Origin of the sequence: Exiguobacterium acetylicum, assembly GCF_019890935.1 — a bacterium.
Lineage (GTDB): Bacteria > Bacillota > Bacilli > Exiguobacteriales > Exiguobacteriaceae > Exiguobacterium_A > Exiguobacterium_A abrahamii.
On record NZ_CP082333.1, the window covers coordinates 265,343 to 380,685 of the forward strand.

General features: G+C 46.3%; 117 protein-coding genes (1 of these 117 cut by a window edge). 71 read left to right on the top strand and 46 right to left on the bottom strand.

Features of this window, described 5'->3' with window-relative positions:
* Positions 1-849: a DegV family protein gene (locus K7G97_RS01485; RefSeq protein WP_223041175.1), complete on the bottom strand. Its 849-nt coding sequence runs from the start codon at positions 847-849 to the stop codon at positions 1-3.
* Between the two features lie 16 nt (positions 850-865).
* Positions 866-1,687 carry an octanoyl-[GcvH]:protein N-octanoyltransferase gene (locus K7G97_RS01490; RefSeq protein ID WP_223041176.1) on the bottom strand — a complete coding sequence of 274 codons (822 nt, stop codon included), beginning with the start codon at positions 1,685-1,687 and terminating at the stop codon, positions 866-868.
* A gap of 145 nt (positions 1,688-1,832) precedes the next feature.
* Between K7G97_RS01490 and K7G97_RS01495 the strand changes: the two genes are divergently transcribed.
* The 3 genes from K7G97_RS01495 to K7G97_RS01505 all read left to right on the top strand — a co-directional run bounded on the left by K7G97_RS01495 (position 1,833) and on the right by K7G97_RS01505 (position 5,295).
* A complete protein-coding gene (locus tag K7G97_RS01495) occupies positions 1,833-3,140 on the top strand; it encodes an HD domain-containing protein (RefSeq protein WP_223041177.1) in 1,308 nt (435 codons plus the stop codon).
* Complete coding sequence (locus K7G97_RS01500; protein ID WP_223041178.1) at positions 3,137-3,994, top strand: phosphotransferase family protein; 858 nt, start codon at positions 3,137-3,139, stop codon at positions 3,992-3,994. Before K7G97_RS01495 ends, K7G97_RS01500 begins: the two co-directional genes overlap by 4 nt.
* Before the next feature lie 122 nt (positions 3,995-4,116).
* Positions 4,117-5,295: a NupC/NupG family nucleoside CNT transporter gene (locus tag K7G97_RS01505; protein ID WP_023466789.1), complete on the top strand. Its 1,179-nt coding sequence runs from the start codon at positions 4,117-4,119 to the stop codon at positions 5,293-5,295.
* A gap of 55 nt (positions 5,296-5,350) precedes the next feature.
* On the opposite strand, the gene K7G97_RS01510 is transcribed toward K7G97_RS01505, so the two are convergent.
* Positions 5,351-5,995 (bottom strand): NAD(P)-dependent oxidoreductase, encoded by a 645-nt coding sequence (locus K7G97_RS01510; RefSeq protein WP_223041179.1) that lies wholly within the window; start codon positions 5,993-5,995, stop codon positions 5,351-5,353.
* A gap of 72 nt (positions 5,996-6,067) precedes the next feature.
* Entirely contained in the window at positions 6,068-6,253 is a 186-nt protein-coding gene (locus K7G97_RS01515; protein WP_023466792.1) for a 2-hydroxymuconate tautomerase, read from the bottom strand.
* Between the two features lie 168 nt (positions 6,254-6,421).
* On the opposite strand from K7G97_RS01515, the gene K7G97_RS01520 reads away from it, so the two are divergent.
* Together K7G97_RS01520 and K7G97_RS01525 are read left to right on the top strand one after the other, a co-directional pair.
* On the top strand, positions 6,422-6,946 hold the full coding sequence (locus K7G97_RS01520) for a hypothetical protein (RefSeq protein WP_223041180.1): 525 nt from the start codon (positions 6,422-6,424) through the stop codon (positions 6,944-6,946).
* Between the two features lie 65 nt (positions 6,947-7,011).
* A complete protein-coding gene (locus K7G97_RS01525) occupies positions 7,012-7,506 on the top strand; it encodes a YwhD family protein (RefSeq protein WP_023466794.1) in 495 nt (164 codons plus the stop codon).
* Positions 7,507-7,540: 34 nt separating this feature from the next.
* On the opposite strand, the gene K7G97_RS01530 is transcribed toward K7G97_RS01525, so the two are convergent.
* A complete protein-coding gene (locus tag K7G97_RS01530; RefSeq protein WP_223041181.1) occupies positions 7,541-8,386 on the bottom strand; it encodes a metallophosphoesterase in 846 nt (281 codons plus the stop codon).
* Between the two features lie 90 nt (positions 8,387-8,476).
* Positions 8,477-10,033: a BCCT family transporter gene (locus K7G97_RS01535; protein ID WP_035399263.1), complete on the bottom strand. Its 1,557-nt coding sequence runs from the start codon at positions 10,031-10,033 to the stop codon at positions 8,477-8,479.
* Positions 10,034-10,411: 378 nt separating this feature from the next.
* On the opposite strand from K7G97_RS01535, the gene K7G97_RS01540 reads away from it, so the two are divergent.
* From K7G97_RS01540 to speB, 3 genes are all read left to right on the top strand, one after another.
* The gene (locus K7G97_RS01540) at positions 10,412-11,083 is read left to right on the top strand and encodes an NAD(P)H-dependent oxidoreductase (RefSeq protein WP_223041182.1); all 672 of its coding nucleotides are present in this window, start codon (positions 10,412-10,414) and stop codon (positions 11,081-11,083) included.
* Positions 11,084-11,227: 144 nt separating this feature from the next.
* Positions 11,228-12,070 (top strand): polyamine aminopropyltransferase, encoded by an 843-nt coding sequence (gene speE / locus K7G97_RS01545; RefSeq protein WP_023466799.1) that lies wholly within the window; start codon positions 11,228-11,230, stop codon positions 12,068-12,070.
* Positions 12,071-12,186: 116 nt separating this feature from the next.
* Positions 12,187-13,059, top strand: a complete 873-nt coding sequence (speB, locus tag K7G97_RS01550) for an agmatinase (protein ID WP_023466800.1) — start codon at positions 12,187-12,189, stop codon at positions 13,057-13,059.
* A 45-nt stretch (positions 13,060-13,104) separates the two neighbouring features.
* Here speB and K7G97_RS01555 read toward each other — a convergent pair whose 3' ends face one another.
* Together K7G97_RS01555 and K7G97_RS01560 are read right to left on the bottom strand one after the other, a co-directional pair.
* Entirely contained in the window at positions 13,105-13,698 is a 594-nt protein-coding gene (locus K7G97_RS01555) for a LysE family translocator (protein WP_223041183.1), read from the bottom strand.
* Complete coding sequence (locus K7G97_RS01560) at positions 13,698-14,156, bottom strand: Lrp/AsnC family transcriptional regulator (RefSeq protein ID WP_195866170.1); 459 nt, start codon at positions 14,154-14,156, stop codon at positions 13,698-13,700. The genes K7G97_RS01555 and K7G97_RS01560 overlap by 1 nt, the downstream gene beginning before the upstream one ends.
* Before the next feature lie 220 nt (positions 14,157-14,376).
* Between K7G97_RS01560 and K7G97_RS01565 the strand changes: the two genes are divergently transcribed.
* Positions 14,377-15,168, top strand: coding sequence for a DUF4397 domain-containing protein (locus K7G97_RS01565; protein ID WP_223041184.1), 792 nt, complete (start codon positions 14,377-14,379; stop codon positions 15,166-15,168).
* Complete coding sequence (locus K7G97_RS01570) at positions 15,140-15,748, top strand: class F sortase (RefSeq protein WP_029343216.1); 609 nt, start codon at positions 15,140-15,142, stop codon at positions 15,746-15,748. Before K7G97_RS01565 ends, K7G97_RS01570 begins: the two co-directional genes overlap by 29 nt.
* 56 nt (positions 15,749-15,804) lie before the next feature.
* Here K7G97_RS01570 and K7G97_RS01575 read toward each other — a convergent pair whose 3' ends face one another.
* From K7G97_RS01575 to K7G97_RS01615, 9 genes are all read right to left on the bottom strand, one after another.
* On the bottom strand, positions 15,805-17,106 hold the full coding sequence (locus tag K7G97_RS01575; RefSeq protein ID WP_029343217.1) for a globin-coupled sensor protein: 1,302 nt from the start codon (positions 17,104-17,106) through the stop codon (positions 15,805-15,807).
* 171 nt (positions 17,107-17,277) lie between these two features.
* Positions 17,278-17,502, bottom strand: a complete 225-nt coding sequence (locus K7G97_RS01580) for a hypothetical protein (protein ID WP_023466807.1) — start codon at positions 17,500-17,502, stop codon at positions 17,278-17,280.
* 87 nt (positions 17,503-17,589) lie between these two features.
* On the bottom strand, positions 17,590-17,796 hold the full coding sequence (locus K7G97_RS01585) for a cation transporter (RefSeq protein WP_035399161.1): 207 nt from the start codon (positions 17,794-17,796) through the stop codon (positions 17,590-17,592).
* On the bottom strand, positions 17,793-19,922 hold the full coding sequence (locus tag K7G97_RS01590; protein WP_223041185.1) for a heavy metal translocating P-type ATPase: 2,130 nt from the start codon (positions 19,920-19,922) through the stop codon (positions 17,793-17,795). Before K7G97_RS01590 ends, K7G97_RS01585 begins: the two co-directional genes overlap by 4 nt.
* Positions 19,923-19,935: 13 nt before the next feature.
* A complete protein-coding gene (locus K7G97_RS01595) occupies positions 19,936-20,232 on the bottom strand; it encodes a metal-sensitive transcriptional regulator (protein WP_195866168.1) in 297 nt (98 codons plus the stop codon).
* Positions 20,233-20,351: 119 nt separating this feature from the next.
* Positions 20,352-21,887 (bottom strand): DHA2 family efflux MFS transporter permease subunit, encoded by a 1,536-nt coding sequence (locus K7G97_RS01600; protein WP_223041186.1) that lies wholly within the window; start codon positions 21,885-21,887, stop codon positions 20,352-20,354.
* Positions 21,888-22,120: 233 nt separating this feature from the next.
* On the bottom strand, positions 22,121-22,447 hold the full coding sequence (gene ytxJ, locus K7G97_RS01605) for a bacillithiol system redox-active protein YtxJ (RefSeq protein WP_223041187.1): 327 nt from the start codon (positions 22,445-22,447) through the stop codon (positions 22,121-22,123).
* Positions 22,448-22,452: 5 nt separating this feature from the next.
* On the bottom strand, positions 22,453-24,081 hold the full coding sequence (locus K7G97_RS01610) for an acetolactate synthase large subunit (RefSeq protein WP_214861529.1): 1,629 nt from the start codon (positions 24,079-24,081) through the stop codon (positions 22,453-22,455).
* A complete protein-coding gene (locus tag K7G97_RS01615) occupies positions 24,078-25,514 on the bottom strand; it encodes an NAD-dependent succinate-semialdehyde dehydrogenase (RefSeq protein WP_223041188.1) in 1,437 nt (478 codons plus the stop codon). The genes K7G97_RS01610 and K7G97_RS01615 overlap by 4 nt, the downstream gene beginning before the upstream one ends.
* A 347-nt stretch (positions 25,515-25,861) precedes the next feature.
* Here K7G97_RS01615 and K7G97_RS01620 point away from each other — a divergent pair, with 347 nt between their 5' ends.
* The 11 genes from K7G97_RS01620 (at position 25,862) to K7G97_RS01670 (ending at position 38,924) form a co-directional block, all read left to right on the top strand.
* Entirely contained in the window at positions 25,862-27,562 is a 1,701-nt protein-coding gene (locus K7G97_RS01620) for a glycoside hydrolase family 13 protein (RefSeq protein WP_316499654.1), read from the top strand.
* Between the two features lie 504 nt (positions 27,563-28,066).
* Positions 28,067-28,489, top strand: a complete 423-nt coding sequence (locus K7G97_RS01625; protein WP_231681721.1) for a YwiB family protein — start codon at positions 28,067-28,069, stop codon at positions 28,487-28,489.
* Complete coding sequence (locus tag K7G97_RS01630; protein WP_050677289.1) at positions 28,479-28,898, top strand: hypothetical protein; 420 nt, start codon at positions 28,479-28,481, stop codon at positions 28,896-28,898. The genes K7G97_RS01625 and K7G97_RS01630 overlap by 11 nt, the downstream gene beginning before the upstream one ends.
* Positions 28,899-28,953: 55 nt before the next feature.
* Positions 28,954-29,391: an NUDIX domain-containing protein gene (locus tag K7G97_RS01635; RefSeq protein ID WP_223041189.1), complete on the top strand. Its 438-nt coding sequence runs from the start codon at positions 28,954-28,956 to the stop codon at positions 29,389-29,391.
* A 104-nt stretch (positions 29,392-29,495) separates the two neighbouring features.
* Positions 29,496-30,830: an alkaline phosphatase gene (locus K7G97_RS01640; RefSeq protein ID WP_223041190.1), complete on the top strand. Its 1,335-nt coding sequence runs from the start codon at positions 29,496-29,498 to the stop codon at positions 30,828-30,830.
* A gap of 178 nt (positions 30,831-31,008) precedes the next feature.
* Complete coding sequence (locus K7G97_RS01645) at positions 31,009-33,144, top strand: (Fe-S)-binding protein (protein WP_075642755.1); 2,136 nt, start codon at positions 31,009-31,011, stop codon at positions 33,142-33,144.
* A 156-nt stretch (positions 33,145-33,300) separates the two neighbouring features.
* Entirely contained in the window at positions 33,301-33,669 is a 369-nt protein-coding gene (locus K7G97_RS01650; RefSeq protein WP_029343230.1) for a MerR family transcriptional regulator, read from the top strand.
* 36 nt (positions 33,670-33,705) lie between these two features.
* Positions 33,706-35,022 carry a hemolysin family protein gene (locus tag K7G97_RS01655; protein ID WP_223041191.1) on the top strand — a complete coding sequence of 439 codons (1,317 nt, stop codon included), beginning with the start codon at positions 33,706-33,708 and terminating at the stop codon, positions 35,020-35,022.
* Between the two features lie 179 nt (positions 35,023-35,201).
* Positions 35,202-36,878 (top strand): LytS/YhcK type 5TM receptor domain-containing protein, encoded by a 1,677-nt coding sequence (locus K7G97_RS01660; protein WP_223041192.1) that lies wholly within the window; start codon positions 35,202-35,204, stop codon positions 36,876-36,878.
* A gap of 89 nt (positions 36,879-36,967) precedes the next feature.
* Positions 36,968-37,999: an aldose epimerase family protein gene (locus K7G97_RS01665; RefSeq protein ID WP_262415781.1), complete on the top strand. Its 1,032-nt coding sequence runs from the start codon at positions 36,968-36,970 to the stop codon at positions 37,997-37,999.
* Between the two features lie 70 nt (positions 38,000-38,069).
* Positions 38,070-38,924, top strand: a complete 855-nt coding sequence (locus K7G97_RS01670; RefSeq protein WP_223041193.1) for a DegV family protein — start codon at positions 38,070-38,072, stop codon at positions 38,922-38,924.
* Positions 38,925-38,978: 54 nt separating this feature from the next.
* Here K7G97_RS01670 and crcB (K7G97_RS01675) read toward each other — a convergent pair whose 3' ends face one another.
* Together crcB (K7G97_RS01675) and crcB (K7G97_RS01680) are read right to left on the bottom strand one after the other, a co-directional pair.
* Positions 38,979-39,329, bottom strand: a complete 351-nt coding sequence (crcB, locus tag K7G97_RS01675) for a fluoride efflux transporter CrcB (RefSeq protein WP_149426687.1) — start codon at positions 39,327-39,329, stop codon at positions 38,979-38,981.
* Complete coding sequence (gene crcB, locus K7G97_RS01680) at positions 39,330-39,728, bottom strand: fluoride efflux transporter CrcB (RefSeq protein ID WP_223041194.1); 399 nt, start codon at positions 39,726-39,728, stop codon at positions 39,330-39,332.
* A 153-nt stretch (positions 39,729-39,881) separates the two neighbouring features.
* Between crcB (K7G97_RS01680) and K7G97_RS01685 the strand changes: the two genes are divergently transcribed.
* The 3 genes from K7G97_RS01685 (at position 39,882) to K7G97_RS01695 (ending at position 43,152) form a co-directional block, all read left to right on the top strand.
* Positions 39,882-41,351, top strand: coding sequence for a methyl-accepting chemotaxis protein (locus tag K7G97_RS01685; RefSeq protein WP_223041195.1), 1,470 nt, complete (start codon positions 39,882-39,884; stop codon positions 41,349-41,351).
* A 112-nt stretch (positions 41,352-41,463) separates the two neighbouring features.
* Positions 41,464-42,399 (top strand): NADP-dependent oxidoreductase, encoded by a 936-nt coding sequence (locus K7G97_RS01690; protein ID WP_223041196.1) that lies wholly within the window; start codon positions 41,464-41,466, stop codon positions 42,397-42,399.
* A gap of 168 nt (positions 42,400-42,567) precedes the next feature.
* Positions 42,568-43,152, top strand: a complete 585-nt coding sequence (locus tag K7G97_RS01695) for a DUF4352 domain-containing protein (protein WP_223041197.1) — start codon at positions 42,568-42,570, stop codon at positions 43,150-43,152.
* 259 nt (positions 43,153-43,411) lie between these two features.
* On the opposite strand, the gene K7G97_RS01700 is transcribed toward K7G97_RS01695, so the two are convergent.
* Both K7G97_RS01700 and K7G97_RS01705 read right to left on the bottom strand, forming a co-directional pair.
* Positions 43,412-44,194 carry a nucleotidyltransferase domain-containing protein gene (locus K7G97_RS01700; protein ID WP_223041198.1) on the bottom strand — a complete coding sequence of 261 codons (783 nt, stop codon included), beginning with the start codon at positions 44,192-44,194 and terminating at the stop codon, positions 43,412-43,414.
* Positions 44,195-44,297: 103 nt separating this feature from the next.
* On the bottom strand, positions 44,298-44,648 hold the full coding sequence (locus K7G97_RS01705) for a winged helix-turn-helix transcriptional regulator (RefSeq protein ID WP_058265500.1): 351 nt from the start codon (positions 44,646-44,648) through the stop codon (positions 44,298-44,300).
* Between the two features lie 121 nt (positions 44,649-44,769).
* Between K7G97_RS01705 and K7G97_RS01710 the strand changes: the two genes are divergently transcribed.
* Positions 44,770-45,618: a VOC family protein gene (locus tag K7G97_RS01710; protein WP_223041199.1), complete on the top strand. Its 849-nt coding sequence runs from the start codon at positions 44,770-44,772 to the stop codon at positions 45,616-45,618.
* 47 nt (positions 45,619-45,665) lie between these two features.
* Here K7G97_RS01710 and K7G97_RS01715 read toward each other — a convergent pair whose 3' ends face one another.
* Positions 45,666-46,451 carry an NUDIX domain-containing protein gene (locus tag K7G97_RS01715; protein ID WP_223041200.1) on the bottom strand — a complete coding sequence of 262 codons (786 nt, stop codon included), beginning with the start codon at positions 46,449-46,451 and terminating at the stop codon, positions 45,666-45,668.
* A gap of 272 nt (positions 46,452-46,723) precedes the next feature.
* Here K7G97_RS01715 and K7G97_RS01720 point away from each other — a divergent pair, with 272 nt between their 5' ends.
* The 3 genes from K7G97_RS01720 (at position 46,724) to K7G97_RS01730 (ending at position 49,427) form a co-directional block, all read left to right on the top strand.
* The gene (locus tag K7G97_RS01720) at positions 46,724-47,305 is read left to right on the top strand and encodes a DedA family protein (RefSeq protein ID WP_223041967.1); all 582 of its coding nucleotides are present in this window, start codon (positions 46,724-46,726) and stop codon (positions 47,303-47,305) included.
* A gap of 276 nt (positions 47,306-47,581) precedes the next feature.
* Positions 47,582-48,949 (top strand): PepSY-associated TM helix domain-containing protein, encoded by a 1,368-nt coding sequence (locus K7G97_RS01725; protein WP_223041201.1) that lies wholly within the window; start codon positions 47,582-47,584, stop codon positions 48,947-48,949.
* Positions 48,942-49,427 carry a FixH family protein gene (locus tag K7G97_RS01730; protein ID WP_214861503.1) on the top strand — a complete coding sequence of 162 codons (486 nt, stop codon included), beginning with the start codon at positions 48,942-48,944 and terminating at the stop codon, positions 49,425-49,427. Before K7G97_RS01725 ends, K7G97_RS01730 begins: the two co-directional genes overlap by 8 nt.
* A 66-nt stretch (positions 49,428-49,493) precedes the next feature.
* Here the strand turns inward: K7G97_RS01730 and K7G97_RS01735 are convergent, their stop codons facing one another.
* On the bottom strand, positions 49,494-50,513 hold the full coding sequence (locus K7G97_RS01735) for an MSCRAMM family adhesin SdrC (protein WP_223041202.1): 1,020 nt from the start codon (positions 50,511-50,513) through the stop codon (positions 49,494-49,496).
* 245 nt (positions 50,514-50,758) lie between these two features.
* Here K7G97_RS01735 and K7G97_RS01740 point away from each other — a divergent pair, with 245 nt between their 5' ends.
* The 3 genes from K7G97_RS01740 (at position 50,759) to K7G97_RS01750 (ending at position 53,703) form a co-directional block, all read left to right on the top strand.
* Complete coding sequence (locus K7G97_RS01740; RefSeq protein WP_058704647.1) at positions 50,759-52,126, top strand: hypothetical protein; 1,368 nt, start codon at positions 50,759-50,761, stop codon at positions 52,124-52,126.
* Between the two features lie 63 nt (positions 52,127-52,189).
* A complete protein-coding gene (locus K7G97_RS01745) occupies positions 52,190-52,717 on the top strand; it encodes a copper resistance CopC family protein (RefSeq protein WP_050676875.1) in 528 nt (175 codons plus the stop codon).
* Positions 52,651-53,703, top strand: coding sequence for a copper resistance D family protein (locus tag K7G97_RS01750; protein WP_223041203.1), 1,053 nt, complete (start codon positions 52,651-52,653; stop codon positions 53,701-53,703). Before K7G97_RS01745 ends, K7G97_RS01750 begins: the two co-directional genes overlap by 67 nt.
* Positions 53,704-53,752: 49 nt before the next feature.
* Here the strand turns inward: K7G97_RS01750 and K7G97_RS01755 are convergent, their stop codons facing one another.
* The 4 genes from K7G97_RS01755 to K7G97_RS01770 all read right to left on the bottom strand — a co-directional run bounded on the left by K7G97_RS01755 (position 53,753) and on the right by K7G97_RS01770 (position 58,270).
* Entirely contained in the window at positions 53,753-55,546 is a 1,794-nt protein-coding gene (locus K7G97_RS01755) for an acyltransferase family protein (RefSeq protein WP_223041204.1), read from the bottom strand.
* Positions 55,547-55,681: 135 nt separating this feature from the next.
* Entirely contained in the window at positions 55,682-57,031 is a 1,350-nt protein-coding gene (locus tag K7G97_RS01760; protein ID WP_223041205.1) for a sensor histidine kinase, read from the bottom strand.
* On the bottom strand, positions 57,028-57,717 hold the full coding sequence (locus tag K7G97_RS01765) for a response regulator transcription factor (RefSeq protein ID WP_214724919.1): 690 nt from the start codon (positions 57,715-57,717) through the stop codon (positions 57,028-57,030). Before K7G97_RS01765 ends, K7G97_RS01760 begins: the two co-directional genes overlap by 4 nt.
* Entirely contained in the window at positions 57,695-58,270 is a 576-nt protein-coding gene (locus K7G97_RS01770; RefSeq protein ID WP_223041206.1) for a class I SAM-dependent methyltransferase, read from the bottom strand. The genes K7G97_RS01765 and K7G97_RS01770 overlap by 23 nt, the downstream gene beginning before the upstream one ends.
* Positions 58,271-58,432: 162 nt before the next feature.
* On the opposite strand from K7G97_RS01770, the gene K7G97_RS01775 reads away from it, so the two are divergent.
* The 3 genes from K7G97_RS01775 to K7G97_RS01785 are packed head-to-tail and all read left to right on the top strand — an operon-like array spanning position 58,433 to position 60,861.
* Positions 58,433-59,476 carry a bifunctional transcriptional activator/DNA repair enzyme AdaA gene (locus K7G97_RS01775; protein ID WP_133208276.1) on the top strand — a complete coding sequence of 348 codons (1,044 nt, stop codon included), beginning with the start codon at positions 58,433-58,435 and terminating at the stop codon, positions 59,474-59,476.
* Positions 59,473-60,519: a DNA alkylation repair protein gene (locus tag K7G97_RS01780; RefSeq protein ID WP_223041207.1), complete on the top strand. Its 1,047-nt coding sequence runs from the start codon at positions 59,473-59,475 to the stop codon at positions 60,517-60,519. Before K7G97_RS01775 ends, K7G97_RS01780 begins: the two co-directional genes overlap by 4 nt.
* Positions 60,520-60,861 carry a GNAT family N-acetyltransferase gene (locus K7G97_RS01785; RefSeq protein ID WP_223041208.1) on the top strand — a complete coding sequence of 114 codons (342 nt, stop codon included), beginning with the start codon at positions 60,520-60,522 and terminating at the stop codon, positions 60,859-60,861.
* A 36-nt stretch (positions 60,862-60,897) separates the two neighbouring features.
* On the opposite strand, the gene K7G97_RS01790 is transcribed toward K7G97_RS01785, so the two are convergent.
* Positions 60,898-61,476, bottom strand: a complete 579-nt coding sequence (locus K7G97_RS01790) for an AAA family ATPase (protein WP_087681845.1) — start codon at positions 61,474-61,476, stop codon at positions 60,898-60,900.
* A gap of 132 nt (positions 61,477-61,608) precedes the next feature.
* On the opposite strand from K7G97_RS01790, the gene K7G97_RS01795 reads away from it, so the two are divergent.
* Complete coding sequence (locus K7G97_RS01795; RefSeq protein WP_223041209.1) at positions 61,609-62,136, top strand: NUMOD4 domain-containing protein; 528 nt, start codon at positions 61,609-61,611, stop codon at positions 62,134-62,136.
* Positions 62,137-62,178: 42 nt separating this feature from the next.
* Here K7G97_RS01795 and K7G97_RS01800 read toward each other — a convergent pair whose 3' ends face one another.
* From K7G97_RS01800 to K7G97_RS01810, 3 genes are all read right to left on the bottom strand, one after another.
* Positions 62,179-62,784: a sunset domain-containing protein gene (locus K7G97_RS01800; protein ID WP_223041210.1), complete on the bottom strand. Its 606-nt coding sequence runs from the start codon at positions 62,782-62,784 to the stop codon at positions 62,179-62,181.
* 113 nt (positions 62,785-62,897) lie between these two features.
* Positions 62,898-64,532, bottom strand: coding sequence for a methyl-accepting chemotaxis protein (locus tag K7G97_RS01805; protein ID WP_223041211.1), 1,635 nt, complete (start codon positions 64,530-64,532; stop codon positions 62,898-62,900).
* 90 nt (positions 64,533-64,622) lie between these two features.
* Positions 64,623-64,799, bottom strand: a complete 177-nt coding sequence (locus tag K7G97_RS01810; protein ID WP_023466867.1) for a hypothetical protein — start codon at positions 64,797-64,799, stop codon at positions 64,623-64,625.
* A gap of 145 nt (positions 64,800-64,944) precedes the next feature.
* Here K7G97_RS01810 and K7G97_RS01815 point away from each other — a divergent pair, with 145 nt between their 5' ends.
* A complete protein-coding gene (locus K7G97_RS01815) occupies positions 64,945-66,036 on the top strand; it encodes a GGDEF domain-containing protein (protein ID WP_223041212.1) in 1,092 nt (363 codons plus the stop codon).
* A gap of 47 nt (positions 66,037-66,083) precedes the next feature.
* Here the strand turns inward: K7G97_RS01815 and K7G97_RS01820 are convergent, their stop codons facing one another.
* From K7G97_RS01820 to K7G97_RS01840, 5 genes are all read right to left on the bottom strand, one after another.
* Complete coding sequence (locus K7G97_RS01820; RefSeq protein ID WP_223041213.1) at positions 66,084-66,491, bottom strand: NUDIX hydrolase; 408 nt, start codon at positions 66,489-66,491, stop codon at positions 66,084-66,086.
* Positions 66,488-67,138, bottom strand: a complete 651-nt coding sequence (locus tag K7G97_RS01825; protein ID WP_223041214.1) for a Type 1 glutamine amidotransferase-like domain-containing protein — start codon at positions 67,136-67,138, stop codon at positions 66,488-66,490. The genes K7G97_RS01820 and K7G97_RS01825 overlap by 4 nt, the downstream gene beginning before the upstream one ends.
* A 21-nt stretch (positions 67,139-67,159) precedes the next feature.
* Positions 67,160-69,232 carry a methyl-accepting chemotaxis protein gene (locus tag K7G97_RS01830; RefSeq protein ID WP_262415824.1) on the bottom strand — a complete coding sequence of 691 codons (2,073 nt, stop codon included), beginning with the start codon at positions 69,230-69,232 and terminating at the stop codon, positions 67,160-67,162.
* A 79-nt stretch (positions 69,233-69,311) separates the two neighbouring features.
* Positions 69,312-70,343, bottom strand: coding sequence for an ABC transporter permease (locus K7G97_RS01835; protein ID WP_223041216.1), 1,032 nt, complete (start codon positions 70,341-70,343; stop codon positions 69,312-69,314).
* Positions 70,336-71,016, bottom strand: coding sequence for an ABC transporter ATP-binding protein (locus K7G97_RS01840; protein ID WP_223041217.1), 681 nt, complete (start codon positions 71,014-71,016; stop codon positions 70,336-70,338). Before K7G97_RS01840 ends, K7G97_RS01835 begins: the two co-directional genes overlap by 8 nt.
* Positions 71,017-71,156: 140 nt before the next feature.
* Between K7G97_RS01840 and K7G97_RS01845 the strand changes: the two genes are divergently transcribed.
* The 6 genes from K7G97_RS01845 (at position 71,157) to K7G97_RS01870 (ending at position 76,901) form a co-directional block, all read left to right on the top strand.
* Positions 71,157-71,603, top strand: coding sequence for a hypothetical protein (locus tag K7G97_RS01845; RefSeq protein ID WP_223041218.1), 447 nt, complete (start codon positions 71,157-71,159; stop codon positions 71,601-71,603).
* The gene (locus K7G97_RS01850) at positions 71,600-71,944 is read left to right on the top strand and encodes a hypothetical protein (protein ID WP_223041219.1); all 345 of its coding nucleotides are present in this window, start codon (positions 71,600-71,602) and stop codon (positions 71,942-71,944) included. Before K7G97_RS01845 ends, K7G97_RS01850 begins: the two co-directional genes overlap by 4 nt.
* Positions 71,945-72,190: 246 nt before the next feature.
* Positions 72,191-72,586: a hypothetical protein gene (locus tag K7G97_RS01855; protein WP_223041220.1), complete on the top strand. Its 396-nt coding sequence runs from the start codon at positions 72,191-72,193 to the stop codon at positions 72,584-72,586.
* Positions 72,567-72,941, top strand: coding sequence for a hypothetical protein (locus K7G97_RS01860; RefSeq protein WP_223041221.1), 375 nt, complete (start codon positions 72,567-72,569; stop codon positions 72,939-72,941). The genes K7G97_RS01855 and K7G97_RS01860 overlap by 20 nt, the downstream gene beginning before the upstream one ends.
* A 242-nt stretch (positions 72,942-73,183) precedes the next feature.
* Positions 73,184-75,151 carry an McrB family protein gene (locus K7G97_RS01865; protein ID WP_223041222.1) on the top strand — a complete coding sequence of 656 codons (1,968 nt, stop codon included), beginning with the start codon at positions 73,184-73,186 and terminating at the stop codon, positions 75,149-75,151.
* Positions 75,135-76,901: a nuclease domain-containing protein gene (locus tag K7G97_RS01870; RefSeq protein ID WP_223041223.1), complete on the top strand. Its 1,767-nt coding sequence runs from the start codon at positions 75,135-75,137 to the stop codon at positions 76,899-76,901. The genes K7G97_RS01865 and K7G97_RS01870 overlap by 17 nt, the downstream gene beginning before the upstream one ends.
* A gap of 65 nt (positions 76,902-76,966) precedes the next feature.
* On the opposite strand, the gene K7G97_RS01875 is transcribed toward K7G97_RS01870, so the two are convergent.
* Entirely contained in the window at positions 76,967-77,356 is a 390-nt protein-coding gene (locus K7G97_RS01875; protein ID WP_223041224.1) for a RidA family protein, read from the bottom strand.
* A 90-nt stretch (positions 77,357-77,446) separates the two neighbouring features.
* Here K7G97_RS01875 and K7G97_RS01880 point away from each other — a divergent pair, with 90 nt between their 5' ends.
* The 3 genes from K7G97_RS01880 (at position 77,447) to K7G97_RS01890 (ending at position 81,970) form a co-directional block, all read left to right on the top strand.
* Positions 77,447-77,770 carry a nucleoside triphosphate pyrophosphohydrolase gene (locus K7G97_RS01880; protein WP_223041225.1) on the top strand — a complete coding sequence of 108 codons (324 nt, stop codon included), beginning with the start codon at positions 77,447-77,449 and terminating at the stop codon, positions 77,768-77,770.
* Positions 77,767-80,082, top strand: coding sequence for a DEAD/DEAH box helicase family protein (locus K7G97_RS01885; protein WP_223041226.1), 2,316 nt, complete (start codon positions 77,767-77,769; stop codon positions 80,080-80,082). Before K7G97_RS01880 ends, K7G97_RS01885 begins: the two co-directional genes overlap by 4 nt.
* A gap of 85 nt (positions 80,083-80,167) precedes the next feature.
* A complete protein-coding gene (locus tag K7G97_RS01890) occupies positions 80,168-81,970 on the top strand; it encodes a DUF262 domain-containing protein (protein ID WP_223041227.1) in 1,803 nt (600 codons plus the stop codon).
* Between the two features lie 134 nt (positions 81,971-82,104).
* Here K7G97_RS01890 and K7G97_RS01895 read toward each other — a convergent pair whose 3' ends face one another.
* Entirely contained in the window at positions 82,105-82,416 is a 312-nt protein-coding gene (locus tag K7G97_RS01895; RefSeq protein ID WP_223041228.1) for a MazG-like family protein, read from the bottom strand.
* Positions 82,413-84,047 (bottom strand): DUF2075 domain-containing protein, encoded by a 1,635-nt coding sequence (locus K7G97_RS01900; protein ID WP_223041229.1) that lies wholly within the window; start codon positions 84,045-84,047, stop codon positions 82,413-82,415. Before K7G97_RS01900 ends, K7G97_RS01895 begins: the two co-directional genes overlap by 4 nt.
* 145 nt (positions 84,048-84,192) lie before the next feature.
* Between K7G97_RS01900 and K7G97_RS01905 the strand changes: the two genes are divergently transcribed.
* On the top strand, positions 84,193-85,044 hold the full coding sequence (locus tag K7G97_RS01905) for a P-loop NTPase family protein (protein ID WP_223041230.1): 852 nt from the start codon (positions 84,193-84,195) through the stop codon (positions 85,042-85,044).
* A 39-nt stretch (positions 85,045-85,083) separates the two neighbouring features.
* On the opposite strand, the gene K7G97_RS01910 is transcribed toward K7G97_RS01905, so the two are convergent.
* Together K7G97_RS01910 and K7G97_RS01915 are read right to left on the bottom strand one after the other, a co-directional pair.
* Entirely contained in the window at positions 85,084-85,551 is a 468-nt protein-coding gene (locus K7G97_RS01910) for a hypothetical protein (RefSeq protein ID WP_223041231.1), read from the bottom strand.
* Positions 85,552-85,697: 146 nt separating this feature from the next.
* Positions 85,698-86,129 (bottom strand): VOC family protein, encoded by a 432-nt coding sequence (locus K7G97_RS01915; RefSeq protein ID WP_223041232.1) that lies wholly within the window; start codon positions 86,127-86,129, stop codon positions 85,698-85,700.
* A 221-nt stretch (positions 86,130-86,350) separates the two neighbouring features.
* Between K7G97_RS01915 and K7G97_RS01920 the strand changes: the two genes are divergently transcribed.
* The 12 genes from K7G97_RS01920 to K7G97_RS01975 all read left to right on the top strand — a co-directional run bounded on the left by K7G97_RS01920 (position 86,351) and on the right by K7G97_RS01975 (position 97,790).
* The gene (locus K7G97_RS01920) at positions 86,351-87,364 is read left to right on the top strand and encodes a LacI family DNA-binding transcriptional regulator (RefSeq protein ID WP_223041233.1); all 1,014 of its coding nucleotides are present in this window, start codon (positions 86,351-86,353) and stop codon (positions 87,362-87,364) included.
* A 204-nt stretch (positions 87,365-87,568) separates the two neighbouring features.
* Entirely contained in the window at positions 87,569-88,876 is a 1,308-nt protein-coding gene (locus tag K7G97_RS01925; protein ID WP_058703541.1) for an ABC transporter substrate-binding protein, read from the top strand.
* Between the two features lie 60 nt (positions 88,877-88,936).
* Positions 88,937-89,833: a carbohydrate ABC transporter permease gene (locus K7G97_RS01930; protein WP_023466912.1), complete on the top strand. Its 897-nt coding sequence runs from the start codon at positions 88,937-88,939 to the stop codon at positions 89,831-89,833.
* Positions 89,834-89,836: 3 nt separating this feature from the next.
* Positions 89,837-90,760 (top strand): carbohydrate ABC transporter permease, encoded by a 924-nt coding sequence (locus tag K7G97_RS01935; RefSeq protein WP_223041234.1) that lies wholly within the window; start codon positions 89,837-89,839, stop codon positions 90,758-90,760.
* 23 nt (positions 90,761-90,783) lie between these two features.
* The gene (locus K7G97_RS01940; protein WP_223041235.1) at positions 90,784-92,130 is read left to right on the top strand and encodes a GH1 family beta-glucosidase; all 1,347 of its coding nucleotides are present in this window, start codon (positions 90,784-90,786) and stop codon (positions 92,128-92,130) included.
* Positions 92,131-92,191: 61 nt separating this feature from the next.
* Positions 92,192-94,549, top strand: a complete 2,358-nt coding sequence (locus K7G97_RS01945; protein ID WP_223041236.1) for a carbohydrate binding domain-containing protein — start codon at positions 92,192-92,194, stop codon at positions 94,547-94,549.
* A 377-nt stretch (positions 94,550-94,926) separates the two neighbouring features.
* Complete coding sequence (locus K7G97_RS01950; RefSeq protein ID WP_223041237.1) at positions 94,927-95,400, top strand: hypothetical protein; 474 nt, start codon at positions 94,927-94,929, stop codon at positions 95,398-95,400.
* A gap of 18 nt (positions 95,401-95,418) precedes the next feature.
* Positions 95,419-95,580, top strand: coding sequence for a hypothetical protein (locus tag K7G97_RS01955; RefSeq protein ID WP_223041238.1), 162 nt, complete (start codon positions 95,419-95,421; stop codon positions 95,578-95,580).
* 124 nt (positions 95,581-95,704) lie between these two features.
* The gene (locus K7G97_RS01960; protein WP_047392144.1) at positions 95,705-96,208 is read left to right on the top strand and encodes an RNA polymerase sigma factor SigV; all 504 of its coding nucleotides are present in this window, start codon (positions 95,705-95,707) and stop codon (positions 96,206-96,208) included.
* Entirely contained in the window at positions 96,192-97,046 is an 855-nt protein-coding gene (locus K7G97_RS01965) for an anti-sigma-V factor RsiV (protein ID WP_223041239.1), read from the top strand. Before K7G97_RS01960 ends, K7G97_RS01965 begins: the two co-directional genes overlap by 17 nt.
* Positions 97,047-97,160: 114 nt before the next feature.
* Positions 97,161-97,457 (top strand): excalibur calcium-binding domain-containing protein, encoded by a 297-nt coding sequence (locus K7G97_RS01970; protein ID WP_029343294.1) that lies wholly within the window; start codon positions 97,161-97,163, stop codon positions 97,455-97,457.
* A gap of 153 nt (positions 97,458-97,610) precedes the next feature.
* Positions 97,611-97,790 carry a hypothetical protein gene (locus tag K7G97_RS01975; RefSeq protein WP_223041240.1) on the top strand — a complete coding sequence of 60 codons (180 nt, stop codon included), beginning with the start codon at positions 97,611-97,613 and terminating at the stop codon, positions 97,788-97,790.
* Positions 97,791-97,868: 78 nt separating this feature from the next.
* On the opposite strand, the gene K7G97_RS01980 is transcribed toward K7G97_RS01975, so the two are convergent.
* Positions 97,869-98,192, bottom strand: a complete 324-nt coding sequence (locus K7G97_RS01980; protein WP_223041241.1) for a thioredoxin family protein — start codon at positions 98,190-98,192, stop codon at positions 97,869-97,871.
* Positions 98,193-98,491: 299 nt separating this feature from the next.
* Here K7G97_RS01980 and K7G97_RS01985 point away from each other — a divergent pair, with 299 nt between their 5' ends.
* Positions 98,492-99,361: a cation diffusion facilitator family transporter gene (locus tag K7G97_RS01985; RefSeq protein ID WP_023466924.1), complete on the top strand. Its 870-nt coding sequence runs from the start codon at positions 98,492-98,494 to the stop codon at positions 99,359-99,361.
* Positions 99,362-99,407: 46 nt separating this feature from the next.
* Here K7G97_RS01985 and K7G97_RS01990 read toward each other — a convergent pair whose 3' ends face one another.
* Positions 99,408-99,749 carry an ASCH domain-containing protein gene (locus tag K7G97_RS01990; protein ID WP_223041242.1) on the bottom strand — a complete coding sequence of 114 codons (342 nt, stop codon included), beginning with the start codon at positions 99,747-99,749 and terminating at the stop codon, positions 99,408-99,410.
* A gap of 156 nt (positions 99,750-99,905) precedes the next feature.
* On the opposite strand from K7G97_RS01990, the gene K7G97_RS01995 reads away from it, so the two are divergent.
* The 8 genes from K7G97_RS01995 (at position 99,906) to K7G97_RS02030 (ending at position 110,235) form a co-directional block, all read left to right on the top strand.
* The gene (locus K7G97_RS01995; RefSeq protein WP_223041243.1) at positions 99,906-100,391 is read left to right on the top strand and encodes a MarR family winged helix-turn-helix transcriptional regulator; all 486 of its coding nucleotides are present in this window, start codon (positions 99,906-99,908) and stop codon (positions 100,389-100,391) included.
* Positions 100,384-102,108: an ABC transporter ATP-binding protein gene (locus K7G97_RS02000; RefSeq protein WP_223041244.1), complete on the top strand. Its 1,725-nt coding sequence runs from the start codon at positions 100,384-100,386 to the stop codon at positions 102,106-102,108. Before K7G97_RS01995 ends, K7G97_RS02000 begins: the two co-directional genes overlap by 8 nt.
* Positions 102,105-103,961: an ABC transporter ATP-binding protein gene (locus tag K7G97_RS02005; RefSeq protein ID WP_316499659.1), complete on the top strand. Its 1,857-nt coding sequence runs from the start codon at positions 102,105-102,107 to the stop codon at positions 103,959-103,961. Before K7G97_RS02000 ends, K7G97_RS02005 begins: the two co-directional genes overlap by 4 nt.
* A gap of 129 nt (positions 103,962-104,090) precedes the next feature.
* Positions 104,091-104,384: a rhodanese-like domain-containing protein gene (locus K7G97_RS02010; RefSeq protein WP_223041245.1), complete on the top strand. Its 294-nt coding sequence runs from the start codon at positions 104,091-104,093 to the stop codon at positions 104,382-104,384.
* A 22-nt stretch (positions 104,385-104,406) separates the two neighbouring features.
* Positions 104,407-105,798: an MBL fold metallo-hydrolase gene (locus tag K7G97_RS02015; protein ID WP_223041246.1), complete on the top strand. Its 1,392-nt coding sequence runs from the start codon at positions 104,407-104,409 to the stop codon at positions 105,796-105,798.
* A gap of 161 nt (positions 105,799-105,959) precedes the next feature.
* Positions 105,960-107,756 carry a mechanosensitive ion channel gene (locus K7G97_RS02020; RefSeq protein WP_223041247.1) on the top strand — a complete coding sequence of 599 codons (1,797 nt, stop codon included), beginning with the start codon at positions 105,960-105,962 and terminating at the stop codon, positions 107,754-107,756.
* 217 nt (positions 107,757-107,973) lie between these two features.
* Positions 107,974-109,362 carry a branched-chain amino acid transporter BcaP gene (locus K7G97_RS02025; protein WP_223041248.1) on the top strand — a complete coding sequence of 463 codons (1,389 nt, stop codon included), beginning with the start codon at positions 107,974-107,976 and terminating at the stop codon, positions 109,360-109,362.
* A gap of 93 nt (positions 109,363-109,455) precedes the next feature.
* The gene (locus tag K7G97_RS02030) at positions 109,456-110,235 is read left to right on the top strand and encodes a GNAT family N-acetyltransferase (RefSeq protein ID WP_223041249.1); all 780 of its coding nucleotides are present in this window, start codon (positions 109,456-109,458) and stop codon (positions 110,233-110,235) included.
* A gap of 21 nt (positions 110,236-110,256) precedes the next feature.
* On the opposite strand, the gene K7G97_RS02035 is transcribed toward K7G97_RS02030, so the two are convergent.
* Together K7G97_RS02035 and K7G97_RS02040 are read right to left on the bottom strand one after the other, a co-directional pair.
* Positions 110,257-110,703: an NUDIX hydrolase gene (locus K7G97_RS02035; protein WP_223041250.1), complete on the bottom strand. Its 447-nt coding sequence runs from the start codon at positions 110,701-110,703 to the stop codon at positions 110,257-110,259.
* Positions 110,700-111,794, bottom strand: a complete 1,095-nt coding sequence (locus tag K7G97_RS02040; RefSeq protein ID WP_223041251.1) for a nitric oxide synthase oxygenase — start codon at positions 111,792-111,794, stop codon at positions 110,700-110,702. Before K7G97_RS02040 ends, K7G97_RS02035 begins: the two co-directional genes overlap by 4 nt.
* 187 nt (positions 111,795-111,981) lie before the next feature.
* Here K7G97_RS02040 and K7G97_RS02045 point away from each other — a divergent pair, with 187 nt between their 5' ends.
* Entirely contained in the window at positions 111,982-112,839 is an 858-nt protein-coding gene (locus K7G97_RS02045; protein WP_023466934.1) for a YihY/virulence factor BrkB family protein, read from the top strand.
* Between the two features lie 50 nt (positions 112,840-112,889).
* On the opposite strand, the gene K7G97_RS02050 is transcribed toward K7G97_RS02045, so the two are convergent.
* Positions 112,890-113,738 (bottom strand): sulfite exporter TauE/SafE family protein, encoded by an 849-nt coding sequence (locus K7G97_RS02050; protein WP_223041252.1) that lies wholly within the window; start codon positions 113,736-113,738, stop codon positions 112,890-112,892.
* Positions 113,739-113,853: 115 nt separating this feature from the next.
* Between K7G97_RS02050 and K7G97_RS02055 the strand changes: the two genes are divergently transcribed.
* The 3 genes from K7G97_RS02055 to K7G97_RS02065 all read left to right on the top strand — a co-directional run.
* A complete protein-coding gene (locus tag K7G97_RS02055; protein ID WP_223041253.1) occupies positions 113,854-114,702 on the top strand; it encodes a LysR family transcriptional regulator in 849 nt (282 codons plus the stop codon).
* 144 nt (positions 114,703-114,846) lie between these two features.
* Positions 114,847-115,110 (top strand): metal-sensitive transcriptional regulator, encoded by a 264-nt coding sequence (locus tag K7G97_RS02060; protein ID WP_023466936.1) that lies wholly within the window; start codon positions 114,847-114,849, stop codon positions 115,108-115,110.
* Between the two features lie 55 nt (positions 115,111-115,165).
* Positions 115,166-115,343: the 5' end (the start) of a DsrE/DsrF/DrsH-like family protein gene (locus K7G97_RS02065; protein ID WP_023466937.1), read on the top strand. Its footprint extends 302 nt past the window's final position; only the first 178 of its 480 coding nucleotides appear in the window; its start codon is at positions 115,166-115,168; its stop codon lies beyond the right edge, outside the window.

Sequence of the window (115,343 nt, forward strand, 5' to 3'; positions counted from 1 at the left end):
TTAACGTGGAAGGTCATACCCAATGACGACGAGTCCCGGTCCGGTATGTGAACCGATCGCTGCGCCGGCGATCGTCAAGATGACTTCGCTTGGTGAAAACTGTGCTTCAATCAATTGTTTTAACTGTTCTGCCCGTTCGATTGAATCCCCGTGACCAATCATGATCCGGTGTCCGTCAATCGCAGGACGTGCTTCTTCCATCCACTCGACGATTCGGTTCATGACTTTTTTCTGACCACGGATCTTCTCTTTTGGGATCAACTTCCCGTCTTCGACTGTCAATAGTGGCAAGATCGATAAGAGACCACCAATGAAGGCGCTAGCTCGCGAAACACGTCCACCGCGCATCAAATATTCAAGTGATTCGACTGTAAACAGATGACGAATCGTATTTACCTTGGCTTCAGCATAAGCCACTGTTTCTTCGAACGAATGTGTCTTCGCATATTCAGCGACATCGAGAACGAATAGTCCTTGTCCTGTCGAAGCGGTTTTCGTATCGAGTACTAGGTAAGGAACGTTCGGATATTTTTCGGCGAGTTCCTCCGTAAGCATCTTCGCTGTTTGATATGTTCCCGATAATTCGCTTGAGAAGGCGAGATAGAGGAAGGGATCTCCTTGTTCGAAGTGACGCGTGAACACCTCGACCATCCGGCTGACTTCGACCTGGAATGTCTTCGGTGCTGCACCGTCACGCATCTTATCATACAGTTGTTTCGGAGATATCGATTCTCCGTCGAAGAACGTGTCTTCGTCGATCAATACGCCAAATGGCATGACCGTAAAATCATAAGCATCTAACATGTCTTTTGGTGCATCAGCACCACTATCTGTGATCAATCGGATCATCACGTTCTCTCCTTTCTTAACCTAGGGCTTTTTCGTTTCGATCAAGCATCCGACTCAGGTTGACGCCGAAACGCTCATTCTCGAGCTCCGTCAACGTTGCGGGCGTCAAATCAGCGCCGAGCGCAAGTAACGCTTCATATGCACGACGTAAGCACTCCTCGACTGTCAAGGAAGTACCAAGCAGTTCCTCGAGTGACGCCATCGTTTCCGGCACGACGGTCGGGTAGACGAATTTCGTCGTCTCACCTTGAAGCGCTGCTGCGTAAAAGTCACGGACTAAAGCGGCGCGTTGACTTCCACTTCCGTTGACACAAAGATAGATTTGAACGGCAACTCCGCCACGAACACGACGCTGGGAGATACCAGCGAATTTTTTACCGGCAATCGATAAGTCATAAGAACCGGGACAATACGATCCGACGACTTCACCAGCGACGATTGCGTCCGTTTCTTGTGCGAACATACGACGGACAAGCGCCAGCATCGCTTCGTAACCACTGTCGATATCGATGCCGCCGCGTTCCGGTAGGACGAGTGAAATATTTAAAACACCGGCGTCGAGGACGACGGCAAGACCACCTGAATTACGGACGACCGGTGAGAAACCATGTTCCTGCAGGACAGCTACACCGTCAGCAAGATGAGGAAGACGGGCATCCTGGATGCCGAGGACGACGGTTTCGTGGTGAATCCAAGAGCGGAGTGCGGCTCCTTCTGTTGCAACGGAAGCACATAATGTGTCGTCCATCGCAAACGATTGTGTCGCATGGAAAGCAGTTCCGAGTGACGTTTGATCAAAAATACGATAATGTTCTTGTTTTAAGAGTTCGATTCCCATAGGCTCGTTCCTTTATTGTAGATTTGCGACATCATTATAGCACAGGGTGTGTAAAGTTTCTGTGCGAAGCGCCGCGGGAGACAGGAATCCTTGGAAACAAAACCGAACAACAACGACATAGACACGATTTAAAGGAGAGAAACATATGTATCAATCATTAGGACAATTAAAGGAAACGAAGGTCTTCAAAGATCCGGTTCATCGCTATATCTATGTCAGTGATCAGTTGATTTGGCAACTGATTGGTACACGTGAATTTCAGCGACTACGCCGGATCAAGCAACTGGGAACATCCTTTTTGACGTTTCATGGAGCAGAACACACACGGTTCCATCATTCGCTCGGTGTCTATGAAATCACGCGTCAACTGATCGATGTCTTCAACGGTCGCGCCGATTGGGATGATCAGTACCGGGAATTGACGCTGGCTGCGGCACTTTTACACGATGTCGGACACGGTCCGTTTTCGCACGCATTCGAGAACGTCTTCGGTGTTAACCACGAGACGTGGACAGAGCGGATCATTCTCGGGGATACGGAAATCAAGAAAGTCCTCGACCAAGTCGGAGACGGATTTGCGGAAGAAGTAGCGTCGATCATCAACAAGACGCATCCGAATCAACTGCTCGTCACGATGATCAGCTCACAACTCGACGTCGATCGGATGGATTACTTATTACGCGATGCGCACTTTGCCGGTGTCAGCTACGGAAAATTCGATCTCGAGCGGATGCTTCGGGTATTGCGTCCTGCCCATAATCAGATGGTCGTCAAACAATCCGGAATGCATTCGATCGAAGACTACATCATGCGAAGATATCAGATGTATTGGCAAGTCTATCTGCATCCGGTAACACGGTCGAGTGATTACCTATTAAAGGCTATTCTTGAGCGGGCGCAGGAATTGTATCTGTCAGGTTATCCATTTACCATCGCACCGATCCATTTGATGCCGCTATTTGATCAGAAGATGGAGTTGCGTGATTTCCTTGGGCTCGATGAGACGATCGTCTACTTCTATTTTCAGCAGTGGGCGAACGAGCAGGATCCAATCCTTGCTGATCTCTCGAGGCGATTCGTTGACCGAAAGTTGTTCAAGTATGTCGATTATCCGGCTGAAAAACGTGAACTCGTCCACGATAAGTTGTGTGAGTTGTTCGAAGCAATCGGCTTGAATCCGACGTACTATCTGCTTGAAGATAAACTCAGTCGTCTTCCTTATGATTTATATGGAGATAACGGTGAAATCAGTAAGCAACCGATCATGTTGCAGATGAAGGATGGGCAAATGAAAGAGATTTCGCAAGTTTCACCACTCGTTCAAGCCATCGCGACGTCACGCCAGACGGATGAAAAGCTGTTCTTCCCGCAAGAAATTTTGCACGACTTGCGCGAACATGCGAATGAGAAGATGCAGATCGACCAGTTATTGATTGGTAGCGTGACATCATGATATCGTCCGCTGTCCTTACGAAAATCTTGCAACAGCTTGGACAGGAGGGAGGAGAGGTCGAAGTCCTAAAAGGCGCGACATCCTCCCTTGTTTTTCGGGTCGGTGAGGGAATTCTTCGCGTCCATACGAATCAAGACTGGCTACAGGAGGAGCCGGATCTTGTCTTGCACGAGGTGTTTGCGTTACAAGTAGCAGGTGACTTAGCACCAGATGTACTGGACTATCAAACAGGTGTTAAGGACGAAGTACCACCATGGTTATATATGACCCGCTCACCAGGAGAGATCTGGCTTGATCAGGTAGACGAGCAGTATGTCGAACGACTGGCGCAGATGCTTGCGGCGATCCATGCGCTACCGGTACCAGAATCTCGGTATGTCTATCAGCCGTATGCGACGGAGCGTCACGTTCCGACGTGGACGCAGCATCCGGAGAGATGGCGTCAGCTACTGGCGGTCGAACCGGACGAAAGTCAAACGATTCGATTCATTCATCGGGATTTTCATCCGGTCAATGTGTTATACGAAATGAACGGAACGTGTCATACGATTGATTGGGTGAATGCGTGTGTAGGACCCATTGAAGTCGACCTTGCGCATTGTCGTTTGAATCTTGCCTTGCTCGAATCCGTTGAGATAGCGGATCATTTTTTAAAAAGTTACCTTAAACAGACGAAACGTTCCTACGATCACGCATGGGATATCCGGGCTGTTTTTGATTTTGGACCTGAAACGATTGACGTCTATCCGGGGTGGAAAGCATATGGAAGGCAAAACCTTAGTCAGGACAATGTTCGGGAACGCTTGGAAAAGTTTGTCTTGAAAGTCTATGAAAATAACGAAAGCGGTTACTAAATGAACTTTTCCTCTTGTAGTTCTTCGAAATATTGATTATTCTATTACTTGGAAAGAGATTAAACGTCAGACATCGTACGAATGTACAACTGATAAACAACTAATAGATAGAGGGGTACTTCATGAAATATCTTATCGCACTACTCGGACTGGCTATCGTTTTCGGCTTGGCACTCCTTGTCAGCAGTAACCGTAAAGGCATCAAATTGAAACCGCTTGCGGTCATGCTAGTTCTTCAGCTCGTACTTGGGTTTATTTTACTCAATACATCGTTCGGATATATCGTCATTCGTGGCGTCGCGAAAGTCTTTGAAAAACTGCTTAGTTATGCGGCAATCGGAATTGATTTCGTCTTCGGTGGTTTAGCGAACGAAGGCGCACAACCATTCTTCATCAATGTCTTGTTACCGATCGTCTTCATCTCTGCTTTGATCGGGATTCTACAATTCACGAAGATTTTACCACTCTTAATGCGCGGTATCGGTTTCGTCCTATCAAAAGTCAACGGTATGGGACGTCTTGAGTCTTACAACGCGGTTGCTTCAGCTGCGATAGGACAATCAGAAGTATTCATCACAGTTAAAAAACAAATCGGTCAATTACCAGCAAACCGCCTCTACACATTGTGTGCGTCAGCGATGTCGACGGTTTCGATGTCAATCGTCGGTGCATACATGACGATGGTCGAACCGAAATATGTCGTTACAGCAATCGTCTTGAACTTGTTCGGTGGTTTCATGATCGTCTCGATCATCAACCCGTACACGGTTGACCCGGAAGAAGATATTCTTGAAATCGTCGAAGAAAAACAAACGTTCTTCGAAATGCTCGGCGAGTACATCATGGATGGATTCAAAGTCGCAATCATCGTTGGTGCGATGTTGATTGGTTACAATGCCTTGATCGGAATGGTCAACGATATCTTCTTGATGGTTCTAAACATCTCGTTCCAAGAAATCCTCGGATACATCTTTGCACCGTTCGCTTTCATCATGGGTATTCCATGGGCAGAAGCTGTCAGTGCCGGTAGTGTCATGGCAACGAAATTGATCACGAACGAATTCGTTGCGATGTTGAGCCTTCCTGAGTACTCAAAAGAATTCTCGGAACGCACACTCGGAATCGTGTCTGTCTTCTTGATCTCGTTTGCGAACTTCTCGTCGATCGGAATCATCGCTGGTGCGGTTAAAGGATTGAACGACCGTCAAGGAAGCGTTGCGGCTAGTTTTGGTCTGAAGTTACTCTACGGCGCAACACTCGTCAGTGTCTTGACGGCAATCGTCGTCAGCGTCTTACTGTAATCGTTACACATATGAAAGAGCAATGGATCAGCAGATCCATTGCTCTTTTTGTTTTTCATTCAGTTGATCCATGCGAAGCAATCCCGACACGGACGCGATGATGGGTTCCGTCACGATAAACTTCAAAGGCGAACTGGGCGACGTTTTCCCGGGGAATCGGGCCTGTCGGTGCAGTGAAACGTGTCGTCTCGATTAACAGGTCATCAGCAGCAAGTGCGTTGTCTTCCGTCAGTTGTGTTGGACAGATGACGGTGAAGTCGACGTCTGCATCCTTTAGGGTCAGATAAGCTTTCAAGTGATCCTCGGCTGCAATCGTCGAGCGTCGACGGGACTCACTCGATTGGAAACGATACTTCCCTGGTTCTTCTGATGCATCGAGAATGCCTGCTGTACCAATGAAGACGATCCGTTCGATGCCTACTTCCTTCATCTTCGTGACGAGATGTGGAATCGCTGTCGAGAGGACCTGCTGTTGATCGGTACCGAGACAACTGAAGACAGCGGTGCTTCCTGCAAGTGCTTGTTCGAGATCCTCTGGATTTGTCGCATCTCCTGTCAGGACGTGAAGTCGGTCATGGACGGGTAAGTCCGGTGACATGGAACGTACGAGTGCACGAACGTCGTAGCCGTCTTCTAATAACCGATCAATCAAAGGTCGACCCGTTCGACCGGTCGCACCAAGTACAGTAACAGTAGTCATAAGTTTTCCTCCTTAGAGATCAAGTAGATGGGAAAAAGAGACGTGCGGTAACGACCGGACGTCTCTTGTTGTTTATTTATCCGCGAACATGACGCCAGCTTGACCGTAATCTGTTTTTTCCATCTCTTCGATGAAGACCGTGATGTTTTCTTTAGGAGCATTCGTCGTTTCCGACACTGCTTCCGTGACTTTTTCAATCAAGGCACGTTTTTGTTCGACTGTACGACCCGATAACATTTTAACCGTAACATATGGCATGACTTCATTTCCCCCTCTAACATGATGACGATACGCCATCAGTATAGCGCATTCGATAGGGGATTCGTCAATTCGAACATCGTTTTCGAAAAAGAAGGGTATAAGGTAGGAGCTATTCTTGTCGGAAGCGAAGGTAGTCATACACATACGGCAGAAAAGGAGAGACATATGGACGCAATCATACGGAAGAAGATTCATACGTTACTGATTTTTGATCGGGCGTTACCGGAAGATACGAATTATCCGTTGGCTGGTGCAAAAGGACTCGAAGTCGCAGATATCGTCTTTGAACAGAACATTCCATTCGGTCGACTCGTTACGGATAAAGAACTCGCTCAACTGCTGAACCAAAAAGAAGCAAAGCGATACGGGATGTTGACGTTGCTTGAAGACGATGTACGTTTCAAACCGTTGTTTCAAAATCGAAAACCGACGGCTGACATGGAAGAAGAGGTCGAGGCGAAGGTACGAGAACTCGCGCATCAGTTACGTGCGATTCGGTCGCGGTGTTCTTCACTGGAACGTCTCTTTTTGTTCGGTCGTGCGGCGCAAACTCTGTTTGACCGCGCTTTGGTTCATCTTGAAGAGGTCAATCCCCCGGCACATGAGGAAATTGCGTCCATGACGTGTTATCGTCTCCCAACGATTCGCCGAGCGACAGAGGAACAATTACAGCTTCTCCGTTACGAGTGACGGGTTGCAGACACCTCGGAATACGGTATGATAGAAGCAACAGGATTAAAAGGGGACAAAACACGATGGAAAAAAAGATTAACTTCAATATCATTTCAGATAACTCTACAGATGGTCACGGAGGATTTGGTGTCGGAACACTCAGTTTAAATAGTATGTCACCCGTCATCATTTCTCCGGAAGACGGTGAAGCTTACATCGATATGGGCGCGATGCACGCGAAAGCAGCCATCGAGAAACGCGTCAAGTTCACGACGGACAAAGCAGATACGCCAAACGGTAAACTGTACTGGATCGTCTGGGTGACGGTCGGTCGTAAGCCGGAAGGATTCTATTACGGTGGTGTGGCTGCGTGCGATTTGCTAGTCGATGCGGAAGCGCGTCGCGGATTCAAGATTCTTGCTGATCACGTCAATAAGATGGATAAATCCCTTAAAGGACGGATCGTCGTTGATCATATGGATGAGCGTTCAAAGGAATTGTTGCGTGATTTCTTACAGACACATAAACCGGAGATGTGGGAAAACGCTGACGCTGCTTTACATGAAGCGTTGGTCTAAACAAAGAACGTGTGCCGTGGCACACGTTCTTTTTTCATGGTCGTTTTAGCGTCAGGACGACGAGCTCTGGATGGTTGAACAGACGAAACGGAAACAGACTGTTCCCGAGACCACGACTGACGATCAGTTCGGTCCGCTGTTCCTGATAGCGACCTGCCGTTACATTCGGAAAGAATCCTTGACCGGGCGCATACAGACCTTCCGTAAACGGCAGGCGAATCTGCCCACCGTGCGCATGACCGGACAAGACGAGATCAATGGAACGCTCCGCATACAAGGATTTATATTCCGGACGATGGGCAAGCAAAAGTTGAAATGCATCAGGTGACACGTCTTGCAGTGCTTGATCGAGACTTTGACGAATCCCATCCGGTTCCGATAGCCCTTCGCGCCATCGTGTCGTCGTCGGGTCATCGATACCGAGTAACGAAATCGATTGACCTTGGTATTCGATGACGCGCGATTCATTCCGGAGAACGGTGACACCTAGTTGTTCAAGCTTTGGCAAAATCGTTAGATTGCGTCGAACCTCATGATTCCCAGTGACGAAGTAGACCGGGTATCGATCAACGAGCGCTTTCATGAGTATAAGAGCAGTTTCTTCACCGTTTCGTCTTGAGTCAATCAAATCGCCAGTCATCACAACGAGATCCGGCTTTTCGCGATCAATCTTTTTCAGTAGTCGTTTTTGTTCATTCCCGAACGCCTTGCCATGTAAATCTGCGATCTGAACGACACGATAACCATCAAATGCTTCCGGTAAGCGACTTGACGTCATCGTCATCTGTGAGACATCTATGACGTTATTTTCACGATATAAAAACCAGCTTCCTAAGGCGAGGACGCTGAGGGATACTAACCAGCGTGTAAGTTTTCGCATGAGCCACCTCACTTCTTTCTACTTCGTATAATTCAGGATAACAAAAAAGACCTCCTTCCGTATGCGACGGAAGGAGGAATTCAAAACGATTTAGGCATCTTGTTTTAAGTCTGTGACTTCTTTTTGCGCATCGGGTTCTTCCGATAAATCTTTGAATAGGGCGATGACCATCATGCCGACGACGAAGATGAACGGGAAGGCAGCTAGAACAGCTGCTGCCTGTAGGGCACTCAATCCTCCGGCATACAGTAAGACGGCGGCGATTGAAGACTGGATGATACCCCAAGCAAGCTTGATGCGTAAGCTTGGCATCAGACTACCACCAGACGATAGCATACCGAGAACATATGTCGCGGAGTCAGCCGACGTAATGAAGAACGTCGTAATCAAGAAGACAGCGACGATGCTAAGGAATGTGCCTAGGCCACCGAATGTCTCAAACAGAGCGAACATACCGGTTTCGACTCCTTTATCGTTAACCGTCGAGATCAAATCAACGTTTTGGAACAGTTCGTTCCAGATCGCTGAGCCACCGAAGACAGAGAACCAAAGGAGACCAAAGATCGTTGGGACGAGCATAATCCCGATGACGAACTCACGAATCGTCCGTCCTTTCGAGACACGGGCGATGAACGTTCCGACGAATGGTGACCAGGAAATCCACCATGCCCAGTAGAAGATCGTCCAATCGTTGATCCAGCCGCGTTCGTCTGGATTAAAGGCAGATGCCCGGAAACTCATGACCGGTAAGTTTTGCAAATAAGCACCTGTTGTTTGCACGAAGAGGTCCATGATGAAACTGAACGGTCCGAGGAACAGGACACCGATCATCAACAGAACGGCAAGGACGATATTGGCGTTACTGAGACGAACGATTCCTTTATCGAGTCCGGATGCCGCACTCATCATGTAAAGGACAGACACAACGACAATGATAATCATTTGTGTCAGGAAGGAGTTGGGAATACTACTCGTTAGGAAGTTCAGTCCACCTGAGATTTGTTGTGCACCAAGACCGAGTGACGTCGCGACACCGAATGCCGTTGCGACGATGGCGAGTACTTCGACGGTACCTTTACCGGCAGAAGCATACCGAGGCTTCATCAATGAAGCGACCGTGTCACCAATCGTAGCTGGACGTCCTTTTCGGAATGTAGAGTAAGCGATCGCAAGCGCGACGATCGCGTATAATGCCCAAGGATGTAATCCCCAGTGGAAGAATGAATAGCGCATCGCGAGGCGTGCTGCTTCCGTTGGATCATCTGTTGCGACTGGCGGTGTATGGAAGTGCGTCAATGGCTCTGAGACACCCCAGAAGACAAGACCGATTCCCATACCAGCACTGAAGAGCATCGCAAACCAAGAAATGAGACCATATTCAGGACGGTCCGAATCCTTACCAAGTCGGATGGAACCGAAGCGGGAAAAGATTAAAAAGATAGCAATGATTAAAAAAGCACTCATGCCGAGAAGATAAAGCCAGCCAAATCCGTTAGAGACAAAGGATTGTGCTTTAGCTGTGACATTTCCGAGACTAGCTGCACCGATTAGGGATTCCGGTAAGATTCCCCATATGGTAAAGAGCACACAGAAAATGACGGATACCATAAAGACTTTTGTGATCTTACTTTTTCGATTATTTTCCATCGTGTTCAACACCTTCTTTCGAATTTTACATAGTTGTTCTGTATCAAATGATGGCAACGACATTATCATTACCCCGTCGATCCGATAACAAAACCTAATCACGCAGGGTATTACCGTAACAAACATTTGTGCGGAAAAGCAAATCGATCGGGAAATGAGAACAAAAAGATCAATGTTTTTCATGGAAAGGTAAGCAAAAAAGATTGCAATCAAGCGTTTTTAAAATAATGTGGAAATAAAGAAAAAGAAAACGTTAATACTATTATTTCCCGTTTCGTCTTAAAACTAACGTAAAGCTTGATGTGAGCAAATCAGAGGCGGTCGGAAATCAGATTTGATATAACAAAAGCAGTCATCATTTTGAAGGAGGAATTTCCCATGGAAAAACAACAACAAAAACAAGCGATTCTTGAAGCGTTTCAATTCCGTCACGCCACAAAGGCATTTAATGGTCAAATGATCCCAGAAGACGATTTTCGGTTCATTTTAGAAACGGCGCGTCTGTCACCGAGCTCGTTCGGATATGAGCCATGGAATATGCTCGTCATTCAAAATCCAGAAATCCGAGACGCATTAAAACAAATCTCTTGGGGCGCACAAGGACAATTGCCGACAGCGAGTCACTTCGTCTTATTCCTCGCCCGGACAGGACAGCAAATGCAGGCAGATGGTCCACATGTCACGCAGATGATGGATTTCCTTGGTCTATCTGAAGAAGCAAAAGCCGGACGGACGAAGCGTTACGGTCTGTTTTTAGAGGAGGACTTTGCGATTGGTGATAACCCGAAAGCGATGGAAGACTGGGCAGCAAAACAAGCCTATATTGCACTTGGAAACATGATGTCGACGGCAGCACAAATCGGAATCGATTCATGCCCAATCGAAGGATTCGACCAGCAAGCCGTCGAGCAATTACTCGTTGATCGTGGACTGCTCGATCGTTCTGTTTTCACGGTGCCGGTCATGGTCGCATTCGGTTACCGGGCAGACGAACCAAAACGTGAGAAGCAGCGCCGTCCGCTTGATGAAATCGTGACGTTCGTCGAGTAAAGACGGAAGACAAAAATTTTCGAATTATATAGAAGTTTCTTTCGAAATTCGGTATACTCGCATTTGTATGATTAAGAAGCGCCGTAAACGCCACTCGCATACGAACAACTTTTGTCTTGATGAAAGAAAGGGGTTCTATCGCAAATGGAACAAAAATTAAAGTTATGGTTCACGGAACACCAAACGGAAGATTACGGTATCACATTCCGTGTCAACCACGTTTATGAGAGCGAACAAACGGAGTTTCAACGCCTAGAGATGGTTGAAACGGACGAGTTCGGTACGATGTTGTTACTTGACGGAATGGTCATGACGACAGATAAGGACGAGTTCGTTTACCACGAGATGGTCGCGCACGTCCCATTGTTCACACACCCGAATCCTAAATCGGTTCTGGTCGTTGGTGGAGGAGATGGCGGAGTCATCCGTGAAGTCTTGAAACACCCGTCCGTCGAAAAAGCTGTTTTGGTTGAAATCGACGGAAAAGTCATCGAGTATTCGAAAAAATACCTCCCGAACATTGCAGGTGGATTGGACGATGCACGCGTCGAAGTCATCGTTGGGGATGGATTCATGCATATCGCAGAAGCAGAAAACGAGTATGATGTCATCATGGTCGACTCGACAGAACCAGTTGGTCCAGCGGTCAACTTGTTCACGAAAGGCTTCTACTCTGGTATTTCAAAAGCATTAAAAGAAGACGGCATTTTCGTCGCACAATCGGATAATCCATGGTTCACACCAGACTTGATCCGTGATGTTCAACGCGACGTCAAAGAAATCTTCCCGATCACGAAGCTCTACATCGCAAACGTTCCGACATACCCAAGTGGTCTTTGGACGTTCACGATCGGATCAAAGAAACACGATCCGCTTGCGGTCGCACCAGAGCGTTTCCACGAGATCGACACGAAGTATTACACGCCTGAGCTTCACACGGCAGCCTTCGCGCTTCCGAAGTTCGTTAAAGATTTGACGAACGGCTGAGTTCAGTCACTATAGACACACATGAACAGAGCGGTTTCGATCTTCGAAATCGCTCTGTTGTCAGGTAAAGAGGCGTTTGCATCAGCAAACGGCAAATGAACAGGGGGAAATGGATCATGCGTTTTGATGAAGCATATTCAGGAAAAGTCTTTATCGCGAGTCAACCGACTCACGAAGATGCAAAAGGAATTTTATACGGCATGCCGATGGACTGGACGGTTAGTTTTCGTCCGGGTTCGCGATTCGGTCCGGCACGTATCCGTGAAGTCTCACTTGGTCTAGAAGAATATAGCCCATACTTAGATGGTGACATCGCCGACGCGAAGTTGTTTGACGCGGGAGATATCCCGTTACCATTCGGGAATGCACAAAAATCACTTGATATGATTGAAGAATACGTCGATTCGTTACTGACAGCAGGCAAGTTCCCGCTCGGTATGGGTGGCGAACATTTAGTCACATGGCCCGTCGTCAAAGCGTTCGATAAACACTATGATGATTTCGTCGTGCTTCACTTTGATGCACATACGGACTTACGTGACGAGTATGAAGGAGAGCCATTGTCGCACTCGACACCACTTAAGAAAATCGCAAACTTGATCGGACCAGAGAATTGCTATTCATTCGGAATTCGTTCAGGGATGAAAGAAGAGTTCGAATGGGCGAAGACGTCAGGCTACAACCTCTTCAAATACGAGATCGTCGAGCCGCTTCGTCAAGTTCTTCCGACACTTGCCGGTAAAAAGGTCTATGTCACGATCGACATCGATGTGCTAGATCCATCAGCAGCACCAGGAACAGGAACACAAGAAATCGGTGGAGTGACGACGAAGGAACTGCTCGAAGTCGTTCACATGATCGCACGAGCAGACGTCGACGTCATCGGCGCGGATTTGGTAGAAGTATGCCCAGCGTATGATCAATCCGACATGACAGCGATCGCGGCAGCAAAAGTATTACGCGAAATGATGATTGGGTTCATTAAATAAATAGACAAAAGAGACCAGACGTGATGTCGGTCTCTTTTATTTTGCTCAGAGGAAGAACTGAATGACCCCGAACGCACCGAATCCGCTGATCAGAATAGCGGATGTCCATTGGATGATGCGTAGAACGGGTGTCGCAAGCTGATGCTTGAGCAGGTGTGTGATGTTCGCTAAGATGATCCACCAAGCGGCAGAACCAAGAAAAATACCGATCAGAAATAAAAACGCATCCTGTCCGTTCGTCATCGTCAACTCAAAGCGTGCAAACAACGCCAGGAATAGCGTGATTGTCATCGGGTTCAAGAACGTCAGGAGTAAGACGGACAGATAGGCACTTAACCGTGATGAGGCTGTATCGGAAATCGAGGCGTTCGAAGAAGCTTTAAACATCGACCAGCCGATGTAACACAAAAACAGACTGCCGATCAGTTGCATCCAGGATGCTTGGGTGAGTAAAGATTGGACAAGTGAAAAACCAGATAATGCAAGCAATCCATAAGTGAAGTCTGCCGTTGCGGCTCCGAGTCCGGAAACGATGCCGGAAATTCGTCCATGTCGAAGAGTCCGTTGCATGCATAAAAGGCCGATTGGACCGACGGGGGCCGCTAACGCAAATCCGATTCCAAAACCAGTCGTAAACATCAGTCGACCTCGGGTAACGGAAAATGAAGCGATTCCTTTTCCGTGCGCATGATGATCGTCGTTTTTGTCCGCAGGATACCTGGTAGCCCTTTAATCTGGTAGGTGATGATTTCATCAAGCTGTTCCGTGTCCCGACAGCGTATTTTGAGTAAATAGTCATCGTCCCCAGCGACGTGATGGCATTCCAGTACATGTTCAAGTTCTTGAACTCGTTTTAGAAATGGTGCTCGATGTTCTGGTCGCTCGAGTGAAACAGCGACGAATGCAGCAAGGCGATAGTCAAAGGAGGAAGGGTCTAGCACCGTCGTCAACTGACGGATGATACCTTGCTCTTGTAAGCGAGCGACGCGCTCTGCAACAGCCGGTGCCGATAAGCCGATGTGTTGTGCAAGTGTTGACCATTTCATCCGGGCATCCTTTTTCAAAAAATTAATAATTTTTAAATCATAGGAATCCATAGGTTATAACCTTCTTTTCTAATGTTATTTAAATTATTTTATTTCGAAAAGAAAGAAAAAGTCAATGTGTTTGTAAAACAAGTTCATAGCACACTGAAATCTTTACACATTTACGGCAGTGTCTTAAGTTTAAGATGTCACCACGAAGGAAATGTTCTGAAATGTAAGAACATTGGTTTGAGAGCGATGTACATTTGACAATCAGAAAGGTGGAAAAAAGATGAAGAAACTCTTATCGTTTGTGACCGCTACGTTACTGTTTGCACTATTCGTGCTACCAGTAGGCGCAGCAGATGACGCAATGGTTCGTGTCATTCATGCTTCACCAGATGCTCCGGCAGTCGATATCGCGGTCGATGGCAAAAAAGCGGTATCAGGAGCAAAATTCAAAGATGTCACAGATTATCTCACACTACCAGCTGGCGAACATAAAGTAGAAGTATTCGCTGCAGGAACTACGAAAGATCCTGTGCTCTCTCAAACACTCAACGTAGAAGCTGGTAAATTCTATTCGGTCGCAGCAATCGGCAAACTAGCTGATATCAAACTCGCGGTCATGGAAGACAACGGTAAAGGCGAAGATGGAAAATCAATGGTTCGTGTCGCACACTTTGCACCAGATGCACCAGCTGTTGATGTCGCACCAAAAGGTGGAGATCCACTCTTCAGTAACCTTGAATTCTCGAAAGTCTCTGACTACGGTACACTCGATGCAGGTACGTATGACCTCGAAGTCCGTCCTGCAGGCGCAACGGATGTCGTCAAAGCACTGGATGGCGTCAAACTCGACAGTGGCAAAAACTATACAGCACTCGCAATCGGCTTACTTGAAGGCGAACCAGCATTTGAAGTCCTCTTGATCCCAGACGGTGGTGAAATGGCATCAATGCCAGAAACAGGACTTGGTGGTTCATCTGATACGGCTTCTGCTACACCATGGGCAGTCGCAGCAGCAGCAGCTGCCTTGTTAGTAGGAACAGCGTATGTCGTCCGTCGTAAACAAAACGCTTAAGAGTAGTCTTCTTCTCCTACTCGTATTAGCCGGATGTCAATCGGGATCACCTCCAGATGCTACAAAGCCGGAAAAACCAAAACAAACCGAAACAACGACGTCTTCTTCGTCCACTCCATCTGAAAAGGTGGATGAAGAGGCGTTCATACCAACGCGTATTACAATTCCGACGCTCGATGTGAAAGCGAACATCGAAGTCGTCGGGAAAGATAAACAAGGCCGGATGGATGTTCCGAAACAGACCGATCAGGTTGCTTGGTATAAGTACGGAGCAAAAGCCGGACAAACCGGAAATGTCGTACTAGCCGGACACTTGGATGATCAAGAAGGTCCCGCTGTGTTTTATGATTTAGCCAAGATGAAAAAAGGGCAACGAATTGAAGTGACGGGAAAAGCAGGACAACAGGTATCGTACGTGGTGACGAACGTCATGTCCTATCCTGTCGATGAAGCACCTGTCGGATCAATCTTCGGTGCGACCGTCATGAATAAACTGACGCTCATTTCATGTATAGGTACGTTTTCAGAATCAAAAGGATACGATCAGCGTCTTGTCGTCACAGCAGAACAAGACGAGTAAAGTAAAATAGGCAATTCTTATTTCGGTTAAAACCGAGAATAAGAATTGCCTATTTTTTAATGTGTTTCGGAAGCAGCGACAAGATCCGTCGTCAATGTCGTCAACCCTTGTGTCGTCTTACTGAGTCCTTGGATCGTCTCGACGATTTGCCCGAGGTTTTCCTTGTTACGTCCAAATAAGGTGAGGGAGTTCTCCATCTCACTCTTAACGGTTTGAATTCCTTGTTTAACTTGTTGCAATTCTTGCTGAGATGCGGTGTTGGCGCGTGTGATGTCTTCCATCTGCGAAACGAGTTGTGTGATATTACCATTGTTCTTTTGAATCAGACCGTTGATGCTACTACTCAACGATTTTGCGTTTTCAGCGAGGTTCCGGACTTCAGTCGCGACGACAGCAAAACCTTTACCGTGTTCACCGGCACGTGCTGCTTCAATCGAAGCATTCAACGCGAGTAAGTTCGTCTGATTGGCGATCGCTTCGATGCTTTGCGTCATCTGGACGATGTCATCCGATGTCGTCTTCAATTCATGGATGCTTTCAAGCGAAGTACCGACTTGTTGTGTTGATTGAGCGAATTGTTGCTCCATCTGTTGCATCTGTCGTTCGTTGGCAATTGTCATTTGGACGAGTTGCTGACTCGTCTGCTCTGTCTGAGCTGTTTCTGCTAATACTTGTGAGGCGCGACGACTCGTCTCAATGATGGCATGATCCGTGTGCTCAACCGAGCTTGCGACTTCTTGACTGACACGGACGACGTCTGTCAAAAGTTGACGACGCGACTCGTTCGCTGCTGTCACTTCATGAAGACGAGAATCGACGTACTGGCTCGTCACGATTTGAGCATCTAAGTTCATCGCATGTGTCAAGGCGAGTACGGCTGTCGTCAGTTGCGCTGGGTCATGCTGATAATGTTCAACGATTTTTGGAATCAACAACGTCTGAAACGCAGCATACGAAGCGATGAACCAAGTGACGGGAACAAAGTTATGTTTATGCGTCTGTCCCATTCGCGTCCGCATCGCGAGGAATGACTCATCCATATTTCCTGTCAGTAGACTCGTGAAGTAGTCGGCGAAGACTTTCTTCAGTCGTTCGCGTGTCGATGATTGTTTCGCAATCGTTGCCATCTCTGGATTTAATAGAAGGTGATCGAGAACTTGCTCAAGGACTTCATCTAAAATCCCTTGAACGACAGGTGCCATCGATTTAAGTGTCTGTAGCTGTTCTTCTGTATATCCCATGTATACGAGACGGGATGTGAGATCAGGATCTGCCGTCTTTGTGATGAGACGGGAATCAGGAAAGCCGATGGTAGCTTGATAAGCCGAAGTAGTCTTACTTTTAAAAGGGTTACGCACGTAGTTGCCTCCAGTACTCAAGATGTGAATAAAATGATGTCTGTCTTTTATCGGTTCATCTTGACGAAGTGATACTGATTTTTGAAAAAAAGACGAGAATATTGAAAAACATTGACCGGAAACAAAAAAACTCATGGCAAGTGCCATGAGGAGAATGGAAAAAGAACAGGATTAGACTGGTTGGTCTTCCTGAAATGCTTTTTTGGCGTCCACGATCGAGCGCATTCGTTGAACGCAAGCTTGAACGAATTGAATGTCAATGGAGGTGAAACGGGTGACAGGTCCACGAGCTGACTCGGCACTGAATGTGAAGGTTCCGAGATTCCAAAGTTCGATTTTAAATCGTTTTCCTTTGTTGTCGTCGAAGTGTTCTACGAATTCGATTTTCGGTACCATACGAACCCCTCCTTATTCCGTACATTCCCGCTTTTCAAAAAATAAAAAAGCCAAACTGCGTGTTAGAAGCAGTTTGGCTTAAAAAAATTATGCAGTCGGCACATCATAGCCGATCTCTTCAATCGCATCGACGAGACGTTCACGAGGAACATCCTCGTGCTGGACTGTAACCTGGTTTTGTTCAAGTGAGACAGTTGCCTGTTGTACACCTTCGACTTCAGATAGAGCGGATTCGACACTCGCTTTACAGTGATTGCATGTCATACCGATAACAGATAATGTTGTTTCTTTCATGATGATGTTCCTCCTTTAGATAGTGGGGTACGTTTTAATCGTAACGCATTCGTCACGACAGAGACAGAGCTGAATGCCATGGCGGCACCCGCAAGCCATGGGGCAAGCAGTCCGAAAAAAGCAACCGGGATACCGATCGTATTGTAGCCAAGTGCGAAGACAAGATTTTGACGAATGTTTTTCATCGTCTGCTCACTCAGCTCGATTGCAAGTAAGACTTGTTTCAAGTCGTGTCCAAGTAACGTCACGTCTGCTGCTTCAAGGGCAACGTCCGTTCCGCTACCGAGCGCGATGCCGACATCGGCCGTTACAAGAGCAGGGGCATCATTGATACCGTCTCCGACCATCGCGACACGTTTCGTTTGTTGAAGTGACTGAATGACATCTGCCTTTTCAATCGGCAAAACGTCAGCAAAGACGAAAGCTGGATCCAGTCCCAGTTCTGTTGCTAAATGATCGGCGACTTCACGACGATCACCGGTCAAGAGATACACTTCCTTAGTCTCTCGCAACTGCTGGATCGTTTCTTTCGCTGAATCTTTTAGCGCGTCACGGATGGCGTATCCGGCCGCAACTTCTCCATCGACAGCGACGTATACGAGTGTCGCTCCAGGTGATGTCCAATCAGGAAGAATGATGTTTCGTTCCTGTATCATTCGCGCCGATCCGACGATGAGATCATGTCCCATGATTTGTCCTGTGATCCCACGTCCTGATTCGACGTGGAACCGTTCGATATCAAAGACGACATCCCGTTCTGCTGTGATGGCGCGAGCAAGAGGGTGTTCCGATTGCCGTTCAAGCGCAGCAGCGAAATCGAGCGCTGTCTCCGTACCGAACGTTTCGACGACGACGGGGCGACCGACTGTCAGTGTTCCAGTCTTATCAAAGACGACAGCATCGACATGTTGAAGATTCTCGAGTTGAGCGCCCCCTTTAAAGAGAATCCCTCGTTCAGCCCCTTTTCCGGTTCCGACCATGATCGAAGTCGGTGTCGCAAGTCCGAGTGCACATGGACAAGCGATGACGAGCACCGCGATGGCAGGACGAATCGCTTCCGCAAAGGATCCGCTGATCATCCACCAAGCGGCTAACGTCAGAAGCGCAATGGCAACGACGATCGGCACGAACACACCAGAAATTCGATCGGCTTGTCGTTGAATCGGTGCCTTTTCAGTCTGTGCTTGTTCGACGACGCGAATGATTTGTGCGAGAACCGTCGATTGTCCGATTTTTGTCGCTTCGACTTGTAAAGATCCGTTCGTATTCAGCGTACCGCCAATGACGGATGCCCCAACCGTTTTATGAACAGGCGCAGATTCACCGGTCAACATCGATTCATCGAGATACGCGTCGCCTGCACGAATGATACCATCTGTCGGAATTTTGTTTCCAGGTTTTACGAGTAAGATCATCCCGGTTTGAATTGCCTCAATCGAAACGACTCGTTCCTTCCCGTCCTCTAAGACGACGGCTTCTTTTGCTTGTAGGGAGAGCAGGCTTTTAATCGCTCCCGTCGTCTGTTGTTTCGCACGGTCTTCGAGGACTTTCCCGAGCAAGACGAGTGTAATCAAAATCGCGCTCGTCTCAAAGTAGAGATGCGGCATATCAGAGACGAGCAACATTTCAGCAACGGAATAAAAGTAAGCTGCCGATGTTCCGAGTGCAACGAGGACATCCATGTTGGCACTCCCGCTCCGTAAACTTTTATAAGCCCCACTATAGAAGGGCGCTCCGATGATGAATTGCACCGGTGTCGCTAAAGCAAACTGTAGCCACGGATTCATCAAGAATGGAAGGTGGAACGGACTGTTCGGAATATGCGTCAGCATGCTCGCGAGCAACGGTAACGATAGAAGGGCCGCGATCATAAAGCGATACAGCATCCGGCGATTCGATTTTGTTGCGTGTGGTGCTTGTTTGACCGTTGCCCCGTAGCCGATTTTTCGGATTTTTTCGATGATTGCTTGATCGTCATAGGCATCGGAAATCGAGACACGAGCGGTTTCAAGCGGCAAGTTGACCGTTGCTTCGACTCCGTCCATCCGGTTGAGGACTTTTTCAATCCGGGCGGAGCAGGCGGCACACGTCATGCCTTCAATATCGAACTCAATCGTTTTTGACATCAGAAAACCCTCCTTACTTTTTCAATCGAGCGATGACCGCCATCAACTCATCGACGTAAGCGTCCGTGCTGTCTTGACGGGTGGCGACTTCATGCATGCACATCTTGACGTGGCGCTCGATGATTTGTAGTTCGACTTGTCGTAATGCTGCTTGAATCGATGCCGTTTGCGTTAAGATGTCGATACAATACCGATCTTCAGATACCATATTGGCAATGCCACGGACTTGCCCTTCGATGCGCTTTAGCCGTTTCATCAACGCATCTTGTTCTTCGTTCGTTCGTGGAACGACGGGGTGATCGTGTGTCATAGTCGTACCTCCTTTAGTGATCTTGTTGTTATATTTACTGTAACATATAGGTATGGGGGGTACCAGTATATAGCTTGAGCGATAAAAAAAGCAGTCGCGAGAGACGACTGCTTTTGTACTTATTGATTGGAAACTTGCGGTTTGACGATCGTTTCGTTCAATGAGCGTTGATCGCTGATGATGTCTTCAGCTTGTGTCGCCCGTTTAATGAAGAAGGCAAGAACGAATGCTAGACCAGCAATGAACGTCGAGATGAAGAACGCATAGTTGATTCCGTCAAGCGTCGCTTGCATCGTAATCTGCTGTTTTAAAGCAGCAGCTGCTTCAGCTGTCGGTTGACTTGTCATGTTCTTCGCTGCTTCAGCCGCGAGTTCTGTTCCACGTGTCTTCGCATGCGTCGACATGATCGTTACGAGCAACGCTGTTCCGATCGCACCGGATACTTGTTGCAACGTATTGTTCATCGCTGTGCCATGTGGATAGTAGCGTGTTGGTAACTGGTTCAAACCGTTCGTCGAGACCGGCATCATGACCATCGACATCCCGAACATCCGCAATGAATACAGAACGATTAGATGCGTATACGTCGTATCCATCTCGAGCTGACTGAAGTAGTAACTGGTAACGACTGTGATGAACAAACCAGTCAACGCAAGAGGACGTCCACCGATTTTATCAAACAGTTTCCCGTTGATTGGTGACATGACGGCCATCAAGATCGCCCCTGGTAATAGCATGAGACCCGCATCAAGTGGTGAGATCCCGCGAATCGTCTGGACATAAATCGGAAGCAATAACATCCCAGAGAACATCGCCATCGTGACGACCATCGAGATGGCAGAAGACAAGGCGAACATCGGGTAACGATAAATCTTGAAGTTGAGCATCGGACGTTCCATATGGAGCTGACGGTAAATGAATGTCACGAGTGCGATGACTCCGACGATCAACGCGCCGTAGACGTGGAAGCTGCCCCAACCTTTAGAGCCAGCTGAGCTGAATCCATACAGTAAGCCACCGAAACCAAGTGACGAAAGTGCCACGGAAGCGAGATCAATCCGAGTGGCAGACCGTTCCTTGACGTCACGAAGTAAGAAGAAACCAGCAACGAGAACAATCAAGGCGATTGGTGTGATGAAGTGGAACAACATCCGCCAATCATAGTGCTCGATGATCCAACCAGACAACGTCGGTCCGATCGCTGGAGCCCCCATCATGATTAATCCGAAGAAGCCCATCGCAGTCCCACGTTTTTCAATCGGGAAACTGACGAGCATGACGTTCATCAGTAACGGCATCATGATTGCAGAACCAGATGCTTGAATCATTCGTCCTGCGAGTAGCACAGGGAAGACTTCTGCGAAGCCGGCAAGAATCGTTCCGGCCGAGAAGAGCGTCATCGCGAGTAAGAAGAGGCGGCGAACCGAATATTTTTGAATCAAGAACGCAGATGTCGGAATCAAGACACCGTTGACGAGCATGAAACCAGTCGACAGCCATTGAGCAGTTGATGGTTCGATCGCTAGGTCCTTCATGATCGAAGGAAGGGCGATGTTGAGCAATGTATTATTTAAGAAAGCAATGAACGCCCCGATCATCAAAACGGCGAGAATGCCGTAAGGAGCTCGAGCTGTATGAGTTGCACTTTGTTGCATGAATATCCTCCTAACTAAACTAACGGTACATATTTCTATACGGTCGTTCTATCTGTAGTTTATCTTAATCTGATTTAGTTCGAATTACAAATAATAATAGCTAAGAAAGATAATTTTATTTTTTATGTAAGATTGAAAGCGTTTTTCTAGTGAAGTAAATAAAAAAGCGCAATCCTTCTCGTTAAAGAAAAATTGCGCTTTGTCTTCAGTTTGAAACAGCCGGAGGTCTAGCATTATTGGATGTTTGTTTCGAGTGCGTCTTTCGTGATGTCGTAATGAGAGGCTGTCCAGACCGATTTACCGTCTTGAATGAATAAGACTTGTGGTGACTCGTGTCGAACGCTGTAATGTTCGGCGATGTGATTCGATAACGTCCGGGCTTCTTGGACGAAAAGATACGCCGTTGGAATAGACGTTTCATCCGCGAACTTCGTATACTCCGAGAAGCCTGCGGCACTGATCGGGCATGTCGTGCTGTGTTTGCAAATCACGAACGCGGTGTGTTCGGACGCAAATTGATCAAAATCAGAAATAGATTGCAGCTTACGTGGTTGTGTCATGTATATCACCCTCCATACGTCCGGAGACGTTCACTTAACTTTAGATTTTCCCGGTAATCGACCGGACAGTCAATCAAAACGGGTCCATCACTTGCAAATGCTTGGTCAAGACAATGTGCGAGGGAGCCGTGTTCACCGACACGGAGACCGAGTGCGCCGAAGGCATGAGCCAGTTGAACGAGGTCTGGATTGTCAAACGTGATGTAGGACGACCGCCCATACGCTTGTTGCTGTTTCCATTCAATCAGTCCATAGGTTCCGTCACGCCAAATCAATACGACGAGCGGAAGCTTCAGACGAACAGCGGTCTCGAGATCTTGACCATTCATCAAAAAGGCACCATCTCCAGCGGCACAGACGATTCGCCGGTCCGGATATAACAGCTTGGCTGCAAGTGCACTCGATAAACCGTAGCCCATCGAAGCAAATCCGTTGGAAATGAATAACTGATCCGGACGTGTCGTTTGATAATGGCGTGCGAGCCAGACTTTGTGTGCGCCGACGTCCGAGAAGACCATGCCATCCTCGCCGACGGTTCGTTCGAGTTCACGGACGATACTTTGAGGATGTAAAGGCAAGGCAAGCGAGTACGTTTCTTGAATCTCGTCGCGTAATTTATCGCGATCTTGTTGCCAGTCGTTCCACGCACGCTCGGGCAGTAAAGGAGTCAATACAGTCAGCATATCGACGAGTGGTCCGACTAGATTCGCGACGACCGGATAATAGGCATCGATTTCGTGAGGATTCGTATCCAAATGGACGATTGGTGTCTTTTTCGGATTCCATTTTTGCGGAGGTAACTCCGTAATATCGTAGCCGACCGTGATGATGAGGTCACTCGCATCGAGAATCCGCTGGTTGTAATCGACGTCTGGTAAACCGATCGTGTGTGCAGCAAGCGGATGGTGCGAAGAAATCGCTCCTTTTCCCATCATCGTCTCGACGACGGGAGCTTGGAGCTTTTCGACGAATGCTCGAAACGCATCGAGTGCTTGTTGCCGATGAATGCCAAATCCAGCAATGATGACTGGACGTTTTGCGCGCTCAATCAGACGTAAGGCATCGGGATCATCAATCGTCAAGGAATGGAGATGCGTTGGTGTACTGTCTTGCTGTAAGGGTGTCGCTGCTTGATCACGTTCTTGTTTTGCAATGTCTTCTGGAAAAGAAATATGGGTCGCCCCTGGTTTTTCGCTTTGTGCCGTCGCGAAGGCACGTCGAACGATTTCCGGAATGACCTCCGCCGACAGAACGGACGTACTAGACTTCGTGACCGGACGATAGAGGTCTACGAGATTAAACATTTGATGCGATGCTTTATGTTGCCGTGCTGTCGCGCCTTGACCTGTGATCGCAACGACAGGGGAGTGATCCATCGTTGCACTTGCAATACCGGTCATCATGTTGGTCGCACCAGGACCAAGCGTCGATAGGCAGACACCCGGTCGCCCACTCAGGCGACCGAACATCGCTGCCATGAACGCAGCGTTCGTTTCGTGACGCGTTGTGATGAACGTGATCGACGAACGACTGAGTGATTCGAGCAATGTGATATTTTCCTCACCGGGAACACCGAAGATATGCGTGACGCCCTCTGCCTCTAAACATTGGACGAACCAATCCGCGGCGTTCACGCTAGTCCACCGATGGAAATGTACTTTGTCTCGAGATACGCTTCGAGTCCTTCACTGCCACCTTCGCGCCCAAGACCGGATTGTTTCATTCCACCAAATGGTGCTTGCGCAGCGGAAGGCACACCATCATTCCAGCCGACGATTCCGTAATCAAGCCCTTCGATTGCACGAATCGCACGCGCGTAATCCTTCGTAAAGACGTACGAAGCGAGACCGAACGGTGTCTGGTTGGCGTAACGAATCGCTTCCTCATCAGAACTGACACGCTGGACGGGAGCAACAGGTCCGAACGTCTCCTCGTTCATGATCAACATGCCAGGTTTTACGTCCGCGAGAACGGTTGCTTCATAGTAATAGACATCATTGTCTTCATCCGTCGTTCCTGTTCCGCCCGTGACGACTCGCGCACCAGCGGATGTCGCATCATCAACATGTTTTTTGACTTTATCGTAACCTGCTTTATTGATCATCGGTCCAATCTTCGTCTCAGCATCCAAACCATTTCCGGTCTTCAGCTTCGCTGTCTCTTGCCCGAGTTTTTCAACGAACGCGTCATAGATCGAGTCGGATACGTAAATCCGGTTTCCGCAGACACACGTTTGTCCGCCATTACGGAATTTCGATTTAATCGTCTCAGCGACGGCTAAATCAAGGTCACAGTCATCAAAAACGAGAATTGGGGCATGTCCTCCGAGTTCGAGCGACATCGCCTTGATCGTCTCTGCTCCTTGCGCCATCAGCGTCCGTCCGACTTCGGTTGAACCAGTGAAGGTGATCTTATCGACATGTGGATGTGTTGCGAGTGATTCACCGAGTGCTTTCCCGCTCCCTGTAACGGCATTGACGACGCCTTCCGGAATCCCGACCTCCTGACAGAGTTCAAGAAGACGAAGCGCGGTAAGCGGAGTCGCTGTTGGCGGTTTGATGACGAACGTACATCCGGCGACGAGTGCCGGAGCAAGCTTTCGGGTAATCATGGCTGCCGGGAAATTCCACGGTGTGATCGCAGCAACGACACCAACCGGCTGTTTGATGACTTGAAGTCGTTTAGAAGCATCATGCGTTGGAATGACACGTCCATAAGCGCGTTTTCCTTCCTCTGCAAACCATTTGACGAAGTTTGCGGCATACTGCACTTCACCTTCTGATTCAGCGAGCGGTTTCCCCATTTCAAGCGTCATCAGGCGAGCCAGTTCATCTTTTTTCTCAATCATCTTCGCATATAACTTCTCGAGAAGTTCGGCACGTTCGTAGACTGTCCGTTTCGACCAATCGGGAAATGCCTTCCGTGCTGCTTCTACTGCGTCGTTGACGTCTGATTTTGTTCCGTTTGGTACACTACCGACGACTTCCCCAGTTGCTGGATTCGTAACATCCGTCCGTTCTCGTCCGTGATCTAGCCATTGTCCACCAATAAAGAATTGTCCCTTCATCCTGAAAATCCCCCTTTTTTACATGCATTGGTAAGGGTATACCCGAACGAAGAAAAAAAGATTCACTTTCGGAAGGAAAGGTTATGCAAAAGGGTAGAAATCGACCGATAAACAGTGTAGGATAATTCAGTAAATGTAATGTAAAACGACCTGAAATATTCAGTGTGAACGAAGAGTGACAACCGTTGATGTGAAATGGTGGAATCACCCCCGAAACATTGACTTTAAAAGTGGATTTGATAAGATGAAGGTAGAGGAGTTGCGCAATCGGTTGCGCTGTGTATAGAAGTTCAATAACTAATGAAAATAACACCCCAAAGACTGACCTACGAGAGGATTCACGACACATGACACAAATGATACCGCGCCCTGAAACGGCCCAACAAACAATTACACGAGCTTGGTGGAAAGAAGCAGTTGCTTACCAAATCTATCCACGCAGCTTTTACGATGCAAACAACGATGGAATCGGCGATATTCCGGGTATCATCGCAAAACTGGATTATTTGAAGGATCTTGGCGTCGACGTTCTTTGGATTTGCCCGATGTTCAAGTCACCGAACGACGATAACGGATATGACATCAGTGATTATGAAGACATCATGGATGAGTTCGGTACGATGGCGGACTTCGATCTCTTAATGGAAGAAGCGCATAAGCGTGACATCAAGGTCTTGCTTGATCTCGTCGTCAACCACACATCGGATGAACACCCGTGGTTCCTTGAATCACGTTCATCAAAAGACAATGAGAAACGCGATTGGTACATCTGGAAAGATGCCGTCAATGGTGGAGAACCAAACAACTGGGAAAGTATTTTCGGTGGATCAGCATGGGAATATGATGAAAAGACAGAGCAGTACTTCCTGCACGTCTTCTCTCGTCGTCAACCAGACTTGAACTGGCAAAACCGTGACATGCGTCAAGCGGTCTATACGATGATCAACTGGTGGCTCGATAAAGGCATCGATGGTTTCCGAATCGATGCAATTAGTCATATCAACAAGGATCAATCATTCGCCGATCTCCCGAACCCGCTCGGTATGCCGTATGTTCCTTCATTCGACATGCATATGAACGTCGAAGGTATCCATGCGTATCTCGAAGAGTTGAAGGATGAGACGTTCTCGAAATACGACATCATGACAGTCGGAGAAGCAAACGGCGTCACACCGGAAGAAGCAGATTTATGGGTCGGAGAAGAGAATGGCAAGATGAACATGGTCTTCCAGTTCGAGCACATGGATCTTTGGCGTGCCGACGCGGAAAAAGGCGTCGACGTCGTCAAACTGAAGCAAGTGCTGACGAAATGGCAAAAAGGACTTGAAGCAACAGGTTGGAATGCCTTGTACCTCGAAAACCACGATAAGGTTCGTTCGGTCTCTCTTTGGGGCGACGAGGAACAGTACTGGAAAGAGAGCGCGAAGTCGCTTGCGATGATGTATTTCTTCATGCAAGGCACACCGTTCATCTATCAAGGACAAGAGATTGGGATGACGAACGTTCAATTCCCGGACATCTCGGATTATGATGATGTCGCGACAAAAAATATGTATGAGATGCAACTTGCTTCCGGAAAAACACATGAGGAAATCATGGAAGTCATCTGGAACTCGTCCCGTGATAACTCACGTACACCAATGCAGTGGACGAACGAGCAAAACGGTGGCTTCTCGAATCAATCTCCATGGTTTGGTGTCAACCCAAACTACGCGGATATCAACGTCGCGTCGCAAGAACAAGATGAAGATTCGATCTTAAACTTTTACAAACGAATGATCCAAATCCGTAAGATGGAAGAGACGTTGATTTACGGTGCGTACGATCTCATCTTACCGGAAGATACGAAAGTCTACGCGTATACACGGACGCTTGGGGACGAACAGTTCTTGATCGTTACGAACTTAAAAGGTGAAACCGCAGAAATTGATACGGACATCATCTTGCACTCGGATAATATGTTGCTCGGCAACTATCCGACGATGCACCATGAAGGAACAGAACTGGAACTTCGTCCATTCGAAGCTCGTCTGTACCGTGTGCGCTAATAGGTTTTGAACGGATTCGATGTACATCGAATCCGTTTGAGACTGAAGATAAGTGCAATTGTTCTCTAACGAGAAGGATTGCGCTTTTTTTGTTCGTCTCGCATCGTTTTCCTGGGACAAGCATCGCGCCGCTTCGCTTCGCTGCAGGGTCGCTCTTGCTTGTTTTTCCCTAGGAAGCGATGTCGAGTGAACAAAACGCTTTTCTGATTCTCCTTCCGGGTACAAAGAAGAATGACACGTTACACGCCACTCCTACAGGAAAAAGCGCAATTTTGCGCTGTCAGAGACAAACAAGACCCGTTTTCCTGCTCGAATGGAGCGGGAAAACTGGCTTGTGTCTCGCCTGAGGAAAGGGCGTGAAAAGGTGCGTCATTTTTTGAGTCAGTCCATTTGTCTACAATCTGGAACGGATTCGATGTACATCGGATCCGTTTTTTTGTTGCATGTAAGCAGAAGGTGCATCAGACGAAAAAATCGTGTACGCTAAACGATGAGGTGATAGAAGTGAAACCAGTAAAGTACCCGGTGTCATTACGACAGGTGACGACGATCGAAGATGGTCCGATGCGTGAATCGGTCGAACTTGAGGCGGACGGCACGTTGTTCGAAACAAAAGACGGTTTTGCCGTGAAGTTCGTTCAGCCGGATGAACAACCGATCGATACGACGATCAAATGGTCAAAAGATCAGATTGCTTTGAATCGCAAAGGTCCTGTTGCGATGCATCATGTCTTCATTTTAGGAGAGACGACTAAAAGCCAGTATGGCAGTCAATTCGGTCAGATGTTGATGGAAACGGACACGGAGACGATTGAGATGAAACGGCAGCAGATGCAGTTTCGCTATACATTAAAGATGAATGGACAAGCAGTCGGTACGTATACGATTGATTTAACTTGGGAACGGAGTGAGACGAATGGCATTTGAACAAACAGTACGTCAAATGGAGCAGATGTTGGAAGAGGAATGGTTTGAATGGCTTGAGAACGATGAGCCGCGCTATAACGAATGGCGCGATCAACTCGAAGGACTCGCAGAACAGGTCATCACGGAATACAATCCGAAGGTCGACCCGGAGTCGATCGATACGTTACTTTTAATCAATGAAGAATTACCGGTCTTATACGGCGAAGATACCGTCATGCTGTATACAGCACTCTTGAAAGCACGTCAGGAAGACGATCAAGTATACGAGCGTTACTTGACGATTCTTGGTGCGTTCGCGGACGAACAGCATCCAGCAATCCGTGAAGTCGAAAAATTAGTCGCGAAAAAGGACTATAAAAATGCCTTCGCACGTGCAGTTCGTCTGCCACAGTCGCTCGGTTTAGAATAAACAATCAGTGGACCATCTTGTTTTAGGCAAGGTGGTCTTTTTAGGAGGAAGCGTCATGTATCCACTCTATCGAATCATCGTCGCGATCATCCGCAAGGGCGATCAACTGCTCATCGTCAATAATCAATCGGGTCAGGAGAAACGCTGGAGCTTACCCGGTGGACAGATTGAATCTGGAGAGACACTCGAGCAAGCATTGCGTCGCGAGGTGGAAGAAGAAACCGGCTTGACGGTCACATCGTCGTCGTTTGCTTTCTTAACGGAGAACTTCATGCCGGCTTATCAAGCGCACAGCCTCGTGACGTATTTTGACTGCGAAGTGAGTGGTGTACTTGATCCAAATGATCCCGATGAAGAAATCATTGAGACGAAGTGGATCGATCAAACGGAGTTAGCGGAGTACATCACAAGTGAAGACGTCCGTCTTCCATTATCGGCATATTTAGAAGAACAGCACAAAGGTTATTACATGTTTGAAGAGATGAAGTGGTAACTCGGCTGTCATCGTTTCTTTACATTCCTTAAAGCCGTCTCCATCGTTCATTTACATTCGCTCGGTATGATGAAACCATCATCGTGAACAGGGAGGAAACACAAATGAACAAGAAATGGATGGCGACAAGTATTCTCGGTACAGTTCTTATGACGGGAGTTGCAGGTTATACATATGAATCGGCTCAGCCGGTCGAGGCAAAACAAAACACGAAACAAGCAAAGGTTAAAAATGTCATCTTCATGATTCCGGACGGTTATTCAGCTGCCTATGCAACGAACTATCGCTGGTATCAAGGAGGCGAGGAGACTGAACTCGACGGTCACTTAAAAGGAATGATGCGGACGTATTCGGCAAACACGAAAGTGACCGATTCAGCAGCTGCCGGAACGGCGATGGCAACAGGAACAAAAACGAACAACGGAACAATCGGTATGGATCCAAGTGGAAAAGAAGTAGCGTCTATTCTTGATCGGGCGGATCAAGCAGGCAAAGCAACAGGACTTGTCTCGACATCAGCCATCACCCATGCGACACCAGCTGTTTTTGCATCGCATGTTGCAACGCGCGCGAACGAAGCGGATATCGCGAAGCAATACATGGATGAAATGAAAGTCGACGTCTTACTTGGTGGCGGTCAGAAGTTCTTTTTTGATCAAAAGAATGGTGGCGTTCAAGAAGCTGGTAATCTAGTGAAGAAAGCAGAACGAGCAGGATACCAGTACGCGGATTCACTTGAAAGTCTGAATGAGACGGACGGTCGTAAAGTTCTTGGATTGTTCGCAGAAGAAGGAATGGCACCAGAACTGGACCGGGAAAACACGAATCAACCGAGTCTTGCGACGATGACATCGAAAGCTCTGCAAACATTGAAGAAAGATCGCGATGGCTTCTTCTTGATGGTAGAAGGAAGTCAGATCGACTGGGCGGGTCACGCGCATGATGCTGCTTGGGCGATGAAGGATGCAGAAGCGTTCCACCAGGCAGTCGAAAAAGTGCTTCGTTTTGCAGCAAAAGATAAACACACATTAGTCGTCGTCGCCGGTGACCATGATACAGGTGGTATGTCCGTCGGTGGATACGATGAGTACGTAGCGAAACCGGAGGTCTTGAAAAACGTCAAGGCGACAGGGGATGAGATGGTTCGTCAGTTCAACGACGACTTATCGAACATCGCATCTGTCGTTAAACGAGAAACGACGTTTGATTTGACGGCTGAAGAAATTCAGACGTTGCAAAAAGTGGATGCGAAGAAACGCGTCATGACATTGAATGAGATGATCAGTAAACGAGCGTATGTCGGCTGGACGACTGCCGTGCATACTGGTGTTGACGTTCCGCTCTACGCGTACGGTCCACAAAGCGAACAGTTCAGTGGATTGCATGAAAATACGGACATCCCTGGTCTGATGGCCAATGCAATGAAATTAAAAAAATGACGTATTGGACGTGATTAAATCAAGCGGTGGATCATCCATCGCTTGATTTTTTTTTGAGTACGTATCTACTTGTGTGACGCAGTAAAAACTAAATGAAAAAAATGAATGAATAGCCATTCATTATATGCTATACTCATTTCAACACAACTGCTTTAGGGGGAAAGGGGTTTGTTCGAACATGAATACGTTTTTACTCATTAACTGGATTGCCTTCCTACTCGTCATCGGTTATGCGGGCTATCTGTTCACGTCACTCGTCAAAAGTCGTTATGCCGCCATTAAACGGGGGAAAAAGGCGGAATGGACACTGACGAACAAAGAACGAATAGACGCAGTTTTAGTCAACGTCTTCGGTCAAAAGAAATTACTAAAGGATAAGAAAAGTGGCGCCATCCACGTCATGATGTTCTATGGCTTCTTACTCGTTCAATTCGGAGCGATTGATTTTATCTGGAAAGGACTCGCCGTCGGTCAGCGTTTCCCGCACGTCCCACTCGGTCCGCTCTATCCGATTTTTACATTCTTCCAAGAAATCGTCATGCTCGTCATCTTGATTGCCGTCGTTTGGGGATTTTATCGCCGGTACGTCGAGAAACTCGTTCGTTTGAAACGAAACTTCATGGCAGGTCTTGCGTTGATCTTCATTGGTGGTTTGATGGTCGCCGTCCTGTTCGGGAACGGATTCTTCCTTGTTTATGAGAATCATTCGACGCTTGGTGAACCGGTGGCTTCAAGCATCGCGTTCTTATTCAGTTGGGTGCCGGAGTCAATTGCGTTTGGATTATTCGTTTTCTTCTGGTGGGCACACTTACTGTTCTTACTTAGCTTCATGGTTTACATCCCGCAAGGTAAACATGCGCACTTGATTGCCGGTACAGCAAACGTCTGGCTCGGTCGAACGTCGAAAGTCGGGCGTTTGGCACCAATCGATCTATCGGTCATGGAAGAGGCAGAAGACGACGAAGCGGAATTCAGCTTCGGGGTCAACCGAATCGAAGATTTCAACCAGAAACAGCTCGTTGATCTATATGCCTGCGTCGAGTGTGGACGCTGTACGAACATGTGCCCGGCGAGCGGAACGGGGAAGATGCTGTCGCCGATGGATTTGATCGTTAAATTACGGGACCATCTCAACATGAAAACGGCAGCAATCACTCAACGTTCGCCATGGGCACCTGCCTTTGCGTTCGAAGGGTCGCAAGGTAATCAAATCGCTTCACTGGCTGCAGCCGGACAGATGGATATCGTTCCGGATTCATTGATTGGGAACGTCATTACGGAAGAAGAAATCTGGGCGTGTACGACTTGTCGGAACTGTGAAGATCAGTGTCCGGTCATGAACGAACATGTCGATAAGATCATCGACCTCCGTCGTCATCTCGTCATGATGGAAGGCAAGATGGATCCGGAGATGCAACGGACGATGGCAAACATCGAACGTCAAGGTAATCCGTGGGGAATGAACCGGAAAGAACGCGAAAACTGGCGGAAAAACCGGGATGAACTCGTCGTTCCGACAGCTAAGGAGAAGAAAAAAGCGGGCGAAGACTTCGAGTACCTGTTCTGGGTTGGTGCGATGGGATCGTACGATAACCGAAGTCAAAAAATCGCGATGGCGTTTGCACGGATTCTAAATGAGGCAGACATCTCGTTTGCGATTCTCGGAAACGATGAGAAGAACTCAGGCGATACACCGCGCCGGATCGGGAACGAAGTCTTGTTCCAGGAACTCGCGGAAGCAAACATTAAATCGTTTGAGAAATATGGCGTCAAAAAGATCGTCACGATTGATCCGCATGCCTACAATACATTTAAAAACGAGTATCCCGACTTCGGACTGAGTCCGGACGTTGAAGTCTACCACCATACGGAATTGCTCGCTCGTCTGATTGACGAGAAACGGATCACACCGCTCCATGAAGTCAAGGAGCGTGTCGTCTATCACGATTCGTGTTACCTTGGTCGTTACAATGATATTTACGACGCACCACGTTATATTCTCGAGAAGATTCCAGGAATCACGCTCGTCGAGACGGAACGCAACCGGGAAAAAGGGATGTGTTGCGGTGCTGGCGGCGGGATGATGTGGCAAGAAGAAAAAGTCGGTGCACGGGTCAACGTCGCACGGACGGAACAATTGTTGACGGTCCAACCGTCTGTCATTGGATCAGCATGTCCGTACTGTCTGACGATGCTCAGTGACGGTACGAAAGCGAAGGAAGTCGACGAGGCGGTTGCTACGTACGATGTGGTTGAATTACTGGAACGGTCGATTGTCGGTGTACCCGTCGAAGAACCTGTCGTAACCGTATAAAAAAGTAGGATGGAACGATTATTCTCGTGCGAACGGGAGTAGTCGTTTTTTTTCTCTAAAAAAGCGCGACGTTTTACTGTATGGTTTTGACATGATAAGATAAAAGAACTAGCTAAAGAAAGGAGGTGAGAATCTTTTGGGAAGGCGTTACTTCGAATCGGTCAGGTCGCGGAGACCACCGGCTTATCAAAACGAACGATCGATTACTACACATCACTCGGTCTATTAACACCAGAGCGCACCGCGTCTGGCTACCGTCTGTATGACGAATCGGTCATTCATCAAATCGAAAAGATTGAATATTTGAAGTCTCAACGGCTTTCCCTGCAAGAGATTCTTGCTTCTTTTACGGAACGGGAACAAAAAACAGGGGAGACGATTTATCAGGAAGTGAAACAACTTCAAGCGACGGTTGAAGGACTCGAGCAGCGTTTGTTAGATTCGACGGACGTCGAAAAACAAGCGATTCGCTTAGAACTGTCCCGGCGTCTGACATTGATTGCTTCCTTGATTGCACAGCTTTAATACAAAACAATGGAGGTGACCCCTGTTTAGGGGATTTTGGATACTATATTATTCATCAATTTATTTTTAGTGGTCTTGTTGATTGCGTTGACGGCGTTTTTCGTCGGATCGGAATTTGCTGTCGTTAAAGTTCGGATGTCGCGTTTGGATCAAATGATTCAAGAAGGGAACAAAAGTGCCGTCCTTGCGAAAAAAATCGCGGGCGATCTCGACTACTACTTGTCTGCCTGTCAGCTTGGTATCACGGTCACGGCACTTGGTCTTGGGGCACTTGGTGAACCAACCGTTGAAAAGATCTTACATCCTGTCTTCGACGACTTCGGGATCTCTGCTGCTGTTTCGACACTCTTGTCGTTTGGTATCGCATTCGTATCCGTCACGTTCTTACACGTCGTCATCGGTGAACTCGCTCCGAAGACGCTTGCGATTCAGTATGCAGAACGCATGACATTGTTGTTTGCCCGTCCACTTTATGTGTTCGGTAAAATCATGTACCCATTCATTTGGTTACTCAACGGTTCAGCGCGCTTATTCCTCGGTCTGTTCGGTGTCAAACCAGCAGGGCACGAACAAGCCCACTCGGAAGATGAATTGAAAATCATCATGGCGCAAAGTTTCCAAAGTGGTGAAATCAACCAAACGGAACTTGCCCTCATGCAAAACGTCTTTGCGTTTGATGAGCACATCGTCAAAGACTTGATGGTGCCGCGGATGCGGATGGAGACGATCTCGGAACGTTTGACGAAGGATGAACTGATGGAAATCTTCATGGATAATCCGTACACGCGTTATCCGGTCACAGAAGAAAATGATAAGGACCGAATTCTCGGATACGTCAACGTCAAGGAAGTCTTGACGGATTATGCGAACGGCAATGAGCATCCGGTGACACACTATATCAAGGATTTACCGGTTGTTTCGGAAGTGACGTCGCTTCAAGAGACACTTCGCAAGATGAAACGGACCCGCACTCATCTCGTTCTCGTCGTCGATGAATACGGCGGAACAGCAGGTCTCGTCTCGATGGAAGACTTACTCGAAGAAATCGTTGGTGAAATCCGTGATGAATTCGATGCAGATGAAGTCGAAGAAATCGAACAGGTCAAATCGGACGAGTTCCTACTCGACGGTACAGTCTTGCTCTCTGACTTGGAAGAGCGTTTCAATATTCGTTTTACGAATGTCGAAGATGTCGATACGATCGGTGGCTGGATTCAGATGCACAACATCGATCTTCAGCCAGGTGAACATATCGACACACCGGACTTCTCCGTCGAAGTGATGGAGATGGAAAACTATCAAATCAACCGCGTCAAGATTTGGTTGCATCCAGCTGAACAAGCAGAAGCATAAGATGGTCGGTTCCTCATGGAGGAACCGGCTTTTTTTTCATCGCATCAGTCAAAAAATCAAGAATGGACGGATTGTGCGAACTTTCAGCCGTCATGATAGGAGAATGCAGAGAGGAGCGGGAATGTAATCTAATACGACTTTATTGTTGATTCGCGTCCTATGAAACGAGGAGGTATTCCGTGCTCGAGCAGATTCCATTCTTACTGAGTCGTTTAGGTATGTTAGCACTGTTAGCCTTTTTATTGTCCCAGTGGCGCATTTCCCGATACATATTCAAGATGGACCGCGGAATGAATCTTCCACTGCTCTTTGCATTCGTGTCATCCGGTATTTTGATGAACTACGCAGGAATTGAACTTTCGCAAGATACGACGATTGATCCGTTACTCGGATTAGCTGTCGAGAAGGATGCCCTGTTGCTCGATACCCGACTCGCTGTCATCGTGACGAGCGGATTGATTGGGGGACCAGTGATCGGCGGCATCACGGGATGTTTGGTTGGTCTACACCGCTACGTACTCGGCTCGTTAGGAGCAGAAGCCGGTTGGATCATCGCCATGCTCGCTGGACTTGCGAGCGGCTGGTATCGAAAACGCTGGCGTTTGCATGATGGTTATGCGCTCGTTCCACCAATCGGTATCGTATTGACGGCATTATTGTTCGAAAGTGGGATTACATTATTACTTGCACCTGATACAGCAGAAGCACTTGATTTGATGAGTCGTGCTGCTTTTCCGTTACTATTTGCAAACATGTGTGGGGTCGTGCTGTTCATCATGATCTTACGAACACAACTTCGACTCGAAGGCGATCTTTTCGTCCGCCAGACCGAGCGTTCCGATCGTCTACTGCAAGCGTTACAACCCTTACGAAAGCAGGGATTGACTTCGGAAGTCGCGCGGCAGATCGGAGCGACATTATTGAAGGAAACGAAGATGCAACGGATCGTCGTGCTCGGGGCGACAGAGGTCGTCATCGATATGACGGACCAGCAACCAGCAGTCTGCGGCGAGCAACCAAGACGTGAGGAACAACGATGGATCGAAGCAGAAGAACCCGTCCGACAGGAAGACGAGCAGACGGGACAAATTCTCAGTTTTCATCCGATGCGCATTAACGGTCAAAAGGCAGGTGTCATCTGTTACTTTTCGAAAGACTTATTTGACGACACCGTCGAGCGGATGACGGAACAACTCGTCCGTTTATTAGCACGAGAGCTGCATATGCATCGAGAAGATCAGTTGCTCCGGTTAAGCGTAAGAAAGATGAAACCGATGTTACATGTCAGCTATCTGAAAGGCATCATCGAAGAAATCCAGCGGACAGCTGATCCAGGAACTCCTGTGAAACATCAACTGAATGCGCTACTTCAACTGTTGACGGCAGCGACGCGGCATGATGAACATCCACTCCGCGAGGAACTGGCGACCCTGAAGGCCTATTTATCACTAGAAGGAACACGACGTCGCCCGAATCAACTGACCTCCGCTGATATCACGGTCGATCTTGATATCGAGACCGCTGTTGAAGAATACTTCGTCTTTCCATTCCTTGTGACGCAGCTCGTCGATAATGCACTGCGTCATGGGTTCGTAAAGGCAGGACGACATCACCGGATTGATGTCCGTGCTTTCAAGGCGACGACAGACTGGGTCATTGAAGTCACAGATAACGGACAGGGGATGCCGCTTGCTGTGATGCAACAACTGGATCAACAGGAAGCGGGGGATTCGAACCTGTTCCTGATTCGACGCGCATTAGACGTGACATACGGTCCGACTGCAACATTACACGTCCACTCGATCATCCATCAAGGGACTCGGATCGAAGTGCGATTACCACTTCCGTCTCTGTAACAACAATGGTCTTTTGCCATTGTTGTTTTTTTGTCTCGTTCCGAGGGTAAATACGAAAACAGGAAAATGTATCGTACAGGAGGAAGCAGATGATGATTACGACAACAGAAGTGGGACAACTAGGTGATCAGTCCTTGTTACGATTCACGTTACAGAATGTGCATGGGCATAGTATCGATATCTTGAACCGAGGCGCAAAAATTCTTGCCATCCGGGTTCCGGATCAACATGGAATGATCGAAAATGTCGTACTCGCGTTTGACGACCTATCAGAATACCAAGATGATCCGCATCACTTAGGCGCCACGATTGGACGCGTCGGAGGACGAATCGCGAATGGCGCGTTCGCACTCGAAGGGATGACGTACGTCCTTGAGCAAAATGAGGGCGAGCATCATCTTCATGGAGGAAGCGAAAATTGGGCGAACCGAATGTTCACGCACGAAATCAACGACGACAAACTTGTTCTACGTTTAGATAGTCCGAGTGGGGAGAACGGCTATCCGGGGCACTTGTCGTTCACGCTGACCTTCGAATGGACGGACGAGAACGTCCTGCATATTCATTATGAAGCGGAGACGACAGCTTCGACACCATTCAGTCCGACGAATCATACGTACTTTAATTTGACGGGTGAGGCGAAGACGACGATTGAACAGCATCTGTTACGAATGGATGCACCTTTTTATGTTCCGTTGACGAAAGATGCGGTACCGACCGGTGACATTCTCCCGGTGACAGACACCGTCTTTGATTTTCTCGATGCCCGTCCCCTACATGAAGTGACACATGCATCAGATGAACAACTCCGCCAAGCGGGTAGTGGGGTCGATCATCCTTTCCTGCTTAGAGAGAATGGAGAAATCGTTCTCGACGAACCAATCAGCGGGCGACGATTGCGCGTCGTGACGGATCAACCGGGAGTCGTCGTCTATACCGCTAATCATTTGTCGGGCGAGTTTACGATTTGCGGAAGACGAGCAACCCCATACCTCGGAATCTGTTTTGAGACACAAGGATTACCGGATGCGATCAACCAACCGAATTTTCCTTCCGTCGTCTTGCATGCCGATGAGCACTATCATAAGCGTACTTCGTTTCATTTTCAGATGATGTCATGACGTTTCTTGCGATTTCCACTTCTGTATATGGTAGGATAAAGCGAGAAGAATCTAACGGAGGCTAAGGAAAATGACTAAAATAGCATGGGTGACCGATAGTATGGCCTATTTCACGAAGGAAGAGGCAGATGCGATCGGCGTCAATGTCGTACCGATTCAAATCTTACTCGGTGATACGGCGTATCAAGAGAATGCGATCACGGTCGAGCGACTGTTCCGTGCGCTAGATGCGGACAAAAAGCTGATTGCCAAAACATCACAACCAATCTTTGGGGAGTTCGTTGGAACGTACGAACGTCTGAAAGAAGAAGGTTATGACTGTGCGATTGCAGTGCACTGTACGAATGGACTCTCAAGTACCGTCCAAAGTTCAGCATCAGCAGCGGAAGCAGCCAGCTTCCCGGTTCATATCATCGACTCGCATACAGCGTTTGAGAACCAACAAGAGTTCATTCGTTACGGGATGGAGCTTGCGGCACAGGGGAAATCCGTCGAGGAAATCGTCGTTGCCTTACAAGCGTTGACGAAAAAGACCCATTTCTATATGATCGTCGGTAATATGGAGACGATGCGCCGGGGTGGACGTGTTTCATCTGGTGACTTGTTCCTTGCGAACCTACTCAGCATCAAACCGATCATCACGACGGATGAAGCAGGGAAAATCGTACCATTCAAAAAAGCGCGTTCTTTAAAGAAAGCTTACATTGAAATGGTTAAACAAATCGACGAATCGATGCGTCAGCACACGTTCTACAAGAACCGGATTTATGTCGCGACGACGATGGCGCCGGAAATGGCAGCGGAACTGCGGCAACAAGTCGCAGCGAAGTTTCCGGATTTGACGATTCTCGAAGGCACGTTCGGACCAGCAATCGGAACGCATGCCGGAGCAGAGACGGTCGGTCTATTCTGGATGAATGATTAAATTAAAACGGATACGACAAGAGGCGACGGATTTTTCCGTCGCCTCTTGTTTCGTTCAAGCTGTAAGTGTGATTCCAAGGAAAGCTGCAAGAATTCCGAAACCATAACTCGAGATGAGATAGAGGGTAAGCACTTTACGATTTCCGTCCTGAAATAGCTGCAATGTCTCGATTTTGAACGTCGAGAACGTTGTAAACGATCCAAGGAAACCGGTACCTAAGAGTAACGTCCATGTCGTATCGAGATGCGCACCGATAACGAGTCCAAGCAAAAATGAACCGAGTACGTTAATCAGGAACGTCGCTAGTGGAAATTCGCGTTTCCAAACCGTCTTCATCCATTGACTGACAGCAAACCGACTGATGGCGCCGCAAAAAGCACCGATGGCAAGAGCAAGTAGCGTCATTCACTCACGTCCTTTCGTCACGTGACGCAGTCGTCGTGTTCCGAGCGTGTAACCAAGATAAGATAGGAACAAACCGCCGAATAGGCTGACGAGTACGTAGAGGAACGCGTCCGCTAAATGATGTTCGTTGAGTAAGGTCACGGTCTCGACGCTGAATGTCGAAAACGTCGTAAAGGAGCCAATGAAACCCGTGCCGATGGCTGTGATCGCATATTGGTGTAAGAGTTTCGTTCGAAATAAAAAGTGTGTCGCGTAGCCGAGAAGAAAACTCCCAATCAAGTTGATGACAAGCGTTGGCCACGGAAACGGACCAGTCGTCAAGTCGCTAATCAGCAGTCCGAGCCCATACCGTGCCGAGGCGCCCAGTATCCCCGCGAAACCTACGAGTACATACAGCATATGAATCCTCTTTTCTGAAAAAGTCTACGTTAACCGTACTCCCGCTTTCAAGAAAGCGTCAAGAAAAAAAGTCACTCGAGGGACTTAACGAATGAAATCTTTCTGCCGATGAACAACTGTATGACTTTAATAAGGTGAAGGAGTTTGAACAAGATGGTATCTGCCCTCGAGCAACAAAGTACAAAGATTTTGTCCCGCCTGATTGCAACGTTAATTACGATCGCGCATCCATTGATTTTCTTATTTGCGCAAATGAATTACGTCCCAATCAGTGTGTTTTATCAGTTTTTAGTCGGTGGTTTGATCTTGACGGTCGCGTTGCTTGTGGGCAACCGCCTACTTGGACATCGTCCGAGCGGGAAGTACGTTCAAGTGACGTTAACGTATTTCGTCCTCGCTCTCGTTTTGATGACCTTGCCGTCGCCGAGCATTTGGACGATCGCCTATCTCTACTTGACGATTTCAATCGTCTATTTGATTCCGCGTTTGGTCATTCTCGCCGGAATCCTTGGATTAGTTGAAATGGCTGTATTCACAATGCTGGGAACGATTGTCTTTACGAATGCATTCGATTTGATCGTCGCCTATGTCATCTATTTGATGATTTTCTCAGCGGCTGTTTTTGTCGCCGTCTTTGGACGAAACGTCATGTTAGCCGTCCGCCAAGAACAAGAACGGTCGGAAGCCTACGCGGCAACGTCGCAAATTGCCCTCGAGCAGACGGCAGCAACCGCAACGGAAGTAACGACGTTCACGGAAGAGATGAGTGAAACGGTCGACGCGGCGAAGGATTCCTTCAGTCAGGTTGATTTGGCGATGCAACAGCTAGCAGATGATGCAGCGGGAAGCGTCCAAGCGATTCGTGAAATTCGTCAATTGAATGATCAGCAAGTCAACCGGATGGAGGATGTGACCGTTTCGGTCGATCACGCACTCGAGCGCAGTTCGTCCTCGCGAACGACAGCCGAAAAGAGCAGACAGACGATTGGTCTTGCCGGACAATCCCTGCAACAATTAACGACGAGCATGGATGATTCGGTCACGTCGTTCGGACAACTTGCTGGACGGTTCCAGGAAATCGTCGCCATCACGTCGAGCATCAATGCGATTGCGGCGCAAACGAACTTGCTCAGTCTTAACGCATCGATCGAAGCAGCTCGTGCGGGTGAGTTCGGAAAAGGTTTTACGGTCGTTGCGCAAGAAATTCGTAATCTATCAGCACAGACGGCAGAAGCGTCGAAGGAAATCAATGCGATCATCGAACGGGTTGATCAGGACGTCACGCAAACCGGCAACTCGATTCATGCCAGTACGACATTGTTACGTGAGCAGGAAGAGCGGATGGCAGAGAGTCAGTTAGCGCTCCAGACGATCGAGATGGATGCGACGGAAGTCGTCGGTTCGATCCAATCGGCGCAGACTCAGTTCGCGACGATGACGAGCAGTCTTGCCGCCATCACGACAGCAACCGGTCAACTTGATACGTTCATGAATGCGTTGCTCACACAAAGTGAGTCGTTATCCGGTTTGACGCGTCATCAAGTCGGTCAGGTCATGGAACTGCAACAGGCGATTCATGCCTTGAACGAGACGGCATCCACCCTTCAGCAAACGAATCGTTAACGAAACAGCTCCTCATCGATCGATGGGGAGCTGTTGTGTATCTTCAGACTGTTTGTCGGTAGGACGGACGGGGAAGAAGATAGGGAATGAATATTGAAGGAGGAGTCAACGGATGAAGGCAGCTTACATTGAACAGTATGGTGGATCGGAACAATTTAAGGTCGGGGAACTGGAAAAGCCAGTCATTGGACCGGATGATGTTTTAATCGAAGTCTATGCCGCGAGTGTAAACCCGGTCGATTGGAAGCTACGCGAAGGATACTTGCGTCAAATGTTGAGCTACGAAATGCCGCTCGTCATCGGTTGGGACGTTGCCGGTGTGATTCAGGAAGTCGGAGAAAACGTCTCCGATCTTCAAGTCGGGGACGCTGTCTTTAGCCGTCCGGAAATCGCTCGCCAAGGAACATATGCGGAGTATGTTGCGGTCGATGCGCATTTAGTTGTGAAAAAACCAGAATCGCTCAGTTTCGCAGAAGCAGCGTCTCTGCCACTCGTCTCGCATACAGCGTGGCAAGTCATGTTCGAAGTGATGGATGCGAAGCCGGGTGACCGGATCTTCATTGGTGCCGGATCAGGGGGCGTCGGAACGGTTGCGATTCAACTCGCAAAAGCGAACGGTTTGTACGTCATCACGTCAACAAGTACGAAAAACGTTGACTGGGTAAAAGCACTTGGAGCCGACGAAGTCATCGACTACAAACAGGAAAATCCGGCGGATCGTGTTCGCGACGTCGATTTTGTATTCGATACAATGGGCGGCGACAAGCAAGGGGAACTGTATCAGATGCTGAAGCCGAACGGCATGCTCGTTTCGATTTCTACACCTCCCGATGAAGAGCAAGCGAAGCAACATAATGCACGAACTGCGTATGTCTTCATGCAACCGACCGGTGAGCGTTTGCAGCATATCGCTAAAGCGGTCGAACGTGGCGAGCTACAACCTGTCGTCGACCGGATTTTTGATCTGGATCAAATCAAGGAAGCACATGATTATGGCGAAGAAGGGCACGCAAAAGGCAAAATCGTCATCCGGGTCAAAGGAGAATAAGGAGAGGAGGGCGCTGAAATCAGCGTTCTCTTTTATTTTTTGTCAATCTTTTTATCGAACCATAAACAAAAAATAACCTGGTTAAAAAAGTGTAAAGGATAAGGGATTGCTTCTTCCTATACTAAGGCTATCAGACGTGAGTCAGCCACATTAAAAGGAGGAAGTAACATGAAAAAAGGATTGAAGTGGGCAGGAATCATCGTGATCGGCGCAGTCATTTTAGGAAACCTAGGAGATGACGAAGAGCAAGCAGCACCGGAGAAAAAAGTAGCAGTCGAACAAGAAGCAGTCAAATCAGAAGCAAAACCAGTAAAAGCAAAAGCAGCCGCGAAGCCGGTCAAGAAAACATACGGGGTGAATGATCAGGTAAAGGTCGGGAAACTGACGTACGTCGTCAACGACGTCAAGATGGTCGATACGTTGTCGAACGTTCTCGGCGAAAAGAAAACATCAGGACAATTCTTAGTCATCGGTTTGACGATTCTAAACGGAGATAAGGAAGAGCGATTCGTCGACAGCAACATGTTTAAAGTCAATGTCGGCGATACGGAATACTCAGCCGATACGGAGCTCGATCTCTATGCGAATGAAGACGGAATGGGCTTCTTCTTAGAGACGATCAACCCGAATATCGAGAAAACTGGCAACATCGTCTTCGAATTACCGAAACAGGTGAAAAATCCGAAGCTTGAAGTCTCGTCTGGCTTTGGCTGGGCAGGTGGACAATCAAAAGAGATTCAATTGACACGGTAATGAATGACCATAGAAGAGACTCAATAAAAGAATGACGCGTCTTGTCACGTCCTTTCCTCAGGCGAGACACAAGCCGGTTTCCCTGCTTCATTCAAGCAGGAAAGCGGGTCTTGTTTGTCTCTGACAGCGCATAAATGCGCTTTTCCTGTAGGAGTGGCGTGAAACGCGTCATTCTTTTGGTTACGAGATAAGGGTGGCAAATCATCATTCTGCCACCCTTATCTTTGTGGAAACTGACTTTTGAGTCATCCCCTTCTTGTTACCGTCTTGATTGTTGGATCGAGAGTTCAGGCGTTAATCGATCGAGTAAAGCGAGCGTCTCTGGATGTCCGGCAAGCGTCTGGTCGAGTGCGTGCCGTTCAGTCTCTAGACACGCTAGATAACGTTGAGCCGCTTCAGCATGCGTTGCGGGTGTCAGGACGTCGTAGATTGCTTCAAGAGCAAGGCGTGGATGGTCTGGTAATGTCGTCGGAATCGTCTTTAATCCGAGTTGTGCTCGTTCAGGAGCATGATGATGGAGCAAGACTTTCGCGAACTTGATCAAGGCGCTTCGGAGCATCTCGACTGCCCATAAGTCATTTCCGCGAGCTGCTGCTTTTTTATATTGGAACAAGAACCAGACGGCATCGATCGCTTCATCGGTCGCTTCTTGAGTAGAAAGTGTTAAGTCACATGTATCGGTAAAGTCCGTCAACTGTTCTTGTGGATCATATAAGACACGCAATTGATCCTTATGGTTCAGCGAATCAAGCGTCACCGTGAATAAATCAATATGTAGCAGATCATCATAGACGACGATCATTTGAGGGGCGATGATATCGATCTCATCTTTCCAGATGATTGAACGATAAGCAGAAAGGTGGGACAAACGACGCGATAAGAATTTTGTTTGACGTTCTTCCGAGACGAGACAGTACAGATCGATGTCTGAATGGACATCTTCTTCTCCCCGTCCAAAAGATCCCTTCAAGAAGATAGCTTCGACTGCAGGATCTTGTTTGAGTCGAGCAACCAGTTGCTCGATCGCATGAAGTTGATGCATGAGGACTCATTCCTTTCCAAAAACAGAAGTCTATTACGTCAGTATACGTGATAATAGACAGGTTTTTCCATAAAAAATGAGAAATCACATCGAAATGGATTCCTCATTGGGAAGCGGAAGCAAGTTTTTCTTTCTGTTCAAGATGGAGGACATGCTGTTCCCCCCATGCATTGATGGCGTCAAGAACCGGGATAAGCGTCCGACCATAATCCGTCAGCGAGTACTCGACGCGGGGTGGAACTTCCTGATAAATCTCGCGATGAACGATATCGTTCAGTTCGAGTTCGCGTAGTTGAGCCGTCAGCATCTTTTGCGTAATGTTCGGCAATTGTCGTTTCAGTTCACTGAAGCGGAGCGTTCCGTGTGTGATCAAGACGAGTAAAATCGACGGCTTCCATTTTCCGGTCAAGATTTCGAGCGCTGTCTCGACCCGACAGCTTGGTGTCTCTTCCATCGGTCTTCCTCCTTCATGGTATCGTTTAGGATACTATACCACTTATTCGTGCCTACTTCCGCTTCGATCGCTTCCGCGTAATAATAGGGATACGAGCTATTTCATTGAAGGAGGAAACACCATGTCCATTCATCCACAAATCACACTCGGTCCTGTTCGCTTGCGAATCACGGACCTCGATCGTTCGATTTTATTTTATACAACGTCACTTGGATTACGCGTGCTGACGCAAACGGATCAGCTAACGGTACTTGGTGCACAAGATACACCACTCGTTGAACTTGAAGTCCATCCGAATGCCCGCCGTTTTCCACCGAACTCGGTCGCCGGGTTATACCATTTTGCGATTTTGCTACCGAGCCGAAAAGAACTTGGTTTCGTCATCCGGAATTTGATCGAACAAGGAATCGAGATTGGTCAAGGTGACCATCTCGTCAGTGAAGCCTTTTATCTGTCGGATCCAGACGGGAACGGGATCGAGATTTATGCCGATCGTCCACGTGAGACATGGACGTATGAAGCGAATGGCGACGTTAAGATGACGACGGATCCCGTCGATTGGCAAAGCATGCTCGTCGAAGCGGGAGAAGAAGATTGGTATGGAATGCCGAGCGAGACGGTCATGGGACATGTCCATTTCCACGTCAAGACACTCGAAGCAGCGCGGTCATTTTATGTCGAGACGCTCGGTTTTGACGTTGCCGCTGACGCTTCACGGATGCGTGCGTTGTTCGTTGCTGCCGGTGGTTACCACCATCACATCGGTCTGAACGTCTGGTCTGGAGTCAACGCACCGACGAATCCGGAAGATGCGGTTGGACTTGTTTACTGGACGCTGCGTTATCCGGATCAAACGACGCTTCAAGCAGCAATCGAGACGTTAAAGTCTTCTGCTTATACCGTTACCGATGATGCAGGCGATGTTTATGTCACCGATGATGCTGGAATTACCGCTCGATTAACAACGTAACCGAAAAAATCCCCTTGCAGTGAAAACACTGTAAGGGGATTTTTGGTTTACCGTGACGACGACGTCGTATTGCCGTCATACCGGCTAATCAGTTCATACGGTCTGACTTTATATAAGGCATGCGGGAAGTAATGGGGATCCATCGCATCAAGCGTCCGCAACTGGAAGTGTTCCCGTTTGATATACTCACTCAGCGAGTCACGTGTCAGCGGGAAGAAGCCGACGTCCGTCGTCTCGCCTTCTTGTGTTGCGAGTTCACCACCGACCGCTTTCCCACGGAAGCAGACGCAGAGGACATGACTTGAGACATTTTGATAGATACCGGTGATGCCATCAATCGTGACATCGACACCAGTTTCTTCTTTGACTTCCCGTTTGATGGCGTCAAGAATCGACTCGTGATTTTCGACTTGTCCACCCGGCATCTCATACGTATCACCCCGGTGTAGGTTGCGGACGAGGAGGACTTCACCGGCATCGTTCGTGATATACGCGGTCACGCTGACGATCGCGCGAGGGGGAGCATACGTACCAGTCGACGTCATGAAATCTTCATAGGATTTGATATAGAGGTTTTTGCCGAGGCGCGCGCGCTTCTTCATCGCTTCGCGACGTAAGGCACTGTTGCGGACATCACGATCGACTTGTTCGAAGTGTTCGCGGTCACGGTATTCCCAAATAGCGATGACTTCATCTTCTGCCTCCGTCACCCAGCGCCCAACAAGACGGGCACCATGACTGACTTGAAGCGGGTACAAATAGGTATGGAAAAACTCAGTGAATTCTTCTAGGCGTTCGGGACGAATCGTATAGGTCTTCCGGCGATGTAGCATGGAAATTCCTCCTATCAGATGAGCGTTCAGATGTACGTTGTACCCCTTCTCGAACGGATGGAGGAAACCCTTTTTCTCGATGTGGGAAAAGGATGTTTTATTAAACGATTGCGTATACATGTCATCCGGTCTAAGTGACTTTAAATCATCGATGATGATCTCTTTTGATCAGAAAAGTATAACTAAAGAAGAACTTAAGAAATGGATAGGGCTCAACTTCAGAAAAATCGGGGATACTGAATATAGAGAGAAACAGAAAGTAGGGATACGTGATGGATATCATGGCACTCGTCCGCCTGGCTGGCGGAATCATGTTCACCCCATTGTCGGACGATGTCTTGATGATGAGTTTTGCAGCACTTCGATTACGAGAGGGGATGTACCCGGTCGTCATCTGGCTGACCGCTTGGCCGGTCTTCTTCATCGCCTTTACGTGGTTTTATCTACTTGCTCGGTTCTTCCGTGAGATTCCGCTCGTCAAACGCTGGATGAAATCACGTTTCTTGGAACGAGCAGAAACGATCATTGAACGACGGGGATTATGGGCAATCGGACTATCGTTCTTCTTACCCGGCGTCAGACACCCGATTCATTATGTCGCCGGACTCCTCGGTTATCCGTTACCGCGCTATTTAGTAATGACATTCTTAGCAGCAGGCGTGTATACAGGACTCTGGACTTTTTTGATCGTCCGGATCGGAGAAGCCGTGACGTGGTCGGAGCTATGGAACTGGCTCCAGGTGAATCCAGGGATCGTCGGCTCTGTCGTGATCATTGTGATCGGTATTGCCGTCATCGGTATCGTGCATCATCGCCGTCAAAAGGATGCGGTAGAAGAGAGTTCTTCGATTTAAACGATAGGTACTACGTGAGCGAATCCATTGCTGGATTCGCTTTTTTGATGAAGTTTGGTTTTATGAACAAGAATAGTTTTTTGAAATAAGAAGTAATCTATAAGAAAAGTGAAATCATTGTCAAAAAAAGACGTTTTTCACTTCTTAAAAGCTACCTGATTTACACACTGTATTGGCAATTTATCGTCACAAGCAAGTGGCTGAAATTGGATTGTAAACGCTTATACTAAGAGGTGTTCACAGAGTGGACATATTTATTGCCAGAGGAGGATACATATGAATCTCATGCAGACGGAAGAGACGGTCAAAAAAGCACCGACTTCTTCTGCTTACCGGACGATTTGGCGGTGGCACTTTTATGCTGGTATCATTTTTGCGCCGTTCCTAGTCATGCTTGCTGTGACAGGATCCATTTATCTTTTTAAGCCACAAATCGAAAACGTCCTGTATCAATCGTATTATGAAGTTACACCACAAGCAGATCGTATCACTGCGACGGAACAGATTGATCGCGTCAAAGCGAAATATCCCGATGCACTTGTCACGTCGTACCGACCGGGTGAATCCGACGATCGATCCAGTGAAGTGAAGGTCTCATCATCAGACATGTCGGCGACGGTCTTCGTCAATCCGTATTCCGGTAAGATCATCGGAACGTTATCAGACGATGACCGGATCATGAATAAAATCGAAGAGATTCACGGAGAACTGATGGCAGGAACGACCGGCGACCGGATCGTTGAACTCGTTGCCTGTTGGGCAATCGTCTTGATCGTGACGGGACTGTTCCTATGGTTTCCGCGTAAGCAAAAGGGACTGTCAGGCGTCTTGTTCCCGCGTCTTCGTCAAGGCAAGAAATTATTCCGTCGTGATCTCCACGCTGTTCCAGCATTCTGGATCACAGCAGGGATGCTGTTCCTCATCTTAACCGGTCTTCCGTGGTCTGGTTTCTGGGGAGCGAACTTCCAGTCAATCGTCACGAACCAAGGGCTGGGCTATCCACCGTCGATCTGGGGTGGCGATGCACCGACGTCAACACTTCAAACGAAGGATATCGCAGAAGTCCCGTGGGCTGCCGAAACACTTGATGTGCCGCAATCAAAAGTCGAAGGTGCTGTTCCGGCTTCAATCGATGATATCGTTGCGATCGGTAAACAACAAGGGATGGATCCAAGCTTTAAAATCAGCATCCCGAGTGATCCGAGTGGAGTCTATACACTGTCTGCGTATCCAGCGAAAGCACAGGATGAAGCAACGATTCATCTCGATCAATATTCCGGTGCCGTGCTCGCCGACTACCGTTATGACAACTATGGTGTCGTCGGGAAAATCGTTGCGACCGGAATCACGCTCCACAAAGGAACGGAATTCGGCTGGTTCAACCAATTGATCAGTCTCTTGATTTGTCTTGGAATCATTCTCGTGGCCATCAGTGGTTTCTATCTCTGGCTGAAGCGGAAACCAAGTAAGGGAATGGGGGCGCCAAAAGGTCCGAAAGCATTCATGTTAAAAGGATTCCTTGCGGTACTCGTCGTACTTGGGATCGTCTTCCCACTTGTTGGACTCTCGTTGCTCGTCGTCTGGTTACTCGATTTCCTCGTCATTCGTCGTATTCCGAGTGTAAGGAGGTTCTTCAATGCGTAAATCGATGCAAACACTCGTGCTCGTCGGACTGCTCGTCACGACGACGAGCCTTGCCGGCTGTGCGGTCGATTCCGATGCGGCAGAACAGTATGCCGTAGCTAAGCCGCTATCGATCAAAATGAATGTCCCAAAAGACGTACAACCGGACGCAAAGAAAAAGCAGACGTTTGAAGCAACGGTCTGGCGTGAAGCCAAACCGGTTCAAAAAGTCGATTATGTCCACTTTGAAATCTGGAAAGCGGACGGAACAGTGCGCTATAGTATGGAACCGGCAGAGGAGACGAAGCCAGGTGTCTATACGATTGCGAAGGCGCTACCGAAATCCGGCTTGTATTATGTCAAAGCACATGCGAGCAGCAACGGAGATATGATCATGCCAACGCAACAGTTCATCGTCGGTAAGTTATCGAAAGAAGATTTGAAGATTTTACAAGGTGGAGCAAAACCAGCTGGTGGAAGTAGCGGTCACCATCATTGAAGAAAAAGGAAATAAAAAATGAGAGGGCGGAATCGTATTCCGTCCTCTCATTTTTCGTATAGACGATTAATCGTCATCACCATGATCTCCGTGATCATCCCCGTCATCGTCTCCATGATCGTCTGAATCATCATCTTGATCATCATCTTCTGAATCATCCGAAGAATCATCGTCATCTGAGTGCTCATCTTCTGATTCGAGTTCCTGTCCATTATAGAACTTGATCTGGACGTGTAACGTTTTGATATTTGGCAATTGAAGTGCCTGTTCAACTAACGTTACTAATTCCTCTTCCGTCATCGATGGCGTGACGAGAAGGCGGTCTTTTAACGTCGCGACATCAGTAATACCGATTTCGTCTTTAAAGCGCAGTTCTTTCCGTTGATGTTCATTGCTGTAACGCCACTCGAATTTTTTCTTATTCGTATCCGTCACTTTGATTATGATCCGTTTGAGTTCTTGATTATTTTGAACGCCGTTTTGATCCGTATCTTCCTGATCATCTCGTGTTCCATCCTGATCGCTGTCGGCTTTGGTTGGATCAGAACCGAGTTCAAATTCGTCTTCATTCAGAAGCGTATCTTGATCGCGGTCCTCTTCGTTATCTTTGATGCCATCGCGATCTGAATCATTTTTCAGTGGCTGCGTACCGACGATGAACTCTTCTCGTGTCGTCAATCGATCCTGATCTTGGTCTTCTTTATCATCAGAAATACCATCTTGATCAGAATCCTTCTTCAATGGATTGAGACGTATACTGTATTCTTGCGTGTTTGTTAGTGAATCGCGATCCGCATCCTCTTGCCCATCTTTGATTCGATCCTGATCAGAATCCGATTTTGTAGGGTTGAGGCGAAGTTGATACTCTTGCGCATTTGTCAAACCATCGCGATCGTGATCTTTTGTTGCGACTTGTTTTCCATATCCCAAATGATATTGTTTTTGCCAATCGTCCGGAATACCATTTTTGTCTTGATCGACTTGCACTACAGGTTTCTTTTTCGATTTACTTTTTGCTTCGACTGGTCCAACTGCTTGTGAGACGACGAGAGAAGCCAGTACTGCGCCAATAAAGATCCGTTTCATAAGTCCACTCCTGTTCTATAAAAGATAAAAGATGCGGTTATAAGAAGATTCTAATGAAAGAATTAGAAGATAAGTCGTCTGTTTCGTAAAACGAGTAAATAAAAACTAAAAAATAATTAAAGTAATGAACGGAAGTATTTCGACCAAAAAAATATTTTAAATAAAAAATGTAAAAAGATAAAACCATTCGTGAACTTCTTACGTTATCTATGTGAAGTCCAAAAAATCAAAGGGGTGTTCATAAGATGAAGATGAAAAAGTCGTATCTCGCTGTTCCGCTTAGTGCCGCATTGTTGATTCCAGCAGCAGGTGTCAGTGCCCATGGTCATGAAGACCATAGTAAGATGTCTCACAGTTCAGGAAAAGTCTCCCTCGATGTCTCATCTCCAGCATCGGATTTACGAGCGACACTCGATCAAATTCTATCTGAACACGCGTATCTCGCAGTCGTTGCGATGCAAAAAGGAATTGATGGTAAAGAAGATTTTGAGCAGGCAGCCGGTGCCTTGAATCAAAACACGGATGATTTAGCGGCAGCTGTTGGTTCCGTCTACGGGGAAGAAGCAGGCGCTGCCTTCAAAGAAATCTGGGCGAGCCATATCGGTTACTTCGTCGATTACGTCAAAGCAACTGGTGCCAAGGACGAAGACGCGAAACAAAAAGCATTGAAAGAGCTTGATGAGTATCGTGTCGAACAGGCTGCGTTCCTCGATAAAGCAACGGAAGGACGTCTGAAGGCAGCGGATCTCGAAGCCGGACTTAAAGTCCATATCACGCAACTGTTAACATCGTTTGATAGCTACGTTGCTGGTGATTATGATGCTGCCTACAGTAATCTACGTAAAGCCATCGAGCATATGTATATGGTGGGAGAAGGGTTATCTGGTGCGATCGTCGATCAGTACCCAGATAAATTCAAAAATACGAAAGTTGATACACCAGCAGCTGATCTTCGTGCCGGACTGAACCGAAACTTCTCTGAACACGCGGCGCTTGCAGTGCTCGCGATGCAAAAAGGGATTGACGGAGCAAAAGACTTTGACGCTGCGGCCGGTGCCTTGAATCAAAATACGGATGACCTGACAGCTTCGATTGGCTCTGTTTATGGTAGTGAAGCAGCGCAACAATTCAAGAAGATTTGGTCGAGCCACATCGGCTACTTCGTTGACTATGTCAAAGCAACAGGTGCGAAAGATGATCAAGCACGCGACATGGCTGTGAAGGAACTTGATGAGTACCGTGTCGAACAGGCAGCATTCCTCGATGCAGCAACAGAAGGACGCTTAAAAGCGAAAGATTTGGAAGAAGGGTTGAAGGTTCACATTGACCAACTCTTGCTTGCCTTCAATAGCTACAATGAAAAAGATTACGACAAAGCGTACCCAGCGATTCGCGAAGCGTACGCGCATATGTACGGTGTAGGGGAAGGGACTGCGACAGCAATCGTCGATCAGTTCCCAGATAAATTCAAAGGCGCGCCTGGAATGCCGAACACTGGTCTCGGTGGTATGCAAGAAAAAGCATCGACGACAGGTATCGTCTGGTCACTGCTTGGTATCGCAGCAGCATCGATCCTTGGATTCTTCGCACTCCGTCGTCGCCCGCAACAATAAAGGACGACCCGCTGGTGACAGCGGGTTTTCTTGTACACATCAAGCAGAAAGGAGGTAAACGACATGCGCATCATCCGATTTGCCCTTCTATTCCTCATTTGTCTGTTGCCCATATCGGTCGAAGCACACACGAGTTTAAAAAGCTCGAATCCGGCAGAGGGATCGGCATTATCTGAACCCGTCGATCGGATCCGCTTGACGTTTAGTGAGGCTGTTGAAAAAACAAGCACCTTACGTGTAGTAGACGCGAATGGCGTCGAACAGTCTCTCGCAAAACCGCTCATCATCGGAAATGAACTGAGTGCTGTCGTCTCAGAGCCTTTAACGGAAGGAAAATACACGATCAAGTGGGCATCGATTTCAGATGATGGTCATCCCGTTAAAGGAACGATTCGTTTTACGGTACTAGGTGAGGCAAAAGCTGAAACAAGCACCGTAGAAAAGGCTGAGCCGATGGAAACAAAAGCAGCAGTCGTTCCTGAAGCGGAGCCAGTTTCAAAAGGACTCGTTCCGACACTGCTCCCATGGATCGTCGGGGGACTGTTAATCAGTATCGTCATCCTTCTCTTGTTACGTCGTCGCACGACATGAGTGCGTTTCTAGGAGAACTACTCGTCTATATGGGTGGAGCGCTTTGGATGGGCTATTTGGTATTATGCTTCATCCCAAGGAAACGGAAACCGCCATTAATGGACGGTACGTCGTGGGCGGTAGCGGGACTCGGGATGCTCGTTCTTGGAACGAGCATCCCAGTCTTTGGTGCCGTTCGTTTTCTGCTTTCGACGCAAACGATGACAGAGGCTCTTCGAACGGGTTTACTGGAGTTGCATATCGGTCGGATGTTTCTTGTCGTTTACTTCTCTGCTTTACTCCTATTGATTGTACTCGCGTGGCAAAAGCGACGGTCCATCCTGCTCGCACTCTTGACGATCCCGTTATGGATTGGCATCGCAGGAACGAGTCACGCGGCGGCCAAATACGGTGCGCTCGGGTGGACACTTCAATTTAGTCACTTCTTATGTGTGACAGCTTGGATCGGTGTCGTGTTTTGGGTAGCCATCGGTGCCCGCTCGACCGCTCATTGGTCTGCCTTTTTAAGTTGGTTCAGTCCGTTTGCCCGGATTGCCTTTACGGGTGTCATCCTGTCGGGTCTGTTACTGATGCAACTGGCGATTCCGCTTGAACGTTATCCGAATCTCTGGGGTGTGCCATACGGTCAAGCGTTGTTACTGAAGCATCTCTTGCTGTTGCCGCTTTTATTCTATGCTTTCTGTAATGGCACGCTCGTAAGGCGTCGGTTGCGTTTTGACTCAACGTACGATCCGCGTCCACTACTCCGGATGGAAAGTATCATTTTAATATTGCTGTTCATGGCGAGCGCTTCACTCAGTCGTCTAGAACAACCGACGCTAGGGCAACTACCGTTCAGTGGTCCAGCAGGGGACGGGTGGGTCTTGATGATGGGCATTGCGAGCTTACCACTGCTCTTACTCGGATATCGTCGCCATGCAGTGGGTGTCTTGTTAAGCTTATTCAGCGTCAGTCTGATTTATCTTGGATTGCTAGCGACAGGGTGAACATGAAAAGGTAGCGGAGGAAATCTCCGCTACCTTGTTTGACGTGGTTTTATTTTGTTGAAACAGCGCAATTCGTTGCCTTCGCAAGAATCTTCGAATAGGCACGTGCGCCCTTGATATTCAAATGGACACCATCCTCTTCGAAGTAAGATGGATGTTTGACGGCAACGGCATGCCAGTCGATCAGTTCGACTCGCTTCCGTTTCGATGCCTCGCGTAACATCTGATTGACTTCTGCTTCCCACGGACGCGGGACGCGTGCAGTGACCAGATAGACGTGATCGGCATTTGCGAATTGATCGAGTAAACTGTTCAACTGATCCTTCCGAAAGCTACCGTTCGTTCCGAGGTGTAGAATGACTTGCCGTCCGTGCTGATTGTACGCGGCATACTGCTCACTCAGCGGAATCGCTTCCCGGAGCTGACGACCGAGTTTCGCATCAATTGTCAGTTGTTTGAGCGTACTGCCGAGATAATCTTCGACACCGAGCAAGACCGAGTCGCCGATCGCAAGCGTCGGGCGACAGATTTTTCGCTGATCGGATGTTGCTTTCGGTGTCGTCGGTTTGAGGACCGGCTTCGGTTTTTCTTTTGGTGCCGCTATCTTCTCGAAAGCAGGTTCTGGCTTTGGCGTATCGGAGACAGCAAGAATCGATAAGTTACCGATGAAGCTGACGATGAGAATCGTCAACACGGCAACACTCGTCCACTGCATCGTTGAAAACTGACGTAACTGTCGCGGATGTAACGATAGACGTTTTAAGTAACCGGACAGTCCATGCTGACGGATCGGACGTTCGATGAAGCGATACGATCCTTCGGTCAAGGCAACAAGCACGACGACGATCAGCACGGTCCGGAACAACGAGAACGTACCGATTTGCTCGACCGGCGTCATCAGTGTGATGACGGGAAAATGCCACAGATACAGACCGTACGATCGTTTACCAATCGCAACAAGTGCTGGATGCGCAAACCAGCGACTCCAGATCGACGCCGGGTGAGCAATTGTAGCAATCAATAGCGCAGCAAGGACGGCGACAAGGAAAAAGCCACCCCGGTATAAGAAACTGCCGAACTCACTTGTGACGATCATTAATATAAGCAAGAGTGGCAAAGTAACGGCACCTGTTTGATTCAGTAACCGGACACCGCGTGTCGGAATATCGAGCTTAAAGCGAGTCGGCTGCCATGCGAACGCGAGCAGACTCCCAATCAATAGGGCGAATAACCGAGTATCCGTGCCATAGTAGACGCGACTTGGATCTTCACCGGGTGTGAACTGAATCGCCATCGCGAGCACGGATGCACCGACCGCAACCCCCATCAATTGCAGGAACAGTCGGCGATTTTTCATTCCGAACCAAAGTAAGATCGGGAATAGCAGGTAGAACTGCTCCTCGATTGCGAGCGACCAAAGGTTTTGGATCGGTGACGGTTTACCGAACGACTCGAAATACGAGACGTCATGGAAGATATACCACCAGTTCGTCCCGTAAATGAGCGCAAAGGCACTATCTTGGCGAACCGTATGCAACAGTTCGCGTTCAAAGACGGTTACGTACCCGAGAACGAGTAACAGCATGACGAATAGGGCTGGGAATAGGCGACGGAAGCGATGAATCCAAAACCGTTTCAAATCGAGGCGTCCGGTCATTTGCCACTCGCGTAACAAGAGACCGGTAATCAGATAACCGGATAGGACGAAAAAGAGATCAACACCGAGGAAACCACCGGAGAAGAATGAAACAGATAGATGGTAGAGAATGACAGACAAAACGGCAAAGGCACGTAAGCCATCAAGCCCTGGCATATATGTAATCGAACGAGACGAGGATTTCATAAGACACGAACAACTCCTTTAAAACGACAACTAATTTCTAACAGTCTTTAGTGTATCGAATTCCAATTTCAAAGAAGTGTCTAAGAAGTAACAACCTAACCAAAAAAGCACCCGATGCGTACATCGGATGCAGGCTTACGAAACATGTGGAAAACGACAGGTCACGATGAAGCGGTTGTCTTGTGAAGTCAACGCGACGTTCCCTGCATGACGTGCCATGATTTGCTGAACAATCGACAGACCGATGCCAGAACCACCAGACGAGCGGGAAGCATCGGACGTCCCGAACGGTGTTAGCCATTCGTTTAGTTCCTCTAGCGTATAAGTCGATTCAATCGCATTCGAACAGATCAGCTGGACGCCTTCTGTTTCTTCTTTGATCGTAATTCGAAGATCCCCGGTCCCGTGAAGTGTTGCATTGCGAATCAAATTCTCAAGCAAGCGCCGTAAGAGCATCGGATCGGCGAAGAGAATCGCGTGTGCAGGACCATTGACAGTAGAAGAAGTGCCAGGAAACAGCTCTAGGACTTGTTCCGTTAAAGTCACGAGGTCGAGTGAGATCCGTTCGACTGGATAATCGGTGTTCGATAATTTAGCGAGCGTGAACAGTTCATCGATCCGGGCAGCGAGCGTTTCCGACTGGCGGGTGACGATCGCTAGAAGTTCCGCGCGTTCTGTCGCAGATAACGTCTCATGTTTTTCCGTCAGCCACTGGATGAAACCTTGGATTGAGGTCAAGGGCGTCCGTAAGTCATGCGAAAGACTAGTGATCAAGCGCAACTGTTCTACGAACCGCTCCTGATCACGCATCCGTAAAGTTCGGAGTTCCTGTTCGATTCGTTCGATCGATTGGGCGAACAGTTTAAACTCCTTCGGTCCTCTGACCGGTGGGAGTGATTCAGTTGGTGGCGGTTCGACCGTCAACCGTTCGAGCCGTCGCTCGAGTTCCCGGAATAATCCGGCAATCCAACGCGTCAAGAGTAGTAAAAAGAGAATGAACAAGACGACTTGTAAAATGAAGAAGGCATTCGGATTACCGACTTGATATTCATTTAATGTTGGTTTTTCTCTTTTTACTGTCAGGAAAAAACCAGACTCATCGTTCGGTAGGGAAATGGCTTCGATATGATGCAATGTCCGTATCTTTCCTTCGTTAGAGGGCTCACGTTCCGATGGCGTTTGGGCGGCGAGCAACCGACTGGGCGTCAAATCTTCCGGATATTTGTCGGACGCAGCGATACGACGCCCATCCGCTCCATAGACTGCCCATTCGTAAGGACCGTTCGGTGTTTGCCCTTGTTGATAGCGAGTGATGTCCTGTTTGACGTCCTGAATCGTTTGCGCTTCCGTCGTATAGTAATAACGAGGAATCGTCGTTGTGCCAATCGGTAATTGGCTAGACAACAACCAAGATAACGCTGTACTGAGGAGCGCGGCAAGTAAGAGTAAGACGAGCATCCAGACCGTCAGTTTGATCCGTCTCATGGCTCAACCTTATAACCAACGCCCCAGACCGTCTGGAGGTGGCGCGGTTCTTTTGGGACGTCCTCAATCTTATCGCGGAGTTTATGGATCAGGACCATGACAGCGTTCGACGCGGAACCAAGCGCTTCCTCCTGCCAAACCCGCTCATAGAGGTCGTCAGCCGAGAAGACACGGCGCGGATGATTCAAGAATAGCGCTAAACAATCAAATTCACGGCGTGTCAGAGCGAGCGGTACATCATACTTAAAGATGACGCGTTCGTCTTCTTTGAGCGTGAATGGTCCGACCTGGACTGCTGAAGCGGTAGTCGGGACATGATACTGGCTGACACGCCGCAGCAGTGCCTTGACGCGGGCGACGACTTCAAGCGGATTGAACGGTTTACCGATGTAATCGTCCGCCCCGAAGGTCAAACCTTGAATTTTATCCATGTCTTCGCGTTTCGCTGTCAGCATCAGGACGGGTAACGTGTGACCGGCAGCACGTGCTGCTTGAACGGTCGAGAAGCCATCGCGAACGGGCATCATCACGTCGAGCAACATCGCATCGACTGGACGCGTTGCAAGAGTCGCTAACGCTTCCTCGCCGTTTTCGGCTTCAATGATCTCGTACCCTTCATTGGTTAAATAGAGTCGAAGCAATTGACGGATGTCGGCTTCATCATCAACGATCAAGAGCGTGGGCATGTGTAGATTCCTCCTGTTGCACCCCCTCGAAAACGTAAGCCGGGGGAAGATTGTAGAGCGTGTGCGAATAACTGTGTTCTTGAAAATAGTCCCGGAACATCTTGAACTGAAACCGGGTGTATTGAAAGGCGATGAAGTGACCGCCTGATCGTAGTAACGTTTGAAATTGTGCCAATAAATCATGCCGTAACGCTGCCGGGAACGACGCAAACGGGAGACCACTGACGATGACGTCGATCTGTCCGCTCCATGAATCGGATAATCCTTGAACGTCACCAATCAAGAGAGTGACATTCGTTTCCTGAGCCAGTAATTGTTCGAGTGCCGGGCGGAACGTTTCGCTCCGTTCACAAATCAAGAGATGTGTTTCCGATGAACGAGCGGCCAGTAAAGCTTTGGTGATCGCTCCGTCACCCGCTCCGACTTCAAGAATCTGGCGTGGACGATCGGCGACGGCGCGTCGTGCCATCATCTCAGCCAGGCGTGGACTGCTCGGTGCGACGGCTCCAACACGGAGTGGTGCGTGAAGTGCTTCTTTTAAGAAATCAAACATGAAAACCCTACTTTCCGTTGAGTATATCATGTAGTATGCACGTCGTCCCTTTCGAAAACAGGACGATGTTTCTTAAGTGAATCTTAAACATATCAATGCCTGATTTTCGGCGACATGATGACCGGACAAGCCGGTATACTAAGGACAAAGGAGGGGAAGGCGATGGAACATCACACGTATTATGAAGCGCTCGTTCGCCGGGACGCGACATACGAAGGGACGTTTTTCGTCGGCGTCAAGACGACCGGCATCTTTTGCCGTCCGACGTGTCCGGCACGAAAACCGAAAGCGGAGAACTGTGAGTTTTTTGAGACGGCGCAAGAGGCATTACTTGCCTCGTATCGACCGTGCCGTCGTTGTCATCCGCTTGCTTATCCCGGAGATCATGGTACGATTCAACGCTTGATCGAAGCGGTCGAGGCAGAACCAGACAAACGATTCAAGGAAGCCGATTTCCGAGCACTTGGTCTCGATGAATCAACGGCACGCCGTCAGTTCAAGAAGCGTTTCGGGATGACGTTCGTCGCGTATGCTCGGGCACGACGGATGGGGCTTGCGATGAAGGAGATCCGGACCGGTAAGCCAATTATCGAAGGACAGTTAGCTGGAGGTTATGAATCGAGTAGTGGTTTTCGTGAGGCGTCAGCACGGATTCTCGGACAAGCACCATCGCGCTTTGACGGGCAGGTCTTACGCGCGAAATGGCTCGATACACCACTCGGTTCGATGCTGGCGATTGCCGACGATCAACTCTTACATCTGCTCGAGTTCGTCGACCGACGCGGACTGGAACGGGAAATCGAACAATTGCGTAAGAAAGCGCGTGCTGTCATCGTCCCCGGGGAGTCACCGGTCTTTGGACAGATTGAAGCGGAGCTCCGTCGTTACTTCAAAGGAGAGCCGGTATCGTTTCAGACGCCACTGATGCGGTACGGGACACCATTTCAACGCCGTGTATGGGAAGAACTCGAGCGGATTCCGAGTGGGGAGACGATCTCGTACCAAGAGCTGGCGATCCGGATCGGTCAACCGACTGCTGTTCGTGCCGTCGCACGAGCGAATGGAGCGAACCAACTGGCAATCGTCATCCCGTGCCATCGGGTCATTCGGACGAATGGAGATTTAGGTGGATACGCGGGTGGACTCGCACGCAAGGAAACATTGCTCAAACTGGAGCGCACACAGAGAGGACTGGATGAAGGATGAGTTTGATTAAAGATGTATTTTCATCGAGTTGGCTCGATCGCTTAGGAGCAGCGGTCGACGTACCGGATTTTCGAAGACGAGTCGAACGGGAAGACTGGGAAGAACTCGCGTTTAAACAACGCGTCCGTCGTGTGGCGGAGACACTAGAGACGATTTTGCCACCGTTTCCGGATGCGGCGGGGGAGCTAGAGCGACTCGCACCGCAGTTTACTGGGTTACCGGGAATTGTTTTTCCAGAGTATGTCGAACGGACGGCAGACCTTGCTGACTGGACGCTTGCGATAGAGACACTTGCCAAGTTGACGCCACATTCGACGTCAGAGTTCGCCGTTCGTCGCTTTTTACTTGCTGATCAGGAACGTTTCCTCGAGCAGGCACTTAAATGGACAAGATCAGACGATGAACACGTCCGTCGTTTAGCGTCCGAAGGGACACGACCGCGTTTACCGTGGGGACAAGCGATCCCACGTCTGATTGCTGACCCGCGTCCAGCATTACCGATTCTTGACGCCTTACTACAGGATTCGTCACTCTACGTCCGAAAAAGTGTCGCCAATCATTTGAATGATATTTCAAAGACACATCCGGAATACTTGATCGAGCGAATCGAACGCCACTTAGGAACAGATCCGAACACGGACTGGATTTTGCGCCACGCCTCCCGGACGTTACTGAAGCGTGGAAACCCAGACGTGTTGCAGTTGTTCGGACACGTTACGCAAGGTGAGGTCGAGGTGACGGACTTAGTCGTCTCACCGGTGACGATTGGTCAAGAGTTACAATTTTCGTTTCAAGTGCACAGTTCCGTTGAACAACGTCTGCGTCTTGAATACGCGATCGATTACGTCAAACAACGCAGAACGAGTCGGAAGGTGTTTCAACTGCGGGAGCGGGAAGTCAAAGGTGTCTTACAAGTCGAACGACGCCAATCGTTTCGGAACATGACGACGCGTGTCCATTATCCCGGGACACATACATTGACGATTTTGATCAACGGAGAGGCTTACGTGACAGCAACGTTCGAGGTCGAGGAGGAGAGCTGAATGCAAGGGAGACATCCGGATTTTACGACGTCACGGTTGTTTGTCGAAGCAACGGATGAAGAATCGGGTTGTAAGTGGACGCTACATGCGTTACGTGAGAGAACGATCGTCGGAACGATTACCTTCACATGGAATGGATCGATCGGAAACTTACGTTACACGACGACGGATGAGAACGATCAGCGCGGGTACATCAGGGAAGCACTGACATCGATTCTATCGTATCTCGCGCGGACGTTATTACTGACGCGTGTCTACGGCGAGGCAGGCAGTGAGACGGTCTGGCGTCGGAACGGATTTCAGTTGCAAGCGAATCGATATGCACGCGAACTCCATCACTAAAGCCCCGCCTACTTGAGCAGGACGGGGCTTTAGTGATTAGACCGTTGTTTTGGACCATTTGAAATGATCGCAAATCGCTTCAGCGCTTTCACGTGCACTTAACTGTTCCGTATCAAGGAAGAGATAGTTGACGTCTGGTAGTTCGCCTGGTAGCGAGCGTGTCCGGTATCCGTCCGCCGTCTCGCGTAAGTCCTGTTCAGAAGCAGCGAGATCGCGCTTCGTTACTTTATGCGTCAATCGGTTTTCGGTCGTGTTCCGGTGCAGACGGGTTGCGACCGGCGCATCGAGTTCAACGATATAGACGTCAGCACCCGCTTGTTCGAATAATTCGACTGTCTCTTCAATGAACTCGAGACCGCCGCCTTCGACGCCGAATAGACAGAGGAATGTAAACAGGACACCTTCGAGCGAGCTGTTCGCCATTTCCTTGAACATCTCGCGCCGGATCGTATCCTTTAAGCGGTGATGTGCGGGTTCAGAGAAATCAAAATAAGGTAATAACAGGTCGATCGTCTGGTGGTTATGGAAGACTTTCATCTCCGTCAATCGTTCGATTTCTTGACCAATCGTCATCTTTCCGACCGCTTGGGGACCAAGTAACAAGACAAATTTCATGGACGAACCTCATTTCCTTTTTCTGCTAAGAATAGCACATTCCGACGAGTGACATCACTAGAACGTTTGTTCGTAATTTGATATAATTCAGATATGAAGTCCCGTCGTGTCCTTGTCTGAAGGAGGACAATCATGCAAGAACAATGGAAAGCCGTCATCGGCTATGTAGGTATATATGAAGTCTCGTCGCTAGGTCGCGTAAGGTCGCTCGACCGGACGATCGTGACATGTCGCGGTGTCCGGCAACGCCGAAAAGGTGTCTTGCTCCGTCCACGGCTCAATCGGGAAGGATATCGGAAAGTCACGCTCTATCAACGTGGTCGAGGAGAACGGGTGCAAGTCGGAATGCTTGTTGCACAAGCTTTTCTGACGACAGACGTCACGGAAGCACAACTCGTCCGACGCAACGGTAAACGATCTGACGATCAGTTGTCGAATTTAGACGTCCTGCCTTCAATCGATCAGCAATATAACGAACTACTTGGTGAGTTTGATCTCTTGTTAAATCAACATGTGACGCTATCACCGTTTCAGATTCGAACGATTCGTGTGCAGTACGAAAAAGGGAAAACGATTCGTCAATTGGCAGAGCAGTATCAGGTGACGGAGAACCGGATTCGCAACATTATCGATAAGAAGGAAGCGAAATTTATTAGCTAACTAAAAGGACCGGATATCAAATGAGATATCCGGTCCTTTTAGTTAGATTTTTGATTTGCGATATCCAGCACTTACAGCTGCACCTTCTGTACAAAAAACTTGTTCAGGGTCCGTTTTACTATAAAACCTTTGATTAGGAAGGTGATATATTTTCTCACCTGAACTAGAGATATTACCCCGAATATTTAAGCAAGTCTTAGCTTTAGTGTCAGCTTCTGCCTTAGCTTTAGCGTCAGCTTCTGCCTTAGCTTTAGCGTCAGCTTCTGCTTTAGCTTTAGCGTCAGCTTCTGCTTTAGCTTTAGCATCAGCTTCTGCTTTAGCTTTAGCATCAGCTTCTGCTTTAGTTTTAGCGTCAGCTTCTGCTTTAGCTTTAGCGTCAGCTTCTGCTTTAGCTTTAGCATCAGCTTCTGCTTTAGTTTTAGCGTCAGCTTCTTCCTTAACTTTAGCATCATTTTTTTCTTCAGTGTTATTTTTATGATCATCAGAGTCCAAGTCTTTAGTAGATTGATGACTCTTTGTATTATTGTCTTTATCGTCAGAGTCATCTTCTCCAAAAATAGCGCCACAAGCGCCTAAGAAAATTAAAATAATAAAGATGAGACAACCACAGCCACAACAGCCGCCTTTTTTCTTTTTCTTTTCTTCCATTGATTCATTAACCCCTTAAATATAAAATTACCTACCAAAAAACATTTTATTTCATATTAAATGATAAGTAAATATTGTAATTTAAAGATTAATACTAGGAAAAATGTAAAAAATTAATTTTTTATAGTTTGTTGCAAAGAACTAATCCGCGACTCGAGTACAGCACTATGTGTCTTCAGTTCCGTCTGCTGGTTGACGTGGTGTTGCATCTGTTCTCCGAGCACCTGGCTGTAAGACGAGAGTTCTGACATCAACTGCTGAACCGACTGTAGATGTTCCTGCATGTTCGACTGAACATCTGCGACGATCTGACGTTGGTGTTCCACGGTACCCAGTGTCGTCTCAATCGTCGTCGCTTCGGTCAGCATTTGTTGCAAATGCTCCGTTGCCGTCTCGAGTTGTTGCGACGTCGAAAGAAAACGTTCCGTCATTTGCGAGAGTGCTTGTTCGACTTGATCGAGCCCCGCCGTCCATGTCTGATTGACCTGCCGAATATGGTCCGTACTCGTCCTAATATCGATCGCGAGTTTTTCGACCTCCTTAGCGACGACCGTGAAGCCACGACCGGCTTCTCCGGCACGGGTTGCCTCAATCAGCGCGTTCAGTGACAAGCGGCGTGTCTCTTCAGCAACGCGCTGGATATGCGAAATTGAGTTCTCCATTTGCTGCTGTAGATGTGAGGTCTGTTTCAAAATCTGCTCTGTCGTCGTGGATTGTTCCTTCAGTAACTGGCTTTCCTCTTGTAAGGTCTCAAGTGTCGTGTGATTCGTCTGGACGGTCTGTTGAAAACGGGTTACGGCATGTTGACTGTTCAGAAGTGTCGTTTGCATCTCGCTCAACGCATCGTGTCCTTGGGCCGTCAAACGTGTCGAGGCGACGATCGTCTGATCCATCTGTGTCGATTGCGCAAGTAAGGAACCGGCGACTTCATCGACGGCATGGACTGATTGATCCATTGCGGATAAGCGCGAAGAGAAGTGGGGCTGGACGGATTCAAGTTCCTGACTGGCTTGTTGCATCTCCGTCGTTAAGTCATTAATCTGTTGCATCAACTGATTGTATTGAAACGTCAGCTGTTGTAACTCGAAGGTCGTCGTCTTGAGCGTTAACGGACGATACGATCGCTTCGCATGCGCTTCTTCAATCTGTAAGGCGAGTTTCGATAACGGTGCCAGTTGTCGTTGAATTCGCCAGCGGATCAAGAGGCTGATACTGACAAGCGTGACTACGCTAACCCAAACGAGTGTCCAAGCTAAATCTCGAGCAGGGGCGATTAATTTATCGCGATCGGTCGTCAGTAAGATGACGTCATCGAGTTCCGGAATCGTCATCGCGACAAGAAATTGGTCTTGATTCGAAAAAGCATATGTACGTGCATTCTTTAAGTGCTGCAGTAGTTGTTTTCGTTTGGTTGATTCGAGTGTCAACGGTCGGAACGCCTCACTCGTGTTTAGGCTTTGAAAACGGATCGTATAGTCGTCACGTGATAAGTCGGTTCGCTGTTGCTGTTGCAATCGTTTGATGGCACGCGAGCGGTCTGTCGCGTCCTCCGGATACGCGAGAAATGTTGCCCGGACGTTCGCGTCGAACATCGTTAACTCACGCATTAGTCGCTCCTCAGTCGCTGCGACGGATTGTTGATACGATGCGTAAACGCTTAGACCACTGATCATGATCAATCCGATAGCGACGATCGGAATCAACCATCCATTTAGTTGCTGTGCTAATAATCGTTTTTTCGTAAGCATAAAAAAACATCTCCTCCCGTGTACCTATCGGAAGGAGAAGAAACAACATGTATGAAGGTGTTGTACGGCTTGTGTAAAGGTCTTGTGAATCTAATTCACGTAAATCGGAAGGACAGTTGCAAGATGGGTCATAAGTGCTTGTGTCTCTTCTTTTGGTTCGGATGTGACGTAAATGATCAACGCAGCAGCAACGATGACGAAGATAGCGATGACAAGAATGATGAAGAATGGCATCTTACTTTTTCGTTTTTCGGCTTGACGGTCCATGAAAGATTCCCCCTTAATGATGTAGACGATAGACATATTTGTTTGATTCCCTCTCCTCTTGTTTGAAAACCTTGGAAAAAGAGGGGAATGTGTAATCTGACGGGAATAGAGTAACTATCTGAAATGCAATGAGGAGGATGTCGTCGTGCTTACGTTGCTTAATTCATTGTTGTTGAACTTCTCACTGTTGATTGCGACATTGCTGTTTGCGTTTCTACCGCTACGACGGATCGAGAGAATTTCGCCCAACTCCTCCTTACAAGTCCGACTCGTGATCGGTTGTATCGCCGGTGTGATTGGTGCGCTGTTGATCTTTAACAGTATCTCCTATGACGTTGCAAAGATTGATTTGCGTCTCGTTGCGCTCGTCACGGCATATTTTTATGGAGGATTAGTGAGCGGTAGCATCACGATGTTGTTCATCATCGGTGCCCGATTTGCGGTGACACCAGCTGGCGAATATCAAGGATTGATTCTGACGACCTTGATCTGTGTCGCGTTACTTGTGACAGCGACGATTTATCGCCGGTTTGCTGCTCAGCGAATGAAAGATTATCTCGTATTGCTTGGAACTGGTATCGCATACAGCTTACCGGCACTCTATTTATTGACGCATACGTTCGAACGATTTTTAGAAATTGCGTTCGTTTATATCATCGTCATCATGATTGGTGGCTACGTCACCTATCGTTTCTTACAGGAACTAAGGAAGCACTTTTTGTTCGTACATACGCAACAGGAACTGGCTTTAACGGATGGACTGACGCAACTCGGAAACCGCCGGAAACTCGATGAGACGTTAGCCGAGTACGCTCAGAACGGAACGGTCTTTTCCGTCTTGATTCTTGATCTCGATCATTTTAAATCGATCAACGATACATACGGACATGAAGGGGGCGACGTCGTTTTACGGCAACTCAGTCATCTCTTGCAATCGTATTGTCCAGAACAGGGCGTCGTCGGTCGGTACGGTGGTGAAGAGTTTGTCTTACTGTTGCCGGACATACCACTCCGACAAGCGGAACGACTGGGGGAGCGGATTCGTTCTGCCTGCGCCGATCAACACTTCGTTTATAAGGAGCATCCCGTCTTTCATGTCACGTTATCGCTAGGGGCTGCTTCATCCGATCAAGCGTCGACTGTATTTGAGACCGTCCAGAAAGCGGACTTAGCATTGTATGAAGCCAAACAAACCGGTCGGAATCGTGTTGTCTGTTATCGAGATCCTTTACTGTAAATAAAAATTGCCCCGCTCGACCAACTGGTCAGGCGGGGCAGTTGTGTTTAGCGATGCAGTAACGAAAATACATCATATCGCTCAAAATCAGCCAAAATATTCGGTGCAATCAACTGACGGATCGTTTCTTCGTCCGCCCAGAGATAGGAGTCGTGTTCTGCTGATAACTGAACGTCCGTTTGATGCGTCGAACAGACGTACATCAACAAAATGATTTGCCGATCGGGATGCGTCAGGAAGCTCGAGGCATAGAGCAGACGCTCCGGGGTAACCGTCAACTGTGTCTCTTCTTTTATCTCGCGAACAAGACTGTCGACTGGTAATTCACCGAAGTCGATCTTGCCACCCGGGCATTCCCACGTGCCGCCACCGAAGTCAGCAGCAGCCCGGCGGACGATCAGGAGACGTTGCTCGTGAATGATGATGCCTTTGACGGCAGGAACGATTGCTGTCATACGACGGGACTCCGCGACAATACGACAGGATTGGTTCCTTCTGTTTCGACGAGGTACTGATCGCGTAGATAGATCCCACTCTCGTCAGCGAGTCCGAAGGCACGGTCTGTGCCTTCTTCCGTAAAAGATTGCGTGAGATGAGCAGCTTCGCCCCACGTCTCATAATGGACACAGATGACCGTGTCTTTCAGTAAGGCAAGACCAGGCAAGCGAAGACGTCGATTGTCGCGTTGGTCGATCTCCGGAATGATACACCGTTCGGGCGAAACGAGGGCACCGGCTGAAAAGCCGACGACCGGCACACCATCTGCGAAACGCGACTGAATGATGTCACCAATCGGTGTGTCGACCAAGCATTGCTGATACAATTCGGTCTCGCCACCGGAGATGATGATGCCTTGACACTGCTTCAGTTGCGCGAGTTGTCCGTCTGTTGGTGCGTCAGACAGTGGCAGATGGACGAAAGACGAGATGCCATCTTCCTCTAAAGGCTTCGTATAGATCGAGGCGTAGCTCGTCCAGACCTTACCGGGCCGCGGAACGTATAGAATCGCAACCGGTCCACCGTTCGTTAATGCGGCAAATCGTGTTCGTAAGTGCGGTGTAAAAGGAGGACCGCCTCCAAAGAGGAATAAGTGAGTCGGCATGAGGCATGTCTCCTTTCAAGTTTAATCCAGTGTATAGCGGTTAATTGTCTCGTGCAATTCACGTGAGAGTGTATAAATCTCTTCCGTTAGCGTATGCACGACATCCATTCGTTCGCTGAAGGCAAGCGATTGATCGGATGCGTGTTGGTTGTCTTGCGCGCTGGCGATGATTCCGGCGCGTAATTGTTCGGCTTGCGCGACGAGGTGCGAAGCGGTCGATAAGACATCCCGGTTCGTTTCCGAAAGGGCCGACATATCAACGGTGACCCCTTTGGACTGGGTGACGATTGAATCAAATGACTGCGTCGCTTCCGTGACACGAACGACACCGTCCTGAACGGCAACGGTTCCGCGTGCCATCGCGTCTTCGAGTTGTTTTGTCTCGCGTTGGATCGAATCGATCGTCTCCTGGACACGTCCCATCGATTGTTTTGATTGATTGGCAAGGTTCTGAATCTCGCGTGCAACGACGACGAATCCTTTGCCTTGTTCCCCGGCACGGGCCGCTTCGATCGAAGCATTCAACGAGAGAAGGTTCGTTTCGTTAGCAATCGATTCGATGATGCTGATGATTTCTAAGATATTTTGAGAAGCGGTTTGAACGCGGCGTGATTTATCGGCGGCTTCGTCAATCGCGTTTTGAATCGATTGCATCTGTTCCGTGACCGCATGTAAATCCGAACGTCCGGTCGTCGCGAGACTTTCCGAACGGCTGGCGCTATCGACGACGAGAGCCGATGTCTGCGCGGTCTGCTCGATTGTTGCCGTCAAGGATTGTAAGGACGCTGTATGCCCGTCGAACGCACCGGACTGTTGCTGGGCGGTCGCGGCGATGCCAGTCATCGCATGTGCCATCTCTTTCGTTCCGTGTCCGGTCTCTTCGGCTTCAACGACGAGTTCTGCGAGAGAGTCATCAATCGTCCGTGACATCGTATCGACCCGTTTCACGAGATCAATCAAAGATAGGCGCATCGTCTCAAATAAACGGGAGAGCTGTCCAATCTCATCACGTGACGTCGCAACGACGGGCTGTGATAAATCGTATTCGGCAATCGCACCCGCACTGTGCAGTAACGCGCGAATCGGTCGGACGAGTGTGCGTGTGAAGAGAATTGCAGCGAGTGCAACGAGAGCAATTAACGCCACTAACGCAATCAATAGCTTTTGGACGAAATCAGACAAGGCAGCAAAGACTTCTTCCGTATGGACTTCTGTGATCAATCCCCAGTTAAGACCAGCGATTTTAAGGGGTGTGAAGGATGTCACGACTTCATGACCATCTGTGTCCGTTGTTTCTGTCGTTTTCGTCTGACCAGCAATGACTTGTTTGACCGGCGTCGATTGAATGCGTTTTTCGCCGACTTCGGTCTGTTTCGTTGCCCGGAAATCAGACCGTAGACGTTGATCGGCACCAACGAGATACGATTCACCGGTCTTACCGAGACCAGCCGTTGTTTTCATGATTTTATTAATTTTATTTCCGTCGAGCTGGAGCGCAAGCACCCCGCGCTTTTGCTTCGTCTTTGGGTCAACATAAGGGATCGCAAAGAAGGCAGCGGGAGCTTGTGATGGTTCGTAATACGCATAATCGGCGATGACGCCTTTTTGTTGTGTTAAGGCGTTTTGATAGGCTTTTCCGAGCCCAGACGATTTGAGATCACCCGTGACGACATTCTGACCGAGGTCCGGTTCCTTGAATGCGGTGTAGACGACATTTCCGTCTGAATCAATGAAGAAAACGTCATAGAAGCCGAACTGTTCGATGTACTGATTGAAATACGTATCGAATTTCTTCGCTTCTTGTTGGTAGGCGTCATTCGCCAGTCCACCGTCCGCAAACTGTTTCGTTAAAGGAGCGAATGCCTGCTGGACTTGTTCATTTTCAGCTAACGCTTCGAGATTCAAGAACTTCTCATCGATATGTTGCGTGACCGTTGCTTTTTTAGCATCACGAATCGCCTCAAGCTTTGAATAGGCCTCGTCTGTCAACGCACCTTTTGTTTCGACATACAAGAACGAGCCAATTAAGACGATCGGTACAATTGCAAGACCGAGAAAAGCGAGTAACATTTTCGGATACAGACCCCACTTCATCCGCACACACTCCGTTCTTATTGGATTTCTTTTAGTGTACGAAAGGAAATACGGTGAAAGTACTACATTACCATATATTTTAAATGACTTTATTTTCCTTAGATGCTTTAGAATTCGAGTCAATGAGCCGATAGAAACGTTGCTGTTTGAACCACTGGGTATGTTGCTTTACTTCTTGATAGAGGACGAATAGAACGAAAGCGAAAACGAGACCGCGTCCGATCCATGGTAAGACGAGAAGACCGTAGTTCATCGCAGCAAACAGCTGGAGTAAGAAACGACGTTTACTCGGATCCCGCAGATACGTGATCAGCGGGAGGTGCTGGTGCGTCTGCTTGAATAATCGCAGATGAAGGAACGGGCGCTTTCGGTGAGACGGCTTTGGTAAGGCACCGTTCAATTCAAGGACGGTCGCCGATAAACTCGACTGTCGTTTCGTTGACAACAGGATATCCTCCGTTAATCCGTCCTCACGCCGTGACCAGTGCCGGACATGAAGGAATCCGAACAGCAATACACACAGTGCGACGACGAAGAGAGCAGGATGCGGTTGAAGCCAAAGCAGGAGCAACAGAGTGATGCGTCCGGTTGCCAGGGCGAGATGACCGCTCCATTTCCGCAAGAACCGTTGCCCAGATAACCGGTATGTCCAAAAGCTAAAGAACGGTTGGAGCAAAGAGAGCGCAAGACTAATCAGCAGTACGGTGATACTAGACTGGTCAAACCGGATGCGATGTAACGGAAAACAGAGTAGATGTAATCCGGCAGTCAATAGAAAAATCCGCACGAAGTGATACCGAACGGAATACCACTTCATTCGAACGATCGCTCCAGGAACCGGTTTGAAGAAGAGGCGATCTGCTGGTTCGAACCAGGCGTAAAAGGCGGGCAGGAATCCATACAGAATCCATCCGAGTAAAATCCAAGCGACCGGAACCGTTTGAACCCAGTCCGCTTGACCGTTTAAGATTTGAACCGTCTCATAGATGATGAACAGACCGACTGGAATGACGAGATACAGCAAAATCGTCCAATCGAAAATTTCTCGAAAGAAGCGACGCTGTTCCGCATGCCGTCGACGGATCCGTTGCTTCAAAAAGGTTTCAATCATGCTCGAGCACCATCGCTTCCATGATGTCGAATAAGCGGGCACCGGGCTGACCAGAGGCTGCACCGATTTGAGCGAGTGTTCCTTGATGTTTGATGCGCCCTTGATCAATCCAGACAAAGTCGTCACACAGACGTTCTGCGGAATCAAGGACATGGGTGACGAGCAGAATCGCAACGCCACGCGTTCGTTCTGCTTCGAGTAAATGCAACAACCGAATCGTCGCGACCGCGTCGAGACCAACGAACGGTTCATCGATGATCAGGCAGTCTGCGCGTTGCATCAAGGCACAGACGAGCATCACCTTCTGTTTCATTCCTTTAGAGAAAGAAGATACATAGTCACTCGTGACGGCATGCAGTTCGAACGTCTTTAAGAGTCGTTCGGTATAGGCATGATCTGTCTCGTGGAGCGAGGCGACCAGCTCAAGATGCTCGGCGAGCGTCAAATATTCGTAATAGGTTGGCTGCTCCGGAATATAGGCAAGTGAGACCGGTAAATCGATCTCTCCTTCGACCCAAGGTAGCGTACCGAACATCGCTTGAATCGTCGTACTTTTTCCTGCACCGTTCGTCCCGATCAAACCGGTGATGGATCCAGGGTGTAAGGAAAACGTGATCTCTTGTAAGACGGGCTGACCGACGTCATAACCGGCTTGTTGAATGGATACATGCATGTGAAACATCTCCTTTCACTACATCTACTGATAGAAGAAGAAAAATGTTTCACAGCAACAGAAATCAGCAGAACCATAGTAAAAAATGTAACAGGTTAAAAATAACAAATGGACTATAATGGAAATATCAATTTTAGAGGATGATCACGATGCAAACAGTCGAGCGAATTTATTTTCGGGAGTCCGACATGGGAAGAGGACAGACGTTTTGGTGGGATCGTACAAGTCGAACGCTTCGTGCGGAAGATGAGGAAAGACGATTATCCGGATGGTGGTTTCAAGAACTAAATTTACCAGAGGAATTGAATCCGTTACTGATAGAACTGACAGAAGAGGACATCTACTTAATCGACATGTGGTCGGATCGGTTCGATGCAGAAGTTTGGCGAAACTATCCGCATCCTGAAGGCGTTATGATTTGTGACGGCACGGATTGGGAAATTCATGTGACGACAGAAAATGGTACAGAGAAACTTTCAGGATCAAATATCTATCCACCTGGATGGTGGATGATTCGGGAACTCTTATACGGTTACTACGATGCCGGGAGTAACCGAAAAGACGAAGAAGGGGAGGATGAACAATGAAAAGAGCACTATTGTATCTGATTCCGTTTGCGTGGCTAGGACCTTACCTCGATTGGAAAACGGGTTCGATATTAGGGTATGTCTTATTTTTGTTTGGACTTGGTGTACTATCGTATTCACTTGCACGGAGTGGAAAACCGAAATACATCGTCATCGGCAACATGGTTTCGTTTGCGATTTCGTACGGGATCGCACTCAGTGTAGGGGAAGAATACGGCGAAGGATACTTCAAGCCATTGACAGCCAGTCAACTGGTTCTTGGAATGAGTGTCTTGAATCTGGTCGTGCAAATACCGATTGTGATGAATGCGATTCAAAACAAAGTGATGAAAAGGAGTTAGAAGGACATGACGGATGAGAGCCAGCAGTTACTTGATGTAATTTAGCGAATCCTAGAATTACAATCGCCACTCGACTTAATAGATAGTTATTAACGAGTGATTCGTAAGCAAAGTCTATATATAGTTTGTTTTATGACGAAAATAAGAATTATAAAATAACTAATTTTGAAAGATTTAAAAAACAATAGTATGCAATTTATATCTCAAAATAATATAATGAAATTAATATAAATTAAGTTAACTTGTTTGCATAAAGGAGTCATATATGGAAAAAAATATAATGATTTTATTGAGTTGCTTTCTTCAAAGTATCTAGAAGATATTTTTAAAGTTAATTCAATAAAACTACCTGGCTTTAGAATCAACGGTCCAAATAATCCTGTAAAAATAAAAAAAATGAAAAATATATTATTAGAAGATATTCAATTGAAAAGCAAGTTACTTAAAACGATTGAGTATTATAAAAAAAATTACAATAAAGATTATACGTGGTCTTTAGTTACAACAATTCCTGATGATTTAATTGATCAACTGATTCAAAAATATAGTGTTGAGGAAGTTATGTTGGGACTGATTAATGGTGATCATGAAGAAAAATTGTACGAGGTATCATATAGATTTAATGAAAAAAATGTTAAATGATCCTAATTTGTTAGTGGACAATAAAGAAGTAAATGAGAAAGATAATGATATTATGAATTTGCGAGATATTGTTAAAAAGTTAGAAAAAGAAGTTCATAAATATAAAGTTAAATATACTGAAGAAAAATCAAAAAATAATGAGATATTAAAAGCTCATAATCAATTAATAGAAAAAAATAAAAAAGATAATCAAATTATAGTAAATGAAAAAACGAAAATTATTGAAATTAAAGAATTATATGAAAAAAAGATAAATAAAATTATTGAAGATAAACAAATAGAAATAGATAAAATACTTAGTGAATATAATAAAGTAAAAAATAACCTGGAATCAAAAAAAATGAAGAAATACTAGTTGTTGGAAACGAAGTTTATGAAAAATATTTTGATAGTAACTTTAAAAGAAATAATTATATATACGTAGAGAATCTTTTAACTGTTAAAGATTTAAAACAGTATAAAAGAATAATTATTTTAGAATTTACGTATAACAAAAACGAAAATGAAAAAAATCAAAATGCTATTTTACATTTCGATAATGTAATTACAATAAAGTCTACTGAAGAACTAATTAATATGACAAAAAGGATGATATGAATGAGTAGTGTGTCGGATGCTAAATTTATAGGTGAATTAAGAAAAGGAAGTAGTATTACTCTAGTCAATAATGATCAAGCTTTAAAATACGATATAAAAATTGTTTCAAATCCTTCAGAGAACTTACCTAAAGATGCTACAAATTATTTAAATGGTTTTTCAACAGATTTAAGAAATTTAGGATTCATAGATGATGTAAATGAAACTAATGAAAATAGAATAAAAAATTTAGAAAAATTCTTAGAAATTCATTACTTAATATTTAAAATTAAATATAAAACAGCTGATGAGAATAATAGAAAATTTTATAATGCAATTGACATAGAAGTTGTAAGAAGGGAAAGTGATAAGGATTTTATATTTTATCCAATCCCTATAATAAACCGTGATAAATATGAAGTTAAAAATGAACTGGAAAAGTTATTTAATAATGAATATATCAATGAAACTTTTGATATATCTAAAAGTGAAGATGATTACCCATCATTTATAATAATTAATGAAAGTAATAATAATAAAAATGAAATAAATCAAAATGATGAATTAACTATTTTTGGACCGATAAATAAATTAATTTCTTCAAAAGAATATGGAATTAAATTTGTTACAGAAAACGAATATAGTCATTTTTATAAAATAAACCTTAAAGATTTAGGAGAATCGTATCTCACTAAAAATTTGATTTTTGTTTCTCAAGAAGTTGACGATAAAATGATTGAACTATTGAAAAAAGGAGAAAAAATATTACCAGAAAAAAATAAAATAAAAGTCGAAGAAAGTGCAGAATTAGAATTTATTGAAATTTTTAAGACAGTAGCATTAGAGAAAAAGCTTTCTTACAGAGATCAGGATTTATTAAACTTTCATACTTCGATGAAAACTCAAGGATTGGTTATTCTATCGGGATTAAGTGGAACAGGTAAATCTAAAATTGTTCATTGTTATCACGAAGCATTAAATAGGTTTTCAGATAGAATTGAAAATAAAAATATAATAAATCACTCTAATGAATTGTATCCTAAGGAAAGAGCAAAGTTATTGTTTGTTCCAGTACGTCCATTTTGGCAAGATGATTCGGATTTATTAGGATATATGGATAATAATAACGGAATCTATAGACCTGGTGAGTCAGAATTAATAGAGTTTATTCTTGAAGCTAAAGATAATAAAGATGAGTGTTATATAGTTTGTCTTGATGAAATGAATTTAGCAAAAGTTGAACATTATTTTTCTCAGTTTTTATCTATTCTTGAAAAAGAGCATTCTGAAAATCGTACTTTAAATATCTATAATTCTAAAATAGAAAATAGAGTGTATAATTCTAAGGATTATCCACCAACTATTTTACTTAGAGATAATTTATTTTTTGTTGGAACAGTTAATATAGATGAATCGACTTTTCAATTTTCAGATAAAGTTCTTGATAGATCAAATGTAATAACCATGGAAGTTTCAAACTTTAATCAAATAAGAAATAGTATTTTAAAATTTAATAATGATAATCATATTAAGAGTGAAGAGAAAAGTAGTATGGGAATTAAAGAACCACTAAAAACTTTTAGTAAGCTTAAAAGCATGATGAGGAATGAAAAAGTAAATGTTTTGACAGATGATGAAGTAAATTTAATATGGAATATACACAACTTACTTCATAACGCCAACAAACAATTAGGAGTAGGTTATAGAGTATTGTCACAAATTGAGAAGTATATTGCCAATTTACCTGTTTCTGAAATTTACGATAGAGAAATGGCATTTGATTATCAAATAGTTCAACGAGTTCTAACAAAAGTCAGAGGTTCAAAATCACAATTAGAAGAGTTACTAGGTAGTAGTAACGATGGTAAGTACCTACCAGGTTCCCTTTATAAGTTATTAGAAGAATCTAATATTTCTAATTTTGACGAATCGAAAAACACTATTATTCAATTATCTAAGGAGATTGAAGAATATGGACATACCATTTGATTTAAAATTTATAGAAACTAAAAATGGTAAAAAATATTTTAATAATATAGTTGATTTCACTGATTCTTTAGAATCTCTTATGAATAATAAGGAAAACTACATCAATGAAGTAAGTGAGCTAATTGATTTAGAAATTTACTTTAATTCTGAGAATAAATATCTCAAATTTAAAATTGAATTTTTAGATATATTGCCGGAAAATGAATTTAAAAGTGATGAAGATTACTTTTTTACTCCTGACGATAATAATAGAACAATATATATGAATGATTCGAGAAATGGTCACAATTACACTTCGTTAATACCAGGAGATTATATTATTGAAGTAAGTGAAAATGATAATAAGTTCATGACATTTTTAAAAGTGAACCCTAAAAATGTTGATTTTAATCAGTTAAATAGTATGAAAGAGGAGATTGAGACAGTTATTAAGGGTTTATCTAAGGAAATTTCTTTAAAGCGAAATGCTGTAGTTAAAGAATCTGAGTTAGATATTCTTGGGAAAATTGCATTTTTCTCCTCAGTATCACAAGAAATAATTTTTTATTTGATGAAAATCAAAAAAGATCCGAAATTTCAAATTGAGAAAAACTATTTTGTTACTATAGATAAAGGGAAAAACAATGATTTATATACACAAAAAATGAATCAATATATTGGTAAACCCTCAAAAAAGGTTAGTTTTAGAAGAGAAATTTCTTTTGATAATAATTTAAATCAAGGAATTCTATACATAGCTGACTATTTTAGTAAGGAGATCCAGTATCTAATAAAATATCTTCAAGAAAAATTAAGATTATTAAAAACCGAATATGAAATTCAAAAAAGATATAAAAATAATAATTTTGATATTAATTCAGAAATTAATAAATTTGAAATAATGAAAGAAAAACTGAACAAAGTATTAAAAACATTAAATCTGTTTATTAGTTCTGACCAACTTCAAAATCTAAAAAAGAGCGGGAAAAATCTTCAGTTATTAAGTAGATATTCAAACTATAGAATTTTGAGTAAGTTTTATTTTCTTTATACTAATAATGATTTTTATGATAAATTGAACGGGTTTTCTAGATATCATTATATATACAAAGAAAGCTCTAAATTGTATGAAATATGGGGATTTATTAAGATTTTAATGTTAATTAAAAATAGTAAATATGAATTTCAAGAAGTTAAAGGTTGGATTTTCGATGGAGATGGAGATAAAGATTTTCCGATTTTAAAACAAGGAGAAACTATAGTATTTACAAGTAAAAACAGTTTAAAACTTATATTGAAATACGATGCATTTATACCTCGTGGTGTAAATAAAATTAGTGATGATACTGAACCTCTATTTACTATAAGAGAAAACAATAGACCAGATTTTAGAATCGATATTTATAAAGAGGAATTGTTCAAAGGTAGTATTATTGGAGACTTTAAGTATAGACCACTAAATAATATAGGAAATTTAAATACGTATTTAAATAACCATGTGTACAATAGTGGCTTTAAAGTTTACAAGCAACTTTTAAATTATAGTAGTGCTCAATCATATTTTTTGAATAGTAAAGTTAAGAAAAGAACACCCAAATCAGCTGTTGAACGAGTATTTTGCTTCTATCCTGTAGTTCAAAATAAAACACAATTTAAAATAGATGAAAATACTTGTATAATCAGATATTCGTTAAGTCCCGACGAACAAAATTTAAATGAATTGGAACAAATTCAACAAGAAATTTATAAAATAATCGACGATCTAGAATAAATATCTAATATGACAATAAGTCCTCATTTTATTATTTAATGAGGACTTATTGTCATATTGAGTTGTTAAAATAGTCCTAAGATCTCGACTTCAACTAATGCACCTTTTGGCAGTTCCTTCACAGCGATACAAGACCGAGCTGGGAAGTGATTGTGCGGTGCGAAGTAATCGGAGTAGATCGTATTAAAAGAAGCGAAGTGTTCCATACTCGTTAAATAGCATGTCGTCTTGACGACGCGGTCAGGTGTCAGTCCTGCCTCTTTCAGGATGGCATCGACATTTCGCATGACTTGTTCCGTCTGCTCCGTGATTCCGCCTGGTACGAGTTCACCTGTTGCCGGATCGATCGGGATTTGACCGGAAGCATAGAGTGTACCGTTCGCGATGAAGCCTTGCGAGTAAGGACCGATCGCAGCAGGGGCGTTCGTTGTGTCGATCTGTTTGAATGTAGACATGAAAAGAACCTCCTCTTATAAAAATACATATGTACGATACCGAGTGATTCGACTCGGATATCCCTCAACCCTTCTAAGGAGTGAATTGAAATGCCACTTTATCATAAATTAGTTCGAGACGCGATTCCAAATATCATCGACCAAAACGGAAAAAAAGCAACGTTCCGAACGCTGAATGAACATGAATTCCTAGTGGAAGCGAAAAAGAAATTACATGAAGAACTGGCTGAATATGAGGAAGCGACGACGGACGAAGACGCTGTCGAGGAGTTAGCCGACTTACTGGAGCTGATCCAAGCGTTAGCGAAGACACATGGCGTGACAGTCGATGAACTGGAAGCCGTCCGGGCGAAGAAACAGCAACAACGCGGCGGCTTCGAAGAACGCCTCTACCTGATCGAGGTCGAGAATTGATCCCGGAAGCGAAGCTGACGACGCATCATTTATATGACTCACTCGTCGAGGCCATTGATCAGGCAGAGGAAGTCTATATCGTCGCAGCGTTTGCTCAGAAATCAGGCGTCGCCTTGCTCGTCCCAGCGTTTCGTCGTGCCTTGCAACGAGGAGCCGAGATTCGGCTGTTGATTGGCGACTATCTACACATCACCGATCCAGAAGCACTGGCGCAGTTGCTTGCGCTTGATGGGTTGTCAGTTCGCTTTTACCGGTCAGGCGGACGTTCCTTCCATCCGAAAGCGTATCTGTTTCGAAACGCAGAGACTGGTTTATCAATCGTCGGTTCGTCGAACATCTCGAACAGTGCGCTTCGGTCCGGTATTGAATGGAACGTTCATTTACCACAAGCCGTCGCACCACAAATCCTTGATGATGCAATCGATGCCTTCATGGATCTTTACCTCAGTGAATCGGCAGAAGAACTGAATCCGATTGTCTTAGATGCTTACCGTCAAGAGTACGCGGCACGTCAATATGTCGCGGAACCAGAAGTCGAGTATGACGAAGGAACCGTCGTCGTTGCACCAGAAATCCTACCACACCGGGTGCAGGAAGAAGCGCTCCAAGCATTACGGGAAACGATGGAAGAAGGGCGGACACGTGCGTTGGCGGTGCTCGCGACTGGATTAGGGAAGACTTACCTCAGTGCGTTCTTTGCGGGAGATTTTACACGAGTTCTGTTTCTGGCACATCAAAAAGAACTATTACTGCAAGCAGAGCGTTCGTTTCAAAAAGTCAATCCGGCGTGGAAGACCGGCTTTTATATCGGCAGTGACCGGACCGTCACGGAGACGACGGAGATCGTCTTCGCTTCCGTCCAGACGTTGGCGCAAAAGCGTCACTTGGACCGTTTTGCAACGGATCAGTTTGATCTCATCATCGTCGACGAGTTCCATCACGCGGCAGCAACGAGTTACAAAAAAATTATCGATTATTTCACGCCCCGTTTTTTGCTTGGTCTGACGGCGACACCAGACAGGATGGACGGTGCGGATGTCTATGCGATCTGTCACCATAATGTTGCGTTCCAGATGCACTTCACGGCAGCGATTGCTGAAGGCTTTTTGACGCCGTTTCATTATTACGGTATTCATGACACGATCGACTATTCCCAGATTCGACGAATCGGTAGGACCTATGATGCGTCGCAGCTCGAGCATCGACAACTTGATCGAGACGTCGCAGATAATATCTATCATTCGTGGGAGAAGCATCGGCAAACGAAGACGATCGGCTTTTGTTCGTCAATCAAGCAGGCGGAGTATCTGGCGCAAGTATTCCGGGAAAAAGGAACGACGACATTTGCACTGACTGGGCAGACGACCAATCGCACAAAGTACATGCAAGCATTTGAGCAAGGAGAAATCGACGTCCTCTTTACCGTCGATTTGTTCAACGAAGGTGTCGATATTCCGAAAGTGGATACACTCCTGTTCTGTCGTCCAACCGAGTCGGTCGCCATCTATACGCAACAAATCGGACGTGGCTTACGTTTAGCGCAAGATAAATCGCACTGTGTCATCATTGATTTGATCGGGAACTATCGTAACGTTGAGACGAAACTGAAACTGCTCGGGACGATGAAAGAATCGTTCAAGCGAGGCGAAATAGAACCGATTACGCCACCGCCCGGCTGTGTGATTGAGTTCGATACGCGAGCACTGGAATTGATTCATCGACTACGACAACCAAGCCAGCGGAAGTTACGACTGATTGAACAATATGAGCAAATCAAATATGAACTCGGTCGTCGACCATCGTATGCTGAGATCGGGGAATATGCGGCAATTCCGCAAGGCTATAAACAAGAATGGGGCTCTTACGTTGGGTTCTTGAAAGAGCGTCAGGAGTTATCAGGCGAGGAGATTGAGGCGTACGATTCTAATCGAGAATTGATCGAACAGGTCGAAAAGACAATTATGAATCGAAGTTATAAGATGGTTGTTCTGTTAGCGATGCTTGAGCGGGGAGAAGAGCGTTGGATGGAGCCGATTACGGCCGAAGAAGTAGCACCATTCTTTTATGAGTATCTGCATGCGGAGAAGTATCGGGAATTGAAAGATGCACAAACGGCAGAGTTAAAAGGAGCATTTAATAAACATAAAATAGAGCGCTTATTAATAAAACAGCCAATGTCTAAAATTGGACCACCATTTGTCTATAAAAATTATCATTTATCAGTTTTAGTTTCATTAAAATTCCCAAATGAAATTTACAAAATAATACAGGGGATAATTAATTATAGATTAACAAATTACTTTTTTAATTGAAAGATAATAAGATAAAATTCAATTATTAAAGTTCTATAAAATTTTTAATCGTTATGATAAATAAAACGTAATTGAGGAGAAAAAAATGAACATAAACCCTGAATCAAAGCCCATTTCTGAAATATTTTCTATTGAAGGAAGAACAATATATAAAATTCCGATATACCAACGCAATTATTCATGGAATGACAGTAATATCGAATCACTTTACAATGATGTAATCAACGAAGAATCTGGATACTATCTAGGGAATTTACTTGTAACTCCTTCTCAAAATAAAAATGAATTTGATGTTGTAGATGGTCAACAGAGGCTTACAACAATTGCTCTGTTTTTATTAGCGATCTATGAAGAACTAAATAATATTGATGACAAGAACTCTTCAAAAGTACAAAGAGAATCTATTTATTCTTTAAAAACAGATATTAAACGAAAACTAATAGGTTATGAAAATAAACCAAAATTAAAATTACTTGAGCCGGATGCCGGAATTTTTATGAATTATCTTCGAGTGTTTGAAGATAAAGATAAGGGTAAATTCGGAAATAGAACCTTTGGAAAACGTTACAAATTTATTCAAAGTCTTATAAGTATTGGTAGTATAAATGATTTGGATGAAATAGAAAATTTCTACAAAAAGTTAAATAATATAGAACTATTAAGAATCACAGTCAATGATTTAACCGATGCTTACTCAGTTTTCATTTCTTTAAATGCTAAAGGACTTCCTTTGACACTAGTTGATTTATTAAAGTCATATTATCTAAGTGAAGCAGTCGAAGATATTGGAGATAGTAACGCTTTAGAAGAGTGGAATAAGCTAATTCATATTTTTTCTAATGAGAATGGAGAAACAAATATTCCTTCAATAACACAATTTTTCCAAAATAATTATGATACTTTTGAGAGTGATTCTACGTCTTCAATAACTAAACAAGCTTCCCTTAGAAAGTATGAGAAATTATTCAAAGAAAAGAAGTATAAATATATGCAGACATTATTAATTAACGCAAAAATTTTCTCTAATATTATTCCTAAAATAAAAAGTAGCGATGAATTATTTTTTAATGAGAATCTCCAAATTAAAATCAAACAATTATCTAAACTTGAAACATCTCCAATATACCCTTTAATGCTATTTTTATTAAAAAAGCTAACTGAGAATAAAATTTCTGAGAATACATTAACTTCTATTTTTGATTATTTAGTGAGTTACTATGTTCGTAGAAATATTGTGCTAAAACCTAAATCTTCAAACATTCGTGCAAAAGCAATACAGACTGTTCGCCAACTTGAGAAAATCGAAGATAACTTAGATAATATTGCTTTACTCACAATAAAAAATATTCTAAATCCTATAAAAGTAAGTGACGAAGAATTTTTAGTGAGATTAGATGAATCTGTATATGATACTTCACCACAAACAGTTCGATTCATCTTAATAGAAATTGAAAGAAAATATGGAAACTTATTTAATAAACAATATAAGGATACATTAGATGATTATGAGAATGGGAAACCTATTTGGACGCTAGAACACATCTTACCGCAAAATATTAATCTTAAGAAATCATGGAAGCAAATGATTGCTCCGGATAATATAGAAAACGCTGAAAATCTTCAAAAAGAAAATATGCATAGAATAGGAAACATTACTCTTACTGGTTATAACTCTGAATTGAGTGATAATGATTTTATAGAAAAGCGTGACTATAGGCCAAAAGGATCTCAAGAGTATACAGGATTACGTACCAAACTATTTATAAATAAATCTATCATTACTGATGAATTAACAGGAAATTTAAAAACATCTTGGACCATACAGGATATTGATATTCGTACAAAAAAATTAGCGGATTTAGTGTTAAAAGTTTTTTCTATTGATTAATTCAATTGAATATTTAAGCACAATGAAAAAATATAGCTAGGATAATAACGAGCTTTTAGTGCTATATTTTTTCATTGTTAGTTTTTATATGATCTTTAAAGAAAGTATTATAAGTGTAATGAATTTATAGAATTTTACTCCATTTTATCGATCTTATACTTTATTTTATTTTTATTGATTTTTTCTAAGATAATATCTTCAATGTTTAAATTTAACTCGCTACATAATGTCAGCGCGTAAATCAATACATCAGCAATCTCTTCTTTAATATTTTCTTCATTTTCTTCCCAAGCTTCTTCACTTGTCTTCCACTGAAAAGCCTCCAATAACTCAGACGCTTCGATAGATAAAGAAATTGCTAAGTCTTTAGCGTTATGGTATCGCCTCCAATTCCTTTCATCCCGAAAGTCATCGACTTTTTTTATTAAAGATTCAATTTCATTCATGAGTCATTCTCCTTTAGCTGTAATAGACATTTTCGCAATTGCAGATTTGTAGCATAAAGATAAAGTCCTTTTACGCCTCGCTTCATCAAAACATTTAATGAGTTTAAAATGATGTCTTCTTTTGCCTGTTCATTTTCTGATTTACTTAAGTCCTGACGCGAAATAAAGGCGCCTTTATCCTTATAGTGCGTAGAATCAATGACTAGCTTCTGAGTCTCTTCGTCATATTGAATGGAAGGACCAAGCACAACACCTACGTAATTTAAATCAAATCCTTGAATTGTATAGATTGATCCAATTTCATTTATCGTTTCGGGTTGTTCTGCCCACGTTATATTTGAATAACTACGATTCCAGGGAAGGTTGATGCCATCCTCGTCTACGTAATAGTCAGCACCATCTTTTTTATGAAGATAATCAAAGGTTGATACCATTCTTGAAAGTCCATATTTTTGATCTTTTTGAAAAATTGCTTGTTTGAATGCTTCGGGATCTTCGAAGATTTGAAAGTCATAGTTAGAGTCTGATGGTAGTGGTAGAATCTCTCGTTCTACAAAACGATTGATCCAATGTAATGTTTTTTGACTAGCTTGCATTCGAAATTGCTTGGATAATCGTAACGTTTTCGTTGCAAAGGGACCTACGATTTCCTCAAGAGTAGTACGTCCCCAGTGGCTCTTGATTTTTAATACTTGTTTAGGATCAAAAATTAGAATAGTGACTTTACTACGTGTAATGATTTCGTTCAGCTGATTTTTTTGATGAAAGTTGTTATACGTATCTTCTTTTGTTAAGAGTAGGTGTGCTTCATCAATTAGTACAATGTCTACCATTGTGTTTTGATTACTCAATGTATTTATGAATGGTGTAGGTTTTTGAAATTGTTTTTTCTTCAGGTTCGGTAAGCTTCCCGCAATCGATTTATACGTTTTTAGCATTTCACTATGATTAACAAGTAAGTAATTGTCTGTTTGATAAAGAGCGGAACTTGTATCTTTCGACAGGTCCTGGATTGTATTGAATAAAGAACTAAGCAAAACACTTTTGCCTGTCCCGGCATCTCCTTCAACAATAAATACATGATGTCCTGATTGTGTAATATTTATTTTGCAGTATTCTAGTATTTCTTGTTTTACTTCGAGTTGTTGCTCAGACAATTCACGATATGGAGAAAGTTTATAAACATCTTTATTGCGTAGGTGTTCAAGTGTTCCTTTAGCAATGCTTTCTTCACGCAATCGTTGCCAAATGTTTTCGAAGACCGTCTCATTAAAAAAGGACTTTTGATAATAATTATGAGTATAGCGAGAGGCTGTTTGACTGACGTTCTGCAACTTATAATGGCCGTCAGCAATCAGAAAGTTGATCAAATTAGACTCTATGTTATAAGTGGCTGATTGGTTAAACTGCTCGTGTCCAATTAAAATTGTTTGATCAAGTTGTTTACGTCGAGAATCTTTTAAATGGGATTTTAATCTTTGGTTTTTTTGAACCGTTTGCCCTACATATGCTTGTTCTTTAGTTGAATTGTACAATAGGTAAACGATTGGATAATCGTCTATAAAATGCGAACGTGTACTGATTACGTCACTATAAGTAAATTTAAGTTTTTCGAAATAAAGATTTTTCACTGTATGAAATCCTCTCAAGGTAATGATAAATGATTTGAATCACATGTAATATAATGTAATTTACATAATTGAATAATACTATAAATTGTAATCTATATAGCATTTGAATTTTAAACATGCTATTTATTCAGGAGGAAAAGGACTAATGACAAAATTATTTATAGTCGAAGGACTTCCAGGTTCAGGCAAAACAACAACAGCTGAAGCATTAACTCGTTTACTACAAGAGAAAAAAATAAACACGTGTCTTCATATAGAAGGAGATCTCAACCATCCTGCAGATTATGAGAGTGTCGCTTACTTAACGATGAATGAATGGATAGACTTTCAAAGTAAATACGCTTCACTCGATGTCTTACGATTTGCTGAGTTGTTCAATGACTACGTGCTAATATCGTATCGTCAGTGGCAGTCAAAACAGGATGTTCCTGAAGCAGTACTTGCGTTTCTGCAAGCAAGAGATATCTATGAACTACCATTTGAGTTACATCAGTCATTGATCTTTAAAAAGTGGGAAGAATTCGTCTCTCAAGCGTTAACGATGGATACAACATATGTTTTTGAGTGCTGTTTCTTACAAAATCCATTGACGATGGGGCTCATCAAATACGATCTACCGGAAGCGACGTTGCGAGCGTATATTGAACGCATAGCGACGATTATCGCACCGTTACAACCCGTTCTCGTTTATGTTGATCAAACGGATGTAGAAAATAGCTTTCGTAAAGCATTAAACGAGCGTCCGACAGAATGGGCGGATGGATTTGTATCCTATTACACTGAGCAAGCATATGGTGTGAATCATTCGTTATCAGGAGTGGAAGGGACGATTATGATTTTACAGGTACGGCAAGCACTGGAGCATCAGTTGTTCGAATTACTTCCATTAAGAGTAGAGGTATTCGGAAATAAAGATTTTTCAGTAGAAGCAAGACAAGCTTGGTTAAAGCAGTTGATTCAGTCAACTGTAAGTTCGACTTCTTTAAGCGAGAGCTAACTAAAAGGCGATTCCAAGTCACGGAATCGCCTTTTATCATTATGACAAGTTCTCGATTTTTTCGAGTAAATCATCCTCGTATTTTTGATCAGACATCACCTCGACGAGCTGATAAAAAGATAAAGCTGCTTGTTTAAAAGCTTGAATGAAGTCTGATGTATTATAGACTGCTTCTTCTTGATCAATAGTTAATGATAATCGATTGTTATTTACTTTTTTCAAACACACTTCAATAGGTGTGTTCGGGAAATAGAAGGTAGCAGATCCATCCTCTAGACAGTTTTTCAAAGCGTCTGCATAGTACTGCCACAGTGGTGCAAGTTCATCTGAGTGATCGGCTCCTTGTATGATTTCATTCTGGGCAAAAGAAATTGTACCGTCTAAATTTAAAAAGCCATCCTCTAACCAATCCTCTTTTTGCTGAATGTACACTTGAATGCGATCTTGTTCTGTGATGTTCACGTGTTTCTGTTCATTTTCTAAAAAGATAAAGGTTTGGATATCCATAAAGTACGCTCCTTAATTCATTAGAAGTATCCTCTTCATTTTAATCCATAAAAAATTTATTGTAGAAATTTGAATGGATAGAGAGAGTGGGGCGGTATGTTACTCATGGAAAAGACGACTTTTGTAATAAAAGTCGCCTGAAAATATTAAGTGGTAGGCACTTCACTCACTACATGATTGACTTGCCACTGGACACCAAATGCATCTTCGACGATTCCGTAGGCTTCACTCCAGAATGTCTTTTGGATCGGCATGATGACGGTGCCGTCTTTTGCGAGTTGATCAAATGTCTTCTGTAACAGATCCACGTCAGATAAGTGGAGTGCCAAGGTAACATTCTGACCAATCGTGACCGGATCATGTGGCATTGCGTCTGAGAACATTAAGCGGGTACCATGAACGATCAGTTCAGCATGTAGAACAAGTGACTGCATCTCTTCTGGATAGGGCTGACCGTCAGGACCGGGACCGGGTCCGAACTCCATGATCTCCGGTAGTTCTTGACCGAAAACGTGTGCATAGAACGTCAGTGCCTCACGCGTGTTGCCGTTAAAGACAAGATACGGATTAATGGGCATGGGAAAGCTCCTCTCTTTAAAAAGGCGAAGTAAGTTTCTTTAAGTATACCAAACATTTGTTCGCGTTAAAAGAAAAATCGAACTCTTTCTGCATTGAATTCGGTATAAATGATAACGTTTTCATTTTTTCTGATATTTATAAAAAAATAGGTTGCAACTTCCAAAGAGAGTTCGTATACTAAATTTATCGAAAGCGCTTTCGGTGAAATGGAGTGAGTAGCATGGGAACAATTTATGATTTAGCGAAGATGACCGGTTTTTCGATTACAACGGTCTCAAAAGCCTTAAATAATTATTCGGATGTCAGTGAAAAGACGAAAGCAAAAATCGTCCAAGCAGCAGCCGAGATGGGATACTTACCGAACGCGCACGCCCAGTCGCTCTCGACGAAACGTTCGTGGACGATCGGTGTCATGTTCTCGGAAGCACATGGCGTCGGAATGATGCATCCGTTCTTCAACGCGATCATTGAGAGTTTCCGAAAAGCAACAGAACAACAAGGGTATGACCTCATCTTCGCATCGCGGAACTTACGCAATCGTGATATGAGCTACCTCGAGCATTTCCGACACCGGGCAGTCGACGGCATTGTCGTCATCTGCTCCGATCAGATGGACCAGCACGTCCAGGAGTTGATTCAAAGCACGATTCCAATCGTCGTCGTCGACATGGACAGTGCCGATTGTAGTGTCGTCTACTCGGATAACATCACCGGTGGCACACTCGCCGTCAATCATTTGCACGAACTTGGTCATCGGTTGATTGCCCACATTGCAGGGGATACGTCGACAGATGCCGGAAGAGCGCGGATTGAAGGCTATCAGCAAGCGATGGAAAAACTTGATTTGCCGATTCCGGGCGGTTATCTCGTCAACGGCGGATTCTTTTCCGGGGAAGAAGGAAAGCGGGCAATGAACGAGTTGCTGGCATTACCTGAACGACCGACAGCAGTCTTTGTTGCTGGGGATGAAATGGCAATCGGTGCGATTGAGGCGATTCATGAAGCCGGGTTACGGATTCCGGAAGACATCTCAGTCGTTGGGTACGATGATATCTACATGTCGCAGTACATCACACCGAAGCTGACGACGGTCCGACAAGATACGGAAACGATCGGTCAGCATGCAGCATCAGTCTTGATTGAACAGATCGTCAACAAAAAACGGGTCACGACACGCGATGTCATTCCGGTCAATTTGATGGTTCGTCAATCGACAGGTCCAGTACCTGAATAACACAATCGTTGTTTCGGAATCGCTCTCGCTCGTTGTCAGTGAGGAAAAGCGAGAGCGATTTCGAAATCATTTTTTATCACTTTTTCCGAAAGGGCTTTCGGGAATTTTCTTTAAAGCCTTTTCGAAAGCGCTTTCGATATTTTTGGATAACAAATTGAAACCGCTTACCTATAAGCGGAATACTTAACAAAAGGATGAGATGAGATGAAGAAGCAATTAGTTAGCGTGTTAACAGTCGGTGCGTTAACAGCAAGTGTCCTTGCTGGATGTTCAGGTAGCAGCGAAGAAAAGACGAGCGGCGGGAAAGACGTCTTAAAAATCTGGTCGTTCACAGATGAGTTAAAAGAGCCCATCAAAAAGTTCGAAGAGAAAAACGGTGTCAAAGTCGAATTGACGATCGTGCCGATCGCCGATTACCCGACGAAATTGAAACCAGCCCTTGAGAGTGGCGTTGGAGCACCAGACATCTTCACAGGTGAGATCGCGTTCCTCAAACAGTGGGTTGATGCCGGATACTGGGCGAACCTCTCTGAAAAACCGTTTAACGCAGACGAAGTCAAAGATGACTATATCCCGTACGTCTATGACATGGGGAAAGATAAGGACGGCAACGTGCGTGCGCTGTCATGGCAAACGACACCAGGTGGCGTCTACTACAAACGCAGCATCGCGAAAAAAGTCCTCGGCACAGATGATCCAAAAGAAATCGGCGGCATGATGGACTCGATGGACGGCGTCTTCGAAGTCGCTGAAAAAATGAAGAGCAAAGGCTACAAGATGTTCCCGGATGAAGGATCAATCCGTTGGTTCGCACAAGGAAACGACCCACAACCTTGGGTCAACGATAAGCAAGAGCTCGTCTTGACGCAAGACAAGAAAGATTACATGGATTACGCAAAAGAGCTTCGGACGAAACAATACACAGCACTTGCACCAGAATGGTCACCATCATGGTTCGCAGGCATGGATAAACCGGTCAAAGTCAAAGAAAACGGTAAAGAGACTGAAACAGAAGTCTTCTCTTACGTCCTCCCGACATGGGGTCTTCACAGTGTCCTCAAAGAAAACGCGAAAAAATCAGCGGGTGACTGGGCGGTCACAAGCGGACCGAGCCCATACTTCTGGGGCGGTACATGGTTAGGTGTCTACAAAGATTCGAAGAAACAAAAGCTTGCGTATGATTTCGTCAAGATGATGACGCAAGACGAAGCGTTCTTAACAGATTGGGCAAAAGAAACAGGTGACGTATTAGCGTACAAACCAGTTACTGAAAAAATCAAGACAGACTTCAAAGATGAGTTCCTCGGCGGACAGAACAACTATGAGTTCTTCCTTGATCAAGCAGATAAGATCACACCAGGGATTGTCACGAAGTATGACCAACAGCTCGATACATTGTACGGTGCATCGGTCATGGAATACGTCCAAGGTAAAAAATCAAAAGACGAAGCACTTGCTGAGTTCTACAAAAAAGTCAAAAACGCGTATCCGGACGTAAAAGTACCGGAATAAGGAGAGTAGGTGGGGCGATCCTCGCCTCACCTCTTCTTGTTTAAGAAAGGGGTTTGACCTGTGAAAAAACTTGATCGCCATGGGTATCTGTTCATCGCACCGTTCTGGATTGTCTTCTTGATCTTCAGCATCTATCCGGTTGCCTTGACTTTCTATTACAGCTTTACGAACTACACGGGCGCTGAAGGCGAACAACTCGTCGGACTCGCGAACTATACGCGGTTACTCGGGGATACGTACTTCATCGAAGCGTTCTTTAACACTCTGAAGATTTGGGGGCTGAACTTCATCCTTCAGATCGGCGGCGCTTTACTACTCGCCTTATTGTTCTCGGATCTCCAGTTGAAACTAAAAGGACTTGCCTTCTTCCGGGCGACGTTCTACTTACCGAACTTGATCACGATCAGCTCGGTCGCCTTATTGTTCGGTATCTTGCTCGACTGGCAGCATGGTTCACTGAACATGATGTTGATGAAAATCGGAATCATCTCGGAGCCGATCAACTGGTTGACGCAACCGGTGACGGCACAAATTTCCGTCTCGCTCATCCTGACATGGATGTGGCTCGGGCACTCGTTCATCGTTGTCATGGCAGGCGTATCTGGGATCTCGAAGGATTACTTCGAAGCAGCCTTGATTGACGGAGCGACACGTTGGCAAATCTTCTCACGCATCACGTTGCCACTCTTAAAACCGATTTTGCTCTACATCATGATCACGTCCTTGATCGGTGGTCTGCAATTGTTCGACCTGCCGATGTTGATCACGGATGGTGTCGGTGCGCCAGACGGTGCCTTGAACACGATGGTGCTCTATCTCTATAACCAAGCTTTCAAATACAACAACTATGGCTACGCCGCTGCTGTCGCATACGGACTGTTTGCCATCACGCTCGTCTTTTCAATCATCGTCTTCAAAGGGATGTTCCGAAAAGAACGTTCGCCGAAAGGAGCCTGACCGATGGAACGAAATGCAGAAGCACGTCGGATCGTGCCACAAACGGAGGAACAACCGGAGCGTTCCGAACGCCCGCTCAAGTTGACGCCACCACCGAAACAAAAGAAAGCCTGGTTCGGCAAAAGTGTCATCTATATTGGTCTCGTCGTCTTAACGATCGCTTGTATCATCCCGTTTTTGATGATGATCATCAACGCGACGCGCTCGAACGAAGAAGTCTTGTCCGGGTTCTCGTTGATTCCGGGGAACTCGCTTGCTGAGAACTACGCCGCACTCAGTTCGTACGTCAACATCTGGTCCGGTTTCAAGAACAGCTTGATCATTGCCGTCCTCGTCACCGTCTTATCGGGGTATTTCTCGGCGTTGACAGCATTCGGATTCGCCTTCTATCAGTTCAAAGGGAAGAACGCGATGTTCGTCTTCATGCTCATCATGATGATGGTTCCGGGTCAACTCGGTTTGATCGGGTTCTACGAACTGAGTAAGAACCTTAATTTACTTGATAGCTACATCCCATTGATTGTTCCGGCGATCGCGAGTCCGTTCACGGTCTTCTTCGTCCGACAATATGTCCAGACCGTCCTGCATCCGAGTTTGATCGAGGCAGCACGGATGGACGGAGCGAGTGAGTTCCGGATCTTCCATACGATCGCTTTACCGATGATGATGCCGGCGATCGCAACGATGTCAATCTTTACGTTCATCGGTTCATGGAACAACTACATCATGCCGCTCGTCTTACTCTTCTCTCCAGAGAAGTATACGCTCCCGGTCTTGATGGGCTTCTTAAAAGGATCACAAGTCGCAGAGAACTTAGGCTCGCTCTATCTCGGGATCGCGATTTCCGTCGTGCCGATCATGATCGCCTTCTTGTTCCTCTCGAAATATATCGTCAGCAGTATCTCGGCAGGTGCCGTTAAAGAATAAGTAGCTTAAAGGAGATTACACATATGAAATTTGCACCGAACTTCGTATTCGGAACGGCAACATCGTCGTATCAAATCGAAGGAGCCCACAACGAAGGCGGACGTACGCCTTCGATCTGGGATGCCTTCTGTGATGAGGACGGAAAAGTCTTCAAAAAACATAACGGTGATATCGCATGTGACCATTACCACCGTTATGAAGAGGACATTCAGCACATCAAACGTCTTGGCGTCGACACGTACCGCTTCTCGATTGCCTGGCCACGGATCTTCCCGCAAAAAGGGGTCTACAATCCGGAAGGCATGGCGTTCTACAAGAAACTCGCGACACGTCTGCGGGCAGAAGGTATCAAGCCAGCCGTGACGCTGTATCACTGGGACTTACCACTTTGGGCACATGAAGAAGGCGGCTGGGTCAATCGAGCATCGGTCGACTGGTTCCTCGACTTCGCCCGCGCGTGTTTTGCGGAACTCGACGGGATCGTCGATTCATGGATCACACATAATGAACCGTGGTGTGCCGGGTTCCTCAGCTACCATCTCGGGCAACATGCACCGGGGCATACGGATATGAACGAAGCCGTTCGTGCCGTGCACCACCTGTTGTTATCACACGGAAAAGCAGTCGAGCTGTTGAAGGGTGAGTTCAAATCGGTCACACCGATCGGTATCACGTTGAACTTGGCACCGAAGTATGCGAAGACGGATTCCGTCAACGATCAGCTGGCTATGAACAATGCAGACGGATATGCGAATCGGTGGTTCCTCGATCCAGTCTTCAAAGGTCAGTATCCGGTTGACATGATGAACTTGTTCTCAAAATACGTCCATTCCTACGCGTTCATCGAAGAAGGCGACATGGAGACGATTTCCGTCCCGTGTGATTTCTTCGGGATCAACTTCTACAGCCGAAACCTCGTCGAGTTCAGTGCTGCGAACGATTTCCTGCAGAAGGATGCGTACTCGGATTATGACAAGACAGGCATGGGCTGGGATATCGCCCCGAGCGAATTCAAGGACTTGATTCGTCGTTTGCGTGCCGAGTATACGGATTTACCGATCTACATCACGGAAAACGGTGCCGCATTCGACGATGAATTGGTCGATGGTCGCGTCGCTGACCAGAACCGGATTGATTACGTCGCACAACACCTGCAAGCCGTGTCTGATTTAAACGAAGAAGGGATGAACATCCAAGGCTATTATCTTTGGTCACTGCTCGACAACTTCGAGTGGAGCTTCGGCTATGATAAGCGCTTCGGAATTCTCTACGTCGATTTCGAAACACAGGAACGGATTTGGAAAGACAGCGCCCACTGGTATGCGGGCGTCATCGAGCAACATAAGGCAACGATTCCGCAAGAAGCGTAACAAAGGAGGCAAGGTCGAACATTCGTCCTTGCCTCTTTTTGACTAAGAGGAGGAAACAGACATGAAGACATGGGTAGCACTAGCGGTCGGGACCGGTTTATTGCTGAGCGGTCAAGCGGTCGACGCGAAGGCAGACAAAAAAGAGACGAAGTGGAAGCTCGTCTGGTCGGATGAGTTTCAGGCAAAACAACTCGACCGGACGAAATGGACCTATGATACGGGGAACTGGATCAAGGATGCGAACGGACAACCGGTCTCACCGGGTTGGGGCAACAATGAAAAACAATACTATACGACGAAGCAGGACAACTCGTTTATTCGCAACGGGAAACTCGTCATCAAGGCGAAGCAGGAAAAGACGACGGATGATCTCGGTACATACGATTACACGTCAGCGAAGCTGAAGACGAAAGGGTTGTTCAGTAAGACGTACGGTCGTTATGAGATCAAAGCGAAGCTGCCGACCGGAAAAGGGCTTTGGCCTGCGTTCTGGATGTTATCGGAGCAAGATAAATACGGGGCGTGGGCAGCGTCCGGTGAGATTGACGTGATGGAAGCTTGGGGCAGTCAGCCGGACAAGGTTGCCGGAACGATTCACTACGGAGAAAACTGGCCGAACAATAAATATACGGGGAAAGACTATCACTTCCCAGACGGACAGCGGATCGACCAATGGCATACGTACGCGGTCGAATGGGAGCCGGGCGAACTCCGCTGGTACGTTGACGGCAACCTCTATCAAACACAAAATGATTGGTACAGTAAAGGCTTGAACGCAGCAACGAACTATAGTTATCCGGCACCGTTCGACCAAAACTTCTATCTCGTCATGAATCTCGCGGTCGGCGGTTGGTTCGATGGAGATGTCGATGCGACGACGAAGTTCCCAGCCGAGATGGAAGTCGACTACGTCCGGGTCTACGATTTAAAAAATCGAGCGTACCGCGAACCGGTCGAACCGACCTACGAAAATGTGACATTACCGGACGGAGCCAAACAACCGATCGACGGCAACCTCGTCTACGACACAGCGTTTGAAAAACCGGTCACGATGATCACTGGGAATCAGTCGTTTGATCCGCTGTACTGGAACTACGTCACGCTCCCAGACTTCGGTGGCATAGGAAGCCTTGCGATCATTGAAAAAGAAGGGCAACGGATGGCAGACGTCACGATTGATCAGCCTGGTTCACAGACGTATTCTCACCAACTGATTCAAAACGTATCCCTTGCGCAAGGTGGACGTTACCAAGTCAGCTTTGACGCGAGCAGCACAGCAGACCGGAAGATGATGGTCAAAGTCGGCGGTGGGGTAGAGCGTGGCTACACGAAATATTCAAATGAACAGTCGATTGCTCTGACACCAAGCGTCAAACGGCATACGTTCACGTTTGATATGGCGGCAGAGACGGATCTCGCAGCGCGTCTTGAGTTCAACCTCGGACTTGAAAAAGCGGGTGTTCAGATCGGGAACGTCCGTGTCGAACAGATTCCGCGCGGCGTCATCGATGAAGATGCAACGAAACCGGCACTACCAGACGGGAATCTCGTCTATAACGGGACGTTCGATCAAGGGGCGATGGATCGTTTGACGTATTGGCACTTCAACGGTAGCAAGCGAACGACAGGGTCTGTTGATCCCGAGTCACGTGATTTCCGTTATGAAGGACATGGTCAAAAAACGACGGCACGTTTAACGCAAAAGGGACTTCAACTGGAAGCTGGGCATGCGTATCAGATTCGATTCACAGCAGGTGCGAAAAAAGCGAAATCACTTCAGGTGAAAATCACGGGAGCACAAGAGCAATTGAAACAGACGACTGTACCGTTGACGAAACAAGCAACGACTGTCGACATTCCGTTCACAGCTACACAAACGGCAGACGACAATCAGCTTGTGTTTGACTTCAGTGGACAAGCCGGAAAAATCTCGCTCGATGATGTGGAATTGATCGATGTGACACCAGTGCCGGTCGATCCGTCACCACTGAAGAACGGTTCGTTCACAAACGGATTGACGTCGTGGTCGTCATACGTCCACTATGATGCGCAAGCCGCTATCGAAGCTGTCAATGAAACAGCACGCATCCAAATCGGAGCGGAAGGACAAGAACCGTGGAGTGTCTTGCTCGAGCAAGGAAACTTGTCGCTCGCGAAAGGCAAAACATATGAGTTGAGCTTCACAGCATCGTCGACTGTACCGCGTCCGATCGAAGTAACAATCGAAAATGCTTCGTACACACGTTACTTCAGTCAAGTCGAACCGATCACGACAACACCGAAAACGTACAGCTATACCTTTACGATGGAACAAGCCGATACAGGGGCGTTGAAGTTCTTGATGGGACACGCGGAAGGTTCGCCGTTCGCCGCCCATGATGTGACGATTGATGATGTGAATCTTAAAGTGAAGGAATGACCGAAACAAGAATTTGACTCAAAAAAGAATGACTCATCGTTGCACGCCCTTTCCTCAGGCGAGACACAAGCCAGTTTTCCTGCTTCATCCAAGCAGGAAAGCGGGTCTTGTTTGTCTCTGACAGCGCAAAAATGCGCTTCTTCCTGTAGGAGTGGCGTGCAACGCGTCATTCTTTTTTACGAGATAAGGGTGGCAGATCATCATTCTGCCACCCTTATCTTTTGTATAGACTGACTGATGAGTTAGCCCTTGTTGTAGTGTCATCAGCTTAAACAAAAAAGCCGAACTATTTTTCGTGATGAAAAAGGAATAAAACCCATCATATGGAATATACAACGTAGAAGTGACATCTATTCGTTTTCAGAGGAGGAAACGTCATGCGTCAGAGGTACATACCGTATCGACTCATCTTCATCGTAGGTTTACTTGGCATGATCGGCATCAATGGATGGTCTGCCTTACTTCATCCGGACGGCGCGATTAACGGCTGGCAAAGCATCGCTTCCGTCGTTTGGCTCGTTAGTCTAGTCGGATCGCTATTTTATATGAAGGATGACAAAGCGCTTCGCCTCGTGATCTGGTATATCCGGATTGGTTTCGCTGCAGCATTATTCATTTATGGTGTTTCGTTACTCGAAAGCGCATTTTCTGAAACGATTTGGTTTGATGCATTGGCGAGTGTTCAGTTCGTGTTCTACTTTCTCTTCGTTGTCCCATTGTTTGGATTAAATGCCTGGACGGATGTCTTGTTTGGTGAGTTTTCATTATACATGAGTGTCTTGTACGGTATTGCGCTGATCACGCTCCACGTAAAGGTTTGGAATGATACATCACGGCATTTGCATTATTAAGTAGAAAAGGTGAATGGTATGTTAAGTCCCGTAAATGAGCGCGAAGAACGGACGGGGAAACGTGAACGCCGAAAACAACGGAAAATCGATGTGGGATGCGTCACGATCGTCGGCATTCCATTACTTTTCATCGTTCCGTTTCTGTTGATCATCCTTATCTTAATGAAGTCTGTTCCATGAAAAGGTGACCTGGTGTCACCTTTTTTTGTTGTGTCGTCAACTTTTTTCTCGACTCGCCCGTCTTAATGATGTATACACAGAACGATATCGAAAAAAGAAGCCGCGGCCTATGACCTCTCGTCAAATGAGAAAACGGGAAAAAGCATTCGTCCGTTTTTTAAAGCAATACAAACCGAATCTCTACTGGTTAGCCTACAGTTATATGAAAAATGAACAGGATAGTCTGGATGTCATACAGGACAGCATCCAAAAAGCGTTACAGTCGCTCGATCGACTCGAGGATGAGGAACGGATGAAAGCCTGGTTCTATCAAATTTTGACACGAACAGCGATTGATGCAATCCGGAAACGACAGCATAGTATCAGTTACGACACGGATCGACTGATCGAACTCGTCGCGACAAAAGAAGATACATATCCGGATTCCGATTTACGACAGGCGCTCGAGGAGCTACCGGTCATGTACCGGGAAGTCGTCATCTTACACTATTTCGAGGACTTGATCTTAAAAGACGTTGCGACGATTTTAGAGCTGAATTTAAGTACGACCAAGTCCCGGCTGTATAAAGGGTTGACCTTACTGAAAATGAAATTGAATGGAGATGATTTAGATGTCGAACAAACTTGATGATCTGAAACAGGCATACCAACAACCACCGGTTCCAAAAGAACTCGATGAAATGATTGCCCGAGTCGAGCACCGGACGCGTCCTTCGCGGACGAAGCGATCCGTATTGATTACAGCCGCCGCCATCACGTTATTCGTTGGCGGATTAAATAGCAGTACATCATTTGCGGACGCGATGGCGAAGGTGCCGGTCTTTGGTCAACTGACCGAGATCGTGACGATCGACTGGAAAGAGACGAAGACACAACAGTCGGCTGATATCAAAGCCCCTCAAGTGACGTTACCGGACAAAGCACTCGAGCAACAATTGAACGAAAAGTATATCGCGGAAGGACAAGCACTCTACGAAAAGTTCAAACAGGAGACGAACGGACAGGGAGGGGCATTTGCCGTCGATAGCCGCTACGACGTCAAGACGGATACGGACGACTTGTTGTCAATCGGTCGAACCGTCACCGAAACACGGGCAAGTGCATCAGAAAGCGTCCAGTACGATACGATCGATAAGAAGCAACAACTTGTCCTGACGTTACCATCCTTGTTCAAGGATGACGGATATATCACGACAATCAGTGATTACCTAAAAGAAGAAATGCGTCGCCAAATGAAAGCAGACGAAGGAAAGGTCTACTTCGTCGAAGGAACACCGGATGTACCAGAGGACGAACAGTTCAAGCACATTTCAGCGAAGCAAAACTTCTATATTACGGCAGATCACAAATTAGTTCTGTCGTTTGATGAGTACAGCATCGCTCCAGGATATATGGGCATCGTCGAATTCAAGATCCCGACGTCGATCTTAAAAGATGACCTCGTCAGCTCGTCCTATATTCGTTGATTGTCAGATTTTAAAAATCATTGATGTAAAAATGAAAAAAGAAAACAATTTTTTAAAATGACCTCTTATAATCAAAAGACAAATTGTCGTTTTTTGAAAAAAGGAGGAAGCCTTATGAAAAAATGGAGTCGGCTTGTACTAGCGGGTGTCGTCAGTCTCGCCTTGATCCATGTTCCAGCAGCCAGTGAAGCGGCGACGAAAGCAAAAGCCTTTAAGAACTGTACGGAAATGCAGAAGACGTACAAAGGCGGCGTCGCGAAAAAAGCGGGTCTAAAAAATCGGACCGGGTATGACAAGAACGGAAAACCGATCTACAAAGCAACAAAGTACAAGGCGTACGTGAGCCTTGCGACGTATAACTTAAACACGAAGAGCGACCGGGATAAAGACGGCATCGCGTGTGAACGTTAAATGAGTAAGAGTAGTCTTTCTCGAGCGAGAGAAAGACTACTTTTTTGTAGATGTTGGTTGTTCCTTTCAATTATGTAATCCTTAGAAATCATTATGTATGGTAGTGTTGTAGCGACAAAAGACGACAAATACGTATTGAGTAGGAGGACTACGATGCGAAAACGAGATTATCTAATTTTCTTCATTTTATTTTTTATTCTGAACCTTATTAATTTCTTAGGAACACTAGGCATGCAGGATATTTTAGCGATTGTAGTCGTCGCTATGATTGAAGCAGCGATAGCTGGAACGATTACGAATCTGTTCACCCGTATCTTTTTTAAGAAAAGTTGAGACGGATTGAAGTAGTATCCTAAATCAGATCGATACATAAAAAAATAACCTGACGCCGCAGCGTCAGGTTATTTTTGCTTAGTTGAAGTTTTGCTTTAAGAATGCTGTAACTTCTTCTGGTGTTTTGGCATTTGCACTGTGCAAGTGCGCTAATTTTTCATTGTTTTTGAAGACGAGCAAGCTTGGGATCCCCATGACATCGTGGTTCGATGCGATTTCAGGGAACTCATCCTTGTCGATCGTGTGGATTGGTAAGTGTTCGAATTGTGACTCGACGTCCGGCATGAAGTAATCCATTCGTTTGCAGTCCGGGCACCAGTCTGCTTCGAACTTGATGATGACCGGTGCATCACTTGAAATCAATTCCTTGAATGTTTCTTCACTCTTAATGAATTCTGCCATTGTGAGAACTCCTCCTCTTGGTGTTGTACCTTTAGTCTACCGATTCCCTTCAGAACTTGCACGAATTATGTTCGTCAAAGAGTCTGACAAGTCAAAAAAGTTGGTTGCTCTTTAAGGTAATGTTGCTGATTTTCTTCAAAAACGCCACATGGCTCTATTGAACCTGTTTTGTCGTAGGGAAACATTATTGCGCTTTTGTTAATTACCTAGTTCGAAACAAAATGATTTCTCTAGACCCACTCGATTTCCGACTGGTACGATGAGGTTTGCTAATCGCAGAGAAAGTGGGGGCGACGAGAATGGAACAACAAAAATACGATAATCTAAAACGCGGCGAACGCGGTGCAATGATCAGTATCGCAGCCTATATCTTGTTATCATCTTTAAAATTAATCATTGGGTATACAGCAGATTCTGCCGCACTCCGGGCCGACGGTTTGAACAACGCGACCGACATCATCGCGTCGATCGCTGTCTTGATCGGCTTACGGATTTCACAACGTCCGGCAGATGACGATCACAAGTACGGACACTGGAAAAGTGAGACGATTGCCTCGCTCGTAGCTTCCTTCATCATGATGGCAGTCGGTCTTCAAGTCTTGATCGATACAATCTCGACATTGTTCGAAGGCAAACAGGAGTCACCTGATATCCTCGCGGCATACGTCGGAATCGGTTCAGCCCTCGTGATGTACTTCGTCTACCGCTACAATAAGAAGTTATCCGAGGAGATTGAAAGCAAAGCCGTCATGGCAGCGGCGAAAGATAATCTATCCGATGCGTGGGTCAGTGTCGGAACGACGATCGGGATCGTCGGATCACAGTTCGGCATGCCATGGCTCGATGTCGTGACCGCGATCATCGTCGGCTTCTTGATCTGTAAGACGGCATGGGACATCTTTACGGAAGCCTCACACGAACTGACGGATGGCTTCGATGAGAAGAAGCTGAAGATGTATGAAGATGTCATTTTCGATCTCGAAGGTGTCAAAGGGATCAAGTCAATTAAAGGACGCAACTATGGAAACAATGAAGTCGTCGATGTCGTCATCCTCGTCAACTCCACCTTGAATATCCATCAGGCGCACGATATTGCGACACGTGTTGAAGATACACTGACGGAAGAATATGGTGTCTATGATATCCATGTACACGTCGAACCGGAATGAATCGAAAAAACGTCTTTTCTAATGTAAGCGTAGAAAAGACGTTTTTTTATGGTTCTAATACGATCGTCAGAGCCAGTGCCCCGTACTGTTGCTCGGCTTCCGGTGAATAGATCGAGTAAGTCGACGTCACGAGTTCGTCGAGCGACCAACCGACACAGTCGATAGCTTCGTTTGGGATCTGTTCATAAAGCGCTCGGAAATCAGGAAAGACTTGTCGTTTTGTTACACGAACAAGTAGTGTCTCGCTCGTTTCCGTATGCGTGAACCGAATCTGATCACCGACTTGTACCTGTTGTCGTTTTGGATCATTTAGTCGGATCTCGACGGTCTTTCGTCCTTGTTCGATCGAACGAAACGGTTCTTCGAATAAGCCCATTTTATGTCTCATCTATGCTCACTCCTTGTCTTTCTTGAGCATAACAAAACTATGTGATTTTTCACATTGCCTTTTCGTTGACAATCAAAAATAATCGGCGTAATTTAATTCATATAAGTAATTGTTCTTTTTGGAACGATTTGAAATGGAACAAGGAGGCGACACAAGATGGATCAAACGGAAACGACCCGTTCGACTGCGATGATGCAGTCGTTTTGGAACGTGCAACGACACCTCGTCCGAGCAGCGCATCAGACGGCGCAGGAAAACGGACTCAGTTTACCGCAATTTCATAGTCTGATGACGATTGCACCGCGTGGACCGATCTCGCAAAAAGAGCTCGCTGCACATACGCACTTACCGAAAAGTACGCTCAGTCAGTCGATTGAAGGACTCGTCCAATCGGGCTGGGTCATTCGCGAGACAAACCCTGACAATCGACGGGAAGTCGTTTTGATGCTCAGTGATCAAGGGCAGCAATTCGTCACCGACATCAAGGAACAAGAGAAGGGGATGCAACGTCAACTGGAGCAAGTGCTTGCAACGATTGACCCGGACGCATTCGAACAAATGCTTGAAACACATGCAGTGATTGCTGAGGGAATCGGTCAGATTTTACGTCCAGATCTGAAAGGAGGATGTTCGGATGATTAAGTTACTCAAACGGTTGACGGTCTATAAATGGGCGGTCCTTGCTGTGCTCGTATTGGTTTTCGCGCAGTCGATGTCCGATTTGTATTTACCGACACTGATGGCGGACATCATCGATAAAGGCGTCGTTACCGGGGATACCGCGTATATCTGGAAAATTGGTGCCGTCATGCTCGGGATAACCGGTGTCGGGGCGTTAGCTGCCGTTGCCGCCAGTTATTATTCATCGAAGGCGTCGATGGGACTCGGACGGGATATCCGTCGCCAAGTCTTCAACCATGTTGAACGGTTCTCCCTGCAAGAGTTCGACCAAGTCGGAACGGCGTCATTGATTACACGGACGACGAACGACATCACGCAAGTCCAACAAGTCGTCATCATGATGTTACGGATGGTCGTCAGTGCACCAATCATGTTCATCGGTGGATTGATCATGGCCGTCTCAAAAGATGCCAAGCTCTCACTCGTCATCGTCGCGGCGATGCCGGTCCTTGTGATTTCAATCCTGTTGATTCTGTGGAAAGGGGTTCCGTTGTTTGGGAAGGTTCAAAAACGACTCGACCGTCTGAACCTCGTCCTGCGGGAGAACTTGACGGGAATCCGTGTCATCCGTGCTTTTAACCGGGAACGTGATGAGCAGGTCCGGTTAACGAAAGCAAACGCGGATTTAACAGAAGTCTCGATTAAGGTCAATAAAATCATGGCGTTCTTGATGCCGTTCATGATGCTCGTCATGAACTTAACCGTTGTCGGTGTCATCTGGTTCGGGGGCATTCGGATCGATAATGGTGGTATGCAGATCGGGGATTTGATGGCGTTCATCCAGTACGTCATGCAAATCATGTTCGCGCTCGTCATGGCGTCGGTCATGTTCGTCATGATTCCGCGGGCAGCCGTCTCGGCGAAACGGATCAATGAAGTTCTCGAGATGACACCAACGATGACAGATGAGGGGACACAAACCGCTGACCGTGAAAAAGGAACGCTCGTCTTTGATCGTGTCACGTTCCGTTACCCAGGTGCTGAGACACCCGTCTTATCCGACATCAGCTTTGCGGCACGACCAGGTGAAGTGACAGCTGTAATCGGGGGAACGGGTTCCGGTAAATCAACGCTCGTCAATTTGATTCCTCGTTTTTATGACGTGACGGAAGGGAGCATCCGGGTCAACGGTGTTGATAGCCAGGATGTACCGCAAGAGGAACTGCGGTCGAAAATCGGCTTCGTTCCTCAAAAGGCGCTACTGTTCACGGGTACGATCGCTGAAAACATTCGTTTCGGGAAAGAGGACGCGACAGACGAAGAAGTCGCGCATGCGGCGCAAATCGCACAAGCGACCGATTTCATCGAACGGATGCCGGACGGTTACGAAGCACGGATCGAACAAGGTGGATCGAACGTCTCTGGTGGGCAAAAACAACGGTTGTCGATTGCGCGAGCACTCGTTCGTCGACCAGATTTATATGTCTTTGATGACAGTTTTTCAGCGCTCGACTTTAAAACTGATGCGGCACTTCGGAAAGCCTTACGGGAAGAAACACGCGAGGCAACCGTCTTGATCGTCGCTCAGCGTGTCAGCACCGTCATCGATGCCGATCAAATCATCGTCCTGGATGAAGGGAAAGTCGCTGGAATCGGAACGCATGATGAATTGTTTGCTGACAATGCCGTCTATCAAGAAATCGTTAAGTCACAACTATCAGAGGAGGAAATCGCATGAGTGAGAAAAAACGACCTGCCGGCGGTCCTCCGCCTGGTGGTCCCGGTGGCGGAAATATGATGATGCTCGGAGAAAAACCAAAGGATTTCAAAGCAACGTTCCGTCGTCTGCTTCGGTATCTGCGTCCGCGTCGAACGGCACTCGTTGGTGTATTCCTCGCAGCCATCCTCAGTACGGTCTTCATGATTGCCGGTCCGAAAATCATGGGGACGGCAATCACGGAATTATTTGAAGGGGCATATGCGAAGTTCCAAGGTGTGCCGGGAGCGGCGATCGATTTTACGAAAATCGGACAGATCCTGCTCTGGCTCGCTGGACTGTATATCATCAGTAGTCTGTTCAATTACTTGCAACAGTATTTAATGTCAGGTATCGCTCAAAAAACAGTCTACGATTTACGCGAAGACGTCAATCATAAACTCGAACGCCTGCCGTTGAAGTACTACGATGGCCGTCCGAACGGGGAGACACTCAGCCGCGTGACGAACGATATCGATACGATCGGCAGTACGTTACAACAAAGTGTGACATCGTTCATCACCTCAATCGTGACGATCGTCGGGATTCTGATCATGATGTTGACGATCAGTCCGCTGTTAACGCTGATTTCGCTTGTCTCGTTGCCGGTTTCGATCTTTGCGATCCGACCGATTTTGAAACGTTCTCAAAAGTATTTTGCTGACCAACAACGGACACTTGGCCAATTGAACGGTCACGTTGAAGAGATGTATACCGGACATTCGGTCGTCAAGGCGTTCGGGCATGAACGTAAAGCAGTTGAACAGTTCGATGCCGTCAACGAAGAGTTGTATGAAGCAGGACGTAAAGCACAGTTCATCTCCGGGATCATCATGCCGATGATGATGTTCATCGGAAATATCAGTTACGTCCTGATCAGTATCGTCGGCGGGATTCTCGTCACGCAACGGGCAATCTCGATCGGGGATATCCAAGCGTTCATCACCTATACACGCCAGTTCACGCAACCGATCACACAAACAGCGAACATCGCGAACATTGTTCAATCAACGGTCGCAGCAGCGGAACGTGTCTTTGAATTACTAGATGAGGAAGAAGAAATCAAGGAAGTGACGACACATCGTCTCACGCAAGCTGAAGGAGCGGTCGCGTTCGAACACGTTGATTTTGGTTACGGAAAGGATCTCTTGATCGAGGACATGAACATCGATGTCGCACCGGGACAAACGGTCGCGATCGTTGGACCGACGGGTGCCGGTAAGACGACGATGATCAATCTATTGATGCGCTTTTATGAGTTGAACGGAGGGACGATCCGGATTGACGGTATCGATACCCGCGAGATGTCACGCGAAGACTTACGGACGACGTTCGGGATGGTCTTACAAGATACGTGGCTCTTCAATGGTACGATCCGAGATAATCTTGCTTATGGTAAAAGTGGGGCGACCGAGGAGGAAATCATCGCGGCAGCCAAAACGGCGCACGCTGATCACTTCATCCGGACGTTGCCGGACGGGTATGATACGGTCTTGAACGAGGAAGCCTCAAACATCTCGCAAGGTCAAAAACAGTTGTTGACGATTGCTCGGGCCGTTCTTGCTGATCCTCCGATCATGATTCTCGATGAAGCGACCTCTAGTGTGGATACACGGACAGAGGTCTTCATCCAGCAAGCAATGCGTCGCTTGATGGAGGGACGGACAAGCTTCGTCATTGCCCATCGTCTCTCGACGATCAAGGATGCCGATTTGATTCTCGTCATGAATCAAGGAAGTGTCATCGAACAGGGCACACATGAAGAATTACTCGAGGCAGATGGTTTTTATGCGGATCTGTACAACAGTCAATTCTCTGAAAAAGAAGTCGTTTGAGTCAGGACAGTGTCGTCATTTTGACGATGCTGTTTTTTTGTGTGCATTTTTCTTGAACTTATATACGGTAGGGGGTATATTGAATTCAACAACTTTACAGCCGCGAGGCATCTACTAGGAGGAATCTTGATGAAACAGATGACGACAACACAATTACAGCAGACGTTAACCGAAAGTACGATCCAATTGATTGATGTTCGTGAAATCGATGAATATGAAAGCGGACATATCGCTGAAGCCAAAAACGTTCCATTGTCCGAGTTGACAGAGCGAACGGATGAACTCGACGCGTCACGTCCGGTCCATATCATCTGTCTATCTGGTGGTCGCAGCATGAATGCGGCGATGTACTTGGAGCAAGCAGGATTCGATGTGACGAATATCAGCGGCGGCATGATGAGCTACGAAGGAACCATCGTTTAATACACTAGAGGGGGTATACACAATGTTATTACGATATTTCTATGATGAAAAATTAGCTCAGGCATCATACATGGTCGGGTGTCAAATGACAGGAGAAGCGATCGTCATCGATCCTGCACGGAACATTACACCGTATCTAGAGGTGGCTAAAAAAGAAGGTCTCCGGATTACTGCTACAGCAGAAACGCACATTCATGCAGACTTCGTCTCGGGCACACAAGAGTTTGCAAAACGATACGACACGACGGCTTACCTGTCAGATGAAGGAGACGAAAACTGGAAATATCAATTTGTCTCGGATATTCACCATGAACTTGTCAAAGATGGTGACCGGTTTAAAGTCGGGAATGTGACGCTAGAAGTCATGCATACACCAGGGCATACGCCAGAACATATCTCCTTCTTATTATTCGACCGAAATCAACAAGTACCGATGGGCATCTTTACAGGCGATTTCGTCTTTGTTGGTGATATCGGTCGTCCCGATCTACTCGAAGAAGCAGCTGGTATCAAAGGAACGACAGCCGTTGGAGCGAAGCAGATGTTTGCTTCGTTAAAGCGTTTCAAGGAGCTACCTGATTTTGTCCAAGTTTGGCCGGGGCATGGTGCCGGCAGCGCTTGTGGGAAAGCGCTCGGAGCTGTTCCGACATCGACGGTCGGCTATGAAAAAGCGACGAACTGGGCGTTGCAGATGGAAGACGAAGATGCATTCATTCGGGAACTAACGACGGATCAACCAGAACCACCGAACTATTTCGCGATGATGAAACGCGTCAATAAAGAAGGAATTGCTTTGACGACGGAGAATCCTGAACTCGTGACGAGCGAGGATCCGACAGCGTGGACGTCTTCGATACAGATCGTTGATACGCGAGATGGTCAGTCGTTCCGGAATGGACATCTTCCAGGTACGATCAATATTCCGTACGATGGCAAATTCGTTACTTGGGCTGGTTGGTTACTCGATTTTGACCATGACATCGCGATTCTGTCGACGCCGGAACAGCGTGAAGATATTCAACGGGATCTTCAATCGATTGGACTCGATCGGGTCACTTACTGGGCAGATCATCAAGCAGTACCAGCATCGATGCTAACGGAACGTTATGAGGACTGGACGGCAGAAGAAGCGCTAGCAGCTGCAGAGCGACAAGAAGTCTACGTCCTCGACGTCCGGAACAAAACAGAGTGGGACAGCCAACATTATGATCAAGCACGACGGATTCTTTTAGGAAAGCTAGTGGCTCGTCAGGAGGAATTACCGACCGATCGTCCGCTTGCCGTGCACTGTGCATCCGGTGTTCGTTCTCGAATGGCGGTCAGTGTACTACAGTTACTCGGATTTAAGGATGTCGTTAACATTGAAGGTGGATATGCAGCGATGCGCACGATTTTGAATCAACAAACATCATAAGACGACGGACTGGATGGCAGCATATGCCATCCAGTTTTTTGTATGGAACACAAGAAACACCACATTCTGGTACGGGTAAGGGTTTAATAAATCCTTTACCTGGGGAAATTAAAGAAGTGTCAGAAATATATAATTTTATTTAGGTGAAGGAGCGTGGCAGGATGAATAACATTTGGAACGGAACGTCGTTGAACTTGAACGGCATTCTCGGATCACTCGGCAACTTGCTTGGAGCGATCATCATTTTCTTGATTGGATGGCTCATTGCCAAGCTGATCGCGAACGGAGTTCAAAAAGCGTTAGAGAAGTCTGGGGTCGTCAACAAGTTGTCACCTCAAAAAGAGGGTACGCCACCAAAGAAGAAAAAGTGGACACCTGAAAAAATCATCGGGACCGTCGTCTTTTGGGTGCTCATGGTCTTCGTTCTTATCTTGGTCTTCAACATCCTTGATCTGAATATCATTGCTGGACCACTTGCGGATACGATGAGTACATTACTCGCGGCAATCCCGAACATCTTGAAAGCAGCGCTCATCCTTCTCTTGGCATACGTCATCGCGGTCGTTCTCCGCATGATCATCGTCAAAGCAGGAACGAAGCTGATGGCGAACGACAAAGTACGTTCGAACAAGATGCTTCAAGGTCAGACGGATCTTTCAGCTTATCCAAAAGTAGCAGGGGAGATCGTCTTCTACCTCGTCTTACTTCTGTTCCTACCGGGTGTACTCGGTGCCTTGAACATTGAGAGTGTCTCACAACCGTTCAGCCAATTGTTATCGTCATTCCTTGGATTCATTCCACGCTTGATTGCTGCGGCAGCCATCTTCTTCGTTGGTTTCCTCGTAGCGAAAATCGTCCGCGATATCGTGACGAATTTCCTTCATGCTGTTGGAACGGATAAATTTGCAGCTCGCTTCAACCTTGGATCAACGGATCAAAAAGATGCGAAATCACTTTCGTCGATTCTCGGAACAGTCGTCTTCATCTTGATTCTGATTCCAATCACGATTTCAGCACTTGATCAATTGAACATTAAAGGAATCACAGGACCAGCGATCAACATGCTGAACGATGTCCTCGGTATGATTCCGAACATCATCGTTGGTATCGTACTGATCCTTGTCGGTCTTTATGTCGGACGTTTCGTTAAGAAATTCGTGACGGATCTCTTATCACGTCTTGGTTTCAATAACCTGACACGTCACTTGAAAATCGGTACGTGGGATGCAAACCAAGCTTCTACATCACCAGCTTCGATCGTAAGTGCACTCGTTGAGATCGTCATCGTCGTTCTCTTCGTCGTCGAAGCCTTCAACTTGATTGGTCTTGACTTCATGGTCGACCTCGGTCGCGCCGTCCTTGCGTTCTTACCGAGCGTCCTGACAGCGATCATCATTCTCGCAATCGGGATCATTGTCAGCAACCTCGTCAAACGTACGATGGACAGCTTGTTCGGCAACTCTGAACTAAAAGTCCTCTCAAGCGTTGCGAAGTACGCAATTCTTGCACTCGCTGTCTTCATGGCACTCGATCAGCTAGGTGTTGCGGATACGATCGTCAACTCAGCCTTCATCTTGATTTTGGGAGCACTTGCGCTTGCTTTCGGTCTTGCTTTTGGTCTCGGTGGACGTGATAATGCATCGCGTTACCTCGATCGTCTACAAAAGAAAGCAGAGAACACGGAAGTTGACACATCGAACCTTCCAAGTAAATCAGCATCGACTTCATCATCACCGAGCTTAAAAGATGCAGCAAAAGGTGCAGCTTCACAAGCAGCTGATGATGTCACACCAGATCGTGCACCACGCTCAGCGCGCTCTTCTTCAACAGATGAGACGACACATGGTACACCAAAAGGTGCGTTGCCAGAAAACGATTTAGCACAACAAGATGATTACCCGATCAATCCAGATGATCATAAAGGTCCTAACCTCGATCATCCAAACGATCGTCCGTAATACGAATACACCCTTTCCTCTCATTTTGGAGGAAAGGGTGTTTTTGCGTTGACGCATCAAAGCGTTGTCGTCTTTTCACAAAAGTGGTTTGACCACTTTGTGAAAAAATACAGAAAAAAAGACTTATCGAACCTGACATCGTTTGTTATGATTAGAAAGTCAATTACCTCAATGATTTGAATATTCAGAAAAAAGAGAAAAGTTCGGAGGATGAAACATGAGTTTGCTTCGCAAGAAAGATGTCAGTGTAATGATGGACATGAAACAACATTCTAAACTGGCACGTCATTTATCAGGGTTTGACCTTATTTTACTCGGAATCGGTGCCATCATCGGAACCGGAATTTTCGTTCTGACAGGAACGGGCGCTCTTTACGCAGGACCTGCTTTACCGATCTCATTCATTATTTCCGCTGTCGTCTGTGCGCTCGCAGCCCTTTGTTATGCTGAATTTTCGTCGATGATTCCCGTCTCAGGCAGTGTATATACGTATACATATGCAACGATCGGGGAAGTCGTGGCTTGGATCATCGGCTGGTGTCTCATTTTAGAATACGGACTCGCTTCAAGTGCCGTTGCCACCGGCTGGTCAGGGTACTTCCAGTCACTGTTAGCAGGCTTTGGTCTCCATTTACCGACAGCTTTAACAGCTGCTCCAGGTGCTGTACCAGGGAGCGAGACGTTCTTTAACTTACCGGCGTTCTTGATTCTGATGGTCATTACGCTTTTACTCTCACTCGGTATTAAAGAGACGAAACGCGTCAATAACATCATGGTACTCATCAAAGTTGCTGTCGTCGTCTTGTTCATCGTCGTCGGGATCTGGTACATCGAACCAGGCAACTACAAACCGTTTGCGCCGTTTGGTATGAGCGGTGTCTTGCAAGCATCAGCGATTGCCTTCTTCGCTTATCTTGGATTCGATGCCGTTACATCGGCAGCAGAAGAAGTCAAAAACCCGGGACGTAACTTACCGGTTGGGATTCTAGGATCGCTTGCGATCGTTACCGTTTTGTACGTCGTCGTCTCTGCTATCATGGTCGGAATCGTTCCATTCAAACAGTTTGAAGGTGTTGATAGCCCAGTATCCCTTGCCTTAAAAGTGGCAGGTCAAGACTGGGTCGCTGGATTCGTCGATTTAGGAGCCATCGTTGGTATGACGACGGTCATCCTCGTCATGACATTTGGTCTTGTCCGTCTCTTGTTCGCGATGAGCCGTGACGGATTATTACCGAAAGTCTTCTCAGACGTCAATGAAAAGTCACATACACCAGTGAAAGCAACTTGGATTCTCGGAACGACTGCTGGTTTAATCGCTGGATTCGTGCCGCTTGGTACACTGGCTGAACTGATCAACATTGGAACACTGGCAGCCTTCTCGCTCATCTCGATCGCGGTCATCGTCCTACGCCGGACGCGTCCTGATTTGAAGCGTGCTTTCAAGGTTCCGTTCGTCCCAGTCTTACCGATCTTGTCAGTCCTTGCTTGTATCATGCTCATGTTCAACTTACAACCATTCACGTGGATTGCCTTCTTTATCTGGACAGCCATTGGATTACTGTTGTACTTCGGATATGGACGCAAGCGTTCGAAACTCCATCAATGAATCGACGAACACCCTTGGCGACAAGGGTGTTTTTGTATGCAGGAAATGAGGCGAACGAAAGCGAAACAGCTCAGTGGAAAAGGAGGTTTTTCGATGATTCACATTCAACGCGCACCTGACGTAAGGACAGCGTACAAAGCGATGCAGGATGGGTTCCAAGATTATTTGATTCCACTGCATTTATCGGAAGCAGAATTCCAAGAGCGCATCATCGAACGAGACGGGAACCAACTGGAGCATTCGTTCGTTGCCTATCATGGAGAAATACCAGTCGGTCTCTGGCTGAACGGTTGGAAGGAGATCGAGGGTCAACGCATCATGCGGTGTGGGGGACTGGGGATTTCACCACAGTATCGTCGTCTTGGGATTGCGAAAGCCTTATATCAGGCACAACTGAGCCATGCCAAAGAAATCGAAATGGATGGTCTGATGCTTGAAGTCATTCAAGGGAATGACCCAGCGATTCGCTTGTATGAATCGCTTCATTACACGATCGTTGGAGAAATCGGATATTTTCATTTAACAGATGAACGCCAAGAGGCCGCTCTACCGACAATCGAAGAAGTGGAGTTTTTGAAACAATACCATGGACAAGGGGAGTACATCTGGCAGCAAGATCCTCATGTCATGCAGCAATTACAAACGGATTATTATCAATTAGAAGCAAGTGTAGTGGCAGTAGCCGGATCATCTCTCTTGTCAGTCGTCGGTCCAGCAGAACAAAAAGCACGACACGCAACAGAAGTCGTGCGTCGTTTACCGGGCACGACCTACCATTATCAATCAACAGATGTGCAGATCTGGGAGGCGTTACGTTCTGAAGGGTGGACTCAGCGGGATTTGAAACAATACATCATGCGTCAGTCGCTATAAACAAAAACCGCTGCTATTCATTTAGCGGCGGTTTTTGTAGTCTTCAATCATTCGAGCGTGAGAGCCGACTAAATGATCAGGTAAGTCATCAAGCGGTACGAACTGAAGCTTGATACTTTCATCACTTTGTTTTAACATTCCGATCGGATGTTCACCGATATAGGCGAGGGTGACGCTTTGAAAGACGTCTCCGTTCGCTAACGTCGTCACGTACTGCGGACCGGAGTAGACATCGAGTAACGTTAATCGTTCCACCTCTAAGCCAGTCTCTTCTTTAAGCTCTCGACGCGCGGTCTCTTCCGGTGATTCGGCCCATTCCATCAATCCTCCTGGTAAACCAAAGCGGGCTTGTGTTTCGTTTCTTTGTTCGAGCAAAATGTGTTCATTTTGTACGACGAGGACGACGGAACCGACGAGAATGACTGGGTCATGACCGATTTTTTGACGTAACTGTTCGACATAATTCATTTCAGTGCTCCTTGGTGAAACGGACAGCCGGTCACAGGTGCTGTTTGTGTTGATTTTGGAAAGAAGTTCGGTCGTTTGATTTCCGGGTCGTAATCCTTATGGAACATATGCGTCGTTGCCCCACTCATCGGTGGCACGAGCCAGGACCATTCCCCGGTGACATCACGACCGCATGCCGCTTCGTTTTTTTCAAAACGAGCGAACTGTTTGGCAGCCGTATGGTGATCGACAATCGTAACACCGGCACGTTCGAACGATTCGAGTACGGCAACGTTCAGTTCGACGAGCGCTCTGTCTTTCCAAAGCGAACGTTCACGCGAAGTATTCAGACCGAGTTGTGTCGCGACGAGCGGTAACAGATCGTAACGATACGTATCGGCAAGGTTACGAGCCCCGATTTCTGTTCCCATGTACCATCCGTTGAACGGGGCACACGGATAGACGATGCCACCGATTTCAAGCTGCATGTCAGAAATCATCGGCACAGCATACCAGCGGACTTCGCGACCACCGAACAGATCATAGTCAGGATGTGTGATGCTGACTTCGAGTACGAGCTCATCTGGAATCGGATGCAGGCTGACTTGTCCATCGAGTTCAATCAAGAGGGGCAGAATATCAAAGGGTGTACGCGCTCCGGTCCAGCCAAGTGCTTCACATTGTCGCGTCAGTTGGATCGAAGCCGGATCACCGATGATTCCTGTTACGGTCTCATAACCAGCGTAGCGAATCAGTTGGTGATTATGCAGTCGGACACGTGTCGGATGGAAAATCGTGATCGTCGAGCGAATTCGTCCCTCGTTCGTCGCGAACCGGATATGCTCAAATAACGCGTCGCGGACCGCTTCAACGGTCAACGCATCCCGCGCGTCAAAGACATGGAGTTGTTCCCAAAAGAGACGTCCGACACAGCGGTTACTGTTCCGCCAAGCGAGCTTGGCACCGAACGCTAGCTCGGAAGCCGTCTGTTCGTACGTTCCTGTTGTTTCAATCGAACGGATGACTTCTTGCTGACGTCCGGCCATTTCGGGGTATTGCTCTATATAAGAAGTAAAGAAGCGTTCTGCTTCGGTTTGAATGAGTGAGTACACGAATCGAAATCCTTTCTGAAAAACAAGCACGATACAATCTCTGTTCCTAGTGTACCCTGCGCAGAACCGAAGCGCCAAACTTGAATGATGTATAAGGTTGTTATAAGTTCAAAAGACTTCCAAAAGTTTAAAGGAGGTATGAAATGGGGGATAGTGTAGAGAATTAGTTGAAAGTGAGGAAATTTGTATGTCTTTAATCAAACCTGTATTTGCCCGTTTTTTTGGTGAAGCCTTTTTTGATAAATCGGCTCAGCTCGCCTATTATCTGATGTTGTCCTTATTCCCGTTCTTATTATTCGTAGTTGGGATCGTCTCGTTCTTACCGTTTACGTCCGATAACGTGCTGGATTTAATTCGACCGTTTGCTCCGGCAGAAACGTACGATTTGATTCAGCGGAACGTCGTTGGAATTTTTGATCAAGGAGGATTCAAACTTGCCTCGATCAGTTTTCTCGCCGCCTTTTGGCTTGCTTCGATGTCGGTCCAGTCACTTGTCCGCTCGCTAAACGATGCGCTCGAAGTGACACGAAAAGCGCCATTCTGGCGCGGACTGTTGCAAGACTTCGCTTTTACGATCGGGATGATGATCATCTTACCGATTTCATTGATTGTTCCGATTTCAGAAAAGTTAACACGGCGTTTCATCAACCACTTTGCAATCGTCGCTGATTTCGTGACGAACTATTCGTGGATCTGGTTCTTATTCCGCTGGGGACTCGGGACGTTGTTCTTACTTGTCTTTTTCATCTTATTGTATCGGATTTTACCGAGTGTCCGACTAACGGTTCGTCAAGTACTCCCTGGAGCCATTTTTGCGACGATCGCTTGGCAAGTCGTTTCGGAATTCTTCTCTTACTATGCTGAGTTCGGGAGTTACGATCGTCTTTACGGTCAGCTTGCCGGAATCATCGTCTTGATGACATGGTTCTATTTATCTGCTGTCGTCTTGATGTTAGGGGGATTGATGAATGCGGAACGCATGCGTCAGAAAAAAGAGGCAAAAATCATGAAACCACAAAAAATCAAAGAAGAAAGCGTGCGTTAACGATCGAGCACGTATAAAAGCAGCTGACACATCGTCAGCTGCTTTTTCATTTAGGCCGTTTTAAGAATCCGGTAACCGAAGACGCTCAACAGGCTGAGTGTGAACAAAGCGAGTAAGACGAGTGACAGATAAGGAAGACCGAACACTTTGACGATGACGCTTAAGGCGACGACACCATAAAAGATTCCTAACGTCTTTTGAACGAACGGTTCATTGAAGCGATGCAAGAGTGACGCGCCGAGTGGTGAGCCGATGAACGCACCGATGATTAAAGCAATCCCGAGTGATAACGGAGCGCTGGTTCCGGAAGCAATATAACTCGTCACTCCTCCAAGAACGATCAATGTCGCAGAGGCGATACTCGTTCCGATTGCTTGTTTGAGCGGGAAGCGAACCCAGGCGAGCAAGAGCGGTGTCAACAAGAATCCACCGCTGACACCCATCAATGACGAGAGGATTCCGGCAGCAAGTCCGATGACAGCGAGCTTTACGATCGAAGCATCATGGACGGGAAAAGACGAACGTTCCTTTGAACGGGGACGAAGGAACTGAATCGAAAAACCAATCAGTAAAACGATGTAGAGACTCGATAAGACGACATCAGCACCAGCATGACGCTCGAGCCAAAAGACGACTGGTGTAATCAACGCAGAACCGATGATGCCGGACAGACCAATAATCCCGGCATCACGAAAACGGAATGTTTTTAATCGAAGATGTGAAAGCGTGCCGGTCACAGTCGATCCGAGTGTCAGTAACAGACTGAGGACGATCGCGGTGCTGGCTTCATAGCCGAGAATCAATAACAGTGGGGTCAGGATGATGCCGCCGCCGATTCCGAAAAAGCCAGAGAGTATGCCGATGGTTGCTCCTAACAAAATAAATGAGATATACATCATGAAACAGTCCTTCTTTCTAATACGTGATACCTTGAGTATGAAAGAGGAATACCAGATTATAAAAATGAATTAATTATATATAAATGATTATGAAATGTAATAAGGAGGGGTATTGTTGAAATTAACTGAACTGAGAACGTTCGTCACACTCGTTGAAACACGTCACTTTACGAAAACAGCGGAACAGTTATTTCTGTCGCAACCGACGGTCAGTGTTCACGTCAAACGACTAGAAGAAGAGATCGGACATTCATTGTTAATACGTGATTCATTCACAATAGGGGTCGAGGTATCGGAAATGGGCTGGATTGTCTATCGCCATGCAAAAGAAATTCTTTTCCAGCTCGAACAGATGCAGTCCCAGCTGGATGAATCGGAAGGTGTCTTCCGCGGAACCTTACGGATCGGAGCAACGCATACGATTCACGAAATGTTGCTCGATAACATGATTCATCTGTTTTCAAGCGTTCATCCTAAGGTATCACTAGATATCCAGTTAATGAACCATGATCAAGTGGCAGCAGCTTTACGACATCGTGAGATTGATCTCGGGATGATCGAAGGAGAACTGACACTTGATGGAATCAAACAAATCGTCTTTGCGAAAGATCAACTGCACATCATGGGTGCGTCCCACCTTTCGTTAAAAGATGCAACGTGGATCGTTCGTGAAGAAGGATCTGCATCCCGCTATGCGCTCGATCGTTGGCTAGATGCTTCGTCGATCGTTCCCGCACGAACGATTACAGTCGATGCCAACTATTTAGTGCGTCAACTTGTTTTTAATGGGAGTGGCATTGCAGCCTTGTCGGAACGACTCGTCACGTCTTTCCCGTTCGAGTCCTTTACGCTTCATGCGAAAGGGATTTCTAAACGAACGTTTCGTTATCTGTTACCAGAGAAGATGCCGACTCGCCTTGCAGAACATTGGATCACTTTTTTACAGGCGAATTGGAAAGGTTAAATGCAAAAAGATTTCCGGACGTTCTACAATGGCGACAAAATCGGAAATCTTTTCTGTTGACTTATACCCCTATAGGTATTATTGTATGAAATGTACCAACGAGGTATGACGCATGTCACATTTAAAAAAGGAGATGGACTTCATATGGAAAACGGTTATGAAGATCGCATCATTCATCGGATGAATCGGATTGAAGGACAAATCCACGGAATCGTTCGAATGATGAAAGAAGAGGCGTCCTGTAAGGATGTCGTCACACAACTGAGCGCGACACGTAGTGCAATCGATCGCGTCATCGGTCTTGTCGTCAGTGAAAACTTGATCGACTGTGTCCGTCAGGATGATGCGACGGAAAATCATGAACAAGCCGTTGCAGAGGCTGTTCAACTCTTAATGAAAAGCAGATAAAATTTTTTACGAATTAATATACCCCTTAGGGTAAAAACTTGGAGGAATTACGTTCATGTCAGATACGAAAAAAACAACCATCGTTTTATTTAGTGGAGAGTACGACAAAGTCATGGCAGCTTATATCATTGCCAACGGTGCAGCCGCATACGATCACGAAGTCACGATTTTTCATACCTTCTGGGGTTTGAATGCGATGCGTAAGGATGAACCGATCCAGCCGGATAAAACAT

Excerpts from the sequence above, each read along its gene's own strand:
- K7G97_RS01810 (WP_023466867.1), bottom strand. The coding sequence starts at position 64,799 with ATGGACCGTCAAGCCGAAAAACGAAAAAGTAAGATGCCATTCTTCATC.
- K7G97_RS01840 (WP_223041217.1), bottom strand. The coding sequence starts at position 71,016 with ATGCATGTATCCATTCAACAAGCCGGTTATGACGTCGGTCAGCCCGTC.
- K7G97_RS01945 (WP_223041236.1), top strand. The coding sequence starts at position 92,192 with ATGAAGACATGGGTAGCACTAGCGGTCGGGACCGGTTTATTGCTGAGC.
- K7G97_RS01915 (WP_223041232.1), bottom strand. The coding sequence starts at position 86,129 with ATGCCCATTAATCCGTATCTTGTCTTTAACGGCAACACGCGTGAGGCA.
- K7G97_RS01825 (WP_223041214.1), bottom strand. The coding sequence starts at position 67,138 with ATGCCGACTCACTTATTCCTCTTTGGAGGCGGTCCTCCTTTTACACCG.
- K7G97_RS01590 (WP_223041185.1), bottom strand. The coding sequence starts at position 19,922 with ATGTCAAAAACGATTGAGTTCGATATTGAAGGCATGACGTGTGCCGCC.
- K7G97_RS01720 (WP_223041967.1), top strand. The coding sequence starts at position 46,724 with ATGGATATCATGGCACTCGTCCGCCTGGCTGGCGGAATCATGTTCACC.
- K7G97_RS01695 (WP_223041197.1), top strand. The coding sequence starts at position 42,568 with ATGAAAAAAGGATTGAAGTGGGCAGGAATCATCGTGATCGGCGCAGTC.
- crcB (WP_149426687.1), bottom strand. The coding sequence starts at position 39,329 with ATGACGCTACTTGCTCTTGCCATCGGTGCTTTTTGCGGCGCCATCAGT.
- K7G97_RS01865 (WP_223041222.1), top strand. The coding sequence starts at position 73,184 with ATGAGTAGTGTGTCGGATGCTAAATTTATAGGTGAATTAAGAAAAGGA.
- K7G97_RS01700 (WP_223041198.1), bottom strand. The coding sequence starts at position 44,194 with ATGCATCAACTTCATGCGATCGAGCAACTGGTTGCTCGACTCAAACAA.
- K7G97_RS01980 (WP_223041241.1), bottom strand. The coding sequence starts at position 98,192 with ATGGCAGAATTCATTAAGAGTGAAGAAACATTCAAGGAATTGATTTCA.
- K7G97_RS01635 (WP_223041189.1), top strand. The coding sequence starts at position 28,954 with ATGTATCCACTCTATCGAATCATCGTCGCGATCATCCGCAAGGGCGAT.
- K7G97_RS01525 (WP_023466794.1), top strand. The coding sequence starts at position 7,012 with ATGGAAAAAAAGATTAACTTCAATATCATTTCAGATAACTCTACAGAT.
- K7G97_RS01620 (WP_316499654.1), top strand. The coding sequence starts at position 25,862 with ATGACACAAATGATACCGCGCCCTGAAACGGCCCAACAAACAATTACA.
- K7G97_RS01990 (WP_223041242.1), bottom strand. The coding sequence starts at position 99,749 with ATGAGACATAAAATGGGCTTATTCGAAGAACCGTTTCGTTCGATCGAA.
- K7G97_RS01975 (WP_223041240.1), top strand. The coding sequence starts at position 97,611 with ATGCGAAAACGAGATTATCTAATTTTCTTCATTTTATTTTTTATTCTG.
- K7G97_RS01515 (WP_023466792.1), bottom strand. The coding sequence starts at position 6,253 with ATGCCATATGTTACGGTTAAAATGTTATCGGGTCGTACAGTCGAACAA.
- K7G97_RS01705 (WP_058265500.1), bottom strand. The coding sequence starts at position 44,648 with ATGGAAGAGACACCAAGCTGTCGGGTCGAGACAGCGCTCGAAATCTTG.
- K7G97_RS01850 (WP_223041219.1), top strand. The coding sequence starts at position 71,600 with ATGAAAAGAGCACTATTGTATCTGATTCCGTTTGCGTGGCTAGGACCT.
- K7G97_RS01925 (WP_058703541.1), top strand. The coding sequence starts at position 87,569 with ATGAAGAAGCAATTAGTTAGCGTGTTAACAGTCGGTGCGTTAACAGCA.
- crcB (WP_223041194.1), bottom strand. The coding sequence starts at position 39,728 with ATGCTGTATGTACTCGTAGGTTTCGCGGGGATACTGGGCGCCTCGGCA.
- K7G97_RS01645 (WP_075642755.1), top strand. The coding sequence starts at position 31,009 with ATGAATACGTTTTTACTCATTAACTGGATTGCCTTCCTACTCGTCATC.
- K7G97_RS01710 (WP_223041199.1), top strand. The coding sequence starts at position 44,770 with ATGTCCATTCATCCACAAATCACACTCGGTCCTGTTCGCTTGCGAATC.
- speB (WP_023466800.1), top strand. The coding sequence starts at position 12,187 with ATGCGTTTTGATGAAGCATATTCAGGAAAAGTCTTTATCGCGAGTCAA.
- K7G97_RS01805 (WP_223041211.1), bottom strand. The coding sequence starts at position 64,532 with ATGCTTACGAAAAAACGATTATTAGCACAGCAACTAAATGGATGGTTG.
- K7G97_RS01530 (WP_223041181.1), bottom strand. The coding sequence starts at position 8,386 with ATGCGAAAACTTACACGCTGGTTAGTATCCCTCAGCGTCCTCGCCTTA.
- K7G97_RS01690 (WP_223041196.1), top strand. The coding sequence starts at position 41,464 with ATGAAGGCAGCTTACATTGAACAGTATGGTGGATCGGAACAATTTAAG.
- K7G97_RS01955 (WP_223041238.1), top strand. The coding sequence starts at position 95,419 with ATGTTAAGTCCCGTAAATGAGCGCGAAGAACGGACGGGGAAACGTGAA.
- K7G97_RS01595 (WP_195866168.1), bottom strand. The coding sequence starts at position 20,232 with ATGACACACGATCACCCCGTCGTTCCACGAACGAACGAAGAACAAGAT.
- K7G97_RS01715 (WP_223041200.1), bottom strand. The coding sequence starts at position 46,451 with ATGCTACATCGCCGGAAGACCTATACGATTCGTCCCGAACGCCTAGAA.
- K7G97_RS01510 (WP_223041179.1), bottom strand. The coding sequence starts at position 5,995 with ATGACTACTGTTACTGTACTTGGTGCGACCGGTCGAACGGGTCGACCT.
- K7G97_RS01935 (WP_223041234.1), top strand. The coding sequence starts at position 89,837 with ATGGAACGAAATGCAGAAGCACGTCGGATCGTGCCACAAACGGAGGAA.
- K7G97_RS01910 (WP_223041231.1), bottom strand. The coding sequence starts at position 85,551 with ATGGATATCCAAACCTTTATCTTTTTAGAAAATGAACAGAAACACGTG.
- speE (WP_023466799.1), top strand. The coding sequence starts at position 11,228 with ATGGAACAAAAATTAAAGTTATGGTTCACGGAACACCAAACGGAAGAT.
- K7G97_RS01565 (WP_223041184.1), top strand. The coding sequence starts at position 14,377 with ATGAAGAAACTCTTATCGTTTGTGACCGCTACGTTACTGTTTGCACTA.
- K7G97_RS01845 (WP_223041218.1), top strand. The coding sequence starts at position 71,157 with ATGATCACGATGCAAACAGTCGAGCGAATTTATTTTCGGGAGTCCGAC.
- K7G97_RS01985 (WP_023466924.1), top strand. The coding sequence starts at position 98,492 with ATGGAACAACAAAAATACGATAATCTAAAACGCGGCGAACGCGGTGCA.
- K7G97_RS01535 (WP_035399263.1), bottom strand. The coding sequence starts at position 10,033 with ATGGAAAATAATCGAAAAAGTAAGATCACAAAAGTCTTTATGGTATCC.
- K7G97_RS01555 (WP_223041183.1), bottom strand. The coding sequence starts at position 13,698 with ATGTTTACGACTGGTTTTGGAATCGGATTTGCGTTAGCGGCCCCCGTC.
- K7G97_RS01585 (WP_035399161.1), bottom strand. The coding sequence starts at position 17,796 with ATGAAAGAAACAACATTATCTGTTATCGGTATGACATGCAATCACTGT.
- K7G97_RS01640 (WP_223041190.1), top strand. The coding sequence starts at position 29,496 with ATGAACAAGAAATGGATGGCGACAAGTATTCTCGGTACAGTTCTTATG.
- K7G97_RS01870 (WP_223041223.1), top strand. The coding sequence starts at position 75,135 with ATGGACATACCATTTGATTTAAAATTTATAGAAACTAAAAATGGTAAA.
- K7G97_RS01505 (WP_023466789.1), top strand. The coding sequence starts at position 4,117 with ATGAAATATCTTATCGCACTACTCGGACTGGCTATCGTTTTCGGCTTG.
- K7G97_RS01905 (WP_223041230.1), top strand. The coding sequence starts at position 84,193 with ATGACAAAATTATTTATAGTCGAAGGACTTCCAGGTTCAGGCAAAACA.
- K7G97_RS01860 (WP_223041221.1), top strand. The coding sequence starts at position 72,567 with ATGAAAAAAATGTTAAATGATCCTAATTTGTTAGTGGACAATAAAGAA.
- K7G97_RS01785 (WP_223041208.1), top strand. The coding sequence starts at position 60,520 with ATGCAAGGGAGACATCCGGATTTTACGACGTCACGGTTGTTTGTCGAA.
- K7G97_RS01835 (WP_223041216.1), bottom strand. The coding sequence starts at position 70,343 with ATGATTGAAACCTTTTTGAAGCAACGGATCCGTCGACGGCATGCGGAA.
- K7G97_RS02010 (WP_223041245.1), top strand. The coding sequence starts at position 104,091 with ATGAAACAGATGACGACAACACAATTACAGCAGACGTTAACCGAAAGT.
- K7G97_RS02025 (WP_223041248.1), top strand. The coding sequence starts at position 107,974 with ATGAGTTTGCTTCGCAAGAAAGATGTCAGTGTAATGATGGACATGAAA.
- K7G97_RS01735 (WP_223041202.1), bottom strand. The coding sequence starts at position 50,513 with ATGAAACGGATCTTTATTGGCGCAGTACTGGCTTCTCTCGTCGTCTCA.
- K7G97_RS01490 (WP_223041176.1), bottom strand. The coding sequence starts at position 1,687 with ATGGGAATCGAACTCTTAAAACAAGAACATTATCGTATTTTTGATCAA.
- K7G97_RS01960 (WP_047392144.1), top strand. The coding sequence starts at position 95,705 with ATGAGAAAACGGGAAAAAGCATTCGTCCGTTTTTTAAAGCAATACAAA.
- K7G97_RS01790 (WP_087681845.1), bottom strand. The coding sequence starts at position 61,476 with ATGAAATTTGTCTTGTTACTTGGTCCCCAAGCGGTCGGAAAGATGACG.
- K7G97_RS02020 (WP_223041247.1), top strand. The coding sequence starts at position 105,960 with ATGAATAACATTTGGAACGGAACGTCGTTGAACTTGAACGGCATTCTC.
- K7G97_RS01770 (WP_223041206.1), bottom strand. The coding sequence starts at position 58,270 with ATGTTTGATTTCTTAAAAGAAGCACTTCACGCACCACTCCGTGTTGGA.
- K7G97_RS01615 (WP_223041188.1), bottom strand. The coding sequence starts at position 25,514 with ATGAAGGGACAATTCTTTATTGGTGGACAATGGCTAGATCACGGACGA.
- K7G97_RS02030 (WP_223041249.1), top strand. The coding sequence starts at position 109,456 with ATGATTCACATTCAACGCGCACCTGACGTAAGGACAGCGTACAAAGCG.
- K7G97_RS01890 (WP_223041227.1), top strand. The coding sequence starts at position 80,168 with ATGAACATAAACCCTGAATCAAAGCCCATTTCTGAAATATTTTCTATT.
- K7G97_RS01755 (WP_223041204.1), bottom strand. The coding sequence starts at position 55,546 with ATGAAATCCTCGTCTCGTTCGATTACATATATGCCAGGGCTTGATGGC.
- K7G97_RS02060 (WP_023466936.1), top strand. The coding sequence starts at position 114,847 with ATGGAAAACGGTTATGAAGATCGCATCATTCATCGGATGAATCGGATT.
- K7G97_RS01730 (WP_214861503.1), top strand. The coding sequence starts at position 48,942 with ATGCGTAAATCGATGCAAACACTCGTGCTCGTCGGACTGCTCGTCACG.
- K7G97_RS01665 (WP_262415781.1), top strand. The coding sequence starts at position 36,968 with ATGATGATTACGACAACAGAAGTGGGACAACTAGGTGATCAGTCCTTG.
- K7G97_RS02045 (WP_023466934.1), top strand. The coding sequence starts at position 111,982 with ATGTCTTTAATCAAACCTGTATTTGCCCGTTTTTTTGGTGAAGCCTTT.
- K7G97_RS01950 (WP_223041237.1), top strand. The coding sequence starts at position 94,927 with ATGCGTCAGAGGTACATACCGTATCGACTCATCTTCATCGTAGGTTTA.
- K7G97_RS01500 (WP_223041178.1), top strand. The coding sequence starts at position 3,137 with ATGATATCGTCCGCTGTCCTTACGAAAATCTTGCAACAGCTTGGACAG.
- K7G97_RS01745 (WP_050676875.1), top strand. The coding sequence starts at position 52,190 with ATGCGCATCATCCGATTTGCCCTTCTATTCCTCATTTGTCTGTTGCCC.
- K7G97_RS01800 (WP_223041210.1), bottom strand. The coding sequence starts at position 62,784 with ATGGAAGAAAAGAAAAAGAAAAAAGGCGGCTGTTGTGGCTGTGGTTGT.
- K7G97_RS01560 (WP_195866170.1), bottom strand. The coding sequence starts at position 14,156 with ATGGATTCCTATGATTTAAAAATTATTAATTTTTTGAAAAAGGATGCC.
- K7G97_RS01580 (WP_023466807.1), bottom strand. The coding sequence starts at position 17,502 with ATGGTACCGAAAATCGAATTCGTAGAACACTTCGACGACAACAAAGGA.
- K7G97_RS01760 (WP_223041205.1), bottom strand. The coding sequence starts at position 57,031 with ATGAGACGGATCAAACTGACGGTCTGGATGCTCGTCTTACTCTTACTT.
- K7G97_RS01570 (WP_029343216.1), top strand. The coding sequence starts at position 15,140 with ATGTCGTCCGTCGTAAACAAAACGCTTAAGAGTAGTCTTCTTCTCCTA.
- K7G97_RS01485 (WP_223041175.1), bottom strand. The coding sequence starts at position 849 with ATGATCCGATTGATCACAGATAGTGGTGCTGATGCACCAAAAGACATG.
- K7G97_RS02050 (WP_223041252.1), bottom strand. The coding sequence starts at position 113,738 with ATGATGTATATCTCATTTATTTTGTTAGGAGCAACCATCGGCATACTC.
- K7G97_RS01495 (WP_223041177.1), top strand. The coding sequence starts at position 1,833 with ATGTATCAATCATTAGGACAATTAAAGGAAACGAAGGTCTTCAAAGAT.
- K7G97_RS01750 (WP_223041203.1), top strand. The coding sequence starts at position 52,651 with ATGGATCGTCGGGGGACTGTTAATCAGTATCGTCATCCTTCTCTTGTT.
- K7G97_RS01540 (WP_223041182.1), top strand. The coding sequence starts at position 10,412 with ATGGAAAAACAACAACAAAAACAAGCGATTCTTGAAGCGTTTCAATTC.
- K7G97_RS01820 (WP_223041213.1), bottom strand. The coding sequence starts at position 66,491 with ATGACAGCAATCGTTCCTGCCGTCAAAGGCATCATCATTCACGAGCAA.
- K7G97_RS01795 (WP_223041209.1), top strand. The coding sequence starts at position 61,609 with ATGCAAGAACAATGGAAAGCCGTCATCGGCTATGTAGGTATATATGAA.
- ytxJ (WP_223041187.1), bottom strand. The coding sequence starts at position 22,447 with ATGACACAACCACGTAAGCTGCAATCTATTTCTGATTTTGATCAATTT.
- K7G97_RS01970 (WP_029343294.1), top strand. The coding sequence starts at position 97,161 with ATGAAAAAATGGAGTCGGCTTGTACTAGCGGGTGTCGTCAGTCTCGCC.
- K7G97_RS01920 (WP_223041233.1), top strand. The coding sequence starts at position 86,351 with ATGGGAACAATTTATGATTTAGCGAAGATGACCGGTTTTTCGATTACA.
- K7G97_RS02005 (WP_316499659.1), top strand. The coding sequence starts at position 102,105 with ATGAGTGAGAAAAAACGACCTGCCGGCGGTCCTCCGCCTGGTGGTCCC.
- K7G97_RS01765 (WP_214724919.1), bottom strand. The coding sequence starts at position 57,717 with ATGCCCACGCTCTTGATCGTTGATGATGAAGCCGACATCCGTCAATTG.
- K7G97_RS01780 (WP_223041207.1), top strand. The coding sequence starts at position 59,473 with ATGAGTTTGATTAAAGATGTATTTTCATCGAGTTGGCTCGATCGCTTA.
- K7G97_RS01995 (WP_223041243.1), top strand. The coding sequence starts at position 99,906 with ATGGATCAAACGGAAACGACCCGTTCGACTGCGATGATGCAGTCGTTT.
- K7G97_RS01685 (WP_223041195.1), top strand. The coding sequence starts at position 39,882 with ATGGTATCTGCCCTCGAGCAACAAAGTACAAAGATTTTGTCCCGCCTG.
- K7G97_RS02000 (WP_223041244.1), top strand. The coding sequence starts at position 100,384 with ATGATTAAGTTACTCAAACGGTTGACGGTCTATAAATGGGCGGTCCTT.
- K7G97_RS01740 (WP_058704647.1), top strand. The coding sequence starts at position 50,759 with ATGAAGATGAAAAAGTCGTATCTCGCTGTTCCGCTTAGTGCCGCATTG.
- K7G97_RS01630 (WP_050677289.1), top strand. The coding sequence starts at position 28,479 with ATGGCATTTGAACAAACAGTACGTCAAATGGAGCAGATGTTGGAAGAG.
- K7G97_RS01880 (WP_223041225.1), top strand. The coding sequence starts at position 77,447 with ATGCCACTTTATCATAAATTAGTTCGAGACGCGATTCCAAATATCATC.
- K7G97_RS01775 (WP_133208276.1), top strand. The coding sequence starts at position 58,433 with ATGGAACATCACACGTATTATGAAGCGCTCGTTCGCCGGGACGCGACA.
- K7G97_RS02015 (WP_223041246.1), top strand. The coding sequence starts at position 104,407 with ATGTTATTACGATATTTCTATGATGAAAAATTAGCTCAGGCATCATAC.
- K7G97_RS01895 (WP_223041228.1), bottom strand. The coding sequence starts at position 82,416 with ATGAATGAAATTGAATCTTTAATAAAAAAAGTCGATGACTTTCGGGAT.
- K7G97_RS02035 (WP_223041250.1), bottom strand. The coding sequence starts at position 110,703 with ATGAATTATGTCGAACAGTTACGTCAAAAAATCGGTCATGACCCAGTC.
- K7G97_RS01940 (WP_223041235.1), top strand. The coding sequence starts at position 90,784 with ATGAAATTTGCACCGAACTTCGTATTCGGAACGGCAACATCGTCGTAT.
- K7G97_RS01830 (WP_262415824.1), bottom strand. The coding sequence starts at position 69,232 with ATGAAGTGGGGTCTGTATCCGAAAATGTTACTCGCTTTTCTCGGTCTT.
- K7G97_RS01520 (WP_223041180.1), top strand. The coding sequence starts at position 6,422 with ATGGACGCAATCATACGGAAGAAGATTCATACGTTACTGATTTTTGAT.
- K7G97_RS01875 (WP_223041224.1), bottom strand. The coding sequence starts at position 77,356 with ATGTCTACATTCAAACAGATCGACACAACGAACGCCCCTGCTGCGATC.
- K7G97_RS01965 (WP_223041239.1), top strand. The coding sequence starts at position 96,192 with ATGTCGAACAAACTTGATGATCTGAAACAGGCATACCAACAACCACCG.
- K7G97_RS01670 (WP_223041193.1), top strand. The coding sequence starts at position 38,070 with ATGACTAAAATAGCATGGGTGACCGATAGTATGGCCTATTTCACGAAG.
- K7G97_RS01600 (WP_223041186.1), bottom strand. The coding sequence starts at position 21,887 with ATGCAACAAAGTGCAACTCATACAGCTCGAGCTCCTTACGGCATTCTC.
- K7G97_RS01725 (WP_223041201.1), top strand. The coding sequence starts at position 47,582 with ATGAATCTCATGCAGACGGAAGAGACGGTCAAAAAAGCACCGACTTCT.